Annotated in this window: 118 protein-coding genes, 1 tRNA gene and 1 pseudogene (2 of these 120 cut by a window edge); 54 read left to right on the top strand and 66 right to left on the bottom strand. The window is 66.2% G+C overall.

From position 1 onward, the window contains the following. The 5 genes from ruvC to HJG53_RS09880 form a co-directional block, all read right to left on the bottom strand. Positions 1-359, bottom strand: the 5' portion of a protein-coding gene (gene ruvC, locus HJG53_RS09860; protein ID WP_171130699.1) for a crossover junction endodeoxyribonuclease RuvC. The gene continues 124 nt to the left of window position 1, outside the view; only the first 359 of its 483 coding nucleotides appear in the window; its start codon is at positions 357-359; its stop codon lies beyond the left edge, outside the window. Then, positions 356-1,090, bottom strand: coding sequence for a YebC/PmpR family DNA-binding transcriptional regulator (locus HJG53_RS09865; protein ID WP_171130051.1), 735 nt, complete (start codon positions 1,088-1,090; stop codon positions 356-358). Before HJG53_RS09865 ends, ruvC begins: the two co-directional genes overlap by 4 nt. Positions 1,091-1,101: 11 nt before the next feature. Next, complete coding sequence (locus tag HJG53_RS09870) at positions 1,102-1,341, bottom strand: DUF2312 domain-containing protein (RefSeq protein ID WP_171130053.1); 240 nt, start codon at positions 1,339-1,341, stop codon at positions 1,102-1,104. 63 nt (positions 1,342-1,404) lie between these two features. Further along, positions 1,405-2,733, bottom strand: coding sequence for an amidohydrolase family protein (locus tag HJG53_RS09875; RefSeq protein WP_171130055.1), 1,329 nt, complete (start codon positions 2,731-2,733; stop codon positions 1,405-1,407). A 115-nt stretch (positions 2,734-2,848) separates the two neighbouring features. After that, positions 2,849-3,148, bottom strand: a complete 300-nt coding sequence (locus tag HJG53_RS09880) for a DUF1244 domain-containing protein (protein WP_171130057.1) — start codon at positions 3,146-3,148, stop codon at positions 2,849-2,851. 71 nt (positions 3,149-3,219) lie between these two features. Between HJG53_RS09880 and pyk the strand changes: the two genes are divergently transcribed. Next, the gene (gene pyk / locus HJG53_RS09885) at positions 3,220-4,680 is read left to right on the top strand and encodes a pyruvate kinase (RefSeq protein WP_171130059.1); all 1,461 of its coding nucleotides are present in this window, start codon (positions 3,220-3,222) and stop codon (positions 4,678-4,680) included. Here pyk and HJG53_RS09890 read toward each other — a convergent pair whose 3' ends face one another. Beyond that, complete coding sequence (locus tag HJG53_RS09890; RefSeq protein ID WP_171130061.1) at positions 4,681-5,034, bottom strand: hypothetical protein; 354 nt, start codon at positions 5,032-5,034, stop codon at positions 4,681-4,683. A gap of 112 nt (positions 5,035-5,146) precedes the next feature. On the opposite strand from HJG53_RS09890, the gene HJG53_RS09895 reads away from it, so the two are divergent. Continuing rightward, positions 5,147-6,148 carry an adenosine kinase gene (locus HJG53_RS09895; RefSeq protein ID WP_171130063.1) on the top strand — a complete coding sequence of 334 codons (1,002 nt, stop codon included), beginning with the start codon at positions 5,147-5,149 and terminating at the stop codon, positions 6,146-6,148. Positions 6,149-6,322: 174 nt separating this feature from the next. Continuing rightward, complete coding sequence (gene infC, locus HJG53_RS09900; protein WP_171130065.1) at positions 6,323-6,856, top strand: translation initiation factor IF-3; 534 nt, start codon at positions 6,323-6,325, stop codon at positions 6,854-6,856. 147 nt (positions 6,857-7,003) lie between these two features. Here the strand turns inward: infC and HJG53_RS09905 are convergent, their stop codons facing one another. The 5 genes from HJG53_RS09905 to HJG53_RS09925 form a co-directional block, all read right to left on the bottom strand. Then, on the bottom strand, positions 7,004-7,924 hold the full coding sequence (locus HJG53_RS09905) for a ribonuclease (protein WP_171130067.1): 921 nt from the start codon (positions 7,922-7,924) through the stop codon (positions 7,004-7,006). After that, on the bottom strand, positions 7,917-8,492 hold the full coding sequence (locus HJG53_RS09910; RefSeq protein WP_171130069.1) for a nucleoside triphosphate pyrophosphatase: 576 nt from the start codon (positions 8,490-8,492) through the stop codon (positions 7,917-7,919). Before HJG53_RS09910 ends, HJG53_RS09905 begins: the two co-directional genes overlap by 8 nt. Positions 8,493-8,508: 16 nt before the next feature. After that, positions 8,509-8,727 carry a translation initiation factor IF-1 gene (gene infA / locus HJG53_RS09915; protein ID WP_003049127.1) on the bottom strand — a complete coding sequence of 73 codons (219 nt, stop codon included), beginning with the start codon at positions 8,725-8,727 and terminating at the stop codon, positions 8,509-8,511. A 269-nt stretch (positions 8,728-8,996) separates the two neighbouring features. Beyond that, complete coding sequence (locus tag HJG53_RS18720; protein ID WP_171130072.1) at positions 8,997-9,701, bottom strand: PEPxxWA-CTERM sorting domain-containing protein; 705 nt, start codon at positions 9,699-9,701, stop codon at positions 8,997-8,999. A gap of 111 nt (positions 9,702-9,812) precedes the next feature. Continuing rightward, positions 9,813-11,993: a sodium-translocating pyrophosphatase gene (locus tag HJG53_RS09925; RefSeq protein WP_171130074.1), complete on the bottom strand. Its 2,181-nt coding sequence runs from the start codon at positions 11,991-11,993 to the stop codon at positions 9,813-9,815. A gap of 208 nt (positions 11,994-12,201) precedes the next feature. Between HJG53_RS09925 and HJG53_RS09930 the strand changes: the two genes are divergently transcribed. Both HJG53_RS09930 and HJG53_RS09935 read left to right on the top strand, forming a co-directional pair. Then, positions 12,202-12,561 (top strand): hypothetical protein, encoded by a 360-nt coding sequence (locus HJG53_RS09930; protein ID WP_171130076.1) that lies wholly within the window; start codon positions 12,202-12,204, stop codon positions 12,559-12,561. 3 nt (positions 12,562-12,564) lie between these two features. Then, positions 12,565-12,846: a hypothetical protein gene (locus HJG53_RS09935; RefSeq protein WP_171130078.1), complete on the top strand. Its 282-nt coding sequence runs from the start codon at positions 12,565-12,567 to the stop codon at positions 12,844-12,846. On the opposite strand, the gene HJG53_RS09940 is transcribed toward HJG53_RS09935, so the two are convergent. The 6 genes from HJG53_RS09940 to HJG53_RS09965 all read right to left on the bottom strand — a co-directional run bounded on the left by HJG53_RS09940 (position 12,828) and on the right by HJG53_RS09965 (position 16,978). Then, positions 12,828-13,199: a hypothetical protein gene (locus HJG53_RS09940; RefSeq protein WP_171130080.1), complete on the bottom strand. Its 372-nt coding sequence runs from the start codon at positions 13,197-13,199 to the stop codon at positions 12,828-12,830. The two genes, HJG53_RS09935 and HJG53_RS09940, sit on opposite strands and share 19 nt — an antisense overlap. After that, entirely contained in the window at positions 13,196-14,053 is an 858-nt protein-coding gene (gene thiL, locus HJG53_RS09945; RefSeq protein ID WP_171130082.1) for a thiamine-phosphate kinase, read from the bottom strand. The genes HJG53_RS09940 and thiL overlap by 4 nt, the downstream gene beginning before the upstream one ends. Before the next feature lie 24 nt (positions 14,054-14,077). After that, complete coding sequence (locus HJG53_RS09950; RefSeq protein ID WP_171130084.1) at positions 14,078-14,485, bottom strand: hypothetical protein; 408 nt, start codon at positions 14,483-14,485, stop codon at positions 14,078-14,080. Then, positions 14,478-15,047, bottom strand: coding sequence for a DNA/RNA non-specific endonuclease (locus HJG53_RS09955; RefSeq protein ID WP_171130087.1), 570 nt, complete (start codon positions 15,045-15,047; stop codon positions 14,478-14,480). The genes HJG53_RS09950 and HJG53_RS09955 overlap by 8 nt, the downstream gene beginning before the upstream one ends. A 513-nt stretch (positions 15,048-15,560) precedes the next feature. After that, entirely contained in the window at positions 15,561-16,541 is a 981-nt protein-coding gene (locus tag HJG53_RS09960) for a ligase-associated DNA damage response exonuclease (protein WP_171130088.1), read from the bottom strand. Continuing rightward, complete coding sequence (locus HJG53_RS09965; RefSeq protein ID WP_171130090.1) at positions 16,538-16,978, bottom strand: hypothetical protein; 441 nt, start codon at positions 16,976-16,978, stop codon at positions 16,538-16,540. Before HJG53_RS09965 ends, HJG53_RS09960 begins: the two co-directional genes overlap by 4 nt. Positions 16,979-17,059: 81 nt before the next feature. Here HJG53_RS09965 and HJG53_RS09970 point away from each other — a divergent pair, with 81 nt between their 5' ends. The 10 genes and pseudogenes from HJG53_RS09970 to HJG53_RS10015 all read left to right on the top strand — a co-directional run bounded on the left by HJG53_RS09970 (position 17,060) and on the right by HJG53_RS10015 (position 28,211). Continuing rightward, positions 17,060-17,251, top strand: a complete 192-nt coding sequence (locus HJG53_RS09970; protein ID WP_171130092.1) for a hypothetical protein — start codon at positions 17,060-17,062, stop codon at positions 17,249-17,251. An 89-nt stretch (positions 17,252-17,340) separates the two neighbouring features. Further along, positions 17,341-19,749: a ligase-associated DNA damage response DEXH box helicase gene (locus HJG53_RS09975; protein WP_171130094.1), complete on the top strand. Its 2,409-nt coding sequence runs from the start codon at positions 17,341-17,343 to the stop codon at positions 19,747-19,749. A gap of 45 nt (positions 19,750-19,794) precedes the next feature. After that, the gene (locus HJG53_RS09980) at positions 19,795-20,703 is read left to right on the top strand and encodes a retropepsin-like aspartic protease (protein WP_171130096.1); all 909 of its coding nucleotides are present in this window, start codon (positions 19,795-19,797) and stop codon (positions 20,701-20,703) included. Between the two features lie 105 nt (positions 20,704-20,808). Then, complete coding sequence (locus tag HJG53_RS09985) at positions 20,809-22,221, top strand: M20/M25/M40 family metallo-hydrolase (protein ID WP_171130098.1); 1,413 nt, start codon at positions 20,809-20,811, stop codon at positions 22,219-22,221. Next, on the top strand, positions 22,218-23,378 hold the full coding sequence (locus tag HJG53_RS09990) for a dipeptidase (RefSeq protein ID WP_171130100.1): 1,161 nt from the start codon (positions 22,218-22,220) through the stop codon (positions 23,376-23,378). The genes HJG53_RS09985 and HJG53_RS09990 overlap by 4 nt, the downstream gene beginning before the upstream one ends. A 36-nt stretch (positions 23,379-23,414) precedes the next feature. Further along, complete coding sequence (gene pdeM / locus HJG53_RS09995) at positions 23,415-24,080, top strand: ligase-associated DNA damage response endonuclease PdeM (RefSeq protein WP_171130101.1); 666 nt, start codon at positions 23,415-23,417, stop codon at positions 24,078-24,080. 88 nt (positions 24,081-24,168) lie between these two features. Then, a complete protein-coding gene (locus HJG53_RS10000) occupies positions 24,169-24,831 on the top strand; it encodes a polysaccharide deacetylase family protein (RefSeq protein ID WP_368039569.1) in 663 nt (220 codons plus the stop codon). Between the two features lie 10 nt (positions 24,832-24,841). Then, positions 24,842-26,671, top strand: a complete 1,830-nt coding sequence (locus HJG53_RS10005; RefSeq protein ID WP_171130105.1) for an HAD family hydrolase — start codon at positions 24,842-24,844, stop codon at positions 26,669-26,671. Positions 26,672-26,985: 314 nt separating this feature from the next. Beyond that, a pseudogene (locus tag HJG53_RS19135) lies at positions 26,986-27,294 on the top strand (CatB-related O-acetyltransferase); the annotation flags it as partial. Next, positions 27,294-28,211, top strand: coding sequence for a glycosyltransferase family 2 protein (locus HJG53_RS10015; protein ID WP_171130109.1), 918 nt, complete (start codon positions 27,294-27,296; stop codon positions 28,209-28,211). The pseudogene HJG53_RS19135 and the gene HJG53_RS10015, both read left to right, overlap by 1 nt. A 33-nt stretch (positions 28,212-28,244) precedes the next feature. On the opposite strand, the gene HJG53_RS10020 is transcribed toward HJG53_RS10015, so the two are convergent. Then, the gene (locus HJG53_RS10020; protein WP_171130111.1) at positions 28,245-29,138 is read right to left on the bottom strand and encodes a SurA N-terminal domain-containing protein; all 894 of its coding nucleotides are present in this window, start codon (positions 29,136-29,138) and stop codon (positions 28,245-28,247) included. A gap of 115 nt (positions 29,139-29,253) precedes the next feature. Here HJG53_RS10020 and welK point away from each other — a divergent pair, with 115 nt between their 5' ends. Beyond that, positions 29,254-30,267, top strand: a complete 1,014-nt coding sequence (welK, locus tag HJG53_RS10025; RefSeq protein ID WP_368039557.1) for a beta-1,4-glucuronosyltransferase WelK — start codon at positions 29,254-29,256, stop codon at positions 30,265-30,267. Here the strand turns inward: welK and HJG53_RS10030 are convergent. Together HJG53_RS10030 and HJG53_RS10035 are read right to left on the bottom strand one after the other, a co-directional pair. After that, a complete protein-coding gene (locus tag HJG53_RS10030; protein ID WP_368039558.1) occupies positions 30,236-31,651 on the bottom strand; it encodes an AAA family ATPase in 1,416 nt (471 codons plus the stop codon). The genes welK and HJG53_RS10030 overlap by 32 nt on opposite strands. 43 nt (positions 31,652-31,694) lie before the next feature. Then, entirely contained in the window at positions 31,695-31,967 is a 273-nt protein-coding gene (locus HJG53_RS10035; RefSeq protein ID WP_171130114.1) for an XrtV sorting system accessory protein, read from the bottom strand. Between the two features lie 268 nt (positions 31,968-32,235). On the opposite strand from HJG53_RS10035, the gene HJG53_RS10040 reads away from it, so the two are divergent. From HJG53_RS10040 to HJG53_RS10070, 7 genes are read left to right on the top strand one after another with little or no spacing between them, the layout of a single operon-like run. Further along, on the top strand, positions 32,236-33,537 hold the full coding sequence (locus tag HJG53_RS10040; RefSeq protein ID WP_171130116.1) for an outer membrane beta-barrel protein: 1,302 nt from the start codon (positions 32,236-32,238) through the stop codon (positions 33,535-33,537). A gap of 15 nt (positions 33,538-33,552) precedes the next feature. Next, the gene (locus HJG53_RS10045; RefSeq protein WP_171130118.1) at positions 33,553-34,428 is read left to right on the top strand and encodes a polysaccharide biosynthesis/export family protein; all 876 of its coding nucleotides are present in this window, start codon (positions 33,553-33,555) and stop codon (positions 34,426-34,428) included. Positions 34,429-34,440: 12 nt separating this feature from the next. Beyond that, positions 34,441-35,769, top strand: coding sequence for a GNVR domain-containing protein (locus HJG53_RS10050; RefSeq protein ID WP_171130120.1), 1,329 nt, complete (start codon positions 34,441-34,443; stop codon positions 35,767-35,769). A gap of 10 nt (positions 35,770-35,779) precedes the next feature. Beyond that, on the top strand, positions 35,780-36,496 hold the full coding sequence (locus tag HJG53_RS10055) for a CpsD/CapB family tyrosine-protein kinase (protein WP_217352751.1): 717 nt from the start codon (positions 35,780-35,782) through the stop codon (positions 36,494-36,496). Further along, on the top strand, positions 36,496-37,380 hold the full coding sequence (gene xrtV, locus HJG53_RS10060; RefSeq protein ID WP_171130124.1) for an exosortase V: 885 nt from the start codon (positions 36,496-36,498) through the stop codon (positions 37,378-37,380). The genes HJG53_RS10055 and xrtV overlap by 1 nt, the downstream gene beginning before the upstream one ends. Continuing rightward, positions 37,377-38,078 (top strand): exosortase-associated protein EpsI, V-type, encoded by a 702-nt coding sequence (gene epsI, locus HJG53_RS10065; protein ID WP_171130126.1) that lies wholly within the window; start codon positions 37,377-37,379, stop codon positions 38,076-38,078. Before xrtV ends, epsI begins: the two co-directional genes overlap by 4 nt. Positions 38,079-38,122: 44 nt before the next feature. Beyond that, a complete protein-coding gene (locus HJG53_RS10070; RefSeq protein WP_171130128.1) occupies positions 38,123-39,604 on the top strand; it encodes an undecaprenyl-phosphate glucose phosphotransferase in 1,482 nt (493 codons plus the stop codon). 3 nt (positions 39,605-39,607) lie between these two features. Here the strand turns inward: HJG53_RS10070 and HJG53_RS10075 are convergent, their stop codons facing one another. From HJG53_RS10075 to HJG53_RS10085, 3 genes are read right to left on the bottom strand one after another with little or no spacing between them, the layout of a single operon-like run. Next, positions 39,608-41,200: a cisplatin damage response ATP-dependent DNA ligase gene (locus HJG53_RS10075; RefSeq protein WP_171130130.1), complete on the bottom strand. Its 1,593-nt coding sequence runs from the start codon at positions 41,198-41,200 to the stop codon at positions 39,608-39,610. 27 nt (positions 41,201-41,227) lie between these two features. Next, complete coding sequence (gene hisN / locus HJG53_RS10080; RefSeq protein ID WP_171130132.1) at positions 41,228-42,007, bottom strand: histidinol-phosphatase; 780 nt, start codon at positions 42,005-42,007, stop codon at positions 41,228-41,230. After that, entirely contained in the window at positions 42,007-42,654 is a 648-nt protein-coding gene (locus tag HJG53_RS10085) for a hypothetical protein (protein WP_171130134.1), read from the bottom strand. Before HJG53_RS10085 ends, hisN begins: the two co-directional genes overlap by 1 nt. Before the next feature lie 80 nt (positions 42,655-42,734). On the opposite strand from HJG53_RS10085, the gene ispH reads away from it, so the two are divergent. Then, positions 42,735-43,682, top strand: a complete 948-nt coding sequence (ispH, locus tag HJG53_RS10090) for a 4-hydroxy-3-methylbut-2-enyl diphosphate reductase (protein ID WP_171130136.1) — start codon at positions 42,735-42,737, stop codon at positions 43,680-43,682. Here the strand turns inward: ispH and HJG53_RS10095 are convergent. The 3 genes from HJG53_RS10095 to HJG53_RS10105 form a co-directional block, all read right to left on the bottom strand. Further along, entirely contained in the window at positions 43,651-45,582 is a 1,932-nt protein-coding gene (locus tag HJG53_RS10095; protein ID WP_171130138.1) for a PAS domain-containing sensor histidine kinase, read from the bottom strand. The genes ispH and HJG53_RS10095 overlap by 32 nt on opposite strands. 91 nt (positions 45,583-45,673) lie before the next feature. Continuing rightward, on the bottom strand, positions 45,674-46,972 hold the full coding sequence (locus HJG53_RS10100; protein WP_171130140.1) for a DEAD/DEAH box helicase: 1,299 nt from the start codon (positions 46,970-46,972) through the stop codon (positions 45,674-45,676). A gap of 221 nt (positions 46,973-47,193) precedes the next feature. Then, positions 47,194-48,003 carry a hypothetical protein gene (locus HJG53_RS10105; protein ID WP_171130142.1) on the bottom strand — a complete coding sequence of 270 codons (810 nt, stop codon included), beginning with the start codon at positions 48,001-48,003 and terminating at the stop codon, positions 47,194-47,196. Between the two features lie 102 nt (positions 48,004-48,105). On the opposite strand from HJG53_RS10105, the gene HJG53_RS10110 reads away from it, so the two are divergent. Then, on the top strand, positions 48,106-49,401 hold the full coding sequence (locus HJG53_RS10110; RefSeq protein WP_254447675.1) for a M20/M25/M40 family metallo-hydrolase: 1,296 nt from the start codon (positions 48,106-48,108) through the stop codon (positions 49,399-49,401). Here the strand turns inward: HJG53_RS10110 and HJG53_RS10115 are convergent. Further along, positions 49,398-52,148 carry a [protein-PII] uridylyltransferase gene (locus tag HJG53_RS10115; protein ID WP_171130144.1) on the bottom strand — a complete coding sequence of 917 codons (2,751 nt, stop codon included), beginning with the start codon at positions 52,146-52,148 and terminating at the stop codon, positions 49,398-49,400. The genes HJG53_RS10110 and HJG53_RS10115 overlap by 4 nt on opposite strands. 48 nt (positions 52,149-52,196) lie before the next feature. Next, positions 52,197-53,036, bottom strand: coding sequence for an alpha/beta fold hydrolase (locus tag HJG53_RS10120; protein ID WP_171130146.1), 840 nt, complete (start codon positions 53,034-53,036; stop codon positions 52,197-52,199). 106 nt (positions 53,037-53,142) lie between these two features. Between HJG53_RS10120 and HJG53_RS10125 the strand changes: the two genes are divergently transcribed. Then, a complete protein-coding gene (locus HJG53_RS10125) occupies positions 53,143-53,841 on the top strand; it encodes a GNAT family N-acetyltransferase (protein WP_171130148.1) in 699 nt (232 codons plus the stop codon). Here the strand turns inward: HJG53_RS10125 and mutS are convergent. After that, a complete protein-coding gene (gene mutS, locus HJG53_RS10130) occupies positions 53,795-56,383 on the bottom strand; it encodes a DNA mismatch repair protein MutS (protein ID WP_171130705.1) in 2,589 nt (862 codons plus the stop codon). The genes HJG53_RS10125 and mutS overlap by 47 nt on opposite strands. A 103-nt stretch (positions 56,384-56,486) precedes the next feature. Here mutS and HJG53_RS10135 point away from each other — a divergent pair, with 103 nt between their 5' ends. The 5 genes from HJG53_RS10135 to HJG53_RS10155 all read left to right on the top strand — a co-directional run bounded on the left by HJG53_RS10135 (position 56,487) and on the right by HJG53_RS10155 (position 61,846). Continuing rightward, positions 56,487-57,533: a type III polyketide synthase gene (locus tag HJG53_RS10135; RefSeq protein WP_171130150.1), complete on the top strand. Its 1,047-nt coding sequence runs from the start codon at positions 56,487-56,489 to the stop codon at positions 57,531-57,533. Continuing rightward, complete coding sequence (locus HJG53_RS10140) at positions 57,530-58,213, top strand: methyltransferase domain-containing protein (protein WP_171130152.1); 684 nt, start codon at positions 57,530-57,532, stop codon at positions 58,211-58,213. Before HJG53_RS10135 ends, HJG53_RS10140 begins: the two co-directional genes overlap by 4 nt. Then, positions 58,192-59,262 carry an FAD-dependent monooxygenase gene (locus HJG53_RS10145; RefSeq protein ID WP_171130154.1) on the top strand — a complete coding sequence of 357 codons (1,071 nt, stop codon included), beginning with the start codon at positions 58,192-58,194 and terminating at the stop codon, positions 59,260-59,262. The genes HJG53_RS10140 and HJG53_RS10145 overlap by 22 nt, the downstream gene beginning before the upstream one ends. A 31-nt stretch (positions 59,263-59,293) precedes the next feature. Further along, a complete protein-coding gene (msrB, locus tag HJG53_RS10150) occupies positions 59,294-59,689 on the top strand; it encodes a peptide-methionine (R)-S-oxide reductase MsrB (protein WP_171130156.1) in 396 nt (131 codons plus the stop codon). A 63-nt stretch (positions 59,690-59,752) separates the two neighbouring features. Beyond that, positions 59,753-61,846: a transglycosylase domain-containing protein gene (locus tag HJG53_RS10155; protein WP_171130158.1), complete on the top strand. Its 2,094-nt coding sequence runs from the start codon at positions 59,753-59,755 to the stop codon at positions 61,844-61,846. Here HJG53_RS10155 and HJG53_RS10160 read toward each other — a convergent pair. Genes HJG53_RS10160 through HJG53_RS10170 form a run of 3 tightly spaced genes read right to left on the bottom strand, consistent with a single transcriptional unit; the run spans position 61,825 to position 63,513 of the window. Further along, positions 61,825-62,532 (bottom strand): M48 family metallopeptidase, encoded by a 708-nt coding sequence (locus HJG53_RS10160; RefSeq protein ID WP_254447676.1) that lies wholly within the window; start codon positions 62,530-62,532, stop codon positions 61,825-61,827. The two genes, HJG53_RS10155 and HJG53_RS10160, sit on opposite strands and share 22 nt — an antisense overlap. After that, positions 62,507-62,944: a YcgN family cysteine cluster protein gene (locus HJG53_RS10165; protein ID WP_171130161.1), complete on the bottom strand. Its 438-nt coding sequence runs from the start codon at positions 62,942-62,944 to the stop codon at positions 62,507-62,509. Before HJG53_RS10165 ends, HJG53_RS10160 begins: the two co-directional genes overlap by 26 nt. Further along, a complete protein-coding gene (locus HJG53_RS10170; protein ID WP_171130162.1) occupies positions 62,932-63,513 on the bottom strand; it encodes an SCO family protein in 582 nt (193 codons plus the stop codon). Before HJG53_RS10170 ends, HJG53_RS10165 begins: the two co-directional genes overlap by 13 nt. A 57-nt stretch (positions 63,514-63,570) precedes the next feature. Here HJG53_RS10170 and HJG53_RS10175 point away from each other — a divergent pair, with 57 nt between their 5' ends. After that, positions 63,571-64,161 (top strand): ankyrin repeat domain-containing protein, encoded by a 591-nt coding sequence (locus HJG53_RS10175; protein ID WP_368039559.1) that lies wholly within the window; start codon positions 63,571-63,573, stop codon positions 64,159-64,161. 191 nt (positions 64,162-64,352) lie between these two features. On the opposite strand, the gene HJG53_RS10180 is transcribed toward HJG53_RS10175, so the two are convergent. From HJG53_RS10180 to HJG53_RS10230, 11 genes are all read right to left on the bottom strand, one after another. Continuing rightward, the gene (locus tag HJG53_RS10180) at positions 64,353-64,799 is read right to left on the bottom strand and encodes an MmcB family DNA repair protein (RefSeq protein ID WP_171130166.1); all 447 of its coding nucleotides are present in this window, start codon (positions 64,797-64,799) and stop codon (positions 64,353-64,355) included. A 73-nt stretch (positions 64,800-64,872) separates the two neighbouring features. After that, complete coding sequence (locus HJG53_RS10185; RefSeq protein ID WP_171130168.1) at positions 64,873-65,520, bottom strand: cell wall hydrolase; 648 nt, start codon at positions 65,518-65,520, stop codon at positions 64,873-64,875. A gap of 173 nt (positions 65,521-65,693) precedes the next feature. Further along, entirely contained in the window at positions 65,694-66,005 is a 312-nt protein-coding gene (locus tag HJG53_RS10190) for a DUF1491 family protein (RefSeq protein WP_254447677.1), read from the bottom strand. A 20-nt stretch (positions 66,006-66,025) separates the two neighbouring features. Then, positions 66,026-66,487 carry a PaaI family thioesterase gene (locus tag HJG53_RS10195; RefSeq protein ID WP_171130172.1) on the bottom strand — a complete coding sequence of 154 codons (462 nt, stop codon included), beginning with the start codon at positions 66,485-66,487 and terminating at the stop codon, positions 66,026-66,028. Beyond that, positions 66,477-66,941 carry a PTS sugar transporter subunit IIA gene (locus HJG53_RS10200; RefSeq protein ID WP_171130174.1) on the bottom strand — a complete coding sequence of 155 codons (465 nt, stop codon included), beginning with the start codon at positions 66,939-66,941 and terminating at the stop codon, positions 66,477-66,479. Before HJG53_RS10200 ends, HJG53_RS10195 begins: the two co-directional genes overlap by 11 nt. 66 nt (positions 66,942-67,007) lie before the next feature. Further along, complete coding sequence (raiA, locus tag HJG53_RS10205; RefSeq protein ID WP_171130176.1) at positions 67,008-67,586, bottom strand: ribosome-associated translation inhibitor RaiA; 579 nt, start codon at positions 67,584-67,586, stop codon at positions 67,008-67,010. Positions 67,587-67,621: 35 nt separating this feature from the next. Next, on the bottom strand, positions 67,622-68,329 hold the full coding sequence (gene dnaQ, locus HJG53_RS10210; protein WP_171130178.1) for a DNA polymerase III subunit epsilon: 708 nt from the start codon (positions 68,327-68,329) through the stop codon (positions 67,622-67,624). An 11-nt stretch (positions 68,330-68,340) separates the two neighbouring features. Next, entirely contained in the window at positions 68,341-68,934 is a 594-nt protein-coding gene (gene coaE / locus HJG53_RS10215; RefSeq protein ID WP_171130180.1) for a dephospho-CoA kinase, read from the bottom strand. Further along, positions 68,931-69,743, bottom strand: a complete 813-nt coding sequence (locus HJG53_RS10220; RefSeq protein ID WP_171130181.1) for a shikimate dehydrogenase — start codon at positions 69,741-69,743, stop codon at positions 68,931-68,933. The genes coaE and HJG53_RS10220 overlap by 4 nt, the downstream gene beginning before the upstream one ends. Beyond that, positions 69,740-70,336, bottom strand: a complete 597-nt coding sequence (locus HJG53_RS10225) for a nucleoside triphosphate pyrophosphatase (RefSeq protein WP_171130183.1) — start codon at positions 70,334-70,336, stop codon at positions 69,740-69,742. Before HJG53_RS10225 ends, HJG53_RS10220 begins: the two co-directional genes overlap by 4 nt. Beyond that, on the bottom strand, positions 70,327-71,145 hold the full coding sequence (locus HJG53_RS10230) for a pyruvate, water dikinase regulatory protein (protein ID WP_368039560.1): 819 nt from the start codon (positions 71,143-71,145) through the stop codon (positions 70,327-70,329). The genes HJG53_RS10225 and HJG53_RS10230 overlap by 10 nt, the downstream gene beginning before the upstream one ends. 277 nt (positions 71,146-71,422) lie before the next feature. Here HJG53_RS10230 and hemE point away from each other — a divergent pair, with 277 nt between their 5' ends. The 4 genes from hemE to HJG53_RS10250 all read left to right on the top strand — a co-directional run bounded on the left by hemE (position 71,423) and on the right by HJG53_RS10250 (position 75,127). Then, a complete protein-coding gene (hemE, locus tag HJG53_RS10235) occupies positions 71,423-72,445 on the top strand; it encodes a uroporphyrinogen decarboxylase (protein ID WP_171130187.1) in 1,023 nt (340 codons plus the stop codon). Next, positions 72,445-72,888, top strand: coding sequence for a CopD family protein (locus HJG53_RS10240; RefSeq protein WP_171130190.1), 444 nt, complete (start codon positions 72,445-72,447; stop codon positions 72,886-72,888). Before hemE ends, HJG53_RS10240 begins: the two co-directional genes overlap by 1 nt. Before the next feature lie 132 nt (positions 72,889-73,020). Continuing rightward, the gene (gene rho, locus HJG53_RS10245; RefSeq protein ID WP_171130192.1) at positions 73,021-74,277 is read left to right on the top strand and encodes a transcription termination factor Rho; all 1,257 of its coding nucleotides are present in this window, start codon (positions 73,021-73,023) and stop codon (positions 74,275-74,277) included. A 139-nt stretch (positions 74,278-74,416) separates the two neighbouring features. Continuing rightward, positions 74,417-75,127, top strand: a complete 711-nt coding sequence (locus HJG53_RS10250) for a YjbE family putative metal transport protein (RefSeq protein WP_171130193.1) — start codon at positions 74,417-74,419, stop codon at positions 75,125-75,127. Between the two features lie 6 nt (positions 75,128-75,133). On the opposite strand, the gene HJG53_RS10255 is transcribed toward HJG53_RS10250, so the two are convergent. Together HJG53_RS10255 and HJG53_RS10260 are read right to left on the bottom strand one after the other, a co-directional pair. Further along, positions 75,134-75,823 carry a dienelactone hydrolase family protein gene (locus HJG53_RS10255; protein WP_171130707.1) on the bottom strand — a complete coding sequence of 230 codons (690 nt, stop codon included), beginning with the start codon at positions 75,821-75,823 and terminating at the stop codon, positions 75,134-75,136. Continuing rightward, positions 75,823-76,296, bottom strand: a complete 474-nt coding sequence (locus HJG53_RS10260) for a methylated-DNA--[protein]-cysteine S-methyltransferase (protein ID WP_171130195.1) — start codon at positions 76,294-76,296, stop codon at positions 75,823-75,825. Before HJG53_RS10260 ends, HJG53_RS10255 begins: the two co-directional genes overlap by 1 nt. A gap of 34 nt (positions 76,297-76,330) precedes the next feature. On the opposite strand from HJG53_RS10260, the gene HJG53_RS10265 reads away from it, so the two are divergent. From HJG53_RS10265 to HJG53_RS10290, 6 genes are read left to right on the top strand one after another with little or no spacing between them, the layout of a single operon-like run. Next, complete coding sequence (locus HJG53_RS10265; protein ID WP_171130197.1) at positions 76,331-76,564, top strand: DUF6489 family protein; 234 nt, start codon at positions 76,331-76,333, stop codon at positions 76,562-76,564. Next, positions 76,561-77,844, top strand: a complete 1,284-nt coding sequence (gene mnmE / locus HJG53_RS10270; protein ID WP_171130199.1) for a tRNA uridine-5-carboxymethylaminomethyl(34) synthesis GTPase MnmE — start codon at positions 76,561-76,563, stop codon at positions 77,842-77,844. The genes HJG53_RS10265 and mnmE overlap by 4 nt, the downstream gene beginning before the upstream one ends. 57 nt (positions 77,845-77,901) lie before the next feature. Beyond that, positions 77,902-79,737 (top strand): tRNA uridine-5-carboxymethylaminomethyl(34) synthesis enzyme MnmG, encoded by a 1,836-nt coding sequence (mnmG, locus tag HJG53_RS10275; RefSeq protein ID WP_171130201.1) that lies wholly within the window; start codon positions 77,902-77,904, stop codon positions 79,735-79,737. A 23-nt stretch (positions 79,738-79,760) separates the two neighbouring features. After that, the gene (gene rsmG, locus HJG53_RS10280; protein ID WP_217352754.1) at positions 79,761-80,345 is read left to right on the top strand and encodes a 16S rRNA (guanine(527)-N(7))-methyltransferase RsmG; all 585 of its coding nucleotides are present in this window, start codon (positions 79,761-79,763) and stop codon (positions 80,343-80,345) included. Between the two features lie 4 nt (positions 80,346-80,349). Next, entirely contained in the window at positions 80,350-81,135 is a 786-nt protein-coding gene (locus HJG53_RS10285) for a ParA family protein (protein WP_171130205.1), read from the top strand. Next, positions 81,132-82,019, top strand: a complete 888-nt coding sequence (locus tag HJG53_RS10290; RefSeq protein ID WP_171130207.1) for a ParB/RepB/Spo0J family partition protein — start codon at positions 81,132-81,134, stop codon at positions 82,017-82,019. Before HJG53_RS10285 ends, HJG53_RS10290 begins: the two co-directional genes overlap by 4 nt. Here HJG53_RS10290 and holA read toward each other — a convergent pair. From holA to HJG53_RS10310, 4 genes are read right to left on the bottom strand one after another with little or no spacing between them, the layout of a single operon-like run. Continuing rightward, positions 82,016-83,032, bottom strand: a complete 1,017-nt coding sequence (holA, locus tag HJG53_RS10295; RefSeq protein WP_171130209.1) for a DNA polymerase III subunit delta — start codon at positions 83,030-83,032, stop codon at positions 82,016-82,018. The two genes, HJG53_RS10290 and holA, sit on opposite strands and share 4 nt — an antisense overlap. Next, positions 83,029-83,517: an LPS assembly lipoprotein LptE gene (gene lptE / locus HJG53_RS10300; protein WP_171130211.1), complete on the bottom strand. Its 489-nt coding sequence runs from the start codon at positions 83,515-83,517 to the stop codon at positions 83,029-83,031. The genes holA and lptE overlap by 4 nt, the downstream gene beginning before the upstream one ends. Next, a complete protein-coding gene (gene leuS / locus HJG53_RS10305) occupies positions 83,514-86,018 on the bottom strand; it encodes a leucine--tRNA ligase (RefSeq protein WP_171130213.1) in 2,505 nt (834 codons plus the stop codon). Before leuS ends, lptE begins: the two co-directional genes overlap by 4 nt. Before the next feature lie 3 nt (positions 86,019-86,021). Beyond that, a complete protein-coding gene (locus tag HJG53_RS10310; RefSeq protein WP_171130215.1) occupies positions 86,022-86,507 on the bottom strand; it encodes a DUF3576 domain-containing protein in 486 nt (161 codons plus the stop codon). A 179-nt stretch (positions 86,508-86,686) separates the two neighbouring features. On the opposite strand from HJG53_RS10310, the gene HJG53_RS10315 reads away from it, so the two are divergent. Further along, complete coding sequence (locus HJG53_RS10315) at positions 86,687-87,409, top strand: hypothetical protein (RefSeq protein WP_254447678.1); 723 nt, start codon at positions 86,687-86,689, stop codon at positions 87,407-87,409. Here HJG53_RS10315 and HJG53_RS10320 read toward each other — a convergent pair. After that, positions 87,399-87,929, bottom strand: coding sequence for a thiamine phosphate synthase (locus tag HJG53_RS10320; protein ID WP_171130217.1), 531 nt, complete (start codon positions 87,927-87,929; stop codon positions 87,399-87,401). The two genes, HJG53_RS10315 and HJG53_RS10320, sit on opposite strands and share 11 nt — an antisense overlap. A 21-nt stretch (positions 87,930-87,950) precedes the next feature. Between HJG53_RS10320 and HJG53_RS10325 the strand changes: the two genes are divergently transcribed. Both HJG53_RS10325 and HJG53_RS10330 read left to right on the top strand, forming a co-directional pair. Next, on the top strand, positions 87,951-88,610 hold the full coding sequence (locus HJG53_RS10325; RefSeq protein ID WP_171130219.1) for a YggS family pyridoxal phosphate-dependent enzyme: 660 nt from the start codon (positions 87,951-87,953) through the stop codon (positions 88,608-88,610). Continuing rightward, positions 88,607-89,269: an HAD family phosphatase gene (locus tag HJG53_RS10330; protein WP_171130221.1), complete on the top strand. Its 663-nt coding sequence runs from the start codon at positions 88,607-88,609 to the stop codon at positions 89,267-89,269. Before HJG53_RS10325 ends, HJG53_RS10330 begins: the two co-directional genes overlap by 4 nt. Before the next feature lie 315 nt (positions 89,270-89,584). Here the strand turns inward: HJG53_RS10330 and HJG53_RS10335 are convergent, their stop codons facing one another. The 8 genes from HJG53_RS10335 to HJG53_RS10370 all read right to left on the bottom strand — a co-directional run bounded on the left by HJG53_RS10335 (position 89,585) and on the right by HJG53_RS10370 (position 97,215). After that, the gene (locus HJG53_RS10335) at positions 89,585-90,523 is read right to left on the bottom strand and encodes a hypothetical protein (RefSeq protein ID WP_171130223.1); all 939 of its coding nucleotides are present in this window, start codon (positions 90,521-90,523) and stop codon (positions 89,585-89,587) included. A 156-nt stretch (positions 90,524-90,679) separates the two neighbouring features. After that, positions 90,680-90,994, bottom strand: coding sequence for a hypothetical protein (locus tag HJG53_RS10340; RefSeq protein WP_171130225.1), 315 nt, complete (start codon positions 90,992-90,994; stop codon positions 90,680-90,682). A 48-nt stretch (positions 90,995-91,042) separates the two neighbouring features. After that, positions 91,043-91,492 carry a hypothetical protein gene (locus tag HJG53_RS10345; protein WP_171130227.1) on the bottom strand — a complete coding sequence of 150 codons (450 nt, stop codon included), beginning with the start codon at positions 91,490-91,492 and terminating at the stop codon, positions 91,043-91,045. 148 nt (positions 91,493-91,640) lie between these two features. Next, the gene (ribA, locus tag HJG53_RS10350) at positions 91,641-92,693 is read right to left on the bottom strand and encodes a GTP cyclohydrolase II (protein ID WP_254447679.1); all 1,053 of its coding nucleotides are present in this window, start codon (positions 92,691-92,693) and stop codon (positions 91,641-91,643) included. Next, positions 92,690-93,472 carry an exodeoxyribonuclease III gene (locus tag HJG53_RS10355; RefSeq protein ID WP_171130229.1) on the bottom strand — a complete coding sequence of 261 codons (783 nt, stop codon included), beginning with the start codon at positions 93,470-93,472 and terminating at the stop codon, positions 92,690-92,692. Before HJG53_RS10355 ends, ribA begins: the two co-directional genes overlap by 4 nt. 192 nt (positions 93,473-93,664) lie before the next feature. Next, positions 93,665-94,276: an outer membrane lipoprotein carrier protein LolA gene (locus tag HJG53_RS10360; protein ID WP_171130231.1), complete on the bottom strand. Its 612-nt coding sequence runs from the start codon at positions 94,274-94,276 to the stop codon at positions 93,665-93,667. A gap of 91 nt (positions 94,277-94,367) precedes the next feature. Then, positions 94,368-96,683 (bottom strand): DNA translocase FtsK 4TM domain-containing protein, encoded by a 2,316-nt coding sequence (locus HJG53_RS10365; RefSeq protein ID WP_171129743.1) that lies wholly within the window; start codon positions 96,681-96,683, stop codon positions 94,368-94,370. Positions 96,684-96,744: 61 nt separating this feature from the next. Next, positions 96,745-97,215, bottom strand: a complete 471-nt coding sequence (locus HJG53_RS10370; RefSeq protein ID WP_171130233.1) for an SAM-dependent methyltransferase — start codon at positions 97,213-97,215, stop codon at positions 96,745-96,747. A gap of 58 nt (positions 97,216-97,273) precedes the next feature. Here HJG53_RS10370 and HJG53_RS10375 point away from each other — a divergent pair, with 58 nt between their 5' ends. Beyond that, positions 97,274-98,479: an FAD-dependent monooxygenase gene (locus HJG53_RS10375; RefSeq protein ID WP_171130235.1), complete on the top strand. Its 1,206-nt coding sequence runs from the start codon at positions 97,274-97,276 to the stop codon at positions 98,477-98,479. Here HJG53_RS10375 and HJG53_RS10380 read toward each other — a convergent pair. Genes HJG53_RS10380 through HJG53_RS10395 form a run of 4 tightly spaced genes read right to left on the bottom strand, consistent with a single transcriptional unit; the run spans position 98,469 to position 100,460 of the window. Then, positions 98,469-98,741, bottom strand: coding sequence for a chorismate mutase (locus tag HJG53_RS10380; protein ID WP_171130713.1), 273 nt, complete (start codon positions 98,739-98,741; stop codon positions 98,469-98,471). The two genes, HJG53_RS10375 and HJG53_RS10380, sit on opposite strands and share 11 nt — an antisense overlap. Before the next feature lie 23 nt (positions 98,742-98,764). After that, positions 98,765-98,947: a Trm112 family protein gene (locus HJG53_RS10385; protein WP_217352755.1), complete on the bottom strand. Its 183-nt coding sequence runs from the start codon at positions 98,945-98,947 to the stop codon at positions 98,765-98,767. Continuing rightward, entirely contained in the window at positions 98,944-99,564 is a 621-nt protein-coding gene (locus tag HJG53_RS10390; RefSeq protein WP_171130237.1) for an LON peptidase substrate-binding domain-containing protein, read from the bottom strand. The genes HJG53_RS10385 and HJG53_RS10390 overlap by 4 nt, the downstream gene beginning before the upstream one ends. After that, positions 99,564-100,460 (bottom strand): tetratricopeptide repeat protein, encoded by an 897-nt coding sequence (locus tag HJG53_RS10395; RefSeq protein ID WP_171130717.1) that lies wholly within the window; start codon positions 100,458-100,460, stop codon positions 99,564-99,566. The genes HJG53_RS10390 and HJG53_RS10395 overlap by 1 nt, the downstream gene beginning before the upstream one ends. A 142-nt stretch (positions 100,461-100,602) precedes the next feature. Here HJG53_RS10395 and HJG53_RS10400 point away from each other — a divergent pair. Beyond that, positions 100,603-100,677 (top strand) — tRNA-Gly (locus tag HJG53_RS10400). A gap of 140 nt (positions 100,678-100,817) precedes the next feature. Here the strand turns inward: HJG53_RS10400 and HJG53_RS10405 are convergent. The 4 genes from HJG53_RS10405 to HJG53_RS10420 are packed head-to-tail and all read right to left on the bottom strand — an operon-like array spanning position 100,818 to position 103,742. Continuing rightward, on the bottom strand, positions 100,818-101,132 hold the full coding sequence (locus HJG53_RS10405) for a multidrug efflux SMR transporter (protein WP_171130239.1): 315 nt from the start codon (positions 101,130-101,132) through the stop codon (positions 100,818-100,820). Then, complete coding sequence (locus tag HJG53_RS10410; RefSeq protein WP_368039561.1) at positions 101,132-101,611, bottom strand: N-acetyltransferase family protein; 480 nt, start codon at positions 101,609-101,611, stop codon at positions 101,132-101,134. Before HJG53_RS10410 ends, HJG53_RS10405 begins: the two co-directional genes overlap by 1 nt. Beyond that, positions 101,608-102,510, bottom strand: coding sequence for a DMT family transporter (locus HJG53_RS10415; RefSeq protein ID WP_368039562.1), 903 nt, complete (start codon positions 102,508-102,510; stop codon positions 101,608-101,610). Before HJG53_RS10415 ends, HJG53_RS10410 begins: the two co-directional genes overlap by 4 nt. Continuing rightward, positions 102,507-103,742 (bottom strand): MBL fold metallo-hydrolase, encoded by a 1,236-nt coding sequence (locus HJG53_RS10420; protein WP_171130240.1) that lies wholly within the window; start codon positions 103,740-103,742, stop codon positions 102,507-102,509. Before HJG53_RS10420 ends, HJG53_RS10415 begins: the two co-directional genes overlap by 4 nt. Before the next feature lie 108 nt (positions 103,743-103,850). On the opposite strand from HJG53_RS10420, the gene HJG53_RS10425 reads away from it, so the two are divergent. From HJG53_RS10425 to HJG53_RS10455, 7 genes are all read left to right on the top strand, one after another. After that, positions 103,851-104,903, top strand: coding sequence for a serine hydrolase domain-containing protein (locus HJG53_RS10425; protein ID WP_368039563.1), 1,053 nt, complete (start codon positions 103,851-103,853; stop codon positions 104,901-104,903). 53 nt (positions 104,904-104,956) lie between these two features. After that, positions 104,957-106,333 carry a glycosyl transferase family protein gene (locus tag HJG53_RS10430; protein ID WP_171130244.1) on the top strand — a complete coding sequence of 459 codons (1,377 nt, stop codon included), beginning with the start codon at positions 104,957-104,959 and terminating at the stop codon, positions 106,331-106,333. Positions 106,334-106,665: 332 nt separating this feature from the next. After that, complete coding sequence (locus HJG53_RS10435) at positions 106,666-107,319, top strand: hypothetical protein (protein WP_171130246.1); 654 nt, start codon at positions 106,666-106,668, stop codon at positions 107,317-107,319. Positions 107,320-107,361: 42 nt separating this feature from the next. Further along, entirely contained in the window at positions 107,362-108,276 is a 915-nt protein-coding gene (locus HJG53_RS10440; protein ID WP_171130248.1) for a sulfite exporter TauE/SafE family protein, read from the top strand. Continuing rightward, positions 108,273-109,028: a TIGR02186 family protein gene (locus tag HJG53_RS10445; protein ID WP_171130250.1), complete on the top strand. Its 756-nt coding sequence runs from the start codon at positions 108,273-108,275 to the stop codon at positions 109,026-109,028. Before HJG53_RS10440 ends, HJG53_RS10445 begins: the two co-directional genes overlap by 4 nt. A gap of 56 nt (positions 109,029-109,084) precedes the next feature. After that, entirely contained in the window at positions 109,085-110,746 is a 1,662-nt protein-coding gene (locus HJG53_RS10450; protein WP_171130252.1) for an ATP-binding protein, read from the top strand. A gap of 59 nt (positions 110,747-110,805) precedes the next feature. Continuing rightward, positions 110,806-111,213: the 5' portion of a low affinity iron permease family protein gene (locus HJG53_RS10455; RefSeq protein ID WP_171130723.1), read on the top strand. It continues 33 nt past the right edge of the window; only the first 408 of its 441 coding nucleotides appear in the window; the start codon lies at positions 110,806-110,808; its stop codon lies off the right edge, out of view.

Below are 111,213 nucleotides of genomic sequence, written 5' to 3' on the forward strand. Positions count from 1 at the left end.
GCCTTTTCCGCGCTGCCGGTGCCGACCACCGCCTTCTTGACCAAGCTCGGCGAATATTCGCCGACCGCGATCCCCGCCCTCGCCGCCGCCAGCAGCACGACCCCGCGCGCCTGGCCGAGCTTCAGCGTGGATTGGGGGTTCTTGTTAACGAACACCTCCTCGACCGCCGCGGCACCAGGCTGGAACTCCGCCAGCAGGCGGGCGAGCGCCGCGTCCAGTTCGACGAGGCGTCGCCCAAGCTCCTGCTTTGCATCGGTGACGATCCGGCCATTGGCGACATGGCTCAACCGGCTGCCTTGCGTCCGGATCACGCCCCAGCCGGTCGTGCCAAGGCCCGGATCGAGCCCGAGGACGATCAGCCGAGCCGCTCCATCACGTCCTCGGGCACGTCGTAATTGCCCCAGACGGTCTGCACGTCGTCATCGTCGTCGAGCGTGTCGATCATCTTGAACAGCAGCCTGGCATCATCCTCGGCGACGCCCACCTGCATATGCGGCCGCCAGGCCAGCTTGGCGCCTTCCGGCTCGCCAAGCGTGCCGGTCAGGCCCTTCGCCACCTCGTGGAGCGAATCCATCGCCGTCCAGATGCGGTGTTCGTCCTCATCCGATTCGACATCCTCGGCGCCCGCTTCCAGAGCCGCCTCGAACACCTTCTCGGCATCGCCGACGCTTGCCGGATAGGTGATCAGCCCCAGCCGGTCGAAGCCGTGCGACACGGTCGCCATGTTGCCGCCGTTCTTGGTGACGGCGGTGCGAACGTTCGTCGCGGTGCGGTTGCGATTATCGGTCAGTGCCTCGATGATCAGCGACGTGCCGCCGGGCCCGAACGCCTCGTAGCGCACTTCCTCATAGCTCTCCGCATCGCCCCGGCTCGCCTTGTCGATCGAGCGCTGGATATTGTCCTTCGGCATCGACGCCGCCTTGGCCGCGTTGACGGCCGCGCGCAGGCGGGGGTTCATGTCCGGATCGGGCGCACCCATCTTCGCCGCCACCGTGATTTCGCGGCTGAGCTTGGAAAAGGCGGCGGAGCGCTTCTTATCCTGCGCGCCCTTCCGGTGCATGATGTTCTTGAATTTGGAATGGCCGGCCATGGCCCCGCTCCTTATTCCAGACCCAGCGCCGCGCGATAGGTTTCGAGCAGCGCGTCGGCTTCCTGCCGGGCGTTCTTCTCCATCTTGCGCAGCCGGACGATGGCCCGCATCGTCTTGACGTCATAGCCATTGGCCTTCGCCTCCAGATAGACGTCCTTGACGTCGTCGGCGATGCCCTTCTTCTCTTCTTCCAGCCGTTCGATGCGCTCGATGAACAGGCGCAACTGGTCGGCCGCGACAGTGTCACTCATTGAAACTTGGTCCCCACTCAGGTGAAGGCGCGGCTCTAGGCGAACCGCGCCCGCCCCTCAATGCTATTCGGCCGGGAAAGACCGTCGCTGGCCCTGAAGCTTGTGGATACGCCCGTCCTTCATCACGAACTCGACACGCTCCAGCCGCTTCACATCCTCGGTCGGATTGCCGGTGACCGCGATAATGTCCGCTTCCTTGCCTGGCTCAATGGTGCCGATCCGGTCGGCCTGACCGAGCAGGGTCGCGGCATCGACGGTTGCAGTGCGGATCGCGCGGGCCGGCGGCATGCCGACCTGCGTCATATAGGTGAACTCGAGCGCGTTGGTGCCGTGCGGGCCGACACCCGAGTCGGTCCCGAACGCGACCTTGATGCCGCTCGCAAAGGCGCGGCGGTGCGCATCCTTCACGACCTTCGCCACCTGTTCCGCCTTCGCGGCGGATGCGGGCGGGCGCTCGCCGGCGCGGCCCTGCCGGATTACGCTTTCGAACGCATGCATCGTCGGCACCAGATAGGCGCCGGTCTGCTTGAACAGGCGGAAGGTCTCTTCATCCAGATAGCTGCCATGCTCGATCGAATCGACGCCGGCCTTCAGCGCCAGGTCGATGCCCGACTTGCCATGCGCATGCGCCGTCACCTTGCGGCCGAAGCTGTGCGCGGTGTCGACGATCGCCTTCATCTCGTCGGACGTCATCTGCGCCTCGAGCCCGCCGGCGATGTTGGAGCCGACGCCGCCCGAGGCCGCGAACTTGATCACCTCGGCGCCCATGAAGATCTGGTCGCGGGTCGCGCGGCGGCAATCGTCGGCGCCGTTGCAGAGTGCGGTCGAGTGCATGCGCTCGGCATGGGCATAGTCTTCGCGCAGGCCGTTCGCGTCGCCATGACCGGCGCTGACCGAGATCATCTCGCCGGCATTGACGATGGTCGGGCCGGCAATCTCACCGCGCGCGATCGCGTCGCGCAACGCCCGGATGCCGCGTGGATACTCGGCGCCGAGATCACGCACGGTCGTGAAGCCCGCATCGAGGGTCCGCCGCGCATTGCCGACCGCATCGACAAAGGCGTCTTCCCGATCCCGACTCGTTGCGTTCATCCGCGCCTGAAGGGGGTAGCCAGTCGAATAGAAGTGGACGTGCATGTCGATCAGGCCCGGCAGGACGAACTGGTTGCGGAGATCGACCAGAGCCGCGCCGGCTTCGGGATCGACGAAGCCGTTGCGCACCTCCGCAATCTTGCCGTCGCGAACGATGATGGTGCTGTTGCCGAGCGGCGGCTCACCGGGCTTGGCGAGGAGCGCACCGGCCTGGATGTAGGTGACTTTCGGGGCTGGTTGCGGTGTTTGGGCAGTGGCCGCGGATGCGAGCAGGGCAGCAGCAACGACTATAAATCTCAAGACTATCCTCCCATCTGGGCTGAGCTTGGCACCCTGGCCGAAGCCCTCCCTTTCGTTTCAGCGCCCTAGGAAGAAGGGAGGCCTTCCACAAGCTCAGGCCAAGCCGTGTTGAGGACTAAAGTCCCAGTTCCCGGTTGCGCGCGACGCTCGCTTCCATCCTCGCGAGCTGCTCCGGCGTGGCGGTGCCCTGATGACTGGCCTTCCACTCGCCATCGGGCATGCCGTACACCGCCTCGCGCGCCTGGTCCTTGGTCAGGGCACCGTCGCTCGCTTCGGCAAGCCAGTCACCCAGACAGTTGCGGCAGAAGCCGGCCAGGCCCATCAGGTCGACATTCTGCGCGTCGGTGCGCTGCTGCAGATGATGGACCAGCCGACGGAAGACGGCAGCGGCCGCCGCGTCGCTATATTCGACCATCGGGTGTTCCTTCACGGTTGATCGTGTGGTCGTAGCGGCTAGAGCCGCCCTGTCCAACCGCACGAGTGACCATGGCGAGCTTCGTCGAACCCAGATCCCGCAAGGTCCGCATCCTCGCTACTTTGGGGCCTGCAAGCCGCACGCCCGAGATGATCGAACGGCTGTTCCGGGCCGGCGCCGACGCCTTCCGCGTCAATATGAGCCATGGCGCACAAGCGGGGCATGCCGAGACGATCGCGCACATTCGCGCACTCGAAAAGACGCTCGGCCGGCCGACGACCATATTGGTCGACCTGCAAGGCCCGAAATTGCGGGTGGGCGCTTTCGCGGACGGCCGGGCCGAGCTGAAAACCGGTCAGGCCTTCATCCTCGATCGGGATACGAGCCCCGGCAACGCGACCCGGGTCTGCCTGCCGCACCGCGAGATCTTCGTGGCGCTCGAAGAAGGCTCGCGGCTGCTGCTCGACGACGGCAAATTGGTGCTGCGCGTGACCGAAGCCTCGCACGACCGCATCGCGACGCGGGTCGAGGTCGGCGGGATGCTCAGCAACAACAAGGGGCTGAACGTTCCGGATGTGGTGGTCCCGCTCGCCGCGTTGACCGAAAAGGATCGTTCCGATCTGGCCTTTGCGCTGGATCAGGGTGTCGACTGGGTGGCGCTGAGCTTCGTGCAGCGACCGGAGGACGTCGCCGAAGCGCGCCGGTTGATCCAAGGGCGCGCTGCCCTGCTCGCGAAGATCGAGAAGCCGGCCGCGATCGAGCGACTCGAATCGATTCTCGAGATTTGCGACGCGGTGATGGTCGCGCGCGGCGATCTCGGCGTCGAACTGCCGCCGCAGGACGTGCCGCCGGCCCAAAAGCGGATCGTCGAGTGCGCGCGCCGCATGGGCCGGCCGGTGGTGGTCGCGACCCAGATGCTCGAATCGATGATCAAGGCGCCGACGCCCACCCGCGCCGAGGTCTCGGACGTGGCGACCGCCATCTACGACGGCGCGGACGCGGTGATGCTGTCGGCCGAAAGCGCCGCGGGTGACTGGCCCGAAGAATCGGTCGCGATGATGAACTCGATCGCCAACGCGGTCGAACGCGATCCGGGCTATTCGGCGCGCGTCCACTTCACCGAGACGCGACCCGACCCGACGACGGCTGACGCTCTCGCCGAGGCGGCGGGCGAGATCACCAACACCGTCTCCGCCGCCGCGATCATATGCTTCACCTCCTCCGGATCGACGGCCCGCCGCATCGCGCGCGAACGTCCCTCGGTGCCGCTGCTGGTACTGACCCCAAAGCTGGAGACGGCCCGCCGCCTGGGCCTGCTCTGGGGCGTACATGCGGTCCGCACCAAGGATGTCGGCTCGTTCGAAGAAATGATCGCGAAATCCAAGCGCATGGCGCTCCGCCACGGCATCGCCAAGGCCGGGGATCGGGTCATCGTCATGGCCGGGGTGCCGTTCGGGACGCCGGGCTCGACGAACGTGCTCCACGTCGCGCGCATCATCGGCGACGAGCTGAAGCGGCATTCTGCCGAATAGCTAACGCCGATGCGCAGCCGCCAAAGCTGCCACGCAGCTAGCGCGGTCGATGTCGCGGCCGTCGGGCTGGCGCGCGTCGACATAGGTGACGACCGCCTCGCGGCCGCCTTTGGAATAAAGATAGGCATCGAGCACACAGATCGGACCGGCGAACTGCAGCTTGCGCGCGGCCTCTTCCCGCACATCGAGTTCGGGTTGGCCGAACAGCCCGATCAGGCTCCTGGCATCGTGCCCGAGCACGCGCTCGAGCCCGGACGCGGAGGCGACCGGCGGCGTCTGCGGCAGATCGCCCGTGACCGGCGCAGTGGCGCAGCCGGCGGCGATCAACGGCAGAGCGGTGGCAAGTCTCTTCATGCGCCTGGCATGACCATGGCCGGCGCGCATGAGCAAGACCGGGCGCGCTCAGGCGGTTTGACGCGCGGCCAATCCGCTCTATGGGGCCGCTTCCGCCTGCCAGGAGAGCCATGTGACTGCCCCGACCTATGACGTCGTCGCCATCGGCAACGCGATCGTCGACGTGATCGCCCGCGCCGACGACGCCTTCATTGCCGCGAACAATCTGCGCAAGGGCTCGATGCAGCTGCTCTTCTCGACCGATGAGGCCGAGGCGTTGTACGAGCGCATGGGTCCCGGCATCGAAACCAGCGGCGGGTCGGCGGCGAACACGCTCGCGGGGCTGGCGGCGCTCGGGCTCAACTGCGGCTTTATCGGCCAGGTCGCCGACGACATGCTGGGCAAGGTGTTCAGCCACGACATGCGCGCGCAGGGCGTCCGCTTCGACACGCCGGCGCGCGAAGGCGAGCCGCCGACCGCCCGGTGCCTGATCGTCGTGACGCCGGACGGGCAGCGGACGATGAACACCTTTCTCGGCGCCTCGCAGTTCTTGCCCGCCTCGGCCCTCAGCCTCGACCTGATCGCGGATGCGGGCATCCTTTATCTCGAAGGCTATCTCTGGGATCCCGAGGAACCGCGCGCGGCGATGCGGCGGGCGATCGAGGCGGCGAAGCAGGCCGGCCGCCGCGTCGCCTTCACCCTGTCCGATGTGTTCTGCATCGAACGTCACCGCGCCGACTTCCTCAAGCTGATCGCCGACGGCTCGATCGACATCCTGTTCGCCAACGAGAATGAGCTGCTCTCGCTCGAGCAGGGTGAGGAATTCGAGGCGGCCGTCGCATCCCTCTCCGCCCGCGTGCCGCTGCTGGTCGTCACCCGCGGCGAGCATGGCGCGATCGCAATCAAGGATGGCGAGCGCGCCGAGGTCTCGGCCGAGCCGATCGACCATGTCGTCGACACGACCGGTGCGGGCGATCTCTTCGCCGCGGGATTCCTGGCCGGTCAGGCCCGCGGGCGTTCGCTGAAGGACAGCCTGACTGCGGGTGCGGTCTGCGCAGCCGAGGTGATCAGCCATGTCGGTCCGCGGCCGCAGGCGGACGTCAAGGCGCTGGTCGAGGCGCGGCTGCGCGGCTGAGCCGCTTGCGCCAAGGCACTGCGCTTCCGATATGGGTGTGGCCGGCCTGCATCGCAGCGCCGGACAAAATCGGCGGTTCAAGCGTTTCCCCTGTTCGGCAGCGCGCTCAGCCGCTATGAGGCTGCCGCCATTTTCGACTGAAACTGCCAAGGAGCAACTCTTATACGTCCTCCCATGATGCGGCGCCCGTTGGCGCCCCCCGCGCTCTCCGGTCCGCGCTTCAACGAGTTCATCCAGAGCCAGAAGGTGCGGGTGATCGACCATGAAGGCGAGAATCTCGGCGTGATGTACACGCGCGAAGCGATCGAGCAGGCGCGCGAAGTCGGGCTCGACCTGGTCGAAGTGTCCCCCAATGCGGACCCACCGGTCGCCAAGTTCCTCGACGTCGGCAAATTCAAGTACGAGGCGCAGAAAAAGGCCAACCTCGCCCGCAAGTCGCAGAAGACGCAGGAGATCAAGGAGATCAAGATGCGTCCGAACATCGACGACCACGACTATGACACCAAAATGAAGAAGGTCGTCGAGTTCATCGAGGAAGGCGACAAGGTGAAGGTCACCATGCGCTTCCGCGGCCGCGAGCTGAGCCATGGTCAGCTCGGGATGGCGGTGCTGCAGCGCGTCGCCGAACAGACTGCCGAGATCGCCAAGGTCGAAGCGCATCCGCGCATGGAAGGCCGCCAGATGCTGATGGTGCTGGCGCCGAAGTGAGTCCTGACCGCTCCAGCCGCTCATACTGAGGAGCCGTTGAGCCTGGCGAAACGGCGTCTCGAAGTACGGGCCGTAAGATCCTTCGAGACGGGCCTTCGGCAAGCTCAGTCCCTCCTCAGGATGAGCGGACTGAGATTTGCTTCAGAACTAAAGGGCAGGGACGATCTCGATCGGGCGTCCTCGCCTTCTTCTCAACTCTTCGATCCAGTCGAAACGTTCGGCGATCAGCCGAGCGACTGGGGCAGGCGCGCCAGCCTGGTCGGGGCCGGGCAGCGGCTCGCGTTCGAGGCGGCGGAGCAGGGCGAGCGCCTGCGCCGTCACTGGATCCGACTGGATCAGTTCCGGCAGCGACGGCCTCACACGTTTCCGCACGACCTGGAGGAAGCCGAAGCCGTTGACCGCCGTGCGCTCGAAGGGCAGCGGCAGCGTGGCCTCGAGCGCTTCGGCTGCAGCCTGACGCGCCGCCTTGTCGGGCAGGGTGGGCAGGTCGATGCCGATCGACCCGGCCAGCCCGAGACGCCGGATCGCCGACCCCGCGGCCGCCGCACCGCGCCGGGCGAGCTCCCCTGGCGGCAAGTCGCCGTCCACGTCGATCACCGTCATGGCCGAGGTCAGCTCGATCCGGAGCAGGCCACCGGGGAACGGCACAAGGCCGGTCTCCGCCTGATCGAGCAGTTCGGACCAGCCGGCCTGCTCCAGCAGATCGGGTCCGTGCGCACCGAGGAGAGTGCCTTCCACGCCGGGAGCGGAGCGGGCCGGTGCGTCCGCAGGGCGGGCGAGGGGCAGCTTCGGATTGCCGCGCTCGGGGATCGCTTCGCGGACGATCTCGACCAGCAAAGTCGCGCCTTCGGTCACGGGCGGGTTGGCGACCAGCACCAGCGTTCCGTCCGCCAGCTCCGCTTCGGCGCGGCCGGCCCGGCCCGCCTTCGTACGAAGCTTCGCGGGGAGCACCGCGCCATGCCGGGCAAGAACGTCATGCCGATCGATCCGGCCTTCGACGATCTGCCCGTCCTCAACCAGCGCGGCGCGCGTTTCGCCGATGCCGCGTTCGATTAGCCACTCAGCCAAGCGGATAGCCTGCCGAGAGGAGCAGCGCGCGCGTCTCGAACAACGGCAGGCCGACGACTCCGGAATGGTTGCCGGAGAGGAAGCGGACAAAGGCTTCCGCGCGGCCCTGGATGGCGTAGCCGCCGGCCTTGCCCTGCCACTCGGCGCTGGCGAGATAGGCGGCGATCTCTCCCGCGGTCAGGCGCTTGAAGGTGACGATGCTGGTCGAGAGGCGGTGGCGTGCCGTGCCCGTCGCATCGATAAGGGAAACGGCGCTGTGCACGCGGTGGCGGCGGCCGGAGAGCAGCTCGAGACAGCGGCGGGCGGTCGCCTCGTCCTCGGCCTTGGGCAGGATCCGGCGTCCGGCGGCGACCACGGTGTCAGCGGCCAGGGTGAGCGCGCCCGGCTCGGCCACCGCCCGCGCCTTTTCCGCCGCGAGCCGCTGCGCGTGCGGGCCGGGCAACTCGCCCTTCTCGGGTGCCTCGTCGATATCGGCCGGGCGGACCATGTCCGGAACCACACCGATCCGCGCCAGCAGGTCGAGCCGACGGGGGCTGGCGGAAGCGAGGATGAGTTGGGGGCGGGTCACCGTCCGTGACCGGCCGTCACTTGAACCGGTAGGTGATCCGGCCCTTGGTCAGGTCATAGGGCGTGAGCTCGACCAGCACTTCGTCGCCGACGAGCACGCGGATGCGATTCTTGCGCATCTTGCCCGCGGTGTGGCCGAGAATCTCATGGTCGTTCTCAAGGCGCACGCGGAACATGGCATTGGGCAGCAGTTCGACGACCTGCCCCCGCATTTCGAGCAATTCTTCCTTAGCCAAGCAAAAGCCTTCGATTGAGGATCAAAAAAATCGCGCCGCCATAGCGAAGCGGCCGCGAAAAGGGAAGCGAGGCGGCCGACGAGGCGCCCGGATTCGAAATGAGCCTGCGCAGCGCCGTTTCAAGATACGCCGCCAGGTCTTTAGGCGAAAGATCATCGAAAACCGCTCTGGCTGAGAAGGTCGGGCGGAGCAGGATAGCTCTTCCGCCTCGCAATACATGAAAGGCCCGGCTGGCAGAGCCAGCCGGGCCTCCTTCTCCCTCGCTCGCTTCAGGCGGCCAGCGCGACGAGCGTGCGCCGGCGGAGCGCAGCACCTGCGAGCCCGAAGCCGGCGATCATCAGTGCCCAGGACGCGGGTTCCGGCACGGCCGCGTTGACGTCGAGCCGGAGATTGTCGACGACGGGCCCGACATTGTCGCCGCTGTCGGTGCCCAAGGTGAAGCGCAGCGTCCCCGCATTGCCGGCGGTGAAGAAGATTGATTTGGTCGAAAACGGATCGGTCGCATCGATCTGCGTGCTGGTCGTGACGCCGGTGGTGGTCACGTTGGCGAAGGCGATGACGTCGGTGCCGCTGAAGTTGTAGCCGTAGTTGATCATCGTCACGCTGTCGCCGAAACTGAAACCCGCCTTGAACGGGTCGCTGGCCCCGCCGCGCTGGTTGCCGCTGATGTCGAAGGTAAACCGCACCATGTCGCCTGCGTTGAAGCTGAAGCTGGTGCTGGTCAGCAGGGTGCCCGGACCCGAGGTGCCGTCAAGATCGACGCAGCTGCCCGAGCCGCCGGCGCAGACAATGCCGAAATCGCCGCTCTTCACCAGATCGACCTGGCCGTTGACGTTGAAGTTGGCGAAGCCGCTGTAGTTCAGCGCGGTGGCGCCGCCATTCTCGGCGTCGAAATTGTCGGAAAAGACCGTGGTGGCGTATGCCGGAGCCGAACCGATGAGCATCAGCCCGACGGCGAGAACATGTCCCTTCATAACGAAACCCCCTGTTGGCCGCGAGTCGCAGACAACAGAGGGTCTCATTAACCACTTGCGGGGACAAGCCCCGAGGACAATCCCAGAACGGGACAGCCCTCGCTTGCGTGGTCAGCCGCCGGCGGCCTGGCTGGCCAGGGCCGCGAGCAGCAGCAGCGCGACGATGTTGGTGATCTTGATCATCGGGTTCACGGCCGGCCCGGCCGTGTCCTTGTACGGATCGCCGACGGTGTCGCCGGTCACCGCGGCCTTGTGCGCCTCGGAGCCCTTGCCACCGTAATTGCCGTCTTCGATATACTTTTTGGCATTGTCCCAGGCGCCGCCGCCCGAAGTCATCGAGATGGCGACGAACAGGCCGGAGACGATCACGCCGAGCAGCAAGGCGCCAAGCGCGGCGAAGCCGTTCTCGCGTCCCGCCACGGCGCTGATCACGAAATAGACGAGGATCGGCGCGAGCACCGGCAACAGGCTCGGCACGATCATCTCCTTGATCGCGGCGCGGGTGACCAGATCGACCGTGCGGGCATAGTTCGGACGGCTGGTGCCTTCCATGATGCCCTTATTGTCCCGGAATTGGCCACGCACTTCCTCGACCACGGCGCCGGCCGCGCGGCCGACCGCCGTCATGCCCATCGCGCCGAACAGATAGGGGAGCAGCGCCCCCAGCAGCAGGCCGACGATGACATAGGGGTTGGAGAGCGAGAAATTGACGCCTTCAGAACCCAGATTAAGCTGCGCTCCGTAGAACTTCAGATCCTCGGTGAAGGTGCCGAACAACACCAGAGCAGCCAGGCCGGCCGAGCCGATGGCATAGCCCTTGGTCACCGCCTTGGTGGTGTTGCCGACCGCATCGAGCGCATCGGTGCGGTTGCGGACCTCACCTTCTAGCCCCGCCATCTCGGCGATGCCGCCGGCATTGTCGGTGACCGGGCCATAGGCGTCGAGTGCCACGACCATGCCGGCCAGCGCCAGCATCGCGGTCGCCGCAAAGCCGATGCCGATCAGACCGGCCAGCTTGTAGGAGACGATGATGCCGACAACGATCACCAGCGTCGGCATCGCAGTCGATTCAAGGCTGACTGCCAGGCCCTGAATGACGTTGGTGCCGTGACCGGTTTCCGACGCCCGTGCGATCGACTTGACTGGGCGGAAATTGGTGCCCGTGTAATATTCGGTAATCCACACGATCAGGCCGGTGACCGCGAGGCCGACCAGCATGCACAGGAACAGGTCCATGCCCGAAAACGCCGCCGCGGTGCCTTCGAGCGCCGGCAAGGCGCCTGCGGTCTCGTCGGTGAGCGCCAGCGGGTCACCGCCGAACACCCGGTCCATGCCACCCAGCGCATAATTGGTGGCCAGGTAGAGCAGCGGGATCGACAACAGGGCGGTCGTCCAGAAGCCCTTGTAGAGAGCGCCCATGATCGACTGCTTGCCGCTCAGGCGGACGAGATAGGTGCCGATGATCGACGAGATGATGCAAACGCCGCCGGCCAGCAGCGGCAGGCTCATCAGCCGCATCAGGTCGTCGCTGCCCACCTGGGTGAGCGTCACCGCCATCAGCACCATGGTGGCGCCCAGGGTGACAACATAGGTTTCGAACAGGTCGGCCGCCATGCCCGCGCAATCGCCGACATTGTCGCCGACATTGTCCGCGATCACGGCCGGGTTGCGGGGATCATCCTCCGGAATCCCTGCTTCGACCTTGCCGACCAGATCGGCGCCGACGTCCGCCGCCTTGGTGAAGATGCCGCCGCCCAGGCGCGCGAAGATCGAGATCAGCGAAGCGCCGAACGCCAGAGCCACCAGCGCATCGACGACGACGCGGTCCTTCGGGGAATGGCCCTGCACATCGGTCAGGACGTAGAAGAAGCCGGCGATCGCGAGCAAGCCGAGGCCCGCGACGAGCATGCCGGTGATCGCGCCCGAACGGAAAGCGGTGGTGAGGCCGCCCTGCAGGCTGGTCCGCGCCGCCTCGGCCGTGCGCACGTTGGCGCGGACCGAGATGTTCATGCCGATATAGCCGGCCACGCCCGACAGCACCGCGCCGACGACGAAGCCGACCGCGGAAGTGAGACCGAGGAACACGCCGACCAGGATCGCGACGACGACGCCGACGATCGCGATGGTCGTGTACTGACGTCCCAGATAGGCCTTGGCACCTTCCTGAATGGCGCCCGCGATTTCCTGCATGCGCGGATTGCCCGCGGGTTGCGCGAGCACCTGGCGGCTCGTCACGATGCCATAGACCACGGCGAGAAGGCCGCAGAGAATGGCGATGAGCACAATGTTCATGCCTGTCCTTTCCCCTTGAAAGATCGCGGCTCTCTTGTCCCCGGCCGCTCGATAATGGTGCCGGGGTATAGAGGGGGGATTCCTGAACGGGCAAGCACAAAGCCGCGGCGGTCGCGGAGAGCGGCAGCTTCGTCGACGCGGGGTTGCAGGAGCGTGGACCGGGGCGCAGGCCTGATCGATGGTTCGCAGCGCAAAGCCTTGTCGCGACATGCCTTTTCTGCACGCGACCTTCTCGGCCGACAGCTGGATCCAGCATCTGTGTCCGGAACTGCAGGTGGCGCTGCTCGCGATGATGACGGCCGAGCCGCTGCGGGTGGCGGAACTGGGCGAAGAGAATGTGAAGGATCCGGGGCTCGTCGCCATCCTAGACCGCATGCCCTCGGAGCGTGCGCGCGCCGCCGCACGGCGGGCGACGAGCAGCTATCGGCTGAACCATCTGGATGACGGGATCGGCTGCCCCGTTCACCACCAGCGGATCGATTGGACCGCTGCCTGGCTCGAACGGCACCGGAATGACGTGCCCAGTCTGCGCGACCGACTGCGGGCGCTCGTCGGCCGGGTTCACTGACAGATGCACCATATCGACGTGGCGATCGGGATCGTGTTCGGCGCGAGCCTGGTTCTCAATCTGGCGCTGACCGGATGGGCACGGATCGGCATGGCAAAGACGCTGATCCTGGTGCTGATCGGCTGGATCGTCTTCCTCTCGCTGCTCGCCCTCTGGGACGGCAACTTCACGGTCGAACTCGTCACGTTCGAGATGATCTTCGTCGTGGCGGGGTTCGTTCCGGCGATGCCCGCCGTGCTGATCGGCCGCTGGATCGGCCGGCGGCGTCAGGCTGCGACCAGATAGGGTGGCCCGGCGCGGCTGGGCGTGCCCTGCCATTCGTCGGGCCAGAACTCGACAACGTCCGGCCTCAGTACGACGGTGAAGCGGGAGAGCGAGGGAAAGCGCCAAGCCTCTGCGTCGTCCAGCCAGACCCGGTGCTTGCGGCGATCCCGCCTCAAGGCGGTCAGGACATAGCCGCGGTAGCTGTCGAAATCGGGCCAGACGAGCCGGTCATGATCGCCCGGCTCCGCCAGACGATCGCGGAGATCGGCGACGGTCACCCCGGCGTCGAATGTGTAGAGGTGCCGGATTGGACGATCGTCGCTGGCAAGCGCGGCGATCACGCGGCGGCGGGGACCGAAGATCCACCAGCTCAAGCGCGATGTTCCCAGCCGAGCGTCGCGGGGAGCGGGATCTCTGCACCGGCACGCAGGAGCGTGAGCCCAGCGCCAGTGTCGAAGCGGCCGATGCGAGAGGCGGGCACCGGCAGGAGTCGGTCGGAGGGGGCGGCGAAGAGAAGCTCGTAATCGTCCCCCGCGGTGACGGCGGCGAGCGGGTCGCCGACGGTCGGCACCGCGTCGAGGTCGATCGAGAGGGCGAGGCCGCTCGCCTCCGCCATTCGCGCTGCATCGATCAGCAGGCCGTCGGACACGTCCATCATGGCGTGGACCAGAGGCGCGAGGATGCGACCCTCTGCGAGACGCGGTTGCGGGCGGCGATACGCTTCGATCTCCGGTCCGTCGTGGCCGGCCTTCAGAAGCGCAAGGCCGATGCCGGCGCGGCCGATCGTACCGGTGACCCAGAGGGCGTCGCCCGCCCGCGCGCCCGCGCGGGACGGGGGGGTCGCGGTGCGGCCAATGGCCGTCAGGCCGAAGCTGCGTGGCCCGTTCGCCTTGACGGTGTCGCCGCCCAGCAATGGCATGGCAAAAGCCGCGAGCACCTCTTCGAGGCCATGGACGAAAGCGCGATTCCAATCGGACGTGCCGAGCGTGTAGCCGAGCAGGCAGCCGACCGGCTCCGCGCCCTTGGCGGCAAGGTCGGACAGGTTCACCGCGACGAGCTTCCAGGCGACATCCTGCGGCGGATCGTCGTGTAGAAAATGAACGCCCTCCACGATCATGTCGTGCGTGAGGACGAGATCACCGAGCACCGCGGCATCGTCGCACAGACTGCGCGCACCGGGCTCGCGCGCGAGGGTGCGCAGGGCAGCGATGAACTCGGCTTCGGTCATGCCGAGAGGCGCGCAGGCGCCCGCTCAGTCGTCGGACCAGGGCTCGGCGCCGCGGAGCGGGGGATAATGGATCGGCTTGTCCCCGAAGAAGCGCCGCACGATCGGCTCCCGCCGCTCACCCTCATCCTCCGCTTCGTTCCAGCCTTCGCCATAGTCGAACTCCGCTTTGAAGCGTCCGTCCGACACGAACAAGATCATGCCTCGCCACTTCTTGTCGGCAGGCGTGGCATTCCAGAGTTCCATAACGTCTGTAAGCACGTCAGGATCGTCCGAGTCCTCGAACACGATCGCTTCCTCGGTTTGAACAAAGACAGACCCTCCGGCCCAATTGTCGCCCGCCTCGGCATAAAGAAGCACGTCACTTCTCTCACGCTCGCCGATATCCGCGAGCTTCTCCGCCAACGCTTCGATTTGTGGACCCAGATCAATCACGTTTGCCTCCTGGTGCGTTGCCGAAGACCCTCTTTTCGGGGCGGCCTGAGCTGGTCCAGGCAACCAGCAAACGATGAGGCCGGCGACTATCGGCCTGATACTGTACTCGAATGCGAACCCGAACATCTTTGCCCCTCCTCTGTTCGGCCGACCATGTGTCTTCCAGCGCGCGATAAGCTCCGCGGTTGAAGTTCGCATTTTGCGCAAAGTGATTGTACGTCGCCTTCGGCCCGCCGAACCTCACCGCGATGAGATGACCCCCGTCATCATCCTCTCTGCGATCGGGCTGGCCGGCATTGCCCTGCATCCGGGCCGAGCGAGTGCTCGGTTCACGTCTCAGTTCACCGTCGACTCTCCGCGTGCGACCAAGTTCGTCGAGGCTGAAGTAATAGCCATTGTCGGCGAAGGTAACCCAGCCCTGATGTTCTTTCGACTTTGCGGGGATGGTGAGCTGCTGTCCCGCGAGAATATGGTCGGCGTCGACGATGCGATTGCTTTTTTGCAGCTGCTGTGCCGTAATCTTGTACCGCTGTCCGATGCTGGAGAGGCTCTCGCCTTTCATTACGCGGATTATGAACTGTCCGGATGCACGCGGTGTTGGCGGCGCTGGACTTCTTGCAGCTGGCGGGCCGTCCCGGCGGATCGAGGCCGACCTAGCCGTCGGCTTAGGGTCCGGCCACCAGTCGCCGCTCGCACCTCCTCCTCCGAAGCTTCCGCCGCCTCCGCCCGTGAAGCCTCCACCTTGCCATTTCGTACGAGAATTGGATCTCAACGGCCGCGACATCGCCAATTTCGTGTCGGAACCACTGCTCCCAGGTGGGAAGTAGCGCCCTCCGCCGACTTGCGTGAACCGGCCATCATCAGGATCGTGCCAACCATTGAACTTATATTCGACGGGCCCAGCCGGTACGCGCCCGGTGCGCAGCCACGTTCCGAACGACGCCAAGCTCAGTTGCCGCGCTCCATCCATCGTCCACCCCCGCCTGAGTCGCGAGGAACATAGATCAAAAGTCGGAACATATCAAGAACATTCACACGTTCCAGTTCCGATCGGGGGTCAGTCGTCCTCGTCCTCTTAACCGGCGAGGTCGAGCGCGCGGGCCTTGATCTGGCGGGTCATGCACCAGTGGATGAGCGCATCCTCGCGGCCATGGGTGACCCAGACTTCCTTTGGCGCGATTTCCTGGATGGTCTCGGTCAGCTCATGCCAGTCGGCGTGATCGGAGATGATCAGCGGCAGCTCGACATTGCGCTGCACCGCGCGCTGGCGAATCCGCATCCAGCCCGACGCCATCGCCGTGATCGGGTCGGGCAGGCGGCGACTCCAGCGATCGTTGAGCGCGCCCGGCGGGGCCAGCACGACGTGGCCGGCGATCTCCGCCTTGGCGACGCCCGTTGCCGGTCGGAGCTCGCCCAAGGGCACGCCGTGTTCGGCATAAAGGTCGCAGAGGCGCTGCAGCGCGCCATGAATGTAGATCGGGTCGTCATGACCGCGCAGCCGCAGCTCGGTGATCACCCGCTGCGCCTTGCCGAGCGCATAGGCGCCGACCAGCACGCAGCGATCGGGATTGGCGTGGAGCGCCGCGAGCAATTTGTCGATCTCGTCGCCGGTATCCGGGTGGATGAAGACGGGCAGTCCGAAGGTCGCCTCGGTGATGAAGACGTCGCATTTCTGCGGCTCGAACGGCGGGCAGGTCGGATCGGAGCGACGCTTATAGTCGCCGGACACGACGATGCGCTCGCCGGCATGATCGAGCACGATCTGCGCCGAGCCGAGGACATGGCCGGCGGGCACGAAGCTCACCTCGACATCGCCCATGCGGATGCTTTCGCCATAGGCGACGGGGTTCGCCTGCTGGGCGCCATAGCGCGCGTCCATGATGGCGAGCGTCTCCGGCGTCGCCCATACCGCGCCATGGCCGCCACGGGCGTGATCGCTGTGGCCGTGGGTCACCAGCGCACGGGGCTTGGGCGTCGACGGGTCGATCCAGACATCGGCGGCCGGAATGTAGATGCCGTCCGGATAGGGTTCGATCCAGGCGCCGAGCGGCCTCATTCCCTGTCGAGCGACATCGTCTCGGGCGGTGCCTGAGCGCGGCGGCCCGCCAGCCATCCGCCAAGCGTCGCCGCCGCCAGCTTGTCGGCATAGGCGGCGCCCATGATGGAGAAATTCAGCCGCTCCGCATTGCCAACCAGGAGCACGATGGCGAGATCGCAGAGGATGAAGACGAGGCCGGTCAGGGCGCCGGTAACCAACGCCTCACGACCACGGAAGGGGCGCGCGGCAAGCCAGCCGGCGGCCAGCGCCACCAGCCCGCCGACGATCAGGTCGACATTGACCGAGCGCGCGATCGCCTCGCGTTGAAACTCGGCGGCGGCGTCGCGGGAGCTGGGCACGCCGACCAGGATCAGCAGCACGATGGCGCTCAGGACCGCCGAGAGGATCAACGCGAGGATGGCGAAGAGAATTGCGCGGGGCAGCGGTCTGGTCATGGCGTCACCGCTAGCGCAACCCGTTTGGATCGCAAACCGTTCCGCTTCGTTGACGAGTCGACTAGAGCCAAGGAGTGAGTTGTGGGCACCGCATGGATCCTGTTTCTGGGGCTGGGCACCATCGCGCTGGGGCTGATCCTGTTCTTCGCCATGCAGCGCAATCGCAAGCATGAGAGCCCCGCCGAACTGGCCCGCACCGATGCCGGCACGCGCGACATCTATGCGCAGGAAGACGCCGCCGAGCACACGCGGGACGACGGCGTGCAGCGTTGACGCGTTCCCCGGCGCAGGCCGGGGTCGAGAAGGAGCAAGCCGCACAACCTCCGCGCAGCCGGCCTCCGGCCTTCGCCGGAGAGCAGCCGGTGCATGATCTCCCTCCTCCACTGGTCACCTGGTTCGCCGGTAAGGGCTGGACTCCACGTCGGCATCAGCTGGAGATGCTGGAGGTGGCGCGGCGGGGCGAGCATGGGTTGCTCGTGGCCGCGACGGGAGCGGGCAAGACGCTTGCCGGCTTCCTGCCGAGCCTTGTCGAGCTGATCGAGCGGCCGGTCGACACTCTCCACACGCTCTACGTCTCGCCGCTGAAGGCGCTGACTGTGGACGTGCAGCGCAACCTGCTAACGCCGGTCGAGGACATGGGGCTCGACATCCGCATCGAGACGCGGAGCGGCGATACCCCGAGCGACCGCAAGGCGCGGCAACGCGTCAAGCCGCCGCAGATGCTGCTGACGACGCCCGAGTCACTGAGCCTGCTGCTGTCCTACCCCGACAGTTTCACAATGTTCTCCGCGCTGAAGACGATCGTCGTCGACGAGGTCCATGCCTTTGCGACGGGGAAGCGGGGCGACCTGCTCAGTCTCTGCATGGCGCGGCTGCAGCGGATCGCGCCGGGGCTGCGGCGGGTCGCGCTGTCTGCGACGGTCGCGGACCCGGACGAATATCGCGCCTGGCTCGCGCCCGACGGCGACATCAACGCCGTCTCGCTCGTCGAGGGCGAACCAGGCGCCGACCCGAACATCTCGATCCTGCTGCCGGAAGATCCCATTCCCTGGGCGGGCCATTCGGGCCGCTATGCCGCCGCGCAGGTGATGGCCGAGATCGAGACGCACCGCACGACGATCGTGTTCTGCAATACGCGCAGCCTGGCCGAGCTGATCTTCCAGGACCTGTGGAGCGTCAATGAGCTGAAGCTGCCGATCGGCATCCATCACGGCTCCCTTTCCCGCGAGGCGCGGCGCAAGGTCGAGTTGGCGATGGCGGAAGGACGGCTGCGCGCGCTGGTGGCGACCGCTTCGCTCGACCTCGGCGTCGACTGGGGCGATGTCGACTGCGTGATCCAGATGGGCGCGCCGAAGGGTGCGTCGCGACTGCTGCAGCGGACCGGACGCGCCAACCACCGGCTCGACGAACCGTCCGAGGCGATCCTCGTCCCCGGCAACCGCTTCGAGTATCTGGAAGCGCGGGCGGCGCTCGACGCGGTCGAGCAGGGCGAGCTCGATCATGAAGTCTTCCGGCGCGGTGCGCTCGACGTGCTGGCGCAGCACATCATGGCCTGCGCCTGCGCGGCACCGTTCGCCGAAGGTGAGATGTTGGACGAGCTGCGCTCGGCTCTCCCCTATTCTGCGCTGTCTGACGAGCTGTTCGGGCAGGTGCTCGGCTATATCGAGTCCGGCGGCTACGCGCTGAAGGCTTATGACCGGTTCAAGCGGCTGACCCAGGGGCCGGACGGGCTGTGGCGGGTCACCCATCCCAAATTCGTGGCGCAGCACCGGCTCAACGCCGGCATCATCGTCGAGGCGACGATGCTCAACGTCCGCTTCAGGAACGGCCGCAGCGTCGGCAAGGTCGAGGAGGCGTTCGCCGCTACTCTGTCGCCGGGCGACACTTTCTTCTTCGCAGGGCTCGTGCTCGAGGTGGAGCGGCAGGAGGTCGAGGACCTGATCGTCAAGGCGACGTCCAAGCCGGCGCGCATTCCGACCTATGGCGGCGCGCGGATGCCGATCTCGACCAACCTCGCCGACCGGGTGCGCCGCTTCCTCGCCGAGCCGGAGCAATGGCACCGTTTCCCGACCGACGTGCGCGAGTGGCTGGAGATGCAGCAGCGGCGCTCGTCCCTACCCGAACCAGGCCAGCTGCTGATCGAGACCTTCGAACGCGAAAGACGCCACCATATGGTGGTGTACAGCTTCGAGGGCTGGAACGCGCATCAGGCGCTCGGCATGCTGGTCACGAAGCGGATGGAGACATTGGGCCTGAAGCCGCTGGGCTTCGTGGCGTCAGACTATGCGATCGCCACCTACAGCCTGGAGCCGGTCGCGGACCCGCGTCCGCTCTTCTCGCCGGACATATTGGAGCACGAGTTCGTCGACTGGGTGCAGCAATCGAGCTTGCTGAAGCGCGCCTTTCGCGAAGTGGCGGTGATCGGCGGGCTCGTCGAGCGGCAGCACCCCGGCAAGCGCAAGACCGGCAAGCAGGTGAGCTTTTCGACCGACCTGATCTACGACGTACTGCGCCGCTACGAGCCCGACCATCTGCTGCTCCGCGCCGCATGGGACGATGCGCGCGCGCGGATGACCGATGTCGGCCGCCTCGCCCACCTGCTGGAGCGCGCGAACGACACCATCCTGCATGTCGACCTGCCGCGCGTCAGCCCGCTCGCGGTGCCGGTACTGGTGCTGATCGGCCGCGAGCGCGTCAGCCAGGCGAGCGCCGAGGACTCGTTGTTGATCGAAGCGGAAGCGCTCGTCGCCGAAGCGATGGCGACGGATTGAACCCCGCCCCTAAGGAGCGTAGCCTTCGACCAAAGGAGAGCGGACATGTTGAGCCTGATCCTGGCGATGGCGATGACCCCGCCTGCCCCAGCGCCGGACGATGTGTCCGAAGTCGCCCTGGGCGCCGACGGCTCGAAGCGCATGACCGTTCAGGTGAAGGTGCATGGCAGCGCGCCCTTCCCGTTCGTGATCGACACCGGAGCCGAGCGCACGGTGATTTCGCGGCAGCTCGCGGATCGGCTGAGCCTGGCGGCGGGGCCGGTGCGTAACCTCGTCACCGTCACCGGCGCATCCAAGGTCAACACCGTGATCGTGCCCACGCTGGAGCTGTCCGGCACCAAGGTCGGTGAGATCGAGGCACCGGCGCTCGATCACCGGCATCTGGGCGCGCCCGGCATGCTCGGTATCGACAGCCTGCAGTCGCGGCGCGTCACCATCGACTTCAAGAAGAACGAGATGCGGGTCACGCCGTCGCGGCGGCCGGAGGATACCGATCCCGACACGATTGTGGTCGCGGCGCGCAGCAAATTCGGCCAGCTCATCCTCGTCGACGCGCGCTTCCTCGGCGAAAAGGTGCGGGTGATCGTCGACACCGGCGCACAGACCAGCATCGGCAATCTGGCGCTGCTCGACCGGCTGCAGAAGCGGAAGAAGCTGGGCGCGCTGCAGCAGGTAACGTTAAGCGGCGTGACGGGGCAGACGTTAGCGGCGCAATATGCCCAAATCGACCGCATCAAGATCGGCGGCGTCGACATGAACAATGTGCCGGTCGCCTTTACCGATGCCGAGCCGTTCAAGCGCTTCGGCCTCGCGAACCAGCCGGCGCTGCTGCTCGGCATGGACGCGCTGCGACTGTTCGACCGCGTCTCGGTCGATTTCGCGAACAAGCAGGTGCGCTTCCTGCTGCCCGACAGCTCGGCGCTGGGCTCACGAGTGCTGATCGCGTCGCGCTGACGTTCGTCGCGCCACCGCGCCCGTCGACACAATCGATCTTTCCTTTCGCGCGCCGCTGAACGAGAACCCCGGCGTCCGGCCGCCGCCGGGGATGGGGAGATATCGTTGCACAAGAAGAGCCTGATCGGCGCCACCTGCGCCGCCGCCTTGCTGACCCAGCCACTCGCCGCGCAGACGCTGCGTCCCGACCAGGCCAAGTTCCGCGAGCTCTATCAAGAGCTGGTCGAGACGAACACGACGCTGTCGGTCGGCAGCTGCACCGAGGCGGCGGCGAAGATGGGCGCGCGGCTGAAAGCGGCTGGCTTTGCCGACCAGGACATCACCTATTTCGCGACGCCCGAGCATCCGAAGGAGGGTGGGCTGGTCGCCGTACTGAAAGGGACCGACGCCAAGGCCAAGCCGATGCTGCTGCTTGCCCATATCGATGTCGTCGAGGCAAAGCGCGAGGACTGGACGCGCGATCCGTTCAAGCTGATCGAGGAGAACGGGTTTTTCTACGCCCGCGGCTCGGCTGACGACAAGTCGATGGCCGCGATCTGGACCGATGCGCTGATCCGGTTCAAGCAGGCGAATTTCAGGCCAAAGCGCACCATCAAGATGGCGCTGACCTGCGGCGAGGAAACGACCTACGCCTTCAACGGCGCCGAATGGCTGGCCAAGAATCGGCCGGAGCTGATCGCGGCGGAGTTTGCCCTGAACGAAGGCGGCGGCGGACGGCTCGACGCTGATGGCAAGATGCAGTTCCTCGCCACTCAGGTAGGCGAGAAGGCGACCCAGAATTACCGGCTCGAGACCACCAATCCCGGCGGCCACAGCTCGCGGCCGGTGCCGGACAATGCGATCTACGAGCTGGCCGAGGCGATCGGCAAGGTCCGCGCCTATGAGTTCCCGGTGCATCTGAACGAAGTCAGCCGTGCCTTCTTCACCAACACGGCGAAGATGCTGGGCGGCGAGACCGGCGCCGCCATCGCGGCGCTGGTCGCCAACCCGAACGACGCGGCCGCAGACAGGATCGTGTCCCGCGATCCGACCTTCCATTCGATGCTGCGCACCACCTGCGTCGCGACCCTGCTCGACGGCGGCCATGCCAACAATGCGCTGCCGCAGCGCGCCGGGGCCAACATCAACTGCCGCATCGCACCCGGCGAGACGGTGGAAACCACCCAGGCGGCGCTGGCCGCCGCGATCAACGACCCCAAGGTCAAGATCACGCTGGTGCCGCCGGTGCGTCCGCTCGCCATTTCCCCGCCGCTCGATCCCAAGATTCTGGGGCCGGCGACGACGCTCGCCAGGAAATACTTCCCTGGCGTGCCGCTCACGCCGGTGATGTCGACCGGCGCGACGGACGGCATCTTCCTCGAAGCGATCGGCATTCCGGTCTATGGAATTCCGGGGATCTTCGGCGAGGCCGATGGCAATGGCGCCCATGGGCTCAATGAACGGATCCGGGTGAAGTCGTTGTACGAAGGCCGCGACTATCTGTTCGATCTCGTCAAGATCTACGCGAACGCGGCATGATCCTCGCCGCTCTCCTGGCCGCGGCCGTCGTGCCGCCCTCCGTCGCGGCGCTGCACGACCGCATGCTGGTGCTCGACACCCATCTCGATACGCCGGTCAATCTCGGGCGTCCCGGCTGGAACTTCGCGCAGGGACACAGCTTCACCGACGATATCAGCCAGGTCGACCTGCCGCGGATGAAAGCCGGCGGCCTGGATGGCGGCTTCTTCGTCATCTACACCGAACAGGGACCGCTGACGGACGAAGGCTATGCCGCGGCCAAGGCCCATGCGTGGCGGCGCGAGGCCTGGATTCGCGCCATGGTCCGGCAAGTGCCGGACCAGATGGAGCTGGCGTTCACCCCCGCCGACGCACGGCGGATCGCGGCGAAGGGCAAGCGCGTGGTCTTCCAGTCGATCGAGAACAGCTATCCGCTGGGCCCGACCGTCGCGGCGATGAAGGATTTTTACGACGCCGGCGTGCGCTTGGCCGGGCCCGTGCACAATGGGGACAACCAGTTCGCCGATGCCGCCAATCGCGGCAAGCGGAGCTGGGGCGGCCTCAGCCCGTTGGGGCGCGAGTGGGTGAAGGAAGCAAACCGGCTCGGCATTCTGATCGATCTTAGCCATGCATCGGATGAGACGGTCGACCAGGTGCTGGAGCTGTCCACCGCACCGGTGATCCTGTCGCATTCGGGCCCGCGCGCGCTTTTTGATCATCCGCGCAATCTCGACGATGCGCGGATCAGGAAGATCGCGGCGAAGGGAGGCGTGATCCAGGTCAACTCGGTCTTCCTCGCGCCGATGGACGGGCGCCCGGAACGCGACGCAGCCTCCACCCGCTGGGAGAGCCTGGAAGATGCGAGCCCCCGTGAGGCCCGCGAAGCAGGTCAGGCCTGGGCCAAGCTGGAGGCGGACAAGCCGAACAACCCGGTGACCTTCGACCGCTATATGGAAAGCCTCCTTTATCTGCTGAAACTGGTCGGCCCCGACCATGTCGGCATCGGCATGGATTGGGACGGCGGCGGCGGGCTGATCGGCATGCCGGACGTGAGCGGCCTGCCGCGGATCACCGCGGCGCTGAAGGCCGCCGGCTATTCGGACGCGGACATTCAGAAAGTGTGGAGCGGCAATCTGTTGCGGGCATTGGGCGAAGCGCAACGGCTGGCCGCCAAGTAACTCGACAGGCGCGATAACTCTGGTATCGGCCAGCTCATGGTTCCCTTTTCGTTCGCCGGACATGAGCTGGTCGCGCTGAAGGACGGCGCGCTGTTCTGGCCGGTGCGGCGCGCACTGATCGTCGCCGACTTGCATCTGGAGAAAGCGAGCTGGTTCGCAGCGCGCAGCGGGCAGATGCTGCCGCCCTATGATTCGCAGGCGACGCTGACCGAGCTGACTGCCCTCGTCCGCAAGACGCAGGCCACGGAAATCTGGTGCCTGGGCGACAGCTTTCACGACAGCGAGGGGTGCGAGCGGCTGCCGGCAGAGGCGCGGCGGATGCTGACCGACCTGACCGGCGCCACCCGCTTCGTCTGGATCACCGGCAATCATGATTCGGCGTTGGTCGACCATTGCGGCGGTGAGATCATGATTGAGGCGGAGGCGGACGGGCTGATCCTGCGCCACGAAGCCGAAGCGGGCGAGACGCGGCCGGAGCTGTCGGGGCATTTCCATCCCAAGCTGCGCCTCAACCATCGCGGCCGCAACGTCGCGCGGCGCTGTTTCGTGCTGACGGCGACCAAGCTGATCCTGCCCGCCTTCGGCGCGTTGACCGGCGGGCTGGACGCCCATCATCCCGAGATTATCCGCGCCGTCGGGCGAAAGGCCGAGGCGTTGGTGCCGCTCGCCGACCGGCTGCTCCGCTTCCCGCTGGTCGCCTGACCTTTTTTTGCGGCGGTGCAGCGCCTATTAGGAGTTCCTAAGGACAGGCGCGCTAACTGGCGCCGCAAAAGGGCAGCCATTGAAGCGCGTGATCATCAACTTCCATGGGCTCGGCACCATGCCGGATCATGTCGATGCCGGCGAAGCCAATGTCTGGTGCGCCGATCCCGCGCTCTACGCCGATCTGCTCGATGAGACACGCGAGGAAGCGGCCGCGCAGCAGCTGGAACCGCTGATCACCTTCGACGACGGCAATCTGAGCGATATCGAAATCGGCCTGGGTCCGGTGACCGAGCGCGGCATGCGCGCGATCTTCTTTCCCTGTGCCGGTCGGATCGGACAGCGCGGCTACCTCGACGGAAGCGCCCTGCGCGAAGTCGTGTCGGCCGGTGCGGAGGTCGGCAGCCATGGCTGGTCGCACACGGACTGGCGTCGCGCCTCCCCCGAGGTGATGCGGCAGGAAGTGGTGGAGGCCAAGGACCGGATCGAGCAGGCGGCGGGAGCTCCGGTTACGACGGTGGCGATCCCGTTCGGCTCCTATGGTCGCCGCGTGCTGAAGGACGCAGCCGTGTTCCGCACCGTCTATACCAGCGATGCCGCGCTGGCGGATGCCGACGCCTGGCTGCAGCCGCGCTTTTCCTATGTGCGCAGCTGGTCGCGCGGTTCCGTGCGGCGCGTCCTTGCGGACAGCCGGCGCCCGGCCCGGCGGCTGCGGCAGAATCTTGCCATGACTTTCAAACGGCTCCGCTAGGGAGAGAGCGATGTTCCAGTTCGAATCGCTTCGCCCCAAGCGGCCCGACATAGCCGCCGATGCGCTCGACTCGCTGCCCGAGCCGGCTGCGAAGGCGCAGGCGCTGCTCGCTTGGACCGAGCATTGCGTCGAATGCGCCGCGCCGAGCTGCTATGCGACCTGCGATCTCTATGATCCCACGCCGCTTGGCAAATGCCGGCGCTTCGACAACGGCATCCTTGCCATAGCCCGGCCGGGCAAGCCGCCGCTCGCCGAAGTGCGGTTCAAGCGCTGGGGCAAGCTGGAGGCGCAGGGCAACGCGACGCCGCTGCCGGTCGAACGGGCGCGCACCACCGAAAGGCTGATCGGCTGGGCTGCGAAACCGGTGCATCGGCTGGGACTCGCGGTCTCGAAGCTGACCGGCGATACGCGCTGGGCGACGGTCGGCGAGACGCTGCACAAGAAGCTGAACGACCGGCTGCAGCGGCGGGGGAAGGACGGGCCGCTGCCCAATGCCTTCATCGCCGACATCTACAATCCGGCGGCGAAGCCGGTGAAGCTGATCCTGACCGTCAATGTCGACCAGGCGCGGCTGACGCGCGCCATTCCGATCGAGCAGCAGCCGCGGCCGTTCCGCTCGGCGCTGGACGTGCAGCCTGGCCCAAATCGCTTCACCCTGCCAACCAGCGAGTTTCAGGCCATTCTCGGCTCCGGCCTGCCCTTTTTGCTGGGGCTGACCGTCGATGGCGACGAGACGGCGCACCTCGCCTTCGGCCGGCTGGACCTGGTCTGGCTCCCGGAAGCCCCCGTTGCGGCCGCCGAAGCTCCCGCCAAGGCACGGCCGAATGCCAAATGCGTCGTGTTCGACCTCGACAACACCTTGTGGAAAGGCGTGCTGCTCGAAGGCGCGGTCGAGATCCGTCAGGAAGTTGCCGAGCTGTTCCGGCGCCTCGATGAACGGGGCATTCTGATCTCCATCTCGAGCAAGAATGCCGCGGACGACGCCTTTGCGCAGCTGAAGCGCTTCGGACTGGACGATTATCTGCTGCATCCGCAGATCGGCTGGGACGCGAAGTCGGAGGGGCTGCGCAAGATCGCCGCGGCGCTCGACATCGGCATCGACACCTTCATCTTCGTCGACGACAATCCGTTCGAGCGTGCCGAAGTCAGCCAGACGCTGCCGATGGTGGAGGTGCTGCCCGATACCGCCATCTCGACCCTGCTCGACCATCCGCGCCTGCAGGGGGCGGTGACGCCGGAATCGAAGCAGCGGCGGCAGATGTACAAGGAAGCGGCCGCCCGCGAAGTGGCCGCACAGAGTTTCGACGACTTCGCGGCCTTCCTGAAGAGCTGCGACATCCGCGTGACCATCCGGCCCGATCGACCGTCCGACTTCGACCGCATCGCGGAACTCGTCCAGCGCACCAATCAGCTCAATTTTTCCGGCCGCAAATATGGCCGAGACGAGATTGCGGAGATCCTGCGTGACAAGGATCGCGAGCGGTTCGTCGTCGAGGTGAGCGACAAATTCGGCAGTTATGGCACCGTCGGATTCTGCCTTGCTAATTGGTCTGGAGACGCGCTCGTCATCGAGGATTTCATGCTGTCCTGCCGGGTGCAGGGGAAGTTCATCGAACAGGCGCTGTTCTGGTATCTGAGCGAAGGTGCCGGCCACGCGCCGGTCGCGCGGGTGGTGGTGAACTTCAAGCGCACGGACCGCAACGCGGCGGCGCACAAGGTGCTGACCACGCTTGGTTTCGAGCCGGACGGCGACGGTTTCTCCCGCGCAATTGCGCCGGGACAGTTTAAGGTCGATTTCCTCGCCGTGAACGGCGATGCGGGTCAGGATATCGCCGCGTAATGGGCATTGCGAGAATTTCGAAGCGGCTGGTCCGAGGTCTCAAGGCGCAACTGGCGCTGGTGCGCGGTGTCGAGCCTCCACTCAACCTGACCCAGCATCACTTCCCCCAGTTCGAGATCGGGCGCGGCACCTATGGGCACCCGCGCATCTTCAGCTATCCGAATGATGGCGGGCTGAAGATCGGCGCCTTCTGCTCGATCGCTGCCGATGTCGGCATCTTTCTGGGCGGCGAGCATCATCCCGAATGGGTGACGACTTACCCCTTCGGTGCGCTCTGGCACGAGCATGACCACCCCGAGCAGCCGAGAAGCCGGGGCGACGTGGTGATCGGCAACGATGTGTGGATCGGGCGTGAAGCAGTGATCATGTCGGGTGTGACAGTCGGCGACGGAGCCGTGATCGGCGCCGGAGCGCTGGTCGCCAAGAACGTACCCCCTTATGCCATCGTCGGCGGCAATCCGTCGCGCCTGATCCGCATGCGTTTCTCCGAGGACGTGATCGAACGATTGCTGGCGCTGCGCTGGTGGGATTGGCCGGACGAGCGGATCCGCCGTGCCGGCGGCATGTTGCAAAGCCCGGACATCGTCGCGTTCCTCGACGCGGCAGAGGCAGGCCGCATCTAATGCGGCTGACGGTAGCGGTGCCGACCTATCGTCGGCCGGACATGCTGCGCGAATGCCTGGATTCGCTGGTGCCGCAGCTTGTCGGTGGGGTCGAGCTTCTGGTCGTCGACAATGACCCCGCGGCGAGCGCGCGTGAGACGGTCGCCAGCTATGGACGAGCCGATGTCCGCTACGCGCATGAGCCGAAACCGGGTGTGGTGCAGGCGCGCAACCGGGCGGTGGGCGAGTCGGCCGGTGCCTATCTCGGCTTTATCGATGACGACGAAGTGGCGCGTCCCGGCTGGATCGCCGCCCTGCTGCGCCATGCGGAGCGCGGCGTGACCGCAAGCTTCGGCATGGTGGTGCCGCGCTATCTCGGAGACCTGCCGCCCGGCCTCAAGCCGCTGCTCGACGATCTTTACACCCGCGATCTGGAGCGGCCCGCCGACGCCGACATCTCCGACCGGTGGATTCATGTCGGCACCGGCAACTCGCTGTTCTGCAAGGCTGCCTGCTTCGTCGAGGCAGCTCCCTTCTCGGCGGAGCTGAACGGCACCGGCGGCGAGGATGTTTGGCTGGTGCGCTCGCTCGTCGAACGCGGTCTCAAGCTCCACTGGAATCCTGAGGCGGTCGTGGAAGAGCAGATCCCGGCGGATCGCTCGACCCTCGCTTATGTCAGCAGCCGCAAATTCCGTCACGGGCAGCAGCGCATCATCATGATGCGGGGCGCCGGAGGTCCGAAGGGCTGGGCCAAGGCGGCGGCGTGGATGGGGGTCGGCGGGGTGCAATATGCGTTGCACGGCGGCCGTGCAGTAGCGCTGCGTGCGCTCGGCAAGCCAGGCTGGCGCAGCGAGGCGGTGCGCGCGAGCGGCGGCCTTGGCAAGATGCTGTGGTGGAAGCTGTGGGAGCAGACCCCTTATGCGGGGTCGGCCAGCTGACATGAAAAGGGGCGGCCGCAGCCGCCCCGTTCCTTACTTGCCTGCGGCCGGGGCGGGAGCGCCCGTGGCGGCGGATTTCTTCGGCGGCGCGAAGCCCGCCTGATACTTCACTTCGCCCTCGGCCTTCTTCACCTTCGGCTCCAGGTCGCGCTTGATCAGGTCGGCGAACTTGCGCTGCTGCAGCATGCCGGTGGCGAGCTGCTGTGCCTCATTGCCGGTCAGCGGCTGCACCTTGGTGTCGGTGATCTTGTTCGCGACCATCACCTGCCCGGCCGGGATGATGAAGATGTCTTCGCGGTTCATCTTCAGCACCTGGTTGACGAGCTCCGGGTTGGCCCGCGCCACGTCGAGATTGGCCGGTGCGCGGCGATATTGGAGACCATCCTGCTTCAGCATCGCTTCGACCTCATCCATGGTCTTGAGCGGCTGATATTTGCGCAACACGTTCGGGTCGCGCGGTGTCTGGAACTGGATCTGGTCGACGGTGAAGATCTTGCGTTCCGCGAAGATATCCGGGTTCTGCGCCATGAAAGTGGCGACCTCGGTCTGGGTCGGCTGCTTGACCGCCGAGCTCATCTGCCGTTGCAGCATCTGGACGAGAATGCTCTCTTCCGACCGCCGCTCCTGCAGCAAGAACATCGGCGTCTTGTCGAGACCACGTTCGCGGGCAATGTCGGCAAGGATGCGACGATTGACGACCTGCTGCAACGCTTGCTGTTCGACCTGCTTGCGCTGATCGGCACCGAGATTTGCCGGCAGCTGCGCGCCCTGCAGCTCGGCGTTCAGCTCGTGGACGGTGATGTCCTTGCCGTTGACGGTCGCGACGACCTGGCCCTTTTCGATCTCGCCGGCGCCGGACTTGTCGCCGCACCCGCTCACCAGCAGCGCGCTTCCCGCCATCAACGCTGCCGTAAAGATTTTCCGCATAGATCACTCCCCGCCGGGCGCATGCGCCACCGATTTGACTGCGCTCTCTTAGCAGGCAAATGGGCCCGCGGAACCGAAAATAACGTTAAGGCGGCGGCAAGAAGCTGGAGGAATGGTGACGAAGAAGAAGCTCAAGCTCTGCCTTGCCGCGTCTGGCGGAGGCCATGTCCGCCAGTTGCTGGATCTCGAACCGGCGTGGCGCGAGCATGACTATTTCTTCGTCACCGAAGACACGGCGCTCGGCCGCAGCCTGGCCGAGCAGCATCCCGTCCGCTTTGTCGACCATTATGCGATCGGCCAGGCCAAACTCGGCCGGGGCTTGGACATGGTCAAGGGCGCCGCACGCAACGCGGCGCAGTCGGCCGCAATCGTGCTCAAAGAGCGGCCCGACGCGGTCATCACGACCGGAGCCGGTGCCATGTATTGGACGGCGCTCGGGGCACGGGCGCTCGGCGCAAAGCTGGTGCTGATCGAAACCTTCGCCCGCTTCGATGCCCCCTCGAAGTTTGCCCGCGGGCTGAAGCCGTTCGCGACGGAGACCATCGTTCAATCGCCCGCACTCAAGGCGCACTGGCCCGACACCACGTTGTTCGACCCGTTTCGCCACGTCGAGGGCACGCCGTCCGCGAAGCAGCCACTGCTGTTCGCGACGGTCGGCGCCACCCTCGGCTTTCCGCGGCTGGTCGATGCCGTGCTCGACCTGAAGCGCAGCGGCAAGCTGGCCGAGCGCGTGATCCTGCAGGTCGGCGACGTCGAGCTGCCCATGGATGTGCCGGAGGGTGTCGAGGTGCACCGGTCGATCCCGTTCGATCAGGTGCAGGCGATCCTGAAGGATGCCGCCTTCGTGGTCTGCCATGGCGGCACCGGGTCGCTCATCACGGCGCTACGAGCCGGCTGCCGGACGATCGCGATGCCCCGCCGCTTTTCGCTCGGCGAGCATTATGACGATCACCAGGAGGAGATCACTGCCGCCTTTGCCGCGCGTGGGCTGCTGCAAGTCGCGCTCGAAGCCAGCGAGCTGGGCGCATGTATCGAGCGGGCGCGGGCGAAGCCGCCGGTGCTTGCGACGACGGACCTGACGCCCTTATCGGAGCATCTCAGGACGCGACTGAGCGCGTGGGCGGCGTGACGCTGTCCGAATCCAGATTGTCGCGCGCCACCCGCATCCAAAGATAGGTCGGCAGCGGTTCCTCGCGGAAGCGGAAGCGCGCGCCGTCTCCCTCGGCGGCGCGCTCGGTGACGCCCGCCAGCGTCAACTCGTTCAGCTCCTTGATCATGCGGTCCGCAGGAACATTCTCGCACAGGGACAGCGCGTCTTCCGCCGTGAACCAGCCGTCCGGCGTGCTGGCGGCGCGGGCGGCCGCGTGGATCACGGTGCGGTGCTGCGGCGCCAGGAACGGCTCGACCGCCGACAACAGGCGTGGATCGATGCGGCTCGCGGATTCGTCGACCACCTTGTCGAGCGCTGCCCAGACATCGCCGATTTCGATGCGCATCCGCTCGGCGTCGAGCGCGATCATCGACGAATGGTGACTGACCAGCCGCACCAGATAGGGCGAGCCGTTGGACAGCGACTCGATCGCCTGCACCGCATCCTCGTCGAACGACACACCGGCGCTCTTTTCGCCGATGCGGATCAGCGCGCGCACTTCGTCGCTGGACAGGCGCGGCATCGGCAGGCCGATGATGTTCCGCCGGATCGACGGGATGTAGCCGATCAGCTGCTGCAGGTTCGACGCCACGCCGGCGAGCACCAGTTGCACCCGGGCGGCACGATCCGACAGATTCTTGATCAGCTCGGCAACGCTCTGGCGGAACTGGTCGCTTTCGGCACGGTCATATTCGTCGAGGATGATGATCACGCGCGTCCCCGTGACCTGCGACAGCAGCTCGCCGAGCTGGCGGGCATCGAAACCGTCGGTCAGGCGATCGGCGACACTGCCCTGGTTCTCGCCGAGCGCAGTTGGATCGATGTCGCGCAGGTAGAGCTGCGGAATGTCGCGCAGCACGGCGCGGAAAATGTCCTCGAAGCTCGAAAAGGCGCCGCACGAGGCGTAGATCACGACATAGCGCGATTCGCGGGCGATGTCGGCCAGGATGTGCACCAGCGAGGTCTTGCCGATGCCGCGCTCGCCATAGATGACGACATGGCTGCGCTGATCCTCGAGAATTTCGATCAGCCGGGCGAGCACACCCAGGCGGCCGGCGAACTTGCTGCGTTCGGTGACCGGCTGGGCGGGGGTAAAGACGTCGCGCAGCGTCGTACGCGCCTTGGCGAGCCGTCCGGTGTCGCCGCGTGACCCGCCCCGCTCCACGGCCGAGGAACGGAAGGTAGGGAAGTTCGAATCGGCCGAGGTGGGGACGGGTTGCTCATCGGCGTCGGCTGCCTGCGCCTCCATGGCTGCCTGGCGCGCACGGCGCCGCTCAAGCAGTTCGGCGCGATCGGGTCCGCTCTGCTGCGTCGCGCGCGAGCCGCGCCGCAGCCAGCCGAAAATCCTGTTCCAAAACGCCACGCTTCAACCTCGCAAGATCATCTGTTCGGCAACATGCCGGGCCTCAGCTTCTGCCCTGCCCCTGAAACGGCTTGATGACGTAGAAAGTATAGACTAGCACCGCGACAATGCCTGCCGCGCCGAGCAGCTGGTAGATGGTATTGCCATTCTCCAGCCCTTCATTGCCGAAATAATTGGACACCGCACAACCAATGGATGGCGGCAAATAGCTCAGAATCGAGTCCTGCGGCTCGCCGTCGCCGACCGAGCGCTGGAGAAAAATCACGATCAGCCCGGCGAAGATCGCCACGGTGATCCAATCATAAGGAGTCTGCATGCCTGGCCTTCTTCCCCCCGGTCACACCTGCGTGCCCGCTACCACCGAACCGCCGGGATGACAAAGCGGTTGCACCGTCTAGCCTGCCCATTGCTGCCGTATGTTGCTACAAAAGCGTCAACATCGAACTAACCAGTGTCTCTGATTCGCCACAGGCAAAGCATCAATTGGAGCGTTAGCCATAGCCAGTCGTTGCGAGGGAGGCAGCTTGTGGATAGCCGGACCCAGCAATGGAAGACTCCGGCGCTGGCCGAAAAGGGGTACGGGGTTGAAGAATAGAGACATGGCGATCGGTCTGTTGCTGGTCGGATCGGCGAGTGCCGCCCTTGCGCAGACGACTGACACCCGCCCGCCGAGCTTCGGCGCGGCTCCACGCGCACCTTCCGGCCCACCGGCGCGTAGCATCGGCATCCGCGCCGCGGTCGACGTGAGCTATGATTCGAACGCCTTCGGTCTCAGCGACGCGCTGATTCGCCAAGGCCGGCTGGCGGGCCGCTCCAAGGACGACATCAGCATCACGCCATCGCTGCAGCTTGACATCACCCAGCCTTTCGGTCGCCAGGCCGCGTATCTGCGCGGCACCATCGGCTATGACTTCTATCTTCAGAACTCGCAGCTGCAACGCGAACGCATCCAACTGGATGGAGGCGTCAATCTCCAAGTCGGCCATGGTTGTTCGGGGGGAGTGAACGCGGCTTATGGGCGGTTCAAATCCAACTCGGGCGATGTTTTCGTGCTCGGCGATGAGCCGCTGATCCGGGACATCAATACACAGGAAACCTTGGTGTTCGGCGGGCGGGCGCAATGCGGCGGCGCGATCGGGATCACGCCGGCCATAGGCTACCAACACAGCCAGATCCGCAATGACTCGCGCTTCTTCAAGCTGAACGACTCGAACAGCGACAGCTTCGACGGCAGCATCGGCTATTCGCGGCCATCGCTCGGTCGCATCTCGCTCTATGGCACCTACACCACTGCCAAGTACCTCAACCGGACGGTGATCGGCCTGCCCGGGCCCATCCCCGGCATTCCCACTGACGGGGTCGAGAGCTATTCGGCCGGGGTACGGTTCGAGCGGCAGATCGGCACGCGCGTGCAAGGCTCGATCGCCGGCGGCTATTCCTGGGTCAATCCAAAGAACATCTTCTCCAACAAGTTCCGCGGCAGTTCCTATTCCGCCAGCCTGAACATCCGTCCCTTCGACGCGATGTCGCTGGACCTCCTGGCCTCACGCGAGGCGGAGACCACCAACGCGGTCTTCGCATCCTATTCGATCACCGAAATTTACGCGTTGAACGGCACCTATCGGCTGAACCGGAAGATGTCGGCCAACTTCGGCAGTTCCTACCAAAGCCGCGACTATCGCGGCCGCTTCGCGACCGTCGACGGCGCAGCCACATTGGGCGAGGACAAGTTCGTGCGTGCCTATGTCGGGCTCGCTTACGATCTCAATCGACGGTTAAGACTTAACGGTTTAGTAAGCCAACAACGTCGGAAGGCGGATAACCCGCTGTTCAACTATAACAACACGACGGTCAGCCTGGGCGCGAGCTTCGCGCTTAGCCGCTGACCGGGACGAGGTGCTATGACGCTTGTGAAACGATTGACGGGCCTGCTGCTTCTGCTGATTGCGACCCCGGCCATGGCCCAGACCCAACCCGCGCCGTTGCCGGGTACGGTGGTGGCCCAGCCGGCCGGTGCAGTGCCGGTCACAACGCCGCAGCGTCCGCCCGCCCCGCAAACCCGCGAATCGAAGGATCTCAGCGCCGGCTATGTGCTCGGCCCCGACGACACGATCGAGATTTCGGTGCTGGGCCAGCCCGAGTTTACGACCCGGGCGCGGGTGAAGTCGAACGGCGTCATCCAGTTGCCCTTTATCGGCGAACAGAATGTGTCGGGTGAAACGGCGCTCACCCTCGCCCCCAAGATCGCGGAGAAGCTGCGCGCCGGCGGCTATTATGCCAAGCCGGTCGTCAACGTGGAAATCTCCGGCTTTGCCAGCCGCTATGTGACGCTGCTCGGCGCGGTTGGCCAGACCGGGCTGCAGCCGGTCGACCGCGACTATCGCCTGTCTGAGATCATTGCTCGCGCCGGCGGCCTGCGCGGCGATGGCGCCGATTACATCACCCTGACCCGTACGGGTGGCGAGCAAAAAAATTATCCGTTCGAAAAGCTGGCCGCCGGCGGCCCTGAGGATGATCCGATCGTCCGGCCCGGCGACAAGATCTACGTCCCGCTCGCCGACACCTACTATGTCTATGGGCAGATCAATCAGCCGGGTCAGTTTCCGATCCGCGGCGACATGACCGTGCGCAACGTGATCGCGCGGAGTGGCGGCATCTCGCCCACTGGATCGCTCAAGAAGATCAAGCTGTTCCGCGACGGCAAGGAACAGAAGGCCAGTCTCGACATGGCCGTCAAAGCCGGCGACGTGTTCACCATTGGCGAACGTGCCTTCTAAGGGAATTGATCGATGAGTCTCGTCCAGTTCCTGCGCATCCTGGCGGCGCGCAAAGCCATCATTCTCGCGACGCTGCTTGCCTGCTTCCTGGCGGCCACGATCACGGTGCAGCTGCTGCCGGAGCGATATGAGGCGCGCAACCGCGTGCTGATCGACCTGACCAAGCCCGACCTTCTCGGCAGCGGGCCCATGTCGAGCCAGGCGATCTCGTCCTACATCTCGACGCAGATCAAGCTAATCAAGGATGTGCAGACGGCCGGCCTGGTCGTCGATCAGCTCGGCTGGACCGCCGATCCCAGCTATCAGGCGTCGTTCGACGCGGCCGGACGGCCGGGCGGCGACATTCGCGACTGGCTGGCGCAGCGGATCGTCGACAACACCGAGGCAAACTTCGTCGAAGCGAGCAGCATCATCGAAATCAGCTATCGCGGCAACGATCCCGCATCGACCCAGGGCATCGCGCAGGCGATCCGCGAGGCGTTTCTGAAGATGAACCGCGACCAGAAGGTCAGCAACGCGCAGCGCAGCGCCGCCTCGTTTGAGGAGCAGGCCCGTCGCGCGCTGGCCGAAGTTACCAAGGCCGAAGAAGCGCGCACGCAATATGCCAAGGCAAACGGTATCGTTCTCCAGGCGGGGAATATCGACCTTGAAAGCTCGAAGCTCACCGCCCTGTCGAGCGCGTCGGCGGCTCCGAGCGCGCCGCAAGTGATCCCGGGCCGCCAGTCGGACCCGCAGGTCGCGATGCTGCGCCAGCAGATCGAGGCCGCCAAGCAGACGCTTGGACCCAACCATCCGCAGCTGCAGGCCATGCAGCGCCAGTTGACCGCGATGCAGTCGGCCTCAGGCGGCGGCGGATCGGTAATCGGCGGCACCAGCCGGGCGGAAATCGAAGGCGCCTACCAGGCACAGAAAGCCCGGGTCCTCGCCCAGGCCGACAAGATCGACCGGCTGAACCAGATGCAGTCCGACATCGCGGTCAAGCGCGACCAGTATCAGAAGCTCGCCGCGAAGGTCGAAGACGCGAAGGCGTCGGCGATGAGCGAGACGCTGATGGAGCCGATGGGCAACACCAACCTGCCCGATGAGCCGGTCTGGCCCAACAAGCCGCTGGTGATTTTCGGCTCGATCGCGCTGGGCCTGGTACTCGGCGTGCTGCTCGCATTGCTCGTCGAGCTGCTCGCCCGCCGCGTGCGCAGCGAAGACGATCTTGAGTTCGCGACCGGCGCACCGGTGCTGGCCGTGGTCGGACAGAAGAGGGACGACAATTTCCTCGTCGCCTGGGGGCGGCGCATCATCGACCGCGAGGGCGCCAGCCGGCGCCGCGCGCTGGCGGAGGCTTGACCGAATGAGCATGAAGACGGCGCTCCAGGAAATGGAGCAGGAGGCGGTCGTTCCGGCGCGAGCGCTCGACCGGGTCGAACCGGCCATTGCCGTTGCTCCGGCGATCGAATCGGTGATGATCAACGACCCGCAAGGGCTGGAGGCCGAAGCGATCCGCGCGCTACGCACGCGCCTCGCGGCCCAACATTTGCGCGAAGGCCGTCGTTCGCTCGCGGTCTGCGCGGCCGCGGCCGAGGCGGGCTGCACCTATGTCGCGTTGAACCTGGCCGTCGCCATGGCCCAGGCCGGCGTGCGCACCGCGATCGTCGACGCCAATCTGCGCGACCCGATGATCGCCGACCTGTGCAGCCTGCCGCTGTCGATGCCGGGCCTGTCCGAGTATCTGAACAGCGACGGAATCGCGATGGCGGAGATCGTCGATGCCGAACTGATGCCGAACCTGGCGGTGATCGGCGCGGGCGAGACACCGTCCAATCCGCAGGAGCTGCTTTCGGGTGCGCGCTTCCGCGGCCTGGTCGACCAGCTGCTGCGCGAATACGACCTGACCATCTTCGATACGCCGCCGGCCAATATCTGCTCCGACGGCCAGCGCGTGGCGACCATGGCAGGCTTCAGCCTCATCGTGTCGCGCAAGCATAAAAGCTATGTCGAGGACGTTAGAACGCTGGCGAAGCAGCTGCGCGCCGACCGGTCGGTGGTGGTCGGCTCGATCCTGAACGACTTCTGATGGAAATGCCCGCCCGCGCCTTGCGGCCTCAGCCTCAGTTCCTGCAGGTGCTCGCGCGCCATTGGCCGCTGTTGGGCGGTATCGCGCTGCTGCTGGTGCCGACGATCATCGCCATCGCCACCCAGTCCTGGACGGGTGAGGCGGGCGTCCACGGACCGATCGTGCTCGCCACGGGCGTTTGGCTGTTCGCCCGACGGTGGAAGGAACTGCGCGACGTCCAGCGCTCCGGCAAATTTGGTCTCACGCTCGCCGTTCTGATCCCGTCCCTGCTGCTCTATGCGTTCAGCCGCGCCTTCGGCTTTCTCGCGACCGAGGCGATCGGCCTGGGCGGCGTGTTCGTCGCCATTTTCTACGGCTGGTTCGGCGGCGAGGCCGTCAGGCGCATGTGGTTCCCGATGCTCTACATGGCATTCGTGGTCCCGATGCCGGGCTGGGTGGTGTCGACGCTCACCGCGCCGATGAAGGAATATGTCTCCTCGAGCGCGACCTGGCTGCTGTCCAAGGCCGGCTATCCGATCGTCCGCGAAGGCGTGACGCTCTACGTCGCGCAGTATCAGCTACTGGTCGAGGACGCCTGCGCCGGCCTGAACTCGCTGATCAGCCTGACCGCGATCAGCCTGTTCTACATCTATATTCTGCACAACGCCTCCTGGCGCTATGCGCTGTTCCTGATGCTGTGGATCGTACCGGTGGCGCTGCTCGCCAATCTGGTGCGCGTGATCATCCTGGTCCTGATCACCTATCATTTCGGCAATGCGGCGGCGCAGGGCTTTCTTCACTCGACCGCCGGACTGGTGATGTTCGCCACCGCCCTGATCGGCATTTTCGCGGTGGACGGCCTTATGACGCCGGTGCGCAAGCTGCTCACAAGGACTTCAGCATGATCAATCGTCGCGAGCTGATCATCGGCGGCGCGTGTCTGGCCACCGCTGCCGCCGCGGAAACGATGCGTCCGCATAAGCGGGTGGCGTTGCTCGCCGACGGTCAGAAGCTGGAAGACGGCATTCCGCGGTCCTTCGGTCGCTGGCAGATGCGCGACAGCGATGGCGTCGTGGCGCCGCCGAGCGAAGACAGCCTTGCCGCCAAGCTCTACAACCAGACGGTCACGCGCATGTATGCGGGCCCCGACGAAACGCTCGTCATGCTGCTGATCGCCTATGGCAATACCCAGAGCGACACCCTGCAGCTCCACCGGCCGGAGGTCTGCTACCCGGCGTTCGGCTTTACGGTGACGGCCAGCCGTCCGGTGGCCTTGCCCCTGGGACCCGGCGTCACGCTGCCCGGACGCGACCTGGTCGCCAGCTCGCCCGGGCGCGACGAGCGGATCAGCTACTGGACCCGGGTCGGCGAATATCTGCCGGTCGACAATAGCGAGCAGCGCCGGATGCGTTTCCGTACCGCGCTGGCCGGCATCATCCCGGACGGCGTGCTGGTCCGCGTTTCGTCGACCCAAGGCGACGAGGCAGAAGGGTTCGCGACCAACGCCAGCTTCGTCACCGACCTGATCAAGGCGGTGCCGCCGGCCTATCGCCCGGCACTCGTTACGACCGAAAAGGCACGCGAGCTGACGCGGACCGCTTGAGCTTCATCCGTCGGTCCCTTCAGGGCTGGCGGAATAGGGGACCCATGCTGCAACAACCGACGATCACCGCCGCGAACAGCGCCTCGACCGGGACCGCCCGATCGCAGGCGTCGCGTTCGCCGGTGCTCCTCGAAATCGGCATCCTTGGCCTCCGCGCGATCGAAATGCTCGCGGTCGGCGCGACGGCGTGGATCGCTGCCGCCGTCGCGCTGGACCTCATCCCGCGGGGCATGGAAGCAGCCTATGGCAACGCCGCGCTGATCGCCTGCCTGTTCTACGCTGCCCTAGCCGAGGTGACCGGCTGCTACGACATCGACACGCGTTTTTCGGTACGGACCGGCTGGACGCGGGTGCTGACCGCCTGGCTGTCGACCGGCATGTTCCTGATGACCTTGGGCTTTCTGCTCAAGGTGTCGGAAGATTTCTCCCGGGGTTGGGCCTTGGCCTGGTTCTCGTTCGGCGCCGTCGCGCTGCTGGGTACGCGGGCAGCGGGCACGCTGTGGATGCGGCGCCTGAAGCAGCGCGGCGTCTTCAACCACCGCGTCGCCATCTTCGGCGCCGGCTCGCAGGGCGACAGACTGGCCAAGTATATCATCGGCAACGAAAAGCTGACGATCGATCTCGTCGGCTTTTTCGACGACCGGCTGCCGGAGCGGCTGCCGGAGCGCGAAGTGCATCTGCCCCTCTACGGCAATCTGACTGACCTGATCACCCGCATCCGCTTGGGCGAAGTCGACCAAGTTATCGTGGCGTTGCCCTGGTCGGCGGAAAAGCGGCTGCAGGAAGTCGTCGCCGAACTGGCGATCACTCCCGTGCGTATCCGCCTGGCGCCCGATCTCGCCACCTTCGCCTTTTCGCAGCGGCCGGTGGTGCTGCTCGGCGATCTGCCGGTAATGACCCTGTTCGAACGCCCGATCTCGGGCTTCGATCAGATCGTCAAGCGGATTGAGGATGTCGTGGTGACGAGCGTCGGTCTGGTCTTCGTGCTGCCGCTGTTCGCTATCGTCGCGCTGGCGATCAAGCTCGATAGCCCGGGTCCGGTCTTCTTCCGCCAGGATCGCGAAGGCTTCAACAATCAGCGCTTCCGCATCTGGAAGTTCCGCTCGATGCGAGCCGACCGGTGCGAGGCCGATGGGATCACCCAAGCGCGGAAGGACGACGACCGCATCACGCGCGTTGGCCGTTTCCTGCGGCGGACCAGCATCGACGAGCTGCCGCAGCTATTCAACGTGCTTACCGGCGAGATGTCGCTGGTCGGACCACGCCCGCATGCGCCCTCGACCAAGGCCGGCGACCGCGTCTTTTCCGACGTGGTGTCGCACTATGCCGCCCGTCACAAGGTGAAGCCCGGCATGACCGGCTGGGCGCAAGTTCATGGCTGGCGGGGCGAGACCGATACCGAGGAAAAGCTGCTCAAGCGGCTGGAGCACGACCTTTACTACATCGAGAATTGGTCGGTGCTGCTCGACCTCTACATCCTCGCGCGGACCGTCATCACGCTCGCGTTCCAGAAGACGGCCTACTGAGGCTCAGCTGATCAGCCGCCGTAGGGTCTCGACCCTGTCGGCTTCGGCGGCGGGCTTGTCGGTGCGGATGCGAGCGATCCGTGGGAAGCGCATTGCCACCCCGGATTTGTGCCGGCCCGAACTGTGGATCGAGTCGAAGGCGACTTCGAACACCAGGCTTTTTTCGACCTCGCGCACCGGGCCGAAGCGCTGCACCGTATGATTGCGCACCCAGCGGTCGAGCCATTTCAGCTCCTCGTCGGTGACGCCCGAATAGGCCTTGCCGACCGGCAAAAGGTCGCCTTCTTCGGTCCAGCAGCCGAAGGTGAAGTCGGAATAGAAGGAGGAGCGCCGGCCGTTCCCGCGCTGCGCATACATGACGACGCAGTCGGCAGTGAGCGGGTCGCGCTTCCATTTGTACCAAAGTCCGACGCGCCGCCCCGCGACATAGGGACTGTCGCGACGCTTCAGCATCACGCCCTCGATTGCAGCGTCACGGGCGCCCGCGCGGATCCCTTCAAGTGTGGTAAAGTCCGGCGCTTCGATCAGTGCCGACACGTCGAACCGGTTCGGGTCGAGGACCCCGGCGAATTGTTCGAGCCGCCCGCGCCGCTCGGTCCAGCCAAGGTCGCGCACATCCTCGGCGCCGTCGAACAGGATGTCGTAGAGCCGTACGAAGGCCGGATAGTCGGCCAGCATCTTCGCCGTCACTGCCTTGCGGTTCAGCCGCTGCTGCAAGGCGTTGAAGCTGGCCGCCGCGCCGCCATGCTCGTCGGCGCCCTGCGCCTCGCCCTTCACCATCAGCTCGCCGTCGAGCACGCCGGGAGTCCGGAATGCCTCAGCCAGGTCGGGGAAGCCGCGGGTGATGTCGTCGCCGGCGCGGCTGTAGAGTCGGGTCTCGCCGCCCGCATGGACCAGTTGCACGCGGATGCCGTCCCATTTCCATTCGGCGGCATAGTCGGCCATGTCGACCCGCAGATCCTCAAGGCCATGGGCAAGCATGAAGGGGCGGAACACCGGCAGCGCGCTCGCGACCGGTTGCGCGCCTTTGCCTTCGGCCCAAGCAAACAGCGTCGGATAGGGTGGGCCGATGCCGTGCCACACCTCCTCGACCGCGGCGACGTCGAGGCCGAATGCGTCGGCGAGCGCCGTTTTGGCGAGCCGGGCAGTGACGCCGACGCGGAGAGCCCCCGTCGCCATCTTCAGCAGGGCGAAGCGCTCCTCCGGTTCCATGCGATCGAGATAAGCGGCCAGCACGCCGGCCGCTTCGGAGCGGGAGAGCGCACGAAAGCGATCGACGACCGCGCCAAGCGACAGGTCGAAGGGCGGCTCCGGCACTCGTTCGGGACGCGGCCAGATCAGCGACACCGTCTCGGCCGTATCGCCGACATAGTCGCGGCTTAGCCAAAACAAGGTTGGATCGACGCGTTCTTCGACCAATGCCCGGATCAGCGCGGGCTTGATCGCGGGGAGGTCGAGATCGCCGGTCAGCGCGGCAAGCGCCCAGCCGCGGTCCGGGTCTGGCGTGGCGCGCAGATAGTCCCCGATCAGCTTCAGCTTGGCGTTGCGCGAGCGCGTATAGACCAGCCGTTCGAGCAGAGTCGCAAAGGCGCGCATCAGCGGAACAACCTCCGCGCGATCGTTTCAGTTCCGGGACGACTCGAGGAGCGGCAGCGCCTCTGCCAACAATGCAACGTTGGCCGCCGCCACAACCTGGCCGCTCCCCCCGAGGCCGAGCGGCGCGCCGGACCAGTCGGTCATCACGCCACCGGCACCCTCGACCACCGGCACCAGCGCGGCATAGTCGTAAAGCTTGAGCCCCTCCTCGATCACGAGATCGACTTGGCCGGACGCGAGCAACGCGTAATTATAGCAGTCGCCGCCGAGCAGCGTGTCGCCGGTCTTTTGCTGCAAAGTCTCGAACGCCGGGCAGAACCACGGGGCCGTAGTCGCGAAGATGGCCTGGTTCAGGGGTCGGTCCCGGCGAGACCGGACCGGAGCTCCGTTGAGCAGTGTCGATCGGCCGACAGCGCCGATCCAGCGCTCGCCCGAGATTGGCTGATCGATCACCCCCAATATGGGCCGTCCCTGCTCCAGCAAGGCGATCAGGGTTCCGAAGATCGGTCGGCCGGCGATGAAGGAGCGCGTGCCGTCGATCGGATCGAGCACCCAGACCCGCTCGGCATCGGCGCGCTCCTCGCCATATTCCTCCCCAATGATGCCGTCCTGCGGGCGCTCCCGCTCCAACAAGGCGCGGATGGCCGCTTCCGCCTCGCGGTCGGCTTGGGTGACCGGCGAAGCATCGCTCTTCACCTGCTGATCGAAGGCCGCCCGGAAATAGGGGCGGATCGCGCGTCCGCTCGCATCAGCCAGCGCCTGCGCAAGCGCGATGTCTGCTTCGAGCCGGGCCGCCTGCGCCGCCACTAGCGCGTGGCGTTATATTGCAGCTGATCGGGCGTGAGCTGGAAACCGACAAGCAGTTCGAAGCTGGCCCGCGCGACCGCCGCGCGGACAGCGGGCTCGCTCATCGGGTCGATCGCCGCATCCTCTTCGCCCGCCTTGCGCTTGCGGGTGATCTGCTTGCGGACGTCCTCGGGCAGCGTCGCGGCGGAGCGAGCGATCACGCTCGACCCCTGCGCGGTGGCGGTTGCGCGGTCCTGCCCGGCGGCAAAGCTGATCGCGACACGGCTGATCCGCTTGGCGACAACCACGTTCCCACCGCGCACGACCGTCACGAAATAAGGAAGCACGACTTCACGCGGTGCGGCGGTGTCGCGGCGGCGGGCCTGGACGTCGAAGCTGGTGGTCGCGACCACCTCGGCACCCGTCTCGTCGCAGGTGGTGCGCAGGTTGGTGATGACGGCGGTGACGTCGATCGCGCGCGCGTCGCGGCTCTGCGGCGGGTCGAACAGCGTAATGTCGCCGGTGGAGGCAGGCACGCCGACGGCGGGGCAGGCCGAACGCGCGGCGCGAATGCCGCCGGTCGGATCGAGCTCGCCCTCCCGGCTGGCGCAGGCGCCCAGCGCCAGCATGAGGACGACGGCTGACAGGGTGCGAAGCGACAAAGACATGTCCTTGAGTGGCCGGGGATCATGAAAACCATAGGAAGGCGCTTTGATGCAGGCAAGCAATCGCTTATCTGAGCCCAGGCATGGCCTCCCTTCCCCCTCTGAAGCTGCTGATCGCGGCGCCGCGCGGCTTCTGCGCCGGCGTCGATCGCGCCATCCGTATCGTCGAGCTCGCGATCGAGCGGTTCGGCGCGCCCGTCTATGTGCGGCACGAGATCGTGCACAATCGCTTCGTGGTGGACGCGTTGCGGGCCAGGGGTGCGATCTTCGTCGACGAGCTCGATGAAGTGCCCGACTCAGCGCCGGTGATCTTTTCCGCTCACGGCGTGCCCAAGGCTGTGCCTGCTGCGGCCGAAGCGCGCGGCCTGCAATATCTCGACGCGACCTGCCCGCTCGTCTCCAAGGTCCACAGCCAGGCGGAGAATCTGGTGGCGGCCGGGCGGCACATCCTGTTCGTCGGCCATCGCGACCACCCGGAAGTGATCGGCACGTTCGGCCAGGTTCCCGAAGGGCGCATGACCCTGGTCGAGACGGTCGAGGATGTGGCGTCCCTCCAGCCCGCCGACCCTGACAATCTCGCCTTTCTGACCCAGACCACCTTATCCGTCGACGACACCGCCGAGATCATCGCCGCATTGAAGCAGCGTTTTCCGGCGATTACTGGGCCGCGCGGCGAGGACATTTGCTACGCCACCTCCAACCGCCAGGCGGCAGTAAAGGCGATCGCGCCCTTGTGCGACGCCATGCTGGTGATCGGCGCGCCGAACAGCTCCAACTCGCTGCGCCTGGTCGAAGCGGCCGAACGAGCCGGTGCGCGCGCGAGACTGGTGCAGCGCGGCTATGACGTGGATTTCGGCTGGTTGGAGGGCGTCCGGACGCTCGGCCTCACCGCCGGCGCTTCGGCCCCCGAGCTGCTGGTCCGCGAAGTCGTCGCCCGCTTGGCGGAACGCTACGCGATCGCAGAAGAACAGGTCGAGACGGCGCGGGAAAATATGATCTTCAAGCTTCCGCGCGCCCTGCAGGCCGCATGACACTGTCAAGCGTTCGGGCGAGCGCTTCGACCAACGCGTCCCGGCTATAGGGCTTGCGCACCAGCTCGAAGTCGCGCGCATGGCCCTTCAGCACATCTTCGCTATAGCCGGTGGCAAGCAGCACGGGCAGGCCGGGCCGCTGCGCGCGCAGCCGCCGCGCGAACTCGATCCCGCTCATGCCTGGCATGACGACGTCGCTGAAGACGAGGTCGAGCGGGCCCCTGTCCAGCAGGGGCATGGCCTCCTCTGCCGAAAGGGCCGCTCGAACATTGAAGCCAAGATCTTCAAGCAATTGCTGGGCAAAGTTGCTGACCTGCTCATTGTCTTCGACCAGCAGAATGGAGAGGCCGCGCGGCAGGTGGGGCAGCTCGCGATCGGCTGCCTCGGACGAGAGCGGCCGATGCGTGCGAGGCAGGACGAGCCGGATGGTCGTACCCCTACCTTCCTGGGAGTCGATCTCCGCGCGACCGCCGGTCTGTGCCGCGAAGCCGTGAATCTGCGACAGACCAAGCCCAGTGCCCTTGCCGGTCGGTTTGGTCGTGAAAAACGGCTCAAAGGCGCGGTCGATCACGTCCGACGGCATGCCCCAGCCCGTGTCCGACACGGCGACGCAGACGAAATCCTCGCCCACACCGCCGGGGCGGTTGGCCGTCGACAATGTGATCGTGCCGCCGTCCGGCATTGCATCACGCGCATTGATCGCAGCGTTCAGCAGCGCAGTCTCAAGCTGGGTCGGATCGGCCTCGACCAGCCACAGGCCGGGCTGCAGATCGAGCCGGATCTCGATCGTCGAACCAAGCGTGCGGGCGATCACGTCGGCGAACGCGTCAAGCCGGACGTTCAGGTCGAGAACTTCGGGCTGCAGCGCCTGGCGCCGGCTGAAAGCAAGGAGATGGTTGGTAAGCGTTGCGGCGCGGTCGGCGGTCGAGATGATCGCATCGACATAGCGGGTCCGGCGATCCTCGGTCAGCCCGCAGCGGCCGAGCAACTCGGCCGAGCCGCGGATCACGGTGATCAGATTGTTGAAGTCATGGGCGATGCCGCCGGTCAGCTCGCCGAGCGCCTGCAGCTTTTGCGATTGCGCGAGCGCCGCGCGCGTGACCTCCAGTTCCTCCTCCGCGCGCTTGCGGTCGGTGACGTCGCGCGTGATCTTGCCGAAGCCGATATGGCGGCCTTCATCGTCAAAGATCGGATCGATGACGACGCTGGCCCAGAACAGCGTGCCATCGACGCGCCGTCGCCACGCCTCCGTCTCGTATTTCCCTTCACTGAGCGCGGTGGCGAGCGCCAATTGCGGGATGCCGGCCTCGCGATCCTCATCGGTGTAGAAGATCGAGAAATGGCGGCCGACGATCTGCTCGGCCGTATAGCCCTTGATCACCTCGGCGCCGGAGTTCCAGTTGGTGATGGTGCCGTTGGTGTCCAGCATGTAGATCGCATAGTCGCGCACGCCCTGGACCAGCATGCGAAAGCGCTGTTCGCTTTCGTGCAGCGCCCGCTCGGCTTCCTTGCGCTCCGTGATGTCGCGCGTGATCTTGGCAAATCCGATCACTTCTCCATCGGGGGAGCGCACCGGATCGAGGACGACATGCGCCCAGAAACGCTGGCCGTCCTTTCGAACCCGCCAGCCCTCGGCTTCGAACCGGCCTTCGGTCGCGGCGATCTCCAGCGCCCGCCAGGGGAGCCGAGATTCCAGATCTTCCGGCGTGAAGAAGCGGGAGAAATGCTCGCCGATAATCTCGTCGGCGTCATAGCCCTTGAAGCGGCGCGCGCCAGGGTTCCAGGTCGCGACGTTCCCTTGGCGATCCAGCATGTAGATCGCATAATCGGTGACGGCGTTGACGAGCAGCTGAAAGCGATCGTTCGGAGAAACGGGGAAGACGCCGTTAGTCTCGGCCATGAATGGTCCTGCAGTGCCGAACGCGTCCGGCCGGAGTTGGGCCCCCGCCCGAACACGTTCCTATTGTCATCGCACCTGAAATCAAGCGGGTTCAGCTGGCCCGCTTCACCACACCCTTATGCGCGCCGACACCGCCGCTCCGCCGCCGGAACGGCCGTTTGGGGCGGTCGCCGGCCGGGCGAGCGCGCTGTTCGTCGTGACGGCGCTGCGCGGTGGGCTTCGCCTGGCTGGGCTTCGGCAACGAAGCCTTGAGCTGCTCGAAGCCGTCCGGCAGCGGCACCGGCTGCAGCTGCACGCGGGTCAGTCGCTCGATCTGCTTCAAATAGGCGCGCTCTTCCCCATCGACGAAGCTGATCGCGATGCCGTCACGCCCGGCGCGCGCGGTGCGGCCGATGCGATGGACATATTGTTCCGCCACGTTCGGCAGTTCGAAGTTAAAGACGTGACTGACGCCCGACACGTCGATGCCGCGCGCGGCGATATCGGTCGCGACCAGGATCTTGATCTCTCCCGAGCGGAACGCCTGCAGCGCCTGGGTGCGCTGCGGCTGGCTCTTGTTGCCGTGGATCGCCGCGCAGCCGATACCCGCCGCCTGCAGGTTGCGCACCACCTTGTCCGCGCCGTGCTTGGTGCGGGTGAAGACGAGCGCGCGATCGATCGGCTCGGCCTTAAGCGTCAGCGTGAGCAGCGCCGTCTTTTCCGCCTGATTGACGAAAGTGACGAACTGTTCGATCCGCTCGGCGGTCGAGGCAACCGGAGTCACTGCAACCTTGACCGGATCGGTCAGGAAGCGGTCGCCCAGCTCCGCGATCGTCTTCGGCATGGTGGCCGAGAAGAACAGGCTCTGGCGCTTGGCCGGCAGCAATTTGTCGATCCGCTTCAGCGCATGGATGAAGCCGAGGTCGAGCATCTGGTCGGCTTCGTCGAGTACGAAGATCTCCACGTCGCGCAGGGTGAGCGCGCGCTGGTCGATCAGGTCGAGCAGACGACCGGGCGTGGCGACGAGCACGTCGACGCCGGCCTTCAACTTGTTGATCTGGCGCCCGATCGGCACGCCGCCGAAAACGGTTTCCACCGACACACGCATGAAGCGCGCATAGTCGCGGAAGCTGTCGGCGATCTGCGCCGCCAGCTCGCGCGTCGGTGAAAGGACGAGCATCCGGCAGCCCTGGAGGGGCCGCGGCTTGGGATGACGAGCGAAATAGTCGAGGCTGGGCAGCGCGAACGCCGCCGTCTTGCCGGTGCCGGTCTGGGCGATGCCGCACAGATCATTGCCTTGGAGGAGCGGCGGGATGGCCTGGGCCTGGATCGGCGTCGGCACGGAATAGCCCTTGGCGGCAAGCGCCTTGGTCAGCGGCTCGACAAGGCCGAGGTCGGTGAATTTGGTCATGAAATACTCGCAATATGCGCATGGCGGCGCGCAAGCATGCGCGGCCGCAAGACGCGGGGTTGGTCTGACAACCCGCGTGAAAAGGGAAGCCTGTTGCAGGGAGCGCTCAAGCAGTTTCGGCCGGGCTCTCACTCGAGCTGTTCACGCTGCCGAACCATCGGGGACTTGCCCCGTGCGCATCGGCTATATGGGGGAAAGCCGTTAATAAAGCAAGACAAGCGCTATAGCCGATCCATGCTGAGCCATTTCCGGTCACCCGCCCAAGCCTTTTGGACCCGCGCCTCGGCGTCGGCTGCCGCCTGCGTAGCGCCCAGCGCACGGTCGGCCTGCGCGCGTCCCCAGAGCGCCCACAGATTGTCCGGGCGACGTGCCAGCGCTCGCACAAAGGCCGCACGCGCCTCCCGCGGCTCCCCGGCCTTAAGCAGGGCGGCACCCAGTGCCGCGTCGAGCGGCTGGTGCCAGAGCGGGTCGGCAGCCGGTGCCTGGCGCTCGATCTCGGCTGCGCGTTGGAAGCGCTGGGCGGCACCGCGATAGTTCTTCTGCGCAAACTCCAGCCGGCCCACGGCGACATGCTGGACGATGCGCAGCTGCGGGATGGCGGCGTCGAGCTTGTCGCGTAACGCTTCGAGCCGCATCAGATGCAATTCCTCCTCGCCTTCGTCGGTGCGGCCGGCGCGCGCCATCGCTTCGATCCGCAATCCGCGCCAGATCTGATGCAGCAGCAGCTGGTCGGAGGTCGGCTCCGGCAGCGCGAGGAAGGCAGCGGGCGACAGGAACTGGGAGCGTACCTGCCATACGGCGAGCATCAGGCCTTGCACATAGGCCGGGCCACGCGCCGCCGATGCGCGGGCCAGCACCTCGATCCGCTCGGCAGCGGCGAGCGCGCCCGCGGCGTCGCCCCGCGCTTCGGCCGAAAGCGCGGCGCGCTGCTCGTCCACCAGGACCGCTTCGAGGCGCTTCGAGCCGGCATCGGGCTGAGCGGTGCCGGCGGACGAGATCAGCAATGTGGCCGCGATGATCAGGATGCGCACGACGTTCCCCCTTGTTTCGCAAACACGTAAGTCTGCCGGCAGGGCTTGTCGACATGCGGGCGCTCCTGCAAACCGCGCCGGAACCTGCTTCGGGAGCCTGACTTGAAAACGCTGATCGCGACCCTGTCCCTCGCCGTTTCCGCACCCGCCTTGGCCGCCCTCTCACCGGCGGAGCAGAAGATGGCGACCACCGTCGACGCGGAATATGAGCGGTCGGTGTCGCTGCTGGAGAAGCTGGTCAACCAGAACTCCGGATCGCTCAACATCGAAGGCGTGACGAAAGTCGGCGAGATGATGCGCGCGGAGCTGGCGCCGCTCGGCTTCGAGGTGAAATGGGTACCGATGGCGGAGGCAAAGCGGGCCGGGCACATCGTCGCCACGCACAAGGGCAAGAGCGGCGGAAAGCGGCTGCTGCTGATCGGTCACCTAGACACGGTGTTCGAGAAGGATTCGCCCTTCCAGACCTTCGTTCGCAAGGGCGAGCGGGCAGAAGGCCCGGGCACGGGCGACGACAAGGGCGGCATGGTGGTGATGGTCGCCGCCTTGCGCGCCATGCAGGCGGCCGGCACGCTCAAGGATGCCAATATCGAGATCGTGCTCACCGGCGACGAGGAGGATTCGGGCGATCCGATCGAGATTTCGCGCCGGGATCTGATCGCGGCCGGCAAACGCGCCGACGCCGCGCTCGACTTCGAAGGGCTGGTGGTGATCGATGGCCATGACTGGGGCTCGATCGCGCGCCGCAGCTCGACCAGCTGGACATTGAAGGTGACGGCGAAAAGCGGCCATTCGAGCGGCATCTTCACGCCGGCCGCCGGCGAAGGCGCGATCTACGCGGCCAGCCGCATCCTTGCCGCCTTTCGCGACGAGCTGCGCGAACCGAACCTGACCTATAATGTCGGGCTGATTGCCGGCGGCACCCAGGCCGAACTCGACGCGGGGCAGATCCGCGCCACAGCTGCGGGCAAGTCGAACATCATCCCGGCCACGACCCTCGCGCGCGGCGATATGCGGACGCTGTCCGACGAGCAGACCGCGCGCGTGCAGGCGAAGATGAAGGCGATCGTCGCGCGCGAGTTTCCTGGCGCGAACGCCGAAATCAGCTTCGATCCCGGCTATCCCGCGATGGCACCCACCGACGGAAATCGCGCGCTGCTGAAGCGGCTGAACGCGGTGAATGCCGATCTAGGGCTGAAACCGATGCCCGAACTCGATCCGCTGAAGCGGGGAGCCGGCGACATCGCCTTTGTCGCGAAGGATGTCGACGGGCTCGTCGGACTGGGCCCCGACAGCGAGGGCGATCATGCGCCGGGCGAGACGGTCAATCTCGACAGCATCCGCCGCCAGGCGAAGCGCGCCGCGATCCTGATGACCCGGTTGAGCCGCGAGAATCGCTAGGCAGCGGCGCGCTGCGCGGCTTCGCCTTCCGCAGCCTCGAGCAGGCGCTTTTCGAGCGGCTTGAGGCGGGCCGTCGCGGTGATCTTCTCGCCCAGCAAGTCGGTGACGTAGAAGGTATCGACGGCGCGCTCGCCATAAGTGGCGATGTGCGCGGAGTGGATCGTCACCTTGGACTGGAACAGCGCATAAGCGAGCGCATAGAGGAGCGCCGGCCGGTCGCGCGCATTCACTTCGATGACGGTGAAACGGTTGGACGCGCGATTGTCGATCAGCACGTTGGCGGCGATCGGGAAGGCGTCGGCACGGGGGCGCTGCAGCGGCTTGGCGGACAGCCGCTCGGTCAGGGCGCTGCGATTGACGAGCGCCTCTTCGATGCTGGTCTTGAGCCGCCTGAGGCGAGCGTCGTCGTCGAATGGACCGCCGAACGGGTCCTGGACAAGAAAATTGTCGAGCGCCATGCCGTCCCGCGTGGTGTGGATGCGCGCGTCGATGATGCTGCCGCCGGCAAGGTGGATGGCACCGGCAATGCGGTAGAACAGGCCAGGATGGTCGCTCGCGTAAATAGTGACGAGCGTGGCACCGCGCTCGCGATCGGGTGCGGCGTCGATCCGCAATCCTTCCGACCTCGCCGCGTCGACGGAACGCGCATTGCGTTCCAGCACGTCGACCGGCTCCGCGATCCAATAGGGCTCGGGCAACCGCTTGGCATAACGGGCAAAACGCGCCTCTTCCCATTTCAGCCTGGCGCGCAGCTCCTGCTGCTTTCCCTCGATCCGCTCCTTGCGTCCGGTCTGCTTGTGACCGAGGCGCAGCACTTCCTCTGCGCCGTCGAACAGGTCGCCGAGCAGCTGTCGCTTCCAGCCGTTCCAGACGCCGGGCCCGACCGCCCGGATGTCGACGATGGTGAGGACGAGCAGCAGCTTCAGCCGCTCAGGACTCTGCACCGCTTCGGCAAAGTCGAGGATGGTCTTGAAGTCGGACAGGTCGCGCTTGAAGGCCGTTGCCGACATCAACAGGTGATAGCGTACCAGCCAGGCGACCGTCTCGGTTTCGGCCGGGGAGAGGCCGAGCCGCGGACAGAGCGACTGCGCGACCTCGGCGCCCAGCACACTGTGATCGCCGCCCCGCCCCTTGGCGATGTCATGCAGCAGCACGGCGACGTAGAGCACGCGGCGCGAGACGATCTGGCGGATCACCGCCGTCGCGATCGGATGCTCGTCCTTGAGTGCGCCGCCGTCGATCCGGGCGAGCAGGCCGATCGCGCGGATCGTGTGCTCGTCGACCGTATAATGGTGGTACATGTCGAACTGCGTCTGGGCGACGACGCGGCCAAAGTCCGGCACGAAGCGGCCGAACACGCCTGCCTCGTTCATCCAGCGCAGCACCGTCTCGGGGTCGCGCGGTGACGTCAGGACGTCAAGAAAGAGCGCGTTGGCGCGCGGATTGGATCGCACCTTGGCATCGATCAGCCGCGCATCACGCCGCGCGCTGCGCACTGCGGCCGGGTGGAGTTCGAGGCCGTGCTTGTCGGCCAGCGCGAACATCTCGATCAGCCGCACCGGATCCTGCTCGAGGAAATCCTCGGACGGTAGGGCGAGCCGGCCGCGCACCAGCTTGAAGCCGTTGAGCTTGCGCGGGCGGCGCGGAATGGCGGCGAGGGTGAAGCGGCGGCCGCGGCTGGCGAATTGCTCGTCGAGATGGGCGAGGAACAGGCCGGTCAGGTCGCCGACCGTCTTCGCCTGCAGGAAATAGTAATGCATGAAGCGCTCGACGGCCGATTTGCCGGGCCGGGTCGCATATTGCATGCGTTCGGCGATCTCGCGCTGGTAATCGAAAGTGAGTCGCTCTTCGGCGCGCCCCGCGATCATGTGCAGATGGCAGCGCACGGCCCATAGGAAATTCTCTGCGCGCTGGAACTGGTGCAGTTCCTCGCGGGTCAGGAGGCCTGCATCGACGAGCCCCGCCACCGAATCGACCCGGTGCACATATTTGCCGATCCAGAAGAGCGTGTGCAGGTCGCGAAGTCCGCCTTTGCCCTCTTTGACATTGGGCTCGACCACATAGCGACTGTCGCCCATGCGCCGGTGCCGCTCGTTGCGCTCCTCGAGCTTGGCCGCGACGAAGTCCCGGTCAGTGCCAGCGACGACCTCGCGGCGAAAGCGCTGGGCGGCTTCGTCGTTGAGCGCGGCATCGCCCCAGACGAACCGCGCTTCCAGCAGGGCCGTGCGGATGGTGAGATCGGACTTCGCCATGCGCACCATGTCGTCGAGCGAACGGCTGGAGTGGCCGACCTTCAGCCCCAGGTCCCAGAGCGTGTAGAGCAGCGACTCGATCACCTGCTCCGCCCAGCCGGTCTGCTTCCACGGGGTGAGAAACGCGATGTCGACGTCCGAATGCGGGGCCATCTCGCCGCGACCGTAACCGCCGACGGCCATCAGCGCGATGCGCTCGCCGGCCGTGGGGTTGCTCACGGGATAAAGCCGCTCGGTCGTGAAATCATAGGCGAGGCGGATAATCTGATCGATCAGGAAGGCCTGCGCGCCCGCCGCCTCGAGCCCGCGCGAGGGGTTGAGCAGCAGGCGATCGGCGATCTGGGCGCGGCCCTGATCCAACGCGACCTTCAGCAGGGCGACGAGCTGCTGCCGCAGTGCGACGGGATTGCCCTGCAGCCGGTCGATCTCCTCGGCCACGGCACGGCGGTCGATGATCGCACGGCGATGAGGCACGGAGTCGATGCGGCTGGCCATCGGCCCTACATAGGCGTGGCCAGCCGCAACGTCATCAAGACGCTGATGCTAGGCGAGCGTGCCCCGGATGAAGGCGAGCAGGTCCGGATTGATGATGTCCGGGTGCGTCGTGCACAGGCCGTGGGGAAGGCCCGCATAGGTTTTGAGCGTGCCATTCTTCAGCAGCTTGGCGGAAAGCGGCGCGGAGTCCGCGTAGGGCACGATCTGGTCGTCGTCGCCGTGCATGACGAGCACGGGTAGCTCGATCGACCGCAGGTCTTCGGTAAAGTCGGTCTCCGAAAAGGCCTTGATGCAGTCGAGATGCGCCTTAGCGCCGCCCATCATCCCTTGCCGCCACCAGTTCCAGATCACGCCCTGATCGACCTTCGCCCCCGGACGGTTGTAGCCGTAAAAGGGGCCCGACGGCACATCCAGGAAGAACTGGGCGCGGTTCGCGAGCAACGCCGCGCGGAACGAGTCGAAGACCTCAAGCGGCAAGCCGCCGGGATTTGCTTCGGTCTTCAGCATCAGCGGCGGGACGGCACCGATGATCACGGCCTTGGCGACCCGGCCAGCCTCCGCGCGCGCAACATAGCGGACGACCTCGCCGCCCCCGGTCGAATGGCCGATATGGACAGCGTCACGTAGATCGAGCGCCGACGCCAGTGCCGCGACATCCGCGGCATAGGTGTCCATGTCGTTGCCGGTCCAGCTCTGGCTCGAACGGCCGTGACCGCGGCGGTCGTGCGCGATCACGCGGAACCCTTCGGCGAGGAAGAACAGCATCTGATTGTCCCAGTCGTCGGCGCTGAGCGGCCAGCCATGGTGAAACACCAGAGGCTGGGCATCCTTCGGGCCCCAATCTTTGAACCAGATGCTCGTGCCGTCCGCGGTCGTGATGGTTTCCATTGCCGAACCTCTCGTGAGTCGTTGCTGCACCGAAACCCTATCAGTCGAAGCAGGTCATGACAGCGCCATGTTGCAGCGCGGTGGCGCCGCCGCCTAGACTTCAAGAATGGACGACACGCTTCTCGACCGGCCCGTGTGGCATGCGCTGACCAGCCGCCAAGCCGGGCTCGCTGTCAGCGACGGGCAGGCACGGCGCTATCGGCCCGACATCAACGTGTTTGCAGCGGGCGCGGAGTATGACGCCGCAACGCTCGCCAGCCTGGGCACACTGGCGCAGATGGGCGAGACGATGGTGATCATCGAGGGGGACGCCGCGCCGCCGGTCCCGGGAACGCGCGTGGATCGCGTGCGACTGGTGAACCAGATGGTATGGGACGGCAGGGCTTCACCTCCCTCAGACTTTGCGCATCAGCCGCTTGGCGATGCCGATGCAGGCGAGATGCTGGCACTGGCCACGCTGACCGCTCCGGGTCCGTTCAGCGCCGCCACCCATCTCATGGGCGACTTCATCGGCGTGCGGGATGGAGGGCAGCTGGCCGCGATGGCCGGCCAACGCTTCCGGCTCCCCGGCTATGCCGAAGTGAGCGCCGTCTGCACGCATCCGGACCATCGCGGCAAAGGCCATGCGGGCAAGCTGATGCAGGTCCTGATCGCCCGCATCCTGGCCGAGGGCGACACGCCGTTTCTGCACACTTACCCGGATAATGCAGGCGCAATTCGCCTCTATGAAACGCTCGGCTTCCGCTTCCGCCGGGCGCTTACCGCAACGTTCCTGTCGGCTGATTCTCCATCGCGAGAGATTTGAGACGGTAAAGAGTCTCCAGCGCCTCTCTGGGGGTAAGCGAGTCGACGTCCAGCGCTTCGACTTCGGCGCGGATCGCGTCACATTGCGCTTCCTCCGCCTGCGCGGTGGCGGCGAACAGTGGCAGGTCGTCAAGCCCTGCGGCAATGCCGCCGGTCTTCTCGCGCCCCGATTCCAGCCGCTTCAGCACCTCGCGCGCGCGGGCAAGGACGGGCTGCGGCAAGCCGGCAAGCTTGGCCACGGCCAGGCCATAGCTACGATCGGCGGCGCCGTCCGCCAGCTCATGCAGCAGCACGAGATCGCCCTTCCATTCGCGCGCGCGCACGTGATGGAGCGATAGCGCATCGAGCTTGCCGGCCAGCCGCGTCAGCTCGTGATAATGGGTCGCGAATAGGCAGCGGCAACGATTGCCTTCATGCACCGCCTCGACCACCGCCCAGGCGATGGCGAGCCCGTCATAGGTCGAAGTGCCGCGGCCGACTTCGTCGAGGATCACGAAGCTGTTCGGCGTCGCCTGGGCAAGGATGGCGGCGGTCTCGACCATTTCGACCATGAAGGTCGACCTGCCCCGCGCGAGATTGTCCGATGCACCGACGCGGCTGAACAGCCGGTCCACCAGGCCGAGGGTGGCGCTCGCCGCCGGGACATAGCTGCCGGCCTGGGCGAGCACGCAGATCAGCGCGTTCTGACGGAGGAAGGTCGATTTGCCGCCCATGTTCGGGCCAGTGACGAGCCACAGGCGGGACTCTTCCGACAGGCGGCAATCATTGGCGACGAACCGCCCGCCGCCCTTCGCGACCGCAGCTTCGACGACGGGATGGCGACCGGCGTCGATCTCGAGACAGGGATAGTCGACCAGAGCTGGACGACACCAGCCGCCTTCGATCGCGCGTTCGGCCGACCCTGCCGCCACGTCGAGGCGCGCGATGGCATCGGCGGCGGCAGCAATCGCATCGCGCCGGGCGAGCGCCTGTGCCGTCAGGTTCTCGAGATGCGCGGCTTCGGCAGCAAGTGCGTGCGCGCCGGCTTGCGTGACCCGGAGCGCCTGTTCGTGCAGTTCCGGCGCGTTGAAGCGGATGACACCGGCGAGGCTCTGGCGATGGGTGAAACCGGAGTCCGGCGCCATCAGTCTGTCGGCACTGCGCGCCGGCACTTCGACATGGTAGCCGAGCACGCCATTGTGGCGGATCTTGAGCGTCGCGATGCCGGTCTGCTCGCGATAACGGGCCTCGAGCGCGGCGATTGCCCGCCGTCCCTCGCCGCCCAGGCTGCGCAGCTCGTCAAGCGCCGCGTCATAGCCTTCGGCGATATAGCCGCCCTGGCTCGCATCCAGCGGTGGGCTCGGGACCAGTGCACGGCTTAGCAGATCGACCAGCTCGGCATGACCCTGCAGCGCCGGGAGCAGTTCGGCTAGGAGCGTCGGCGGCTGATCGATGCGGGCGAGCCGGTCATGCAGGCTGCGCGCCTCCGTAAGTCCGTCGCGCAGCTGGGCCAGATCGCGCGGTCCCCCGCGGCCGGCGACCAGCCGTCCCAGTGCGCGGCCGATGTCTGGCATCGCGCGGAGCGCAGCGCGTGTCGCATGGCGCAGGCCTTCGTCATGGAAGAGGTCGACCAAGTCGAGCCGCGCCTGGATCGCCGCGCGCCCGGTCAGCGGCGCACCAAGATCGGCCCCGAGGAGGCGCGCGCCGGCGCCAGTGACGGTACGGTCGATGCAGTCGAGCAGGCTGCCGGCCCGGCCCCCGCCCTGCGCCTGGGTGAGTTCGAGGCTTTCGCGCGTCGCCGCGTCGATCAACATGTGCGCGGCGGGTGATCGCTGCTGCGGGCGCCGCAGGAAGGGGAGCGCGCCCTTGCCGACATGCTCCAGATACGCGACCAGCCCACCGGCAGCGGCGACACCCGCCCGCCCGAAGCCGCCGAGTCCATCGAGCGTCGCCACCTCGAACAGCTCGCAGATACGCCGTTCCGCTGCGCCGCTGTCGAAGCTCGTGCGGGAACGCTCGACACAGTCGCAGCGGCTCCACCCCTCGGGCGCGATCACCTCCGCCGCGGCATAATGGGCGAGTTCGGCGTCCAGCAGCTCCGGCGCCACCTCCGCAATCTCGAAGCGGCCGGTCGAAATGTCGGCTGCGGCAAGACCGAGCGTGCCGCCGACTTCCGCCAGCGCGACCAGCCAATTGGAGCGGCGCGCGTCGAGCAGCGTCTCTTCGGTCAGCGTGCCGGCCGTGACGAAACGTACGATCGCACGGTCAACCAGCCCCTTGGATCCGCGCGCCTTCGCCTCCGCAGGAGACTCGGTCTGCTCGGCGATTGCGACTCGGTGCCCGGCCTTGATCAGGCGGGCGAGGTAGCTTTCTGCGGCGTGGATCGGCACGCCGCACATTGGAATGGGGGCGCCGTCGTGCTCCCCGCGAGCGGTCAGCGCGATGTCGAGCGTCGCCGCGGCCGCCTTCGCATCGTCGAAGAACAGCTCGAAAAAGTCACCCATGCGATAAAAGAGCAGGCAATCGCCGGCTTCCGCCTTGAGGCGCAGATATTGCGCCATCATCGGCGTGGGAGCGCTGGACATGGCCGCAGTTAACCCGGCTGGGGCCGTGTAGCCAACGGGTGCGTTGTGCGGCAGAGTCGCTATCCACAACAAAGAGAGTCGCGTGGCCCAGGCCTATCTCAACGCCATCGGCACCGCGGTGCCCGAGCAGGACATCCACCAGCCCTTTCTGGACTGGGCGCTCGCCCGCATCGCCGAGCCGCGCGAACGTCGTCTGTTCGAACGGATGGTCGGCCGCAGCGGCCTCGAACATCGCTGGTCGGTGCTGCCGCCAGCACCGGGCGGCGGCTCCCCGGCCGAGCCCGGCGGCTTCTACGGCCGGGAGACACTGCCCGGCACCGCCGAACGCATGCGGCTCTACGGCGAAGTCGCGCCGGCGCTGGCGCTGCGGGCGATCGGCGAGCTGCCGGCCGACCTTCATGACGTCACGCATCTGGTGGTCGCGAGCTGCACCGGCTTCGTCGCGCCCGGCGTGGACCAGATCATCGCGCGGCGGCTGGGACTTTCACCCTCGGTCGAGCGGCTGCTGGTCGGCTATATGGGCTGCTATGCGGCGGTGGTGGCGCTGCGATCAGCGCGGCACATCATCCGGTCCGAGCCGCGTGCGCGGGTGCTGGTGGTGACCGTCGAGATCTGCTCGCTGCACCTGCACGAGATGGACCAGATCGAGTCGATGCTGGCGGGGCTGCAGTTCGGCGACGGTGCGGCGGCGGCACTGGTCACGGCGGAAAGTGAGGGATTGGAACTCGGCCAGCTCTTCTCGACAACGCTGCCGGAGTCCGATTCGCTGATCCGCTGGGACATCACCGACCAGGGGTTCGCCATGCATTTGTCGGGCGAAGTGCCGGGGCGCATCGGCGCTGCGCTGGCCGACCCAAAAATGCGCGAGACGATCGTCAATGGTGGCGTCGACCAGTGGGCGGTGCATGCAGGCGGACGGTCGATCCTCGATGCTGTGGAGAATGCGCTGCAACTCCCGCCCGGTGCGCTCGACGACTCGCGCGACGTGCTGCGCCGGTATGGCAACATGTCCTCTTCGACGCTGATGTTCGTGCTGCAGCGGCAGCTCGAGCGCGAGATCGAGCATGGCGTCGCCATTGCCTTCGGACCCGGGCTGGCGGCCGAGGGGTTCCGGTTCCAGAGCGCATGAGCCTCGCCGTCCGCAGCCAGATGCAAGAGCAGATGGATGCGGACGATCTGTCGCCCGAAATCTACGCCGCCGTGATCGGCGACCTTGCCAGGGTGAACCGACTGACGCTGGCCGCGCGACCGACGCTGTCGTTCATCCGCCGCGCGACGAACGGCCAAGCCTTTCGCCTGCTCGACGTCGGCTTCGGCCATGGCGACATGCTGCGCACCATCGCCCGCTGGGCGCGGAAGCGAGGCCGTGAGTGCGAGCTGGTCGGGGTCGACCTCAACCCGCGCAGCGAGCCCGCCGCGCGCGACGCGACACCGCCGACGCTACCCATCCGCTATGTCACCGGCGACTATGCCGATCTGGCGCATGAGCCATGGGACCTGATCGTCTCCAGCCTAGTCGCCCACCATATGAGCCATGCGGAGCTGATCGCCTTCACCCGCTTCATGGACGCGCATGCGCGGATGGGTTGGCTGGTCAACGACCTGCATCGTCACCGCCTGGCGCATGCCGGCTTTCCGGTCCTCGCCACGCTGATGCGCTGGCACCCGATGGTGAAGGCGGACGGCACGCTTTCCATCGCCCGCTCCTATCGCCCCGGCGAATGGGACCCGATCCTGGCCGAGGCCGGCATCACGGCCCGCGTCTACCGCGCCTTCCCCTTTCGCCTGTGCGTCGAACGGATACGCTGATCCTGGGCGGCGGCCCGGCGGGCTCGGCCGCGGCGATCACCCTTGCGAGCGCAGGCGCCCGCCCGCTGGTGATCGAAAGGCAGCGCGAAACCGGCGATGCGATTTGCGGTGGCTTTCTCAGCTGGCAAAGCCTGGCGGCGCTGGAACGGCTCGGCATCGAGCTCAGCGGGGCGCCGGCGACCGAGGTGCGGCTCTTTGCGCGCGAAAGCTGGGCGAGAGCGCCTCTGCCGAAGCCGGCACTTGGCGTGTCGCGTCGGCAGCTCGACAGCATCATGCTTGCCCGTGCGGCAGCGACAGGCGCAGCGGTCGAGCGCGGCATTCTGGCGAAAGAGGCGGAAGGCCAGCAGATCCGTGTGGACGGAGATGTCGTCGCCCCCGAACGGCTGTTGCTGGCAACAGGCAAGCATGATCTGCGCGGCCTCGCCCGGCCTAAGCCCGCGGACGATCCGGCGCTGGGCTTGCGCGTACGGCTCGGCCCGGCGCCAGCCCTGGCCCGACTGGTCGAAGGTGCGATCGAACTGCATCTGTTCGATCGCGGCTATGCGGGCCTTGTGCTGCAGGAGGACGGGACCGGCAATCTGTGCCTTGCGGTGCGGAAGTCGCGGCTGGCCGAACTGGGCAGCCCGGTAGCGTTGCTGCGTGCGATCGGTGACGAAGTGCCCGCGCTTGGCGAACGCCTCGCTTTTCTCGATGGCGCGGCAACGATCGACGCGATTGCCGCCGTGCCTTATGGCTGGCGCACGGCGGAGACGCTGCCGGGCATCTACCGGCTGGGCGATCAGGCGGGTGTCATCCCGTCGCTCGCGGGGGAAGGCATGGGTATCGCCATTGCGAGCGGCGTGCTCGCGGCCCGCGCCGTTTTGCGCGGCGGCAGGGCAGAGGATTATCAGCGCCTGCTCGCGGCCCGCACGCGGCGCCCCATCGCCATTGCGTCGGCCATCCTGTCAGCCGCCGAACGGCCCCTGGGAGCAGCTTCGCTGGTTCGGCTGATGAAGCTTGCGCCTGGACTGGCTTCGCTGCTCGCCCGGGTGACGCGCGTGGAGCATTGAAGCGCCGCGCCGGGTCGCCCACATTCCACCCATGGACAAGCTCAACCTCCCCGAGTCGGAATGGCGCCAGCGGTTGACGCCCCAGCAATATCACGTGCTGCGCGAGGCGGGCACGGAGCGGGCGTTCACCGGTGCACTCTACGACAACAAGGCCGAAGGCACTTATCGCTGCGCGGCATGTGGCGCCGACCTGTTCCAGAGCGACACCAAATATGACTCCGGATCGGGTTGGCCCAGCTTCACGCATCCGTTCGCGCCGGGCGCGGTCACCGAGCATGAAGATGCGAGCCATGGCATGCGCCGCGTCGAAGTGCGCTGCGCCCGCTGCGACAGCCATTTGGGCCATGTCTTTCCCGACGGCCCCGGACCTGAAGGCCTGCGTTATTGCATCAACAGCGTGTCGCTCGATTTCGCTCCGAAAGACTGAGGGAGAGCGTTCGCGTTCATCCTTGTGACAACAAGGGTTAGTCATTAGACCGCCATCATCCCGATGGCCTCACCGCGACCCAGCAAAGCTCCGCAGCGCAAGGCCCCGCCTTCGAAAGCCGCCACCATCTTCAGGAAACTGCTGATCGTCGGCGGCGCTGGCGCGCTCGTGACCTTGGTAGCGCTGGTGGTTGCGGTCTATCTACAGGTCTCGACACTGCCGACCTATTCGGAGCTGCGCTCCTCGCCCAACGGGCAGATGATCCGCGTTCATGCCGCGGACGGCACCGTGCTCGTCTCGCTCGGGCCCAGCTATGGCGAATGGCTGAGCTATGACGAGATCCCGCAGGTCATGAAGGACGCAATGGTGTCGGTGGAAGACAAGCGCTTCCGCTCGCATCTGGGCGTCGATCCGATTGGCATTGCCCGTTCGGTCAAGGTGCGCCTGCAGCGCGGCCATTGGGCGCAGGGCGGTTCCACCATCACCCAGCAGCTGGCCCGCAACGTCTTCCTGACCAACACCCGCACCTTCGGCCGCAAGGCGAGGGAATGGCTGCTCGCGCTCGCCATGGAGCGCAAGTTCAGCAAGGACCAGATCCTCGAGCTCTATCTGAACAAGGTCTATTTCGGCGGCGGCTCCTACGGCATCGACGCAGCCTCGCGGCGCTTCTTCGGCCATGGCGGCGACAAACTGAGCCTTGCCGAAGCAGCGGTGATCGCCGGTCTGGTTAAGGCACCATCCCGTTATTCGCCGACCGCGGACGCGGAGGCTGCGATCGGACGCTCGACGGTCGTGCTGAACTCGATGGTCGAAAACGGCGTCATCACCATGGCCGAGGCGACCAATGCCGAGAAGGTGAAGGTGCGGCTGAACGAAGACGCTAACGAGAACAGCGTCCGCTACTTCACCGACTGGGCTCTGCCGCAGCTCGAAACGCTGATCGACGAAACGGTTGAGCCGCTGGACGTGTGGACCACGCTGGATCCCGGCATGCAAAAGGCGGCGCAGGCGGCGGTCCGTGCCAATGCTCCCGGCAATGCGCAGGGCGCGCTGGTCTCGCTCGACCGCGACGGTGCCGTGCGGGCGATGATCGGCGGCAAAGATTATGTCACGTCGATCTACAACCGGGCGACGCAGGCGACGCGGCAGCCGGGTTCGGCGTTCAAGCTGTTCGTCTATCTGTCGGCGCTGGAGGCCGGCTACAAACCCGACGACATGGTCACGGACGAGCCGGTCAATGTCGGCGGCTGGAGCCCGCGCAACAGCAACGGACGCTATACCGGCTCCATCAACCTGCGCACGGCTTTCACTTATTCGGTGAACACGATCGCCGCGAAGATCGGCCAGGATGTCGGCACGACGACGATCGCCGACATGGCGCGCCGGTTCGGCATCACCACGCCGATCAACACGCATCCCTCGATGGTGCTCGGCACGTCGGACGTGCGGCTGATCGACATGACGCGTGCTTTCGCATCGGTTGCGTCCAAGGGCATTGCGGTCGTCCCCTATGGCATCACCAAGGTGACGAGCACCGGTGGCCGCGTGCTCTACCGCCATGAAAGTGATACCTCACGGGTGCTGGTGGCGCCCTGGGTGGCTGCGGAGATGACCGATCTGATGCAAAGCGCGGTCTCGGCCGGCACGGGTCGCGCGGCGAATATCGGGCGGCCGGTCGCAGGCAAGACGGGGACGACCAGCAGCAACAAGGATGGCTGGTTCATCGGCTTTTCGAGTGGGCTAACCACCGGCGTGTGGATGGGCCGCGACGATTCCCGGCCGGTGCCGGGGTTGCAGGGCGGCACCGCGCCCGCCCGCGCCTTTGCTGCCTTCATGCGGGTGGCGACGGCCAAGCGGCCCGTCGAGCAGTTCGAGACCAAGGTCACCTTGCCCGAATGGCAGCTCGAACCCGATGCGGAAGCCTATTACGGCCAGGCGGAAACGCCGCAGCTGGTCGACGAAGCCGGCAACCCGGTCGGCCCTGAGGAGCGGCCGTTCGACGAGCCGCAACCGGGCGAGGGCGAAGAGCAACTGGATGAGCAATTCTACGATCGTGCGCTCGGCCGCGGACAGCCGCCGCGCGATCCGCGAGAGGAAGAGCCGGAGCCGCGCGACCGCGGCCGCGAGCCGCCACCTCAGGAGCGGCCGTATCCGTGAAGCCTGACGCCGTTCGCGCGCAGCCAGGCGCGGGCGGCTGACGGACTTTCGCCGAGCAACATTCGTTCGAGCGCCTTGAAGGCAGGACCGTGGTTCATGTGCACGCGGTGCGCCACTTCGTGCGCGACCGTCGACCGTCGCACGAAGTCGGGCGCCAGGATCAGCCGCCAGCTATAGCGGATGTCGCCACTGGCGGAGCAGCTGCCCCAGCGCGAGCGCGTGTCGCCCACGGAGACACGGGCAACCGACACGCCTGCCTTTTCGGCCAAGAGGCGGGTCTCGACCTCCAGAACGCGCTTGGCTTCCGCCTTCAGCCAGCGAACGGCGCGCGCCTCGAACAGGTCGGCGTCGCCAGGAATCAGAAGCCGATCGCCGTCCTGCCTCACGATGCGGCGGCCCGGTTCAGCCGCAGCCAGTGTCAGCGCCTTGCCGGCCACTTCCAATGTCATGCCCGGAGTGAGCCGTGTCCCGGCATCCCGCCGGGCGAGTTGGTCCTCGACCCAGGCGCGCTGCTCCTCCACCCAGGCAAAGGCATGGCGCAGGGAAGCCCGCCGGGGGAGGGTCAGCCGCACGCTGCCGTCGCGGGGATCGACGCGCAGGCGCATGCGCCGCGCGCTCCCGTGGCGGACAACGGTCAGCGGCTTGCCGGCGAAGCGCGGCTCAGGCGTCGAGAATATGATCCTCAAGCTCGCCCGCTTCCAACTCGGAGATGGTCCAGCCGCGCACCGACATTCCCGCCGCATGCACCGATTCCGGATCGCCGCTGTTGAGCGGATGCCAGTCGGGCAGCGGCTTGCCCTCGGCCCGCAGCTTGTAGGCGCAGGTGCCGGGCAACCATTCCAGGGTCGCCGCGAGCTTTGGCGTCAACCTGACACATTCCGGTACATAGGCGCGGCGGTGCCGGTAATCGGAACAGCGGCCGCTGCGCCGGTCGAGCAGCTTGCAGGCGACATTGGTGGGAAAAAGCTCGCCCGTCACTTCGTCTTCGAGCTTGTGGACGCAGCATTTGCCGCAGCCATCGCACAGGGCCTCCCACTGCGCGCGGTCCAGTGCCTCAAGCGGCGTGTCTTCCCAGAAGCGGTTGCTCACCGCACCCATCGCTTCAGTTCGGCCGCTATGGCGTCTGGCTTCGCATCATGGGGGATGATGGCGATCGGCTTGCCGTCCGGGCCGAACAGATAGGCGATCCGGCTGTGGTTCATCAGATAGCCGGTCATGCCGGGCCGCTCTTCTTTCGAGTAGATGACCGCGAAGGTCTTGGCCGTGGCGGCGATCTGATCAGGCGACCCGGTCAGGCCGATCAGCTTCGGGTGAAAGGCCGAAACATATTGCTTCAGCACCGGCGGTTTGTCGCGCTGGGGATCGACGCTGATGAAGATCGGCGCGATGCGGGCGGCGACCTGCGGATCCGACTTTTCGAGGCTGGCATAGCCCGCCATCAGCTTCTGAAGATCGACCGGGCAGACATCGGGACAATAGGTGTAGCCGAAATACATGAGCCGATAGCGGCCGACATAGGTGCGATCGGTGACTGCGCGCCCGTCCTGGTCGACGAGCGCGAACGGACCGCCGATCCGAGCGCCGGCGAGCGGCGGCTCGGTCTGGGCCGAGGGACCACACGCGCCGAGGGCGAGCGCGAGACCGAGCAGAAATGGGCGGAAGTTCATCGCACGAGCAGAAATGCTGTGCTAACCGGCCAGGATCAAGTGCAGGTGGATGAACCCGTGACGTTTCGACGTGCTTTTCTCGCCCTTGCGCTGCTGGCGGTCGCCGCGCCGGCGGCCGCGCAATTCTCCGACAGCTATAATTTCCTGAAGGCGGTCAAGGATCGCAACGGGGCGAAGGCGATCGAATTGCTGAACAAGGGCGGTCCGACCCTGATCGACACGCCCGATGGCGCGACCGGCGAGCGCGCGATCCATATGGCGGTCAAGGATCGCGACCTCGCCTGGGTCGGCTTCCTGATGCAGAAGGGCGCGCGCGTCGATCTCAAGGACAATGACGGGAACACGCCGTTGATGGTGGCCGCACGGGTCAGCAATCTAGACGCGGCGCGCCTGCTGCTGGCGAAGGGCGCTCAGATCAACGCTACCAACCGTCTGGGCGAGACGCCGCTGATCATCGCCGTGCAGAAGCGGGACGTCGCGATGACGCGGCTGCTGCTGACCGAAGGCGCCGATCCCGCCAAGCGCGACCTGGCGAGCGGCATGTCGGCGCGCGACTATGCGGTGCGGGACGGTCGCTCCGAGATGATCGTGAAGCTGATCGACGAGACGAAGCCGGTGGCGAAGCGCGGGATCGCCGGGCCGAAATAGCCTAGGGTCCGTACTCGATCACCAGGTCGGCGTGACGGGTCGAGCTTTGGCCTGTGGGTAGGAACGAGGAGGGAGCGATGTTCCACATCGTGACCGATCGAGCGACGCCCTCCACAGGCCAAAAGACGCCCCGCCCCGGAGGGGTCGCCCGGAGAGGCAATCACGCTTGATCTGGTGATCGAGTACGGAACCTAGCCCAGCAGCTCACAGTCCGGGTCGAGGTGACCGAGCAGGCGCCGGGCGGCGCGGCGGCCGAAGTCGAGCGTCGCCGACTTGCGGCGCGGCGCTGGCACCAACCGCTCCGCCGCTTCACGCGCGATGGCGGCGTCATAGCGATCGGCGACGATTAAGCCGGCAAGATCGGGTGAAAAGGCTTCGTTTTCGAAGAGATCGAGCCCGAACCCTTGCGGGACCGCCCAGAAAAAGCGGTCGCAGAAATCGAGATAGTCGCGCCACTTGCCGTCGCCGAGCAGGTCGGCGCGCGAGACCTTGATCTCGACGATCAGGATGCGCCCTTTCGGATCGACGGCCATCAGGTCGGCGCGGCGGCCATTCGCGAGCGGCACTTCGCACAAGGCCACATAATCGTGGCGCAGCAGCAGCCGCGAGACGCCGCGCGCCACGTCGGCGGCGGTCATCGCAGACGGCAAAAGGGCGGGATGGCTTGCCACCCCGCCCTTCTAGAACATGACAGGAACGCTGCCTAGCGGCTCAGCGATAGAAAACGTGATTGCCGAGCTGGGCGACGCGCACCTTGTTCCAGCCCGGCGAGACGCGGCTGGCATGGAAGAACAGCGCCTTGGACGCGCGGCTGTCCCACTGGTCGGCAAGCGCGATCTGGGCGATGGCCACCGCCTCGCGCCAGGCATAGCCATTGCGCGCGATCGGGGGAAAACCGTTGCCGCGAACGAAGGAGAACTGGCCCTTCTGGAACACGACGCCGCAGATCGACGACGCGAAACGGCCGGACTTGGCGCGATTGATGATCACTTCGGCGACCGCGAGCTGGCCTTCCAGCGGCTCGGTCTTGGATTCGAAATAGACGGATGCGGCCAAGCATTCGGTCTCGCGATCGAGCTTGTCCGGCATGGTCTGCAGGTCGACCAGGTGATTGAGGCTGGCGGGCTTGGGCGCCGCACGGACCGGAGCGGGAGCAGGGCTGGCTTCGGGAGCGCTCTCGAGGTTCGGAGCGGTGGGAAGCGGCTCGACCGACGGAACCGGCGGGAGAATCTGTTCGTTGGTAACGCTGGAAACGGCGTCGTTGACGGTCTCAGCGAAGGACGGGGCGGCAGCGGCGACCCCAAAGGCAGTGCAGAAAGTCACAGCCGCGAGGCTCGCGGCGCGGTAGATGGCGACCATATTTCATTCGTACAGGGCGGTGAGTCGATCGACCTCAGGTGCGCAAAACGACCGCGCTTCCTGCTGATCTTCCCCCCGACTGCGCTATCGCTCGTGCCGGTGACCCCGACCGACGGCGATCTGGCGCGTTGGTGTTGACACCCCCTTCAGCAGCAAACGTTAATGCGTCAACGTTACGCAGCCGATTCAGCGGCGAACCGTTCAGCCTGCGGGATGTCCAGTTCAATCAGCCACAAATCTGGGTCCCGGTCGCGCCGCCGCTGTATGTAGGATTGGCGTTCCGATTCGGACTCAACATCTTGAGGTCCGCAGGGCGTCCAGCGGTACGTGCCATCGATAGCAGCCGTCCGTTCCAGCAACGATCTGAACACGCCGCGCTCGAGGCAACGGAGCAGGATCGCCCCCGCCATTTCATCGCCGCGCGCCAGCACCGCGGCGAAGCCCCCCGCGGCCTGCACGCGCCGGAACAGCGCATCGATGGTCATCCGGGAAGTGAGGCGCGGAGTCATCGCTCCGGCGCCGAATAGCCCTTCAGCGACGAGAGCGGAATGCGCGAGCGCATGAAGGTGCCGGTGCCGCGCGCCGCCTCCTCGCCGTCCGGACCGATCAGCCGCGCCTCAGCGACGAACACGCGGCGTTGGCCACTGACCCAGCGCCCCTCCGCCACCACGGGCCCGGTGACCATCGGCCGGGTGAAGAGCAGGTTGAACCCCGTCGTCAGCAGAAAGCGATCGGTGACCTTGCTGTTCGCGGCGTAGAAGGCGGCATCGTCCAGCATCTTGAAATAGCTGGTCCCATGCACCGCTCCCGCAGCATGGTGAAAGGGTTCGCCGACGTCGAAGGTGATCCGGGCCACGCCCTCTTCGGGTATCTCCAGTCGGGACGGGAAGATCTGGTTGATCGGCGCGGCAGCGTAAAGCGACTCGAGCGCGCGGAAATGAGCCTGGGCGCCCGACTCAGGCGGCATCGCGCGTTTCGGCGCTCGCGAACAGCGCGAAGAGGGCATCGGGCGAACCGGCGCCCCGTAGCTTCGCGACGAACCCACGGTCACGCAGCCGGCGGCTGACCTGCGCCAGCGCCTTCAGATGCTCGGCCCCGGATTCCTCAGGTGAGAGCATCATGAAGACGAGATCGACCGGCAGATCGTCGATCGCGCCATAATCGATCGGCTTTTCCAGGCGCACGAACGCGGCGCGGATACGATCGAGGCCGGGGAGGCGCCCATGCGGAATCGCGACGCCGCCGCCAAAGCCGGTGGTGCCGAGCCGCTCGCGCTCGTTCAACCGCTCGAGCACCTCGCGCGCCGGCAGGCCCATCACGCGTTCCGCATGCTGGGCAAGCGCCTGAAACAGCGCCTTCTTATTGGCGGTGGACAGGTCCGCGAGCACCGCGTCCCCGTCCAGAAACTGAGTGAAGTCCATGCGAAAAGGAGGTCCGATGTGGCGCGCGCCCCTTAACGCGCGCGCCGTGCTTGTAAAGGCCCAGCCTCAGGCGCGCTGAGGTTCGACCCATCCGATCGTGCCGTCGCCGCGTCGGTAGACCATGTTGAAATTGCCGGTCGCGCTGTTCTTGAACAGCAGCGCGTTGGTGTTGCGCAGATCGAGCATCATCACCGCGTCCGACACGCTAGCATCCGGCACGTCGACGCGCGTCTCGGCGATGATGGGCGGATTATCCGGAAGATCCTCTTCCTCGTCCGCTTCCGGCAGGCTGAAGACGGTGTAGCCCGCAGCGTCGAACGCCGCTTCCTGCGCCGCGCCCTGACCGTGCCGGTCGCGAAGCCTGCGCATGTATCGGCGCATCTGCTTCTCGATCTTCGCAAGCGCGTCTTCGAACGCAGGCTGCGCTTCCAGTGCCCGGCTGCTGCCCTTCAGGACGACGCCGTTCGGCACATAGATGATGATCTCGCAGTCGAAGCGGTGATCGTGCGGACCCTTGCCCAGGGTTACGGTCGATGAAACGGCGCGCGCATCATATTTGTCGGACAGTGCCTGCACCCGGGTGGAGGCATGCTCCCGCAGCGCCTCGCCGACATCCACCTGATGACCCGATACGCGCACGTCCATGTGAAGCCTCCTCCGTTTGCTCGAACAGACAAACCTCAGGCAGCCTTGGCCGTTCCCAAGTCCCAGACCGGATCGGTCAGCTGTGCCAGGAATCGCGCGTGCCGCTCCAGCTCGGCGGCAGATGCCGCATGCGGGCGCGGGGCTCGCACCGGGCGAGTGATATCGTATGCGATCGCGTCCTGCCGGACGGCTTCGGCGGCGCTCGGCGCCTCGTGCAACGACAGGCCGATCTGCCGCCCGCCGGTCAGCTCGACATAGCATTGGGCGAGCAGCTGCGCATCGAGCAGCGCGCCGTGCTTCACCCTGTGGCTGCGATCGACGCCATAGCGGACGCACAACGCATCGAGACTGTGTTTTGCCCCCGGATGCTTGGTGCGGGAGAGCGCCAGCGTGTCGATCATCCGCGAACGTGGGATGTGCAGCCGCCCGCACTCACCAAGCTCGAAGTTCAGGAAAGCGAAATCGAACGCCGCATTGTGCGCGACGAGCGGACTGTCCTCGATGAAATCGAGCAGCTCCTCGCACACATCGCGGAACAGCGGCTGGGCGGACAGGAAAGTCTCGGAGAGGCCATGCACCGCCTGCGCCTCCGGCGGCATCGAGCGCTCCGGGTTGAAATAGGCATGGAACACCCGGCCGGTCTCGACGCGGTTGACCATCTCCACACAGCCGATTTCGACCATGCGATGACCTTCGGAGACCTGGATGCCAGTGGTTTCAGTGTCGAAAACGATTTCGCGCATTGCCCTTACGGCTATCGCTCTTTGCGGTCCAACAGACAAGCGATCAGTTGCCGCACCTGCACCCGCGTCTCCTCGTGCGACACGCCGGTGTCGATGACGTGATCGGCACGCTGGCGCTTTTCCGCGTCGGGCATCTGCAGGCCGAGGATGTACGCGAATTTTTCCGGCGTCATGCCGGGACGGGCCAGCACCCGTGCCCGCTGGACTTCGGCCGGAGCCGATACCACCGCCACGGCGTCGAGTCCGCCGGCGCCGCCCTTTTCGAACAGCAGCGGGATGTCGAACACGATCAGCGGCGCATCCTTATGCTGTTCGAGAAACGCCTTCCGCATTTCGGCAACCGCCGGGTGGACGATCGCCTCGAGCCGGGCGAGCGCCGCCTTGTCGCCAAGTACCCGCTGGCCGAGCTGGCCGCGGTCCACGCCAGCCGCACCGGTGGTGCCGGGAAACTCCGCCTCGATCCGCTCGACCAGCGCTCCGCCCGGCCCCTGCAGCGCGTGCACCGCCGCGTCCGCGTCGAACACGGGGACGCCGGCTTCCTCGAACATCCCGGCAACCGTCGACTTGCCCATGCCAATGGAGCCGGTGAGGCCAAGGATCTTCATCGGGCCAGCAGCTCGCGAAGTTCGTCGTCATGCTGGCGTGGCGGCTCGGCGTCGAAGAAGAGTTCAAAGGCGAGCGCCGCCTGACCGATCAGCATCTCTAGTCCATCGATGGTATCGAGCCCGCGTGCGTCGGCGTCCTGCAGCAACCCGGTCTGCAGCGGCGAATAGACAATATCGTAGACGATCGCGTCGTCGGGCAGCGGACCCAAATCGAGGTGAAGCGGTGGCTGGCCCGTCATGCCGAGCGTGCTGGCATTGACGAGCAAAGCGGCCGGCGGCAGCGGCCCGTCCAGCGGTAGCACCTTGCCCTTGAGGCCGAACCCGGCGAGCAGCCCGGCGCCTTTCAGCGGCGTGCGGTTCAGGATTGTCACTTCGCCGACGCCGACCCGGGCGAGCGCGAACAGCACGGCGCGTGCGGCACCTCCGGCGCCGACCACGGCGACCGGCTTGTCCCTGAGATCGAGGGCGGAAATCGGTGACCAGAAGCCCGCTGCATCCGTATTGGTCCCGGCAAGCTCTCCCGTCTCATCCCGGAACACGGTATTGATTGCGCCGATCGTCTGCCGGATGCCGCCCGGATCAGGAACGTGCATGAGCGCCGCCTCCTTGTGCGGCACAGTGATATTGCAACCGCGCCAGTCGCGATCGCGGCGGCGCTCGTCGAAATAGACGCCGAGGGCATCCGCCGCGACATGAGTAGCGCGATAATCGGCCTCGATCTTCAGCCTATCGAGCCAGAAGCGATGGATGAGCGGCGATTTGGAGTGGGCGATCGGGTCGCCGATCACTTCGGCATAGGGGCGGCTCATGACGTCAGGACTTCACGGGTGCGGAGATAATCGAGCAGGGGCAGCAGGGGCAGGCCGATCACCGTGAAGTGGCTGCCCTCGATCCGATTGAAGAGCTGCGCGCCGGGACCCTCTACCCGATAGACGCCGACACACCAGCGCGCCTGCTCCCATTCGCGATCCAGATACGCAGCGATGAACGCGTCGGAGAGAGGGCGGACATGCATCGTCGCCCGATCGACAAAGCGCCAGATAGGCCGCCCGGCCTCGGCGATCACAGCCGCGCTGTAGAGATAATGGCGGCGCCCGGAGAGTTGGCGCAGATGCTCCGCCGCTTCTTCCCGCGCTCCCGCCTTGTCGAGCATCCGCCCGTCCTGCAGCTCTACGACCGAGTCGCAGCCGAGCACCAGGGCGCCCGGGTGTTTGGCGGAAAGCTTCAGAGCCTTGAGTTCGGCAAGCGCGTCGGCGAGTTCCCGTGCCTTCAGCCCCTCGCCGCGCAAGCTTGCCTTGGCGGCTTCTTCATCGACGCCGGGCGATACTGCTTCGAACGGCACACCGGCAGCACGGAGCATCTCGCTGCGGCCGGTCGATTGGGAAGCGAGGATCAGGCGCATTGGCGCCGTTCGTTGCACAGGTTGATGATCGCCGCCGCCGTCTCCTCGATCGATCGGCGCGTGACGTCGATCACGGGCCATCCATTGTCGGCGAACATCCGGCGCGCAAAGGCCACCTCTCGCGTGACTGCTTCCTGATCGACATAGTCGGTCTCGGGTGCCTGATTGAGCGACAGCAGCCGATTGCGCCGCACCTGCACCAGCCGGTCGACGCTGGTGGTCAATCCGACGACGAGCGGATGCTTGAGACTGAATAGGCTTTTGGGCGGCGGGGATTCGATCACCAGCGGAATATTCGCGACCTTGTAGCCGCGATTGGCGAGATAGATGGACGTCGGCGTTTTCGAAGTGCGGGAAATGCCGGCGAGCACAATGTCCGCTTCTTCCCAATTTTCCCAGCCAATGCCGTCGTCATGGGCGATGGTGAATTGGATCGCCTCGACTCGATCGAAATAGGCCGCATCCAGTGCATGCTGACGACCGGGCTTAGCCAGTGCCGTTTGCCCAAGCATGTTCGACAGAGCATTGGTGACCGGATCCATTGGCGCAACGATGGGCAAGCCAAGCGCGTGACACCGCTGTTCCAGCGTCCTCCGCGTGTCGGCGTTGACGAGGGTGAAGAGCACCAGGCCTGGATTCTGCGCGATTTCTTCGAGAATCCGCTCAAGATTGGCGCCGGAGCGGATCATCGGCCAGAAATGCTTGATCGTCTCGACGCCTTCGAATTGTGCGATCGCTGCCTTGGCGATCATTTCGAGCGTCTCGCCGGTCGAGTCCGACAGAAGATGAAGATGCAGCCGTGTCGTCACGCGAACATCCCTGTGGAAAAGCGCCCGGACAGGCAAGCGGAAGCTCGCCGGACGACAAACCGCGCCCGCACCCGATTTCTCGCCCCACATGACCGTCCACAGCAGGAAAAAACCATGAACCTCCTGTGGATAGCGGGGAGTTCGTGCGCGACTCGGGAACCTTTCGCGATTCCTGCAGAGTCAAATTGTTGGCGGCTGGCGCGGAAATCCCTAAGTCCCCGCCTCCGGCACGCCTACTATCTCCATCATCCTTTTTGAATCTAAGAGAAATGAAGAGATGAATCGTCCCTTGCTGAGCGTGCTTCGCGGTGAACGGCGCGATCCGACGCCTGTTTGGCTCATGCGCCAGGCTGGCCGCTACCTGCCCGAATATCGCGCGTTGCGGGCGGAGAAGGGCGGCTTTCTCGAGCTGGTGAACGACAGCGCGGCCGCTGCGGACGTTACGCTACAGCCGATCCGCCGCTTCGGTTTCGACGGCGCGATCCTGTTTTCCGACATTCTCGTCATTCCCCACGCGCTTGGTCAGAAGCTTGAGTTTTTGGCGGGCGAAGGCCCCAGATTGTCGCCCGCGCTGGTCGACGCGGCGCTGGACGGTCTGCAGGCCGCGCCAGAGCGGCTGGGGCCGGTCTATGGAACGGTCCGCCGCGTGGCTGCCGAACTGCCGCCGGAGACGACTTTTCTGGGCTTTGCCGGCAGTCCCTGGACCGTCGCCACCTATATGGCGGCCGGTGAGGGCAGCCGCGAGCAGGCAGAAGCGCGTCGCTACGCCTATCGTGATCCGTCAGCCTTTGGAGCTATCATCGCTGCGATCGAGTCGGCGACGTTCGATTATCTCTCGAAGCAGATCGAAGCGGGCGTCCACGCCGTGCAATTGTTCGACAGCTGGGCGGGCAGCCTGTCGCCCGCGCAATATGAGCAATGGGTGATCGCGCCCACCGCCCGTCTGGCGGCAGCCCTGAAGCAGCGCCACCCCGACACGCCGATTATCGGCTTCCCGAAAGGCTCGGGCGGCAAGCTGCCCGCCTATGCGCGCGAGACGGGAGTCAACGCCATCGGTCTTGACGAGACGGTCGATCCCGAATGGGCGCATGCCTCGCTGCCGGCACACATCCCGGTCCAGGGCAATCTCGACCCGCTGGCGCTGATCGCGGGTGGCACCGCGCTCGACCAGGCGGCGGACCGGATTCTTGACGCGTTCCGGGAGAGGCCGCACATCTTCAATCTCGGACACGGCATCCTGCCCGATACGCCCATCGCGCATGTCGAGCAGCTGCTGCAACGGGTGCGGAGCGCGGGCTGATGGCGGGAATGCTGGGCGTCGCCTATGACTGGATCAAGGCCGCGCACATCGTCTTCGTGATCTTCTGGATGGCGGGGCTGTTTATCTTCCCGCGCTATCTCGTCCACCATCAGGGGGCGCTCGCCCGCCCGGCCGAGGCGAAGGAATGGGTCGAGCGCGAGGCCAAGCTCCGCAAGATGATCCTGACGCCCTCGATCGGCGTCACCTGGGTCCTGGGCCTGCTGCTCGCCAGCTCCGGCGACTGGTGGTCCTTCGAATGGCTGCACGTGAAATTGCTGTTCGTGCTGTTCCTGTCGGGCTTTCACGGCTGGGCGGTGGCCTATTCAAAGCGGCTGGCGCTGGGCGAGGCGCGCTGGACCTCGCGGCAGCTGCGCATGCTGAACGAAGTGCCGGCGCTCGCCATCGTGATCATCGTGTTTCTGGTGGTGCTGAAGCCTTTCTGACCGGCTTGACTTGAGATAAGTCGCTCCCTAACTCGCGAGCAATCGCGCGGCGCAGTCCTTGTCCGGGCGTTTCCCCTACAGATCGCCGTTCCGTACCGGTCTCCTCACCCGAAAACCGATCCAAGGCCCCCCATGCATCTCAAAGACCTGAAAAAGAACACGCCTGCCGAGCTGGTCGAAAAGGCCGAGCAGCTGGGCGTGGAGGGCGCCTCGACGCTCCGCAAGCAGGATCTGATGTTTGCGATCCTCAAGGCCGAGGCGGAGAATGGCGAGCAGATCATGGGCGAAGGCACGATCGAAGTGCTGCCCGACGGCTTCGGCTTCCTGCGCAGCCCGGAAGCAAATTATCTGGCCGGCCCCGACGACATCTATGTCTCGCCCAATCAGGTGCGGAAGTTCGGCCTGCGCACCGGCGACACGGTCGAGGGTGAGGTGCGTGCTCCCAAGGACGGCGAGCGCTACTTTGCGCTGACCCGGCTTACTCAGGTCAATTTTGATGATCCGGAGGCGGTGCGCCACCGCGTCAATTTCGACAATCTGACGCCGCTCTATCCGGAGCAGAAGCTCGATCTCGATCCCAAGGACCCGACGATCAAGGACAAGTCGGCGCGGGTGATCGACATCATCTCGCCGCAGGGCAAGGGCCAGCGCGCGCTGATCGTGGCGCCGCCGCGGGTCGGCAAGACCGTGCTGCTGCAGAACATCGCGCGCTCGATCACCGCCAACCATCCCGAAGTCTTCCTGATCGTGCTGCTGATCGACGAGCGGCCCGAGGAAGTCACCGACATGCAGCGTTCGGTGAAGGGCGAAGTGATTTCCTCGACCTTCGACGAGCCTGCGCAGCGCCACGTCCAGGTCGCCGAGATGGTGATCGAGAAGGCCAAGCGCCTGGTCGAGCACAAGAAGGACGTTGTGATCCTGCTCGACTCGATCACGCGCCTTGGCCGCGCCTACAACACGGTCGTGCCGAGCTCCGGCAAGGTGCTGACCGGCGGCGTCGATGCGAATGCGCTGCAGCGGCCGAAGCGCTTCTTCGGTGCGGCGCGCAACATTGAAGAGGGTGGCTCGCTCTCGATCATTGCGACCGCGCTGATCGACACCGGCAGCCGCATGGACGAGGTCATTTTCGAAGAGTTCAAGGGCACCGGCAACTCGGAAATCGTGCTCGACCGCAAGGTGGCGGACAAGCGTATCTTCCCGGCGATGGACGTCGGCAAGTCCGGTACTCGCAAGGAAGAGCTGCTGGTCGACAAGGGCACGCTCTCGAAGATGTGGGTCCTGCGCCGCATCCTGATGCAGATGGGCACCATCGACGCGATGGAGTTCCTGCTCGACAAGATGAAGGACTCGAAGACCAACTCGGACTTCTTCGACTCGATGAATCAATAATGCGCCGAGCGGCCGTGGCTGAGTAAGCCATGGACTTGCTCAAGCGCGGCCGGCGGGGCGTAGCCCCGACCGACTGCGCGGATTCACTCCGCGCCTTTTGCTTGTCGGACCCTCTTTCCGCGCCTAGCGTTCGCGCGACATGACACCGCAGATCGCGCAAGAAGCCATGTCGCTGTCCTGGCTGTGGAGCCACATCGTCAGCGACTTTTCCAATCTTGGCAGCTGGTCGGCCTTGCAGGCCTTCATGACCGTCGTGCTGCTCGACATCGCTCTCGCCGGCGACAACGCGATCATCGTCGGAGCGCTCGCGGCCGGTCTCCCGACCGATCAGCGCAAGAAGGTGATCGCGATCGGCATTCTGGCGGCGCTGCTGCTGCGCATCGTCTTTGCGGTGCTGGTGCTCTACGGGCTCGAGCGCTTCAAGGAATATGGCCTGGTCCTGGCCGGCGGCCTGCTGCTGCTTTGGGTCGCGTGGAAAATGTATCGCGAGATCCGCCACACCGGCGAATCGCCCGGTTCCGCAGAGATCGAAGGCGACGAGCATAGCGGCGTGCGGCCCGCCAAGAGCTTTGCCTCGGCCGCCTGGGCCGTCGCCGTCGCCGACGTGTCGATGAGCCTCGATAATGTGCTCGCCGTCGCCGGCGCGGCGCGCGAGCATCCCGGTATCATGGTGATCGGCCTTATTCTCGCCGTCGCCCTGATGGGCGTCGCCGCGAACATCATCGCGCGCTACATCGAGCGCTATCGCTGGATTGCCTGGGTCGGTCTCGTCATCATCCTCTATGTCGCCGGCAAGATGATCTACGAAGGCTGGCACGACCTCCAGCCGACGCTGACCGCAATGGCGTAGCGCGCCCTAGCCGAGGTGCTCGGCGAAGAAGGCCTCGGTCCGGCCGTCGGCGAGACGTGCGGCTTCGTCGTTGCGGCGCTGGCCCATCTCGGCGGCAAAGCCGTGGTCCAGCCCTTCATAGTCGTAGAGCGTGACCTTGGGGTGATCGTCCAACCCCTCGTGCATCGCCTTCTGCACATCGGCGCCGACGAAATGATCGGCGGTCGGGATGTGGAGCAGCAACGGGCGTGAGATAGCGTGCTTTTCACGCAAGAGATTGTCGATGCCGACGCCATAATAGCCGACGCTCGCATCCACATCGGTGCGGGCTGACGTCATAAAGGCGAGCCGCCCCCCGAGGCAGTAGCCGACACAGCCGACCTTGCCACCGCCGATCCGCTCACGCGCGGCGCGGATCGTGGCTTCGATGTCGCTGATGCCCCGATCCTGGTCGAAACGGCCCATCAGCCCCAGCGCCTGCTGGAACTGCTCGGGCACGTCGGCATCGAGCTCGACGCCGGGCTGCAGGCGCCAGAACAGGTCGGGCGCGAGCGCGAGATAGCCGAGCTGTGCCCAGTGATCGCACTTGCGCCTTATGCCTTCATTGACCCCGAAAATTTCCTGGATGACGATCACCGCGGCCTTGGGCGTTCCCAAAGGCTCCGCCGCATAGGCGCTGAAGCGGTCGTCATGCGCCAGCGTTTCGATCTCGATCATCATATCAGCCAACCTTCCGCATTTTCGTGTTTGAGCAGCCAGACCTTGGTCGCCGGACCATCGCCGGCCGAGTAATGGCCGAGCGCGCCGCCGGCCGAGAGCACGCGATGGCAGGGCACCAGGATCGGGAAGCTGTTGCTGGCGCAGGCCTGGCCGATTGCCCGTGCGCTCGCTCCGGTGCGTTCGGCGAGCGCGCCATAGGTCGCCGTCTCTCCATAGCCGATCGCGCAGATTGCGGCGCGCAGGGCCGGGCCGCGGTCGCTCTCCGGTTCGGCGAGCGGCAGGTCGAAATGCGTGAGCTCGCCCGCGAAATAGGCGGAAAGCTGGGCCGCCGCTTCGTTGAGCAGCGCGTCTCGGCTGGCTACGGGGCCGGTGCCGCCGATGCGGATGCCGGTGAGGACGCGGCCGTCGCCGTCGATCCGCACGGTGCCGATAGGCGTTGCGATCATCATCTGGCCGGGCGCATAAGCCATGGCTCGGGTTAGCAGCGGGGGGAAGAGAGACGCAATGAAGATCAATGTCGAAGTCGATTGCACGCCTGAGGAAGCGCGTCGCTTCATGGGCTTGCCGGATCTGTCGCCGGTGCACGAAGCCTATGTCGCTCAGCTGGTCGACACGGTGAAGAACGGGGTGAGCTCGGACGCCATGGAGTCCATGATGAAGAGCTGGGGTCCGATGAGCGACGCCGGGTTCAAGATGTGGCAGCAGGTGATCGAGGGGATGACTGGCCGGAAATCGTGACGGATACGATCTTCGCGCTGTCGAGCGGCGTACCACCGGCTGCCATCGCAGTCGTGAGGATCAGTGGTCCAGGCACCCTCGACCTGGTGGAGCGAATGGCCGGACCATTGCCCGAGCCCCGCCGTATGTCGTTGAGAACGCTCCGGCATCCAGAGAGCCAGGAGGAATTGGACCGGTGTCTGGTCGTCTGCTTCCCGGCCAGGACATCGGTAACCGGCGAGCCGCTGGTCGAGCTGCATCTGCATGGCGGACGTGCCACGGTCGATGCAGTCGAAGAGGCGCTCGCTTGTGAGGCCGGCGCGCGGCCGGCACGCGCGGGGGAGTTTACCTGGCGGGCCTTCGAGAACGGCCGGCTGGACCTGGTGCAGGCGGAAGCCCTTTCCGAGCTGCTGCGTGCGGAAACCGAAGCACAGCGGCGAGCGGCTCTCGCGGGTGAGGGACTGAGCGCGGATGTGGAGCGCTGGCGCCGTGACCTGCTGATGCTCTCCGCCATGGTTGAAGCGGCGTTGGATCAGTCGGACGAGGACGACGTGCCGGCAGACCGCGCTCGCATCGACGCGCTCGCATCGGCTCTCAGCGGCGAAATGCATGCCTTGCTGGCGCGGCCGGGATCGGAGCGGCTGTTCGACGGAGTCCGGGTCGTCGTCGCGGGCCCGCCCAATGCCGGAAAGTCGACCTTGATCAACGCCTTAGCAGGTCGTGAAGTGGCGATCACCTCGCCGCTGGCAGGCACGACGCGCGACGTGATCGAAGTACCGGTGCGGCTGGAGGGTGTCGCCTTCCTTTTCACCGACACCGCGGGTCTGCGCGCTGATACTGCCGACCCGATCGAGCAGGAGGGGATTGCCCGCGCCAATCGACGGATCGCCGACGCCGACATTCTTATCTGGCTTGGAGACGGCGAGGCGCCAGACGCAGGTGTTGCCACCGTGATTCCCGTCTATGCGCGGTCGGATGCGCCGGATCGGCTGGGTGTGCAGACCGAGCGGTTGCGGGTGTCTGCACATTCCGGTGATGGAATCCAGGCATTGGTCAGGCAGTTGCTCGACTGCGCGCGTGGGCTGCTGCCGAGAGAAGGTGACGTGGCGCTTGGACGCCGGCAGCGCGTGCATGTGGCCACTGCGTATCATGCCCTTGCGGCGTTCTCCGCGGAAGCTGACGAGTTGATTGCGGCTGAGCATCTGCGAACGTGCCGCGCAGCCTTTGATGCACTTACCGGCCGGGCGGGAACGGAAGAAATGCTCGACGCGCTCTTCGGCACCTTCTGCATCGGAAAGTAAGCTGTTCCACGTGGAACAGTTTGACAGGCGGGTGCTCCTGAGGTTTGAGGCCGCGCCATGTATGACGTGATCGTGATCGGCGGCGGCCATGCGGGCTGCGAAGCGGCCGCGGCCGCGGCGCGGATCGGTGCACGGACGGCTTTGGTAACCTTCGATGCAGCGACGCTCGGGGCGATGTCGTGCAATCCGGCATTTGGCGGCCTGGGCAAAGGACACTTGGTCCGGGAAGTTGACGCGCTGGACGGGCTGGTCGGTCGCGCGGCGGATGAAGCGGCCATTCACCATCGCATGCTCAACGCGTCCAAGGGCTCGGCGGTGCGCGGCCCGCGGGCCCAGGCGGATCGGAAGCTCTATCGTGCTGCGATCCAGCGCATGCTGCGTGAGCAACCTCATCTGGAAGTCGTCGAAGGTGAAGCGGCCTCGCTGATCACCGCGCGCACAGGCGAAGTCCAAGGCGTGCGGCTTGCGGATGGACGCGAGCTTCGCGCGCGCGCCGTCGTGCTTGCGACGGGGACTTTTCTGAATGGGCGCCTGTTCCGCGGGCGCAGCACGGATCAAGGCGGGCGCGTCGGCGAGGCGGCAGCCCTGCCTTTGGGAGAGCAACTTCGGTCACTGGGCTTGCCGATGGGGAGGCTGAAGACCGGCACGCCGCCTCGTCTGGACGGGCGCAGCATCGATTGGAGCGGTCTCGAACGTCAGCCGTCCGACGATGCGGGCTGGACCATGTCGCCGCTGACGAACCGACGCCTGCGGCCGCAGCTCGCCTGTTTCATCACGCGGACGACGCCTGGAACGCATGACGTCATTCGGGGTGCGCTTGACCAGTCGCCGCTTCACTCGGGCGCGATTGAGGGGCAGGGGCCGCGCTATTGTCCATCGATTGAGGATAAGGTGCTGCGCTTCGGTGATCGCGATGGGCACCAGATCTTCCTGGAGCCGGAGGGGCTCGACGATCCGCTGATCTACCCGAACGGCATCTCGACTTCGCTGCCGCTCGACGCGCAACAGGCAATGATCCGCACCATTGCCGGGCTCGAGCGGGCTGTGATCGTGCAGCCGGGCTATGCCGTCGAATATGATTATATCGACCCCAGAGCGCTTGATCCTTCGCTCGAACTGCGGGCGGTGCGCGGCCTGTTCTTCGCGGGCCAGATCAATGGCACGACCGGCTATGAAGAGGCCGCCGCACAAGGTCTTGTGGCGGGGATTAACGCGGCGCGTCTTGCTGCCGACCAGGACTGCGTCACGTTCGATCGCGCCGACAGCTACATCGGCGTGATGATCGATGACCTCACGCTGCAGGGCGTGACCGAGCCTTACCGGATGCTCACCGCGCGTGCGGAGTATCGCCTGAAGTTGCGCGCGGACAATGCCACCGAGCGTCTCACGCCGATCGGGGAGCAGGTCGGCTGTCTCGGCGCAACGCGTCGGTCCTATGCCTCTGGTCGTGTGGCGAAGCTGAACGATATCAAAGCGATGCTCGGCACGGTAGTGCGCGCGCGGGAAGTGACGGCGCAGCTGCGGGATGATGGCCGTGCCCGCAGTCTCGCCGACTGGCTCCGCTTCGACGGGGTGGGCCGGGAGCAGCTGCTCGGTGTGGTGCCCGGGCTGGGGGCCGTCGACGCCGATCTTCTCGACCTCGCCATCGATGATGCTCGCTATGCTCCCTATCTGGAACGCCAGGAAACGGAGGTCCGCGCGCTTCGAGCAGCCGGTCGCACGGCCATCCCTGAGACGATCGATTACCGCGTGATCCCCGGCCTCTCCAACGAAATGCGGGAACGGCTGGAAGCAGCACGCCCGGCCGACCTGGAGAGCGCCAGCCGCATCCGCGGCATCACACCGGCTGCTCTTGCGATCATCCTCGCCCATAGTCAGAAGCGCGCGGCGTGACGGAGTCGGAGGCTCGCTCCTGGATGGCGGAGCGATATGGCCAGGATCGGCTCGCCCGCCTGGAGCAATTCGTCGCGCTGCTTATTGCCGAGAACGCGCACCAGAATCTGATCAGCCAGGCGAGCTTGGCGGGAGTTTGGGTGCGCCACATTCTCGATTCGGCGCAGCTTCATCGCCTGGCTGGAGGCGCCAACCGGTGGCTGGACGTGGGTTCTGGACCAGGTCTCCCGGGAATGGTGCTGGCCTGTCTCAGCGACACTCCGATCCTCATGGTCGAGCCTCGCCGGCGCCGCGTGGAGTTCTTGGAGCGGGCCATCAGCGAACTTCGGCTCGCACACGCCGAGGTTCGGCAGGCCAACGTAGAGCGTCTCAGTGACCAGCGCTTTGACGCAGTGACCGCTCGTGCCTATGCGCCTCTGACCGAAATATTTCGGTCCACGGTTCAACTCACAACTTCGTCCACCATTTGGGTGCTGCCCAAGGGACGGAGCGCCGAACGGGAACTGGATGAAGCCCGGCAGACATGGCAAGGTGTGTTCCACGTGGAACAGAGCCTGACCGACCCTGATGCTCGCATCATCGTCGCGCGGGACGTGAGTCCGAGGTGAAAAGATGATCTGCGTGGGCGTCGCCAACCAGAAGGGCGGGGTGGGGAAGACCACCACCGCCATCAATGTCGCCACGGCTCTCGCTGCAATTGGCTGGCGGGTGTTGCTGGTCGACCTCGACCCGCAGGGCAATGCGTCGACGGGCTTGGGCATCGCCCAGTCGGCGCGGGGAGCGAGCAGCTACGACCTGCTCACCGGTCAGGCGGCGCTAACCGATTGTGTTGTGCCGACCCGCATTCCCCGTTTGGACGTCGTTCCCGCCACCGTAGACCTGTCCGGCGCCGAGATCGAGCTGATCGATCTGGATCAGCGAACGCATCGCCTGCGTGCCGCCTTGAGCGGCGGGGCTGCAGCGGCCCGCTGGGACATTTGCCTGATTGATTGCCCGCCTTCATTGGGTTTGTTGACGGTCAATGCGATGGTCGCCGCCGACTCGCTGCTGGTGCCGCTCCAGTGCGAGTTCTTTGCGCTAGAAGGACTTAGCCAGCTTCTTCAAACGATCGAACGCATTCGCGCGGGCTTCAACCCCAATCTCGAGATACTCGGCGTCGCGCTGACCATGTATGATCGTCGCAACAATCTTACCGAGCAGGTGGCGCAGGATGTGCGTACCTGTCTGGGCGACAAGGTGTTCGCAACGGTGATCCCGCGAAACGTGCGCCTGTCGGAAGCGCCGAGTCATGGCATGCCGGCCCTCATCTACGATCATCGTTGTTCCGGTTCCGAAGCCTATATGGCGCTCGCTCGGGAACTGCTCGACCGTCTTCCTCAGCTGAAGAAAGCCGCATGACCGAAGCTGCCCGCCAAAAGCGTCCCACCGGCCTTGGCCGCGGCCTTTCCGCCCTGCTGGGAGAGGCGGTGCGAGAAGAGCCGGTGTCCGGTGGCACCGACCGCGGTCCGGGCGTGCGCAGCTTGCCGGTCTCGGAGCTGGAGCCGCACCCCGAGCAACCGCGCCGCTTCTTTGACGACGCGGCACTGGATGAGCTCGCGCGGTCGATCGAGTCGCGTGGTCTGATCCAGCCCATCGTCGTCCGGCCCTGGAACGGGCGCTACCAGATCGTTGCCGGCGAGCGGCGCTGGCGCGCAGCCCAGCGCGCGCGGTTACACGAGGTGCCGGTAATCGTCCGCGAGTTCGACGAGGCGGAGACGCTCGAACTGGCGCTCGTCGAGAATATCCAGCGCGAGGATCTGAACGCGATCGAGGAAGCGGAGGCCTATGCCAAGCTGATCTCACGCTTCGGCCACAGCCAGGAGGCGCTCGGCCGCATCGTTCACAAGTCGCGCAGCCATATCGCCAACCTGTTGAGACTGCTGGATCTTCCGCTCGCCGTTCGGGCAATGGTGGCGGACGGCCGATTGTCGATGGGCCATGCGCGCGCGCTGATCACCGCACCCGACCCGGAGTCGCTCGCTCGTCAGGTTGTCGAAGGCGGTCTTTCGGTGCGCGAAACGGAGCGGCTGGCGCAATCCGCTCGTCCAGCTGGCAACCGGCCTGCCCGGGCGCCCCGCGAGAGCGATGCCGATATCGCCGCACTGGAGCGTCAGCTGGGCGACCTTCTCGGCCTCAAGGTCAAGATCAGCTATGGCAGTGGGGCAGGGGCTGTCACGCTCGGCTTCTCGAGCCTGGATCAACTCGATCTGATCTGCCAGCGGCTGACCGGCGAGCGGATCTAGCTCCGCCGCTGCGCCTGCCGTGCGACGGTGAGCAGCTCCTGCGAGAACAGAACCGACCCCGCATTGCCCGACGCCAACAGCTGCGCTTGTGCAGATGTCATGCGGTCGACGAGAGTGGCGAGTTCCGCCGAGGTCCACCGGCGCAACTCGCTTTCGACGACCGGCTTGTCCTTCCAGAACAGCGACTTGCCGGCGCCGTCCATCGCCGCAGCGAGGCTCGTCCGATCGGCCTCCGAGCGGAGCGCCGCCAGCTGCAACAGTCTGCGGAGCGTCGCGCGGAGGAGGGCGACGCCATCCTCGCCGGCCGAACTCAGCTGCACCAGCTCTTCGGTCGCCTGCCGGATGGCGCCGGTCAGCACCGCGTCGATCAGGGCGGCCGTGCTGCTTTCCCCCTCGCCGGCGCCGACTGCTTCCAAGGCAGCGGCATCGAGTGGTTTGGGTGCTGCCTCGGCCGCGTCGAGGAAGAGCGCCAGCTTCTCGAGCTCCCGTCCGATTACGGCCCGATCGCCTGCACAGGCATCGAAGATCCGACGGGCGATGTCCGGCGCCACCTTTAATCCCAGCGGCTGCGCCATGCCGATGACGAGCGGCACCGCATCGCGCGCTTCCGGCAGATAGCTGGCAAAGGCGAGCGCATCGGGAGAGGCGAGCGCCAGTTTCAGCAGCTTCGATGCCGGCTTGAGCGCCCCAGCGATGATGGCGACCGGGTTGCCGGCTTGCGGCGCCTCCAGCAACGCTTCGACGGCGTCGGTGATCTCGTCGCCATTGGCGCGCACGCGGATGTAGCGCGCGCCTCCGAACAGGGAGCTGGATGCCGCCTCATCGGCCAGCAAGGCCGGGTCCTTGGCAAGCGTGCTGCCGTCCAGGTCGATGCGCTCGGCCTCGGAGCCCATCGTCGTGGCGAGCCGGTCGGCGAGGGCACGGGACCCAGCCTCATCAGGGCCGTAGAGGAGAAAGCAGCGCGCTTGCGGCTTGGCGAGGGCGCGCTCGATCGTGCCCTTGTCGGCCTTCACTGCGCCCGCTTGGCGTAGAGCGCGATGCGGGCGAGGATCTGGTCCGCGACTTCCTGCGCCAGTCGTTCCAATGCGGTGTTCTCGGCTGCAATCGTTGCATATTCCGAGCGGACCACGTCGATGCCGACGTCGGACCCTGCGGTTGCATCCAGCAGCACCGCGCCACTGCCCGCTTCGGTCAGGCGATAGCGCGCGCGCAAGGTGCGGCGCTCGCGCGTGATCGCATCATCGCGCCGCACGCCGAACCCTTCGATATTGTCGTCGAGTTCGACCACCAGCCGGTAAAGCGGTGCGCCGTCGCGTACGGCGGTGACCCGATCCTTCAATGCGTTCTGCACCAGCCAGCCGCCCCGGCCTGGAATTGGCGCGACTTCGACGCCGGCCAGCGCCTGCGCGACCGTGCCGCCGGCGCCGCCCGAATAGAGCGGCTGCAGCCCGCAACCGGCGAGCAGCAGCGCTGCGGCAAAGGCGACAGCGATCCTCACGCGACCAGGTTCACCAGGCGGTCGGGCACGACGATCACTTTCTTCGGCGCGGCTCCGTTGAGCAAGCGCACGACGTTCGGCGCCGCCAGCGCCTTGGCCTCGAGCGTGTCGCGGGCCTCGCCGCGCGGGACCGTCAGGGTATCGCGCAGCTTGCCATTGACCTGGACCGCGATCGTCACCTCATCCTCGACCAGCATCGCCGGATCGTAGTCGGGCCAGGGCGCGTCCGCGACCAGGCCGGATTGGCCGAGGCTCATCCATGCCTCTTCGGCGAGATGCGGGATCATCGGCGCGACCAGGCGGACCAGGGTGCGGATCGCCTCGGACCGATCCGCCGACGGCTTCGCCTTCTCGACGGCTCCCACCAGCTCGTACAGCTTGGCGACGGCCTTATTGAAGGCAAGCGCTTCAATGTCCTCGGCAACGCCGGCGACAGTCTTGTGGCGCTTGCGGGCGAGCGCGGGGTCGGCGCCCTCAGCGGCATCGACGCTCTGCACCAGCCGCCACACCCGATTGACGAAGCGCCACGCGCCTTCGATGCCCGACACCGACCAGGCGAGATCGCGTTCCGGCGGCGAGTCCGATAGCATGAACCAGCGCACCGCATCGGCGCCATAGCTGTCGAGAATGGGGGCGGGATCGACCACATTCTTCTTGGACTTGGACATTTTTTCGACGCGGCCGAGCGTCACCGGCTCGCCTGTGTCCGTGACCAGCTTGCCGTCGCGCTGCTCGACCTCCTCGGGGCTCAGCCAACGGCCGTCGGGCGCCTGATAGGTCTCGTGCGTGACCATGCCCTGCGTGAACAGGCCCGTGAACGGCTCCTTGATGTCAAGCTGGCCCATCCGATTGAGCGCGCGCGTCCAGAAGCGTGCGTACAGGAGATGCAGGATCGCATGCTCGACGCCGCCAATATATTGGCCGACGGGCAGCCAGCTTTCCGCCACCGCCTTGTCGAACGGTTTGTCATCGGGCTGGCTGGCGAAACGGACGAAATACCAGCTCGAATCGGCGAAAGTGTCGAGCGTGTCGGTCTCGCGCCGTGCAGGCCCGCCACAGCTTGGGCAGTCAACATGCCTCCAGCTGGGATGACGGTCGAGCGGATTGCCGGGCGTGGCAAAGTCGACATCCTCCGGCAGGACGATCGGCAAGCTATCGCGCGGCGCCGCGACCACGCCGCAGGCCTCGCAATGGATGATCGGGATCGGCGTGCCCCAATAACGCTGGCGCGACACGCCCCAGTCGCGCAGCCGCCACACGGTCGTGCCATGGCCCCAGCCTTCGGCTTCGGCGCGCGCGATGACGGCCCGCTTGCCGGCCTCGACATCCAGCCCATCGAGGAAGCGCGAGTTCACCAGCGCGCCGGGGCCGGTATAGGCCTCATCGCCTTCGAAGACGGGATCGGTCTTATCGGCGTCCGCAACGACGCGCGTGACGGCCAGGCCGTATTTCCGCGCGAAGTCGAGATCGCGCTGATCGTGCGCCGGCACGCCGAACACCGCGCCCGTGCCATAATCCATCAGCACGAAGTTCGCGATGTAGACGGGCAGCTGCCATCCGGAGTCGAACGGATGGGCAGCGGTCAGGCCGGTGTCGAAGCCCTTCTTCTCCGCCGTTTCGATCTCGGCGGCCGTCGTGCCGCCGGCCCGGCACTCCTCGATGAATGCGGCGGCGGCGGGGTTCGTTTCGGCCACCTGAGCGGCGAGCGGGTGGTCCGCCGCGACCGCGACGAAGCTCGAGCCGAAGATAGTGTCCGGCCGGGTCGTGAAGACTTCGACCTCGCCGCCGTCCGAAAGCTTGAACCGGAACTGCAGGCCCTGGCTCTTGCCGATCCAGTTCTCCTGCATCAGCCGCACCTTGTCGGGCCAATGATCGAGGCTGTGCAGCCCCTCCAGCAACTCGTCGGCAAAGTCGGTGATCTTCAGGAACCATTGGCTGAGCTTGCGCTTCTCGACGAGCGCGCCGGACCGCCAGCCCCGGCCGTCGATAACCTGCTCATTGGCGAGCACGGTCATGTCGACAGGATCCCAATTGACCGCCGATTCCTTGCGGTAAACGAGGCCAGCCTCGAACAGGTCGAGGAACAGCGCCTGCTCATGGCCGTAATAATCGGGCTCGCAGGTGGCGAGCTCGCGGCTCCAGTCGAGCGCGAAGCCTAGCGACTTCAGCTGGTCGCGCATCGTCGCGATGTTGGCGCGGGTCCAGTCGCCCGGGTGCACGCCCTTTTCCATCGCCGCATTCTCGGCGGGCATGCCGAACGCGTCCCATCCCATCGGATGGAGCACTTCCATGCCCTTCATCCGCCGATAGCGGGCGAGCACGTCCCCCATCGTATAGTTGCGGACATGCCCCATATGGATGCGCCCCGATGGATAGGGGAACATCTCGAGCACGTAGCTCTTGGGCTTGGGGCTGTCGTCGCGCGCATGGAAGGTGCCGCGCTCGGCCCAGACCTTCTGCCAGCGCGCGTCGGCAGTTTTCGGGTTGAAACGGTCCGCCACGGATTACTCCAGGCCGGACGCGGCACGCCTCAGGTCACGAGCCTTGTTGAGGATGATGTCTTCCAGCTTCTGCACGGTGGCGGCAGCCACCGGAGCGTCCACCCACAGGCCGTTCTGCGTGATCTGGCGCGAAGCCGCGACCCGCAGCGCGTCGGCGCGCAAATCCTGGTCGAGGATCGATACGGTCAGCTTCATCCGTTCGCCCGGCGAGCTGGGGTTCACATACCAGTCGGTGACGATCACGCCGCCATTCGAATCCGCCTGCACCAGCGGCATGAAGGAGACGGTGTCGAGCGCTGCCCGCCACAGATAGGCGTTGACGCCGATCGAGGTCACCTTGGACGCGGCGAGGTCCGCCTGCTCGCTGCGATCCTTGTTGCTCTTGCCGCCGCCGCCGAGCCCCTTGGACAGGTCCTCCTTCACCCATGCACAGGCGGACAGGGCCAGCACGGACGAAATCAGCAGGGCGAAACGAGGCGAGCGCAACATGGGCAATCCTTCGGACACGGCCGGTTAATCGGGCGCCGTTATAGGGGCTGAAGGCGGGCTCGCAAGCAGCGCTGTGGATGTTGTGCAACAGGTGCAAAGGATTCGACTCCGGCAAGGTGGCGACTCCGGAATGGAATCGCTAACTGGGTCGTTGAAGAGTGGGGTGAAGACGAGTCGAGATGCGTATGCGTCGCAATTGGGTGGCATTGGCGGGCGCGGCTTTGGCCGTGATCGCTGTTGCTATGCCTGCGATCGGTGCCTCGTCCGACGTTACCCGCAAGATCCTGAAACGCCCGGTTTCGTTGAGCGCGCGCGGCGGCATCGGTTCCTTCACGCCGGCCGCGGCCGATCCGCGCGTTGCCGCGATCTACGCCCGCGCAGGCCTCGCCAATAGCGGCTTCCGTTTCACTCCTGCTTCATCGTCCAAGCCGGGGGCTCAGTCGGTCATGGTGGCCGTGCGTGCGGCAGCGTCGGTGCCGAAGCCAACCGGCACCCGCGTCACGGCGGCACCGCAGGTGATCAGCATCGCGCCGATTGCCTATAATCTTGGCATGGCCGTGGGCTGGAGGCGTTTCGCACTCTCCGGCGACATGGCGCGGGTCGACATGGCCGGCCTGCCCGGCAGCCGCGAGAAGGTGGATGTCGGCGTCAGCTACAACGCCCCGAAGTGGAGTGCACGGATCCAGGCGGGCCAGGACCGCCCGACCGACGGCGTTTCGGCCAATCTGACCGGCGGGCGCAGCTACAATTTCGATGTCGGCGGCTCCTATTCGATCGCGCGCAACCTCGATCTGACTGCCGGCGTGCGCTACCGGGCCGAGCAGCGCGACCGGCTGCAGATCGTCGACGATGGCCGCCGCGACAGCCAGGCCGTCTATATCGGAACTGCGATCAAGTTCTGATCCAGGCGTCGATTGCCGCCCATCCCTGAGCGCCCAGGGGCCGCAAACGCCTCCACCGACGCTCGTTCATCCCTCCCAGTGCAATGATCGGTCTGGTGGTTCGCCGCGCAAGCAGGCCGAACCGTACCGGCCCGAGCGCTCGCGAGCCTTGGTGCGATCGCGTGGCGAAGGCCGGCGAGAGCAGCAGCAGCGCCGCATTCGCGCGCTCGGCCCGGAGGATCTCGGCGCCGTCATGCACCGGGAAGAGGCGGGGCAGGCGGCTTGGTCTCCTCGCCGCGCCATAAACGCCGTCAGCGCCGGCGCGTCGGGCCTCGGCCTCGCTGCCTGCGAAGACCGTGAACCGCCCCGTCCGCGACAGGCGTTTCGCGAGCGCGATCCGCTCCCGGAGCGGAAGGGAATAATGGCGGACCACCACCCCCACATCACGCGGCAACCGGGCGACAAGCGCTTCGGGCGCCTCGCCATGGCGCTCGTCGGTCAGCATCCAGACGCGCGGCAATGCGAGGTGGCGGCGGTTCATCGCGCTTCCTATAGCAGCGCCATGCCTGAAGCCGAACGTCTCGCCGCCGTCCGCGACCGCATCGCACGCGCGGCCCGGACCGCGCGCCGGTCGCCCGAGGAGGTGACCCTGATCGCCGTATCGAAGACCCATGCCGCGGAGGCGATCGAGCCGCTGATCGCGGCGGGACAGCGCAGCTTCGGTGAGAATCGGGTGCAGGAAGCCGAAGAAAAATGGCCTGCCTTGCGGGACCGCCATGCGGGCATCGATCTTCATCTGGTCGGACAGCTGCAATCCAACAAGGCCGAAGCGGCGGTGCAGCTGTTCGACGCCATTCACTCCGTCGACCGGCCCTCGCTCGTCACGGCGCTGGCGAAGGCGATCGATCGGAGCGGCCGCGCGCCCCTCCTCTTCGCGCAGGTCAATATCGGCGATGAGGCGCAAAAGGGCGGCTGCCCGGTCGCCGAGCTCCCGAAGCTGCTGAGGGAGGCGCGCACCGCCGGGCTCGCGCTGGCCGGCCTGATGTGCGTGCCGCCTGTGGGCGTCGAGGCCGCGCCATACTTCGCGCTGCTCGCCAAGCTCGCCCGCGACCATGGGCTGGCGCTCACCAGCATGGGCATGTCCGGCGATTTCGAGACGGCGGTGATGCTGGGCGCCACCCATGTCCGCGTCGGCTCCGCCCTGTTCGGCGCGCGCGGGTGAAGTTCGACGGGATCATCTTCGATTTCGACGGCGTGCTGCTCGAAAGCGAATGGGAGGGCAATCGCCACCTGGCGGGGCTGCTGACCGAACTCGGCTTCGCGCATTCGGTCGAGGATACGCTCACCCACTATGTTGGGCTGAGCGGGCCTGCCTTTATCGGCGCGATCGAGGAACGCATCGGCGAGCCGCTACCGCCCGAGTTTCACAGCCGCCGCGCCGCCGAAGACGCGCGGGCGCTCGCCGAAGGCATGGCGGAGGTCGCCGGCGCGGTGGCGTTCGTCCGTTCGCTCCCGCCCGACTGGCCCAAGGCGGTGGCGTCTTCGAGCAGCGGCCATTGGGTCCGCGCGCACCTGGCCCATCTCGGCCTCACCAACGCGTTCGGCGACAAGGTGTTCAGCGGCAAGGAACATGTCGCGCGGGGCAAGCCAGCCCCCGATCTCTATTGGCACGCCGCGGAAGCGCTCGGCATCGATATCGCGCGCACCGCAATCCTCGAGGACTCGCCCGTGGGTGTCCGGGGCGCGGTCGCGTCCGGCGCCACCGTCATCGGCCTCGCTGCCGCCTCCCACTGCCTGCCCGGCCATGCCGACCGGCTGCGTGCGTTGGGGGTGCACCAGATCGCCCACAGCTTCGAGGAGGTGAGGGCGATGCTGTCCTGACCCGCGGCCTTCGCGAACTTCATGACCTTCAAACGAAACACATAAATTTCGTTGCGTGTTCGGTGCCGGCGGCACGGATAGGCTGACGGTTCCTTTCCGCACATTCCGCACATTCCGCACATATTGCACGTGCAACATGTAAATCTCTGTCGATCTGAACTGTTCAAAGAGCGGCCGCCGGCAGAAACCGGGCGGGCACCGAGCCTATCAAACCGAGCGACCAATAGGACAGCCCTTTCGCTTGTCCCTCCACGTAGTTCGGAAATGTCCGCGATGGGTGGTTTGGGGACATCTGCAGTATGTGAAGTCACCTGCTCAACGCTCCGGGACGATGACTTCAGCGGGGTCCAACTTGGATGAGGGGATTGCCGCTGTCATCACAATGATCGACGCTGCGGTCAGATCGAGCGGACACTCCTCGGCGATTTTCTTGGCCGCCGCCGCGATGACGAACGGCCACCGATCAGGTTCGATTCCTCGGGCATCTAGAAACGCAGATGTGGAGCGCCAGCTTTGATGGAGCGCTTTGACGAGGCCGTCGGCATAGTACTCGAAAGTGTCAGAGCCGATCTCTGAGGTCACGGTCTTAAAGACGGGAAGCAACGGAGTAACGGGTGCGTTACTGCTGACAATGGACCAAATAGAAGGCGAACCCTCCGCGAGCGGCCCATTTAGCGCATCACCGAAGTAGTAAAGCCTGTCGCGGGTAGTAGCGATTTCGACCAATCCCGATGCACGATGCTCTGCTTCCGCCCGCATGCGAACTCCAACTTGACAGGAAAAGCCTGCTAGGCAGCCTGCCAGTGACAGCGCATTCGTCCAATCAGACTCTTCTTCAACCTTCGGAAGCAGGACTTGAGCGATGGCGTTTGCGGCGTCAGCCTCAAGATCGAACAAAGTTGGGATCGCCTCTGTTCCCGCTTCCAAAATCGCGAGCCGAGAGCCTGCTCGCTTTGCCCACAATGTGAAGCCAAAGAAGAATGCGGAACCCGTTACCGCCGCTGAAATCAACAGCCAAAAAAGGGTGTTAGCTCCAGCATAATTGCGCACCAGAATAGTGCTCAGGAGTAGCGCGACAAACGAGAAGGCAAGGAATCCGAAGGCCCGCAGGTCACGACGCAGTTGGATCGCCTGTTCGGGATCGGCGACGATATACGCTCTGCCGTACACTCCGAATGGCATAAAGAGCGTACGCCCGTCTCGCGTGCTGCCAAATGCGCTCTCCACAAAAGAGAAGGTCGCCCGCTGGAACATACGACAATACCTTTCGCGAGGTTCGATAACGGGAAAAAGGTTTCGATATTCTGTTTGCGATTGTGCTCGGTAGCGGCGGAGCAATCCTGCAAGACGTAACGGAATTGTTACGGTACAAGAGTAACCGAAAGCTCTCCATCGGGTGGTTAGCTGCCCTTAGATCACGCCGCTGTTCCGCCTCCGGATCACGCTACCGGCGATGAACCCGATCGTTGCCAAAGTCATCGACCCCGGCAGCCCAAACACAACCAGATAGGCGATACCCTGCCAGAGGCCGATCTCTAACCCGGTGGGGCTCGGCTCTCGGTTCAGCAGCAGCCAACCGACGACAAACAAGGGCGCGAAGGCAGAGGCAATATAGATCATCGAGCCTGCCTGACGGTTGGAAATCCGTCCTCCAACGTAGCCACTTCCAACAGTGGGCAGAAAGAAGCATGCAATCAGCAGGGCAAATCCGGCAAACTCAAACATAGCGGAAACTGACTGACATTCTCGATGTCTGCGCCGGGTGGATCACGGTCATCTGAGGGCAGCCTCAGTGCGCCTTGACCTTAAGTCGGCAGGTCGCCCCATCCATGCTGAGGCGCCGCCGATCACACTTAGTGCAGAGATGAAACATGCCCCCCAGACTCCGAGGAGTAACCCGAATGCCAGCGCGAGGGGACTAGATACAATCGGCCCACCAATCATCCAGGCAGGCAGACCGCTCAGCACGGGCCATTCCCTCGCCAGCCCGGTCATTACAAGCACAAAGATCAGCGATACTGGTAGAGCGATAACGGCGAAGGCGACAGTCAAACCCGGAACCCAACTCAGCAGACTCAAGCCGAAGTCGCCCCAGAACTTTTGGTTCGTCATGGCAATCAAAACGCCATAGCCGGCGAGTAGAGGCACCAGTGCGCCGAAGAGGATTGACGGGACTCGGAACGGCTTAAGCTCCTCGCGCTGATCATCATCAAGATAGCTCAATCGACGCCCCCTATGGTTGATCCGCGTCCCTACTCATATCCCTTTAGCGATTGCCTAATGCAGCCGGAAAGCGCCCTTTCGCGGCAGTTGCTCACGTCCGATTTGGGTCGTTCCCGGATATTGAACCAACCACTCGGCAGTCTGCTTCTCAAAGCTGGTGGCCGGTACGATCTCGCTTCGTCGCCAGGTATTTTTCGTTGTACGGGTTTGCCGCCATCTTGTGCGGGACGCGTTCGACGACCTCGATGCCGGCGCGCTCGAGTTCGGCGACTTTCGCCGGATTGTTGGTCAGGAGGCGTACCTGGCGTTGGCCGAGCAGCTCCAGCATACGGGCGGCGACGCGGAAGTCGCGGGTGTCGACGCGGAAGCCGAGACGGGTGTTCGCGTCGACGGTGTCGAAGCCCTGATCCTGCAGGGCATAGGCGCGGAGCTTGTTGATCAGGCCGATGCCGCGCCCCTCCTGCCGGAGATAGAGGAGGATGCCCCAGCCGGCGCCGGCGATCTCCTTCAGCGCGCCGTGCAGCTGCGGCCCGCAATCGCACTTGAGCGAGCCGAGCACGTCGCCCGTCAGGCACTCGCTGTGGAGGCGTACCACCGGTGGCTGGCCGTTCGGCTGGCCGAGGATCAGCGCGACGTGCATGTCGCCGCCATCGCTGCTGCGAAAGGCGACGATCTCCGCCCCTTCGTCCGCTTCGACCGGCAGCCTGGCGCGCGTGGCGATCCGCAGCCTTGCCGGATCGGCAAAGTCGGCGACATCGCTCAGCAGCACCGGCGCGCTTCCGCCGTCGAGCACGAAGAAGGCGGGGAGCAGCCCGGCCATGCGCGCCAGGTCCAGCGCACAATCGGCGACCTGCTGGGCGCCGACCTCGATCGCGCGGAACGGACCCTTGAGCGGGGTCGCGAGATCGAGCGCGGGGTCGGCCAAGGCCGTCGCCGTGTCGAACTCGAGCCAAGGCGCCCGCTCGACCCGGACAGCATGGCCGGGATCGGCCGCTTCGCGCTGGTTGGCGAGCTTCAGCGTCTCGGCACGGCTGGCTGAGATCAGGACATCGGCGCGGCCTTCGGGGTCGAAGGTGGCAAGCTGCCCGGCGTCCGCGCTTTCGATGGGCAGCAGGGACATGGCCCGATCGCCGTCGCCGAGCGCGATCGGCCAGCCGCGCCGAAGCGCGTCGATCGCGCGGGCGACGCGGCCCTCGGTCAAAAGGCGAACTCCGTCACCAGCGGCACATGGTCGGACGGCTTCAGCCAGCTGCGGCAGGGCTCGTGGACATGGTGCGCGACGGCGTTGCCGGTGAGTTCGGGGCTGCACCACATATGGTCGAGCCTGCGCCCGCGATCGGATGCGGCCCAATCCTTCGCGCGATAGCTCCACCAGGTGAAGCAGCGCTCCGGCGCCGGCACGAAGCGGCGGCCGAGATCGACCCAATCATGTGACGCTTGCAGCCTGCCCAGCGTCTCCACTTCGATCGGCGTGTGGCTGACCACGTCCAGCAGCTGCTTGTGGCTCCACACATCGCATTCGAGCGGCGCGATGTTGAAGTCGCCCACCATGATCGTGGGCACGCGGACGTCTTCGGACCATGACGTCATGCGGGCGAGGAAATCGAGCTTTTGCCCGAACTTCGGATTCTGCTCACGATCGGGAATGTCGCCGCCGGCCGGCACATAGACATTTTCCAGGCGGACGCCGTTCGGCAGCCGCACGCCGACGTGCCGCGCTTCGCCATTGGCCTGCCAGTCGTAGCGCTCTTCCTCGATCAGCGGCAATTTGCTGATGATGGCGACGCCGTGGTGCATGCGTTGGCCGTGCAGCAGCACATGGTCATAGCCGAGCGCGTGAAATGCCGCGTGGGGGAAGCTGCCGTCCTCGACCTTGGTTTCCTGCAGGCAGAGGATGTCCGGCTGTTCCTGCTGCAGGAACTGCTCGACGATGCCGATGCGAAAGCGGACGGAGTTGATGTTCCAGGAGGCGATCTTCACGGGCTTGGACTTAGGCACCCGCCCCGGACAAGGAAAGACCCCCGCTCCGGGGGCTTGGAGCGGGGGCCGACCGAGCGTTCGTCACGCTGGAGGGAAAGGGCTCTCCGGGCGGGCAACAGGGGGAAATCCCGCCAAAAGCCCTCTCCGCAGCCCCTCCCCTAGCGCTCCGATTCTTGCACCAACATGAACGGATCAGCCGCCGCGCTTCTTCGGCCGCGGGTCGTCCCACGCAAAGGCCGTGTCGGCGACGGGGACGTTCAGCCGCTGATTGGTCAGGCGTACGGTGGTGCGGTTGTTCTGCGCATCGAGCGCCACCCAGCCTTCGAGCATCAGCCCGCCGGGCGCTCCGCCGCGCTCGGTGAACGCCAGGGTGATGGAGCCGAATTGCGGCCGCCGCGGATCGCGCGCGAGGATCGTGATCACGCCGGGAGCAGCTGACGGCACCACCTTGGCGATCATCGACAGGTCGCGCTTGGGGTTGAGCAGCACATCGAGTGGCGAACCGCCGATCGGATAGCGCGACACCTGTTTCACCTGATAGTCGATGAAGGTCAGCGCCTTACCATCGCTGACGATCAGCACCGGCACACCCTGTTCATATTGGAACCGCGCCTTGCCCGGCTGCTTGATGGTGAGCCTACCCTCCAGCCGCTTGCCGGCGCGGTCGGTCTGCACGAAGTCCGCCGTCATCGTCTGCACGCCGCGCAGATGCTCCTGCACCCGCTTGATCACCGACGGCTGAGCGACGGCAGGCGCGGCAATGGCGCAGGCAGCGGTTGCGACGATGAGCGAGCGAGCGAACATTCTCTTCTCCGGCTGAGCAGCGTCGGCGCTAGGTCAGGCGCCTTGAACGGTCACTGAACTCGTCCGGGCCGCGCTTGCTCCGTCTGCCCCCTCAAACCGGTTCGCCGCTGGTGTCGATCAACACCTCGCGGCGACCGACATGGTCGGGGCGGCTGACCTTGCCTTCCTGTTCCATGCGCTCGATCAGCCGTGCCGCGCTGTTATAGCCGACGCGGAGCTGGCGCTGGACATAGCTGGTCGAGGCCTTCTGACTCTCCGCCACGATCTGGACGGCCTTGCGATAAAGCGCGTCTTCGGGGCTGTCGTCGCCCTTCGGTGCCCCGTCGAACTCGAACTGGCCGTCCTCCGGCTCTTCGGTGACGGCCTGGATGTAATCGGGCTTGCCCTGGCCGCGCCAATGATCGGCTACCGCACGCACTTCGTCGTCGGACACGAAGGGGCCGTGCACACGCACGATCTGCTTGCCGCCGGGCATGTAGAGCATGTCGCCCTTGCCGAGCAGCTGCTCCGCACCCTGTTCGCCGAGGATGGTGCGGCTGTCGATCTTGGAGGTGACCTGGAAGGAGATGCGGGTCGGCAGGTTGGCCTTGATGACACCGGTGATGACGTCGACCGAGGGGCGCTGCGTGGCCATGATCAGGTGGATGCCGGCGGCGCGGGCCTTTTGCGCCAGGCGCTGGATCAGGAATTCGACTTCCTTGCCGGCCGTCATCATCAAGTCGGCCAGCTCGTCGACGATGACGACGATCTGCGGCAGCGGCTCGTAGCTGAGCTGCTCTTCCTCGTAGATGGGCTGACCGGTCTCCGCGTCATAGCCGGTCTGCACGCGGCGGCCGAGCGGCTGGCCCTTGGCCTTGGCGACCCGCACCTTGTCGTTGAAGCTGGCGAGCGAGCGGACGCCGACCGACGCCATCATCCGATAGCGTTCCTCCATCTGCTCGACCGCCCAGCGCAAGGCGCGGATCGCCTTGGGCGGATCGGTGACGACCGGCGAGAGCAAATGGGGGATGTCGTCATAGATGCTGAGTTCCAGCATCTTCGGATCGATCATGATCATCCGGCACTGATCGGGCGTCAGCCGATAGAGCAGCGACAGGATCATGGCGTTCAGGCCGACCGACTTGCCGGAGCCGGTGGTGCCGGCGACGAGCAGATGCGGCATCGGGGCGAGATCGGCGATGACCGGATCGCCGGCAATGTTCTTGCCGAGGATGATCGGCAGCGCGCCGCCCTGCTCCTCGAACGCGCCAGACCCGACCAGTTCGTGCAGCACCACGGCTTCGCGCTTCTGGTTGGGCAGCTCGATGCCGATCACGGTGCGGCCGGGGATGGTCGCGACGCGGGCGGAGAGCGCCGACATGTTGCGCGCGATGTCGTCGGCGAGCTGGATCACGCGGCTCGCCTTGATGCCGGCAGCGGGCTCCAGTTCGTACATGGTGACGACCGGACCCGGCCGGACTTCGACGATCGAGCCCTTGACGTGGAAGTCGTCGAGCACGCTTTCGAGCAGGCGGGCGTTGCGCTCCAGCGCGGCCTTGTCAAGCGGTCCACCAGTGGACGGCGGCGCCGGCTTCAGCAGGTCGAGCGGCGGCAGGGTGAAGCGGTCGCGCAGGTCGAAGCTGGTCTGGACCGGAGCAGCTGCGGCCTTCTTCTCGGGCGCGACGCCTTTCCGGTCGGGCACGGAGATGACCGGCGGCGGGCGATCGTCCTGTTCGACCGGCCGGCGCTTCTCGGCTGCCACCTTGGCGGGCTTCGGCGCGCGCACCGGCGCCCGCGCGTCCTCATCGGCAAAGACTTCGCGCCGGCGGAACAGCCAGTCGCGCTCAATCTCATCCAGCTCGAGGCTGATCGCCCAGACGATGAGGCCGGCAAGGCCGATCACCGCCAGCACGCCGATCTGCGCCCACCAGCGCAGTGCCGGATCGCCGATCAGCGAGAGGGCCGAGGCCACCAGCTCCGCGGCAAGATAGCCGAGCGCGCCGCCAAGGCCGCCAGGGAGCCCGATCACGGCGGCGTCGCGGTAGAGCGCGAGCGCCGTGCCGACCAGGGTCACGCCCAACAGAGCGAGCGGAAGAGACCGGCGCCATCTTCCGACGAAGCGGTCATGCCACAGTCGCAGGGCCATGATGAGCAGCAGCGGCACGAACAGGCCGATCGCGGGACCGAACAGGGTGAGCAGCAGGTCGGATGTCCAGGCTCCGGCGCCGCCCACCCAGTTCTGCGGCGCGCCGCCGGCCGCCGTGTTGATGGCCGAGTCGCTCGGGTGATAGCTGACGAGCGCCAGAGCCAGGAGGAAGGCGCCCGCGGCAAGCGCGATAGCGCCGGCCAGCGCACCGCTGCGCGCGAAACCGCGCCCGATGGCCTCGCGCCAGCCCGGCGCTTCCTGATCTGCGACCCGCGTTGCCACCGGCTCCCCCGCTTTGTGCGCGAAATGTTCTGCGGCTAATTCGCCGATGGCGGACTCCCCGTCAAGCGAGCTTCCAATAACCGGCCATGATCTCCCGCGCCCAATCGGGTTCGCGCACCTCCTCGCGCGGGAGGAAGCCGGACAGCACCGGCTTGATGTCCAGCACCGGCGTGCCGTCGATGGCATCCAGCCCCACCACCTCCAGGCGCAGGCCCGACACGGCGGCGATCCGGCACATGGTGACGCCGATCCGGTTGGGCCGGTTCTTGCCGCGCTGAGCGAAGATGCCGATGCGTGGCCAGTCTGCACGTCCGCGGGGATGGCGGGCGCCCGACACGATCTGCTCCGGCCTCACGCGATCGAACAGATAGACGATTTCGGCATGGCTGAACTGGTCGAGGCCCATCAGCGCCTCGAGGTCGAAGCGCTCCGCATCCAGCTCGATCGCGGCGCGGCTCTCGCCCCAGTCATCGTCCACGGCCTCGCTGCGCCCGCCGCGCACCCAGCCGACCGGTTCAACCTCGAAGATCATCGCCATCCTCCCGCCATGGACCCTAGGCCGCTCATCGGCGGAGGGCTATGGGACCTCTATGCAGAGCGATGTCATCATCCTTGGCGGCGGCCTGGTCGGGCTGACACTTGGCCTTGCCCTCGACGCCCATGGCCTGTCGGCGACCGTGATCGACCCGGCCGATCCCGAAGCGGTGCTTGCGCCGGGGTTCGACGGCCGCGCCTCGGCCATTGCGAGCGCCAGCTGGGCGATGCTGCAGGCGATCGGGCTTGGCGAACGCCTGGCGGGCAAGGGCTGCCCGATCCGCGCGATCCGGGTGAGTGACGGGTTGAAGCCCGGCGCGCTCGACTTCCAACCCGCGGCGGACGGGGACGCGCTCGGCATCATGTTCGAGAATCGGCAGCTGCGGCAGACGCTCCACGCCGCCGCTGCCGAGGCGAAGCATTTGCAGCTGCTGATGCCCGCCCGCGCCGCGACGACCCATCGGGATGGGCACCGGGTCACGGTGGCGCTGGAGGATGGCCGGTCCCTCGAAGCCCCGCTGTTGATTGCGGCGGAAGGGCGAAACTCACCGACACGGGAGGCTGCGGGCATCACCGTGGCGCGCTGGCAATATGATCATGTCGGCATCATCGCGGCCATCGAGCACCAACGCCCGCATGACAATGTCGCCTATGAGATCTTCTATCCGGACGGCCCCTTCGCGATCCTGCCGATGCTGCCGGGCAATCGCTCCGGCCTCGTCTGGTCGGTCTCTCGCGCCGACGCGCCCGGTTATCTGAAGCTCGGCGAGCGCGGCTTTCTGGCCGAGCTGGAGCGGAACATGGGCGGGCTGCTGGGCAAGATGAAACTGCTCGCGCCGCTCTCCGCCTATCCGCTTGGCTTTCACCATGCCGAACGCATTACCGACCAGAGGCTGGCGCTGGTCGGCGACGCGGCCCATGGCATCCACCCGATCGCCGGTCAGGGCCTGAACCTCGGTCTGCGCGACGTCGCCGCGCTGACGGAAGTGCTGGTCGAGGGTGCGCGGCTGGGCCTCGATCTCGGTGATGCGCAACTGATGAAGCGCTATGAACGCTGGCGGAGCCTGGATACGTTCCTAGTCGCTTCCTCGACGGATAGCTTGGCGCGCCTGTTCGGCATCAGGGGTGAAGCGGCGAGCGCCGTACGCCGCTTCGGCCTGTCCGCCGTGCAGCGCGTCAAACCGCTCAAGGACTTCTTCATGGCCGAAGCGCGCGGCGAGTTCGGCGACAAGCCCAAATTGCTGAGCGGGCTTAGCGTCTGATCGCGTCGAAGCGGTCGAACTCATAGGCGATCGAGGCCTCGACCAGCCGGTCATAAAGTTCGGCGACGATTTCGGGGGGAAAGCCCACTTGCGCGGCGACTTGGCGGGCATGCGCGATCACCGCTGCCTTGCGCTCCTCGTCGCGGACGTGGCCGCGCTCCGCCTTGATCCGCGCTGCCGCGTCCATGAAACGCATGCGCGTGCCGAGCAGGGTCACGATCTGCTCGTCGAGTGCATCGACGCCCGCGCGTACTTCCGCCATCGTCCGGCAGTCTTCCGGTGCGATCACGTCCGCTCCTCGTCGGTGAGCGGCCGCGCCTCGTCGACCAGCATCACCGGCACGCCGTCGCGGATCGGATAGGCGAGCCCCGCCGCCGCTGAGACCAGCTCCTGCCGCGCTTCGTCGTAACTCAGCGGCGTGCGGGTGACCGGGCAGACCAGGATTTCCAGCAGGCGAGGATCGATCATTGCAGGGTCACCGGATCGTCGCGGTCGCCGCCATGACGGCTGAAGAACTGCATCAGCTGCACGATCATCTCGGTGCGCTCTTCCAGGCTATCCGCTTCGAGCAATGCCTGCTTCGCCGCGACGTCGAAGGGGGCGATCTGCGCGATGCCGTTGACCAGCGACTCGTCGTCGAGGCGCGACACCGCGTTCCAGTCGACAGCATAGCCCTGCGCATCGGCGAAACGCCGCGATTCGGCCTCGAGGGAAGCGCGTTGCGCCAGAGCGAGCGGCGCCGCGGGCGCGTCTTCCTCCAGCTCCGCCTCCACCTGCCGGAATGGCGTGGTCACGTTCAGCTCCGTGACGATGCGGAAGCGGTTCAGACCTTCGAGCACGATATTGTAGCGGCCATCGTCCAGCGCTTCGACGTGCGCGATCTTGCCGACGCAGCCGACCTCGAACAGCGGCGGCGGTTCGCCGCCGCCGCGCGGCTGCACCATGCCGATCCGCCGGTCGCGCGCCATCGCATCGCTGACCAGCGCCCGATAGCGCGGCTCGAAGATGTGCAGCGGCAGCTGCATGCGCGGGAACAGCAAGGCGCCCGGCAGCGGGAAGATCGAAAGGCGGGTGGTTTCTCCCATCAGGTGAACAGCAGGGCGGAAAGGCGCCGCCGCGTCGCCGATGTCCAGGGGTCCTCCAGCCCGACCACTTCCATCAGCTTCAACAGGCGCGAGCGTGCGGCCCCTTCGTTCCAGCCCCTATCGGCCTGGATGATCGCCAGCAGCTGATCGGCGGCGCCGTCGCGGTCGCCCGCTGCCATCAGGCCGCCGGCGAGTTCGTAGCGCGTCTCGAGATCGTCGGGGTTCGCATCGACCTGCCGCTGCAGGGCGGTGAGGTCGTCGACCGGCTGGGCTTCGCGGGCCAGCGCGATGGCGCTTTCCGCGCGCGTGATCGCCGGGTCCTTGCGCGCCTCTTCCGGCAAAGCCTCGATCAGGCCGGCGGCGTCGTCGACCTGGCCGGTGCCGATCAGCGCCCGCGCCATGCCGGAGACCACTTCGGGATGATCGGGCGCCATCTCCAGCAACTGCGCGAAGATGCCCGCCGCCCGCTCCGAATCGCCGCCCGCGAGCACCTCCTCGCCCATCGCGATCAGCGGCTCCAGCTCCGCTTCCTTGGCCTGAGCCTCGCCCTGCACCGGCAGCTGCTTTAGTATTTGATCGAGATATTGGGCCAGCTGGCGCTCGGTGCGGGCCGGCGTCAGGTCGGCGACCAGCTGGCCCTGGAACAGGGCATAGACGGTCGGGATCGACTGGACGCGGAATTGCGCGGCGATCAGCTTGTTCTCGTCGACGTTGATCTTCTTCAGGATCACGCCCTTGTCGGCATAATCGGCGGCGACCTTTTCCAGCACGGGGGTCAGCGCCTTGCAGGGCCCACACCATTCCGCCCAGAAATCGAGGATGACGAGGTTCGTCATCGAGGGTTCGACCACCTCGCGCTTGAACGTGTCGATCGCGTCGCGCTCGGCTGCGCTCATTCCCAGACTGGCCATGCTTACTCCGTTCCTTCGCGCCCCTATGTGGGTGAAAGCGCCCTGCTGCCAAGGGGGTTGCACAAGCCTGCGGCCCCCGCTATTGGCCGCCGCCTCACCCGCCCCGGTCTTCGGGGCAGACGCCAGAGCGGGCGTAGCTCAGGGGTAGAGCACGACCTTGCCAAGGTCGGGGTCGAGGGTTCGAATCCCTTCGCCCGCTCCAGCGCGATGCCGCAAATAGCGGCGCTATTTGCGAACAGCAGCGCGCTCGGCCGGCCTCGTGCCACGAGGACCGACGACGTGGGCTTCGCCCGCGGCGCCTCTGTAAGGCTGGGCTCCGGCCTTCGCCGGGGAACGGGGAGCCTAAGAGACGAGCTTCAACCCCGCGATGCACGCGACCACGCCGAAGATCAGCGCGATTCGCGTCGCCGCCGCCGCCTCACCGAAGAACAGGATGCCGACGATCACCGTACCGATCGCCCCGATCCCGCCCCAAACGGCATAGGCGGTTCCCATCGGGATGGAGCGGGAGGCAACCTCCAGCAGGCCCATCGAAAGACCCACCGAAGCCAGGAATCCCGCCGTCCAGGGCAGGTTGCGGAAGCCGTCGACGAAGCGCAGGCAGGTGGTGAAGCCGACCTCGAACAGCCCGCCGAGGATCAGCAGCGCCCAAGCCATTACTCCGCCGCCATCTGGTCGAGCGCCTCGCCGTGTAGCCGCCAGGGCTGCCAGCCGACCTGCCGGCGGCCGCCGAGCCGCTCGTAAAAGGCCATCGCGTCGATATTCCAGTCGAGCACGGCCCAATCGATGCGCGCGCAGTTCCGCGCCTTCGCCTCTTGCGCCAATCGCCGGAACAGCGCCTTCGCCACGCCGCGGCCGCGCACAGCGTCGTCCACGAACAGGTCTTCCAGATACAGGCTGGGGCGGCCCGTCCAGGTCGAGAAGGTGAGGAACCAGAGCGCGAGGCCGACCTGGCGCCCGCCCAGCTCGGCCAGAAAGGCGAATACCTGGGCGTCTTTGTCGAACAGCTCGGTTCGGATGGACTCGAGTGTCGCCTGCACCGCGTCGGGCTCGCGCTCATAGGCCGCCAGGTCCTTGATCATGCGCAGGATGTCGGCTTCGTCGCCTGGTCGCGCGAGGCGGATGCTAAGGGTCACAGATTGGCTTCCAAGGTCATCTCCTGCGGCCGGCGGGGCGGCCGGATGGCGATGTAGCAGCCGAACACGATCAGTGCCGTCCCGGCAAGCACCCACCAGCCGATCGCTTCGGAGAAGAACAGCCAGCCGTACAGCGCACCCCAGCCGAAGCCGGTATATTCGACCACCACCAGCGACTGCGCCTCTGCCCGCGCATAGGCCCAGGACAGGAGCATCAGCGATAACAGGGCGAGCGCTGCGCTGCCCATAATTTGCGGCGCGTGCGACGAGTCCGGCAGGACCGCGAAGACCGGTGCGGCGAGCAGCAGGAAGAGCGCGGTGGTCAGGTTCTGGAAGAAGCCGACCTCGATCGGCGACGCGATCTGAGCCTGCTTGCGCATCAGCACCAGGTTGCCGGCGTAGAGCACAGCCGAAGCGAGCACCGCTCCCATCCCGGCTAGCACTTCGCTGTCGTAGCGACCGGTCGCGCGGGTGATCAGCATCAGCGCGACCCCGGCCAAGCCGAGCACGGACCCGATCAGCGCCTGCGGCCGCACCTTTTCATGCAGGAAGAAGCTGGCGAGGTAGATGGCGATCAGCGGCGCGATGAAGGACAGCGCGATGGCTTCGGCAAGCGGCACGCGCGCGATCGCCCAGAACCAGAGCACGGCCATGACCGAGACGATGCCGCCGCGCAGCAGGTGCAGGCGCATCGTGCTCATCGCCGGACAGGGATGGCGCCGCACGAGGAAGATCGCACCGCCGAGCAGCGTTCCGGCCAGCGTCCGCCACAAGGTCGCGTTATAGGCTCCGATCGACAGCGAGAGTCCCTTCATCAGCGCGTCCATCAACGTGAAGCTGGCAATGCCGACACAGGCGACCGTGAACGGGATCCCGATGGACTTGGGCGCGCCGGTCACTTGAGGTTCCGTACGGCGGGCGAGTCCAGGCAGGACAGGCCCAGCGACGTTGCCGGCGGCTGCGGGGAGAGGGGCGGCACTTCGACCGTCTGACCGATGCCCACGGGTGCGAAGAGGCGCGGATCATGCCCCGCACAGCGCATCGCCTCGGCGAGCAGCCTGGGTGGCGTATGATAGGCTTCATAGCTCAGCCGGAACGTGCCCCAATGAATGGGAATGGCTCGGGCGGCGTTCAGGCCATCGAACACCTTCACCGCGTCGATCGGACCGATGTGACTGCCGGTGCCCATCTGCCCCGGTACGAACCGGAAGGCGCCGATCGGGATCAGCGCTAAACGGATCGGGCCAAGCGCGGCCGCTTCGGCAGGCCACTTACCGTCGCCTATGCCGGTATCACCTGCGAAGAAAATGTTGCCGCCCGGCAGCTTGACGGTGAAGCTGGACCATAGCGCCCGATTGCGATCGGCGAACCAGCGACTTCCCCAGTGGTGATTGCGGGTGACGTAAACCATAGCGCCGTTCAGCAGTTTGCCTTGTCGCGTCGCCTGTTCGAAGTTCGGCCCATAGATGGGGCTGGCTCCGCCGCCCCAATCCCACGCGTCGACACCTCGGCAGTCCGGGCAGTCAGTAACGCGATTGCGGTCCGGTATGCCGACCGCCCTGATCAGGGCATCGTTGCCCAAGCTCGTTACAATAACCGGCTTGTCACGCTCCCAAAGTCGCTTCAGCGTGGTCAGGTCCATATGGTCGTAATGATTGTGGCTGACGAGCACGAGGTCGATCTTGGGCAGATCCTCGAAGCGCACGCCCGGCTCCGCGACGCGGCGGGGGCCAAAGCCGAATGGGCCTGAGGTCTCGCTCCAGATCGGGTCGGTGAGGATGTTGAGGCCGGCCGTCTGCACCAGCACCGTCGCATGGCCGATCCAGGTGACGAGCATCCGCTCGCCCTCCACCCTCGCCGGCGGCCTGGTGGGTGTGACCGGCACCGACTCCGGCCAGGGCGGGCGGCCGTCGCTGCCCGTCAGGAAGCGCGCGAAAAAGCCCAGGCGGCTGCCGCCGGTCGGAGGCGCCGCGGTGTCCTCGCCGTCCGGGTTGAAGAAGCGCTCGCCATCGAAATGGGCGCTCACCGGGCCGCGGTAATAGACCCGGTCCAGGAAGGGCGGCACCAGCACGATCGCGAGCAGCAGCGCGACGATCAGGAACAGCAGAACTCGACCGATTGCGCGCGCCATGTCCTGCCGTCATCCTCCGCTTCGATGACGCGCATAAGGCTCCTGATCCTCGCCGCAACCGCTTTCCTGTCGGCTTGTGCCCCCTTGCCTCGCCCGAACCCGCACAGCGTGGCGGTGCGCGTGACCTTCGATCGCGATCGGATCACGTCGGTGCAGGCGCGCGGTGCCGGAGCCGACGATCCCGTGCGTGTCGCGTCGATCTCGAAGCTCATCACTGACATCGGGGCGATGCGCCTGGTCGAAGCGGGCATTTTGGACCTGGATGCCGACGTCTCGAGCGTGCTCGGCTGGCCGTTGCGCAACCCGCACTTTCCGGATCGGCCGATCACGCTGAGACTCCTCCTGTCGCACCGGTCCGGCCTCAAGGACGATGTCGATTACGCCATACCGCTCGGGCAGACCCTGCAGACGACGCTGTCCGACCCGAAGGCCTGGGATGCGGAGCACGCGCCCGGCACCTTCTTCCGCTACGGCAACATCAATTTTCCGGTGGTCGCGTCGATCATGGAGAAAGCGACGGGCGAGCGGTTCGATACGCTGATGGCCCGGCTCGTCTTCAAGCCGCTGCGGATCGACGCCTGCTTTAATTGGACGACGTGCAGCGACGCCGCGGTCGCCCGAGCCGTGACCCTCAAGAGCGAAGCAGGCGCCGTTCGCAGGGATGATCTGCGGGGCCGGCGGCCGGACTGCCCCGTTCTTTCGCCGGGCCCCGGGTGCGACCTGTCCGGCTATGTGCCCGGCACCAACGGCGCGCTGTTCAGCCCTCAGGGGGGCGCGCGGATTTCGGCAGCTGGTCTCGCGCGGATCGGGCAATTCCTGCTGCGCCAGGGCGAAGGGCTGCTCGCGCCGGGCATCATCGCGGCGATGATTGGGCCCGAATGGGTGTTCAACGGCGGCAATGGCGACACCGAGAAGGGCTTCTGGTGCGCCTATGGCCTTGCCGTGCAGACGCTCGCCGCCTCGCAGGCGTGCCGCAACGATCCGTTCGGTGACGGCGTACGTCGGCTCGGCCATTCCGGCGAAGCCTATGGCCTGCGCTCTGGCCTGTGGGTCGACCCGGTTCGCGGCCGGGGCGTCGCCTATTTCGTCACCGCAGTGCCAGACGATGCGCCGAAGGGACGATCCGGCTTCACCCGCACGGAAGAGCAGATGGTGCGATAGCGGCTTGCGTCGGTGCTGTTCCCCCGACAAGTTCGTTTCAGGGGGAAAACGGCATGGACGGGGCAGTCTGGGCGTGGAGCCAAGCGACGCACGAACTCGCCTTGTTTGCCGCCTTGGGCCTGGCGATTGGCGGCCTCGATGATCTGCTCGTCGACCTGATCTGGATAGTACGGACGCTGTGGCGTCGCGCGACGGTTTACTCCCGCTTCGAACGCGCCGACGCGATCGGCCTCGCCGCACAGGCGAAGGGGGCTGTCGCCGTGTTCGTGCCGGCCTGGCACGAAGATCGCGTTGTCGGCGCGATGGCAGCGACCGCGCTCCGGCGCTGGGCCGGGCGCGACGTGCGCCTTTATGTCGGCTGCTATCCGAACGATCCGGCGACGATCGCCGCGGTGGAGGCTGTGGGTGCAGACCCTCGCCTGCGACTCGTCATAAACACGAGGGAGGGACCGACCACCAAGGCTGACAATCTCAACGCGATGTGGCGTGCGATGCTGGCCGATGAGGCCGCGGACGGGCGGCGCTTCGTGGCCGTGGCGCTGCATGATGCCGAGGACGTCGTGCATTCGGCCGAGATCGACATTTATGCGGCGCTGTGTGGTCGGTTCGATCTTGTGCAGCTGCCCGTACAGGCGCTGATCGAACGCGACAGCGGCATCTGGCGGCGTTTCGTCAGCGCCCACTATGCCGACGAGTTTGCGGAGAGCCATGGCAAGGGTCTGATGGTGCGGGAGGCGCTCGGCGCGAGCGTGCCGTCGGCCGGGGTAGGGTGCGGCCTTTCGCGCGACCTGTTGCAGCGGATTGCCGACCGGCACGGCACTCCGTTCGACGAGGGCACGGTCACCGAAGACTATGAGCTCGGGCTTCGCGTGCGCGAAATGGGCGGTCGCGGTGTCTTCGTCCGCGTTCCGGCCGACAAAACCGGCAATCTCGTCGCGGTCCGGGCGCACTTTCCAGACACGATCGCTGCGGCCGTTCGGCAGAAGGCGCGCTGGCAAGCCGGGATTGCACTTTCCGGCTGGACCCGGCTCGGTTGGCGGGGCGGCTGGGCGGAGCATTGGATGCGCTTCCGCGACCGGCGGGCAATCCTTTCGGCACTGGTGCTGCTCTGTGGCTATCTGGCCGCCGCGATGCTTCTCTTGCTGGAGCCCTTGGGCCACGCCCCTCGCTTCAGTGGCTTCGAACTCTCCCTGTTCGCCCTTTGCACCGCTCTGATGGTCTGGCGGCTGGCGATGCGGGCGCTGTTCGTCGGTCGGGTCTATGGCTGGGCGGAAGCGCTGGCATCACTGCCCCGCGTGCTGCTCGGCAATTTCATCGCCATGGCTTCGGCCCGACGCGCGCTCATCTCCTATTTTCGCCTCGCCCGCGGCGCGCCTTTGGTGTGGGACAAGACCGAGCACCAGTTTCCGAGGACCATGCCGGCGGAATGAGGCTCGGCCCGATCGGCTTCCTGTTCCTGGTGGCAGGCGGATGGGTGACGGCGCGAGCGATCCTGCTGTGGCCAACGCCTGAGGAGGAAACGCGTCGCCCGATCATTTGGGCGCGGGCGCTGCCGCCACGAGCGCCCGGGATTTCCGCTACAGTAGGTTCGTTCGTTTCGAGCGTAGTCGAGAAGCGGGCGCTCAAGGCTCAGTCCGCTTCTCGACTTCGCTCGAAGCGAACAGGGGAAGGGTTTGGATCGCTTCAGACGGTTGTCCAAGCCGAACGATCTCCCGCTCGGTTGGCTTCGGTCCCTGCCGCTGTTTCGGCACCATTCGCGGTCATGCCAGCCACACCGGCCGCACGACCGAGCCGCCTCAGCGTCTCCGCCTGGGCGCTGATCCGCGGCGATGTGGCGCCGGGGCTAGCGACGGCGGGACAGCTTGGCGGCAGCCAGGTCGGACTGCGCGCGCGCTACCTTCTGCGGGACGGCGTGCATCTGGCGGCCCGCGTCTCGGGGCCGATGCGGAGCAGCCAGGGCAAGGAGGCTGCCATCGCATTGGATGTGACGCCGATCAGGTCCATCCCGATCACCGTCACCTTCGAGCGTCGGGTCGCGCTCGATGCCGGCGGCCGTAACGCGTTTGGCGTGGGAGCCTTTGGCGGCATCGACCGGCAGATCGCGCCCAGCGTGCGACTGGACGGCTATGGTCAGGCAGGAATGGTCGGCCTGCACGCGCGCGACCTTTATGTGGACGGCGCGCTCCGAGCCGAGCGTGACCTGGTAGCGTTGGGCGAGACGCGGATCGGCGCTGGCGCAGGGCTATGGGGTGGCGCGCAGCCGCGCGTCTCCCGCCTGGACACGGGTCCTCAGATCGTGGTCCACGCGCCGCTGGGCGCCGTGTCCGCCAGAATCGGCGCTGAGTGGCGGCAGCGCATCGCCGGCAATGCCCGACCGGGTTCCGGACCAGTGCTGTCGCTTGGGGCCGATTTCTGATCCCGCTTCCGCTTGCCCGCCGCGCCGGATAGGCAGGGAGCGATGGATCTCTATCTGCCGATCGCCAACCTGTCGGTGAACGCGCTCGTGATCGTGGCGCTGGGCCTGGGCGTCGGCGTACTGTCGGGCCTGTTCGGCGTCGGCGGCGGTTTCCTGACCACGCCGCTCCTGATCTTCTACGGTATTCCGCCGACCGTCGCCGCCGCATCGGCAGCCAGCCAGGTAACCGGGGCGAGCGTGTCGGGCGTGTTCGCGCATTTTCGCCGGGGCGGGGTCGACGTGCCGATGGGGCTCGTGCTGGTCGCGGGCGGCATGGCCGGTTCGATCGTCGGCGCGATCGTCTTTCGGCTGCTGCAGGCGACCGGGCAGATCGATACCGTCATCAACCTGCTCTACGTGCTCCTGCTCGGCAGCATCGGCGGCCTGATGATGCGCGATGCGATCCGCGCCTTGCGCGTCGCACGGGGCGCAGCTGCCCCGCCGGCGCCGACACGCCGCCATCACCCGCTGGTCGCCGCGCTGCCGCTGCGCTGGCGCTTCTACGCGTCCGGTCTCTACATTTCGCCGCTCGCGCCGCTGCTGCTCGGCTTTGCCACGGGCATCCTGACCGTGCTGCTCGGCGTCGGCGGCGGCTTCATCATGGTGCCGGCGATGATCTATCTGCTCGGCATGGGGACGCGCGTCGTGGTCGGCACGTCCTTGTTCCAGATCCTGTTCGTCACCGCTGCCGCGACGCTGATGCATGCGCTCACCACCAAGGCCGTGGACATCGTCCTCGCCGCTCTCCTGCTGCTCGGCAGTGTCGTCGGCGCGCAGCTCGGCGCGCGGCTCGCCCAGCGGCTCAAGCCCGATTATCTGCGCCTGCTGCTCGCGGCGATGGTGCTGATCGTGGCGCTGCGCCTGGCGATCGGCCTCGGCTGGCGTCCGGACGAGATCTACACGGTGCAGGCCGGATGATCCGGCGCCTGCTGGTCTTACTGCTCGTCCCGCTGCTGATCGGCGCGTCCAAGCCGGTGCTGGTCCCCGACGTGTCGCAGCGCGATATCGAGATCATCTACAGCTTCACCGGTGCCGAGCTGCTGCTGTTCGGCGCGATCATCTATCCCGGCGGCCGCGCGCCCGACCGGCCGGCCGATATCGCCGTCGTCATCAAGGGACCGGTCGAGCCCATTGTGCTCAGGGAAAAGCAGAAAGTGGCCGGCATTTGGGTCAATGCCGACAGCGCCCGCTTCCGTTCGGCACCCTCCTTCTACGCCGTGGCCAGCTCGCGCCCGCTCGATCAGATCGTCGACGAGCGGACCGCCGCCATTTACGAGCTGGGTCTGCGCAACCTGCAGCTCTCGCCGGCCGACGCCGACACTCCCGACGAAGCGAACCGCTTCGAAGCGGGTCTCGTGGATCTGCGCCAGCGCAACAACCTTTATGCCGAACAGCCGGGCGCGGTGCTGATCACGGACAATGTTCTTTATCGCGCCCGCATCCGGATTCCCGCACGCGTGCCGGTCGGCACCTATACGGCGGAGACCTTCCTGATCCAGGACGGCCGGGTGATCGCCGCGGCGGTCCGCGACATCACGATTCGCAAGGGCGGGTTCGAGCAATTCGTCGCGACCGCCGCCGAGGATCACAGCGTCATCTATGGCGTGATCGCGGTCGGCCTATCGGTTGCGCTCGGCTGGGCGGCAGGCGCGCTGTTCCGTCGCTTCTGACTTTCTTTACCGGTGGTGGCCTAGACCGGCGCAGCTTTGCGCCAAGGAAGGGCCCCATGGATTTCTCTCCCCGCTCCGCACCAATCCTCGATGAGGGACAGGAGGTCGGCGCGCCGAATGCCGTGCCGCTTGCGATCGGGTCGGTGCTGGAAATCGCCGGGTCCAATTCGCTGATCCTGCTCAAGCAGAGCATGCTCGATCAGCTCGCCGCCCATCCCGATCCGAGCGTGGCGATGAGCGGCCAAGTGGGATCCCAGATCAAGATCAAGATTGGATCCACCTGGCTGGTGTCGAGCGTCCGTTCGCTGCGGCTCGACTCCGCGAGCGGATCGATCGTCGCCCAGATCGATTTTCTCGGTGAGGGGGATGAGGAGCGGCTGACCGGCCGCCTCTTCAACTTCCGGCGCGGCGTGACCCGCTATCCGGTGCCCGGCGCGGAAGTGTTTCCGGTTTCAAACCGCGACATGAAGGAAATCTACGCCGCCGCCGACCGCCCGCACGTCGAGGTCGGCACGGTGTTTCCGACCAAGGACATTCGCGGCGCGCTGTTCATCGATGCGCTGCTCGGCAAGCATTTCGCGCTGCTGGGCTCGACCGGCACCGGCAAGTCGACCAGCGCGGCGCTGATCCTCCACCGCATCTGCGACATGGCGCCCGAAGGTCATATCGTGATGATCGACCCGCACGGCGAATATTCGGCGGCGTTCGAGGGCAATGGCGCGATCTACGACGTCTCCAATCTCGCCATGCCCTATTGGCTGATGAACTTCGAAGAACATTGCGAAGTGTTCGTCACCTCGTCGGGCTCGAACCGGCAGATGGACGCCGACATCCTCGCCAAGTGCCTGCTCGCCGCCAAGGCGAAGAACCGCGCGGCCGAGGGCGTATCGAAGCTGACCGTCGATTCGCCGATTCCCTATCTGCTCAGCGACCTGACCAGCCTCATCCAGGCGGAGATGGGGAAGCTCGACAAGGCGGGCGACAGCGCACCCTATCTGCGGCTCAAGACCAAGATCGACGAGATCAAGGCCGATCCGCGCTACAGCTTCATGTTCTCAGGGATGCTCGTCGCCGATACCATGGCCGACTTCATCGCCCGCGTGTTCCGTCTGCCCGGACAGGGCAAGCCGATTTCGATCATCGACGTGTCCGGCGTGCCGTCCGAGATCACGTCGGTCGTGGTCTCGGTGCTGAGCCGCATGGTGTTCGACCACGCGATCTGGTCGCGCGGCGAGCATCAGCGGCCGGTGTTGCTCGTGTGCGAGGAAGCGCACCGCTATGTGCCGAATGAGCGCAATGCCGACAGCTCATCGGTCGGCCGCATCCTCAGCCGCATCGCCAAGGAAGGCCGCAAATACGGCGTGTCGCTGGGGCTGGTCACGCAGCGGCCGTCCGACCTTGCGGAAGGCGTGCTGTCGCAGCTCGGCACGATCATCGCGATGCGCCTCAACAACGAACGCGACCAGGCTTTCGTGAAGGCCGCGATGCCAGAAGGCGCGCGCGGCTTTCTCGACTCGATCCCGGCGCTGCGCAATCGTGAGGCGATCATCTGCGGCGAAGGCGTTTCGATCCCGATCCGCGTCGCGCTCGACACGCTTGAAGAACATAAGCGTCCGGCGTCCAGCGATCCGCTCTTCTCCGAACTGTGGAAATGCACCGGCGGCGAAGAGGACAGCCTGGCCCGGACGATCAAGCGCTGGCGTTCGCAGGGCCGCTGAGGCGGCACCGTTCCCGCCAACATGCGTTAAGCGCCCGTAACGACCGGACGGGCGTAATGATGGACCGTTTCTTCACGCGCTTGGCGACCCGGATCGCCACCATTTCGGGTCAGCCGCAGACATTCGTGCTGTGCATGTTCCTGATCCTGGTGTGGGCGGTGACCGGGCCCTATTTCAACTTTTCCGACACCTGGCAGCTGCTGGTGAACACGATCACGACGATCGTCACCTTCCTGATGGTGTTCCTGATCCAAAACAGCCAGAACCGCGACGCCGGCGCGATGCAGGCAAAGCTCGACGAACTGATCCGCTCGATCGACAGCGCGCGCGAACAGTTCATCGGCATCGAGCATCTGACCGACAACGAGATCGCCCAAATCCGTGACGCGCTGGAGCGTGAAGTCTCCGACGCCAGCGACAAGCAGGCGACCGCCGACGACAGCGTCGACAGGCTGCTCCGCCGCCAC

It is taken from the genome of Sphingomonas sp. ID1715, from assembly GCF_013044515.1.
Taxonomy (GTDB): domain Bacteria; phylum Pseudomonadota; class Alphaproteobacteria; order Sphingomonadales; family Sphingomonadaceae; genus Sphingomonas_B.

Bases quoted from the DNA above. Each gene is read 5' to 3' on its own strand.
- HJG53_RS09865 (WP_171130051.1), bottom strand. From the start codon at position 1,090: ATGGCCGGCCATTCCAAATTCAAGAACATCATGCACCGGAAGGGCGCG.
- HJG53_RS09870 (WP_171130053.1), bottom strand. From the start codon at position 1,341: ATGAGTGACACTGTCGCGGCCGACCAGTTGCGCCTGTTCATCGAGCGC.
- HJG53_RS09880 (WP_171130057.1), bottom strand. From the start codon at position 3,148: ATGGTCGAATATAGCGACGCGGCGGCCGCTGCCGTCTTCCGTCGGCTG.
- pyk (WP_171130059.1), top strand. From the start codon at position 3,220: ATGGCGAGCTTCGTCGAACCCAGATCCCGCAAGGTCCGCATCCTCGCT.
- HJG53_RS09890 (WP_171130061.1), bottom strand. From the start codon at position 5,034: ATGAAGAGACTTGCCACCGCTCTGCCGTTGATCGCCGCCGGCTGCGCC.
- infC (WP_171130065.1), top strand. From the start codon at position 6,323: ATGATGCGGCGCCCGTTGGCGCCCCCCGCGCTCTCCGGTCCGCGCTTC.
- HJG53_RS18720 (WP_171130072.1), bottom strand. From the start codon at position 9,701: ATGAAGGGACATGTTCTCGCCGTCGGGCTGATGCTCATCGGTTCGGCT.
- HJG53_RS09925 (WP_171130074.1), bottom strand. From the start codon at position 11,993: ATGAACATTGTGCTCATCGCCATTCTCTGCGGCCTTCTCGCCGTGGTC.
- HJG53_RS09930 (WP_171130076.1), top strand. From the start codon at position 12,202: ATGCCTTTTCTGCACGCGACCTTCTCGGCCGACAGCTGGATCCAGCAT.
- HJG53_RS09935 (WP_171130078.1), top strand. From the start codon at position 12,565: ATGCACCATATCGACGTGGCGATCGGGATCGTGTTCGGCGCGAGCCTG.
- thiL (WP_171130082.1), bottom strand. From the start codon at position 14,053: ATGACCGAAGCCGAGTTCATCGCTGCCCTGCGCACCCTCGCGCGCGAG.
- HJG53_RS09955 (WP_171130087.1), bottom strand. From the start codon at position 15,047: ATGAAAGGCGAGAGCCTCTCCAGCATCGGACAGCGGTACAAGATTACG.
- HJG53_RS09960 (WP_171130088.1), bottom strand. From the start codon at position 16,541: ATGAGGCCGCTCGGCGCCTGGATCGAACCCTATCCGGACGGCATCTAC.
- HJG53_RS09965 (WP_171130090.1), bottom strand. From the start codon at position 16,978: ATGACCAGACCGCTGCCCCGCGCAATTCTCTTCGCCATCCTCGCGTTG.
- HJG53_RS09980 (WP_171130096.1), top strand. From the start codon at position 19,795: ATGTTGAGCCTGATCCTGGCGATGGCGATGACCCCGCCTGCCCCAGCG.
- HJG53_RS09990 (WP_171130100.1), top strand. From the start codon at position 22,218: ATGATCCTCGCCGCTCTCCTGGCCGCGGCCGTCGTGCCGCCCTCCGTC.
- pdeM (WP_171130101.1), top strand. From the start codon at position 23,415: ATGGTTCCCTTTTCGTTCGCCGGACATGAGCTGGTCGCGCTGAAGGAC.
- HJG53_RS10005 (WP_171130105.1), top strand. From the start codon at position 24,842: ATGTTCCAGTTCGAATCGCTTCGCCCCAAGCGGCCCGACATAGCCGCC.
- HJG53_RS10015 (WP_171130109.1), top strand. From the start codon at position 27,294: ATGCGGCTGACGGTAGCGGTGCCGACCTATCGTCGGCCGGACATGCTG.
- HJG53_RS10020 (WP_171130111.1), bottom strand. From the start codon at position 29,138: ATGCGGAAAATCTTTACGGCAGCGTTGATGGCGGGAAGCGCGCTGCTG.
- HJG53_RS10035 (WP_171130114.1), bottom strand. From the start codon at position 31,967: ATGCAGACTCCTTATGATTGGATCACCGTGGCGATCTTCGCCGGGCTG.
- HJG53_RS10045 (WP_171130118.1), top strand. From the start codon at position 33,553: ATGACGCTTGTGAAACGATTGACGGGCCTGCTGCTTCTGCTGATTGCG.
- HJG53_RS10050 (WP_171130120.1), top strand. From the start codon at position 34,441: ATGAGTCTCGTCCAGTTCCTGCGCATCCTGGCGGCGCGCAAAGCCATC.
- HJG53_RS10055 (WP_217352751.1), top strand. From the start codon at position 35,780: ATGAAGACGGCGCTCCAGGAAATGGAGCAGGAGGCGGTCGTTCCGGCG.
- xrtV (WP_171130124.1), top strand. From the start codon at position 36,496: ATGGAAATGCCCGCCCGCGCCTTGCGGCCTCAGCCTCAGTTCCTGCAG.
- epsI (WP_171130126.1), top strand. From the start codon at position 37,377: ATGATCAATCGTCGCGAGCTGATCATCGGCGGCGCGTGTCTGGCCACC.
- HJG53_RS10070 (WP_171130128.1), top strand. From the start codon at position 38,123: ATGCTGCAACAACCGACGATCACCGCCGCGAACAGCGCCTCGACCGGG.
- HJG53_RS10075 (WP_171130130.1), bottom strand. From the start codon at position 41,200: ATGCGCGCCTTTGCGACTCTGCTCGAACGGCTGGTCTATACGCGCTCG.
- HJG53_RS10085 (WP_171130134.1), bottom strand. From the start codon at position 42,654: ATGTCTTTGTCGCTTCGCACCCTGTCAGCCGTCGTCCTCATGCTGGCG.
- ispH (WP_171130136.1), top strand. From the start codon at position 42,735: ATGGCCTCCCTTCCCCCTCTGAAGCTGCTGATCGCGGCGCCGCGCGGC.
- HJG53_RS10095 (WP_171130138.1), bottom strand. From the start codon at position 45,582: ATGGCCGAGACTAACGGCGTCTTCCCCGTTTCTCCGAACGATCGCTTT.
- HJG53_RS10100 (WP_171130140.1), bottom strand. From the start codon at position 46,972: ATGACCAAATTCACCGACCTCGGCCTTGTCGAGCCGCTGACCAAGGCG.
- HJG53_RS10115 (WP_171130144.1), bottom strand. From the start codon at position 52,148: ATGGCCAGCCGCATCGACTCCGTGCCTCATCGCCGTGCGATCATCGAC.
- HJG53_RS10120 (WP_171130146.1), bottom strand. From the start codon at position 53,036: ATGGAAACCATCACGACCGCGGACGGCACGAGCATCTGGTTCAAAGAT.
- HJG53_RS10125 (WP_171130148.1), top strand. From the start codon at position 53,143: ATGGACGACACGCTTCTCGACCGGCCCGTGTGGCATGCGCTGACCAGC.
- mutS (WP_171130705.1), bottom strand. From the start codon at position 56,383: ATGATGGCGCAATATCTGCGCCTCAAGGCGGAAGCCGGCGATTGCCTG.
- HJG53_RS10140 (WP_171130152.1), top strand. From the start codon at position 57,530: ATGAGCCTCGCCGTCCGCAGCCAGATGCAAGAGCAGATGGATGCGGAC.
- msrB (WP_171130156.1), top strand. From the start codon at position 59,294: ATGGACAAGCTCAACCTCCCCGAGTCGGAATGGCGCCAGCGGTTGACG.
- HJG53_RS10155 (WP_171130158.1), top strand. From the start codon at position 59,753: ATGGCCTCACCGCGACCCAGCAAAGCTCCGCAGCGCAAGGCCCCGCCT.
- HJG53_RS10165 (WP_171130161.1), bottom strand. From the start codon at position 62,944: ATGGGTGCGGTGAGCAACCGCTTCTGGGAAGACACGCCGCTTGAGGCA.
- HJG53_RS10170 (WP_171130162.1), bottom strand. From the start codon at position 63,513: ATGAACTTCCGCCCATTTCTGCTCGGTCTCGCGCTCGCCCTCGGCGCG.
- HJG53_RS10180 (WP_171130166.1), bottom strand. From the start codon at position 64,799: ATGACCGCCGCCGACGTGGCGCGCGGCGTCTCGCGGCTGCTGCTGCGC.
- HJG53_RS10185 (WP_171130168.1), bottom strand. From the start codon at position 65,520: ATGGTCGCCATCTACCGCGCCGCGAGCCTCGCGGCTGTGACTTTCTGC.
- HJG53_RS10190 (WP_254447677.1), bottom strand. From the start codon at position 66,005: ATGACCATCGATGCGCTGTTCCGGCGCGTGCAGGCCGCGGGGGGCTTC.
- HJG53_RS10195 (WP_171130172.1), bottom strand. From the start codon at position 66,487: ATGCCGCCTGAGTCGGGCGCCCAGGCTCATTTCCGCGCGCTCGAGTCG.
- HJG53_RS10200 (WP_171130174.1), bottom strand. From the start codon at position 66,941: ATGGACTTCACTCAGTTTCTGGACGGGGACGCGGTGCTCGCGGACCTG.
- raiA (WP_171130176.1), bottom strand. From the start codon at position 67,586: ATGGACGTGCGCGTATCGGGTCATCAGGTGGATGTCGGCGAGGCGCTG.
- dnaQ (WP_171130178.1), bottom strand. From the start codon at position 68,329: ATGCGCGAAATCGTTTTCGACACTGAAACCACTGGCATCCAGGTCTCC.
- coaE (WP_171130180.1), bottom strand. From the start codon at position 68,934: ATGAAGATCCTTGGCCTCACCGGCTCCATTGGCATGGGCAAGTCGACG.
- HJG53_RS10220 (WP_171130181.1), bottom strand. From the start codon at position 69,743: ATGAGCCGCCCCTATGCCGAAGTGATCGGCGACCCGATCGCCCACTCC.
- HJG53_RS10225 (WP_171130183.1), bottom strand. From the start codon at position 70,336: ATGCGCCTGATCCTCGCTTCCCAATCGACCGGCCGCAGCGAGATGCTC.
- hemE (WP_171130187.1), top strand. From the start codon at position 71,423: ATGAATCGTCCCTTGCTGAGCGTGCTTCGCGGTGAACGGCGCGATCCG.
- HJG53_RS10240 (WP_171130190.1), top strand. From the start codon at position 72,445: ATGGCGGGAATGCTGGGCGTCGCCTATGACTGGATCAAGGCCGCGCAC.
- rho (WP_171130192.1), top strand. From the start codon at position 73,021: ATGCATCTCAAAGACCTGAAAAAGAACACGCCTGCCGAGCTGGTCGAA.
- HJG53_RS10250 (WP_171130193.1), top strand. From the start codon at position 74,417: ATGACACCGCAGATCGCGCAAGAAGCCATGTCGCTGTCCTGGCTGTGG.
- HJG53_RS10255 (WP_171130707.1), bottom strand. From the start codon at position 75,823: ATGATCGAGATCGAAACGCTGGCGCATGACGACCGCTTCAGCGCCTAT.
- HJG53_RS10260 (WP_171130195.1), bottom strand. From the start codon at position 76,296: ATGGCTTATGCGCCCGGCCAGATGATGATCGCAACGCCTATCGGCACC.
- HJG53_RS10265 (WP_171130197.1), top strand. From the start codon at position 76,331: ATGAAGATCAATGTCGAAGTCGATTGCACGCCTGAGGAAGCGCGTCGC.
- mnmG (WP_171130201.1), top strand. From the start codon at position 77,902: ATGTATGACGTGATCGTGATCGGCGGCGGCCATGCGGGCTGCGAAGCG.
- rsmG (WP_217352754.1), top strand. From the start codon at position 79,761: ATGGCGGAGCGATATGGCCAGGATCGGCTCGCCCGCCTGGAGCAATTC.
- HJG53_RS10285 (WP_171130205.1), top strand. From the start codon at position 80,350: ATGATCTGCGTGGGCGTCGCCAACCAGAAGGGCGGGGTGGGGAAGACC.
- HJG53_RS10290 (WP_171130207.1), top strand. From the start codon at position 81,132: ATGACCGAAGCTGCCCGCCAAAAGCGTCCCACCGGCCTTGGCCGCGGC.
- HJG53_RS10310 (WP_171130215.1), bottom strand. From the start codon at position 86,507: ATGTTGCGCTCGCCTCGTTTCGCCCTGCTGATTTCGTCCGTGCTGGCC.
- HJG53_RS10315 (WP_254447678.1), top strand. From the start codon at position 86,687: ATGCGTATGCGTCGCAATTGGGTGGCATTGGCGGGCGCGGCTTTGGCC.
- HJG53_RS10320 (WP_171130217.1), bottom strand. From the start codon at position 87,929: ATGAACCGCCGCCACCTCGCATTGCCGCGCGTCTGGATGCTGACCGAC.
- HJG53_RS10325 (WP_171130219.1), top strand. From the start codon at position 87,951: ATGCCTGAAGCCGAACGTCTCGCCGCCGTCCGCGACCGCATCGCACGC.
- HJG53_RS10335 (WP_171130223.1), bottom strand. From the start codon at position 90,523: ATGTTCCAGCGGGCGACCTTCTCTTTTGTGGAGAGCGCATTTGGCAGC.
- HJG53_RS10340 (WP_171130225.1), bottom strand. From the start codon at position 90,994: ATGTTTGAGTTTGCCGGATTTGCCCTGCTGATTGCATGCTTCTTTCTG.
- HJG53_RS10360 (WP_171130231.1), bottom strand. From the start codon at position 94,276: ATGTTCGCTCGCTCGCTCATCGTCGCAACCGCTGCCTGCGCCATTGCC.
- HJG53_RS10370 (WP_171130233.1), bottom strand. From the start codon at position 97,215: ATGATCTTCGAGGTTGAACCGGTCGGCTGGGTGCGCGGCGGGCGCAGC.
- HJG53_RS10375 (WP_171130235.1), top strand. From the start codon at position 97,274: ATGCAGAGCGATGTCATCATCCTTGGCGGCGGCCTGGTCGGGCTGACA.
- HJG53_RS10380 (WP_171130713.1), bottom strand. From the start codon at position 98,741: ATGGCGGAAGTACGCGCGGGCGTCGATGCACTCGACGAGCAGATCGTG.
- HJG53_RS10385 (WP_217352755.1), bottom strand. From the start codon at position 98,947: ATGATCGATCCTCGCCTGCTGGAAATCCTGGTCTGCCCGGTCACCCGC.
- HJG53_RS10390 (WP_171130237.1), bottom strand. From the start codon at position 99,564: ATGGGAGAAACCACCCGCCTTTCGATCTTCCCGCTGCCGGGCGCCTTG.
- HJG53_RS10395 (WP_171130717.1), bottom strand. From the start codon at position 100,460: ATGAGCGCAGCCGAGCGCGACGCGATCGACACGTTCAAGCGCGAGGTG.
- HJG53_RS10405 (WP_171130239.1), bottom strand. From the start codon at position 101,132: ATGGCTTGGGCGCTGCTGATCCTCGGCGGGCTGTTCGAGGTCGGCTTC.
- HJG53_RS10420 (WP_171130240.1), bottom strand. From the start codon at position 103,742: ATGGCGCGCGCAATCGGTCGAGTTCTGCTGTTCCTGATCGTCGCGCTG.
- HJG53_RS10430 (WP_171130244.1), top strand. From the start codon at position 104,957: ATGGACGGGGCAGTCTGGGCGTGGAGCCAAGCGACGCACGAACTCGCC.
- HJG53_RS10435 (WP_171130246.1), top strand. From the start codon at position 106,666: ATGCCAGCCACACCGGCCGCACGACCGAGCCGCCTCAGCGTCTCCGCC.
- HJG53_RS10440 (WP_171130248.1), top strand. From the start codon at position 107,362: ATGGATCTCTATCTGCCGATCGCCAACCTGTCGGTGAACGCGCTCGTG.
- HJG53_RS10445 (WP_171130250.1), top strand. From the start codon at position 108,273: ATGATCCGGCGCCTGCTGGTCTTACTGCTCGTCCCGCTGCTGATCGGC.
- HJG53_RS10450 (WP_171130252.1), top strand. From the start codon at position 109,085: ATGGATTTCTCTCCCCGCTCCGCACCAATCCTCGATGAGGGACAGGAG.